The organism is Stenotrophomonas rhizophila (assembly GCF_001704155.1).
Lineage (GTDB): Bacteria > Pseudomonadota > Gammaproteobacteria > Xanthomonadales > Xanthomonadaceae > Stenotrophomonas > Stenotrophomonas rhizophila_A.
Genome location: NZ_CP016294.1, coordinates 2713723 through 2827510, shown reverse-complemented (window position 1 = coordinate 2827510; position 113788 = coordinate 2713723). Strand labels below are relative to the sequence as shown.

General features: G+C 66.7%; 101 protein-coding genes and 2 tRNA genes (2 of these 103 running past the window's edge). 50 read left to right on the top strand and 53 right to left on the bottom strand.

Translation table 11 applies throughout. The features are described 5' to 3' along the window. From BAY15_RS12640 to BAY15_RS12605, 8 genes are all read left to right on the top strand, one after another. A protein-coding gene (locus BAY15_RS12640; RefSeq protein WP_068853212.1) for an acetylornithine deacetylase crosses the window boundary here: on the top strand, positions 1–594 show its 3' portion. It extends 495 nt beyond the left edge of the window; only the last 594 of its 1089 coding nucleotides appear in the window; its start codon lies beyond the left edge, outside the window; its stop codon occupies positions 592–594. Between the two features lie 73 nt (positions 595–667). After that, positions 668–1996 (top strand): acetylglutamate kinase, encoded by a 1329-nt coding sequence (locus tag BAY15_RS12635; RefSeq protein WP_068853209.1) that lies wholly within the window; start codon positions 668–670, stop codon positions 1994–1996. Between the two features lie 5 nt (positions 1997–2001). Next, the gene (locus BAY15_RS12630) at positions 2002–2601 is read left to right on the top strand and encodes a GNAT family N-acetyltransferase (protein WP_068853207.1); all 600 of its coding nucleotides are present in this window, start codon (positions 2002–2004) and stop codon (positions 2599–2601) included. Next, the gene (argC, locus tag BAY15_RS12625) at positions 2598–3557 is read left to right on the top strand and encodes an N-acetyl-gamma-glutamyl-phosphate reductase (RefSeq protein WP_068853204.1); all 960 of its coding nucleotides are present in this window, start codon (positions 2598–2600) and stop codon (positions 3555–3557) included. Before BAY15_RS12630 ends, argC begins: the two co-directional genes overlap by 4 nt. A 12-nt stretch (positions 3558–3569) precedes the next feature. Then, a complete protein-coding gene (argH, locus tag BAY15_RS12620) occupies positions 3570–4865 on the top strand; it encodes an argininosuccinate lyase (RefSeq protein ID WP_068853201.1) in 1296 nt (431 codons plus the stop codon). A 59-nt stretch (positions 4866–4924) separates the two neighbouring features. Then, positions 4925–5185, top strand: a complete 261-nt coding sequence (locus tag BAY15_RS12615) for a YciI family protein (protein ID WP_068853199.1) — start codon at positions 4925–4927, stop codon at positions 5183–5185. 13 nt (positions 5186–5198) lie between these two features. Beyond that, entirely contained in the window at positions 5199–6350 is a 1152-nt protein-coding gene (gene proB, locus BAY15_RS12610; protein WP_068853196.1) for a glutamate 5-kinase, read from the top strand. A 63-nt stretch (positions 6351–6413) separates the two neighbouring features. Then, positions 6414–7661 carry a glutamate-5-semialdehyde dehydrogenase gene (locus BAY15_RS12605; RefSeq protein WP_068853193.1) on the top strand — a complete coding sequence of 416 codons (1248 nt, stop codon included), beginning with the start codon at positions 6414–6416 and terminating at the stop codon, positions 7659–7661. A 37-nt stretch (positions 7662–7698) separates the two neighbouring features. On the opposite strand, the gene BAY15_RS12600 is transcribed toward BAY15_RS12605, so the two are convergent. The 11 genes from BAY15_RS12600 to BAY15_RS12550 form a co-directional block, all read right to left on the bottom strand. Continuing rightward, positions 7699–8982 (bottom strand): OmpA family protein, encoded by a 1284-nt coding sequence (locus BAY15_RS12600; RefSeq protein WP_083214180.1) that lies wholly within the window; start codon positions 8980–8982, stop codon positions 7699–7701. Between the two features lie 136 nt (positions 8983–9118). Continuing rightward, positions 9119–9595: a poly-beta-1,6-N-acetyl-D-glucosamine biosynthesis protein PgaD gene (gene pgaD, locus BAY15_RS12595; protein ID WP_068853187.1), complete on the bottom strand. Its 477-nt coding sequence runs from the start codon at positions 9593–9595 to the stop codon at positions 9119–9121. Further along, a complete protein-coding gene (gene pgaC, locus BAY15_RS12590) occupies positions 9592–10839 on the bottom strand; it encodes a poly-beta-1,6-N-acetyl-D-glucosamine synthase (protein ID WP_068853184.1) in 1248 nt (415 codons plus the stop codon). The genes pgaD and pgaC overlap by 4 nt, the downstream gene beginning before the upstream one ends. A 7-nt stretch (positions 10840–10846) precedes the next feature. Continuing rightward, positions 10847–12730: a poly-beta-1,6-N-acetyl-D-glucosamine N-deacetylase PgaB gene (gene pgaB / locus BAY15_RS12585; protein WP_428999304.1), complete on the bottom strand. Its 1884-nt coding sequence runs from the start codon at positions 12728–12730 to the stop codon at positions 10847–10849. A 16-nt stretch (positions 12731–12746) separates the two neighbouring features. Next, the gene (gene pgaA, locus BAY15_RS12580) at positions 12747–14783 is read right to left on the bottom strand and encodes a poly-beta-1,6 N-acetyl-D-glucosamine export porin PgaA (RefSeq protein WP_068853179.1); all 2037 of its coding nucleotides are present in this window, start codon (positions 14781–14783) and stop codon (positions 12747–12749) included. 381 nt (positions 14784–15164) lie between these two features. Beyond that, positions 15165–16376: a CynX/NimT family MFS transporter gene (locus BAY15_RS12575; RefSeq protein ID WP_068853177.1), complete on the bottom strand. Its 1212-nt coding sequence runs from the start codon at positions 16374–16376 to the stop codon at positions 15165–15167. Positions 16377–16571: 195 nt separating this feature from the next. Beyond that, a tRNA-Pro gene (locus tag BAY15_RS12570) sits at positions 16572–16648 on the bottom strand. A gap of 138 nt (positions 16649–16786) precedes the next feature. Then, a tRNA-Pro gene (locus BAY15_RS12565) sits at positions 16787–16863 on the bottom strand. Between the two features lie 81 nt (positions 16864–16944). Continuing rightward, positions 16945–17058 carry a cytochrome bd-I oxidase subunit CydX gene (gene cydX, locus BAY15_RS12560; protein ID WP_068853175.1) on the bottom strand — a complete coding sequence of 38 codons (114 nt, stop codon included), beginning with the start codon at positions 17056–17058 and terminating at the stop codon, positions 16945–16947. A 60-nt stretch (positions 17059–17118) separates the two neighbouring features. Further along, positions 17119–18273, bottom strand: a complete 1155-nt coding sequence (gene cydB / locus BAY15_RS12555) for a cytochrome d ubiquinol oxidase subunit II (RefSeq protein ID WP_068853172.1) — start codon at positions 18271–18273, stop codon at positions 17119–17121. A 15-nt stretch (positions 18274–18288) separates the two neighbouring features. Next, positions 18289–19878: a cytochrome ubiquinol oxidase subunit I gene (locus BAY15_RS12550; protein ID WP_068853169.1), complete on the bottom strand. Its 1590-nt coding sequence runs from the start codon at positions 19876–19878 to the stop codon at positions 18289–18291. Positions 19879–20103: 225 nt separating this feature from the next. Between BAY15_RS12550 and cydD the strand changes: the two genes are divergently transcribed. The 3 genes from cydD (at position 20104) to BAY15_RS12535 (ending at position 24450) form a co-directional block, all read left to right on the top strand. Beyond that, entirely contained in the window at positions 20104–21831 is a 1728-nt protein-coding gene (cydD, locus tag BAY15_RS12545) for a thiol reductant ABC exporter subunit CydD (RefSeq protein WP_068853167.1), read from the top strand. Continuing rightward, on the top strand, positions 21828–23498 hold the full coding sequence (gene cydC, locus BAY15_RS12540) for a thiol reductant ABC exporter subunit CydC (RefSeq protein WP_068853165.1): 1671 nt from the start codon (positions 21828–21830) through the stop codon (positions 23496–23498). The genes cydD and cydC overlap by 4 nt, the downstream gene beginning before the upstream one ends. A 619-nt stretch (positions 23499–24117) precedes the next feature. After that, positions 24118–24450 carry a hypothetical protein gene (locus tag BAY15_RS12535; RefSeq protein WP_141236188.1) on the top strand — a complete coding sequence of 111 codons (333 nt, stop codon included), beginning with the start codon at positions 24118–24120 and terminating at the stop codon, positions 24448–24450. A 411-nt stretch (positions 24451–24861) separates the two neighbouring features. Here BAY15_RS12535 and BAY15_RS12530 read toward each other — a convergent pair whose 3' ends face one another. Then, positions 24862–25140, bottom strand: coding sequence for a hypothetical protein (locus tag BAY15_RS12530; RefSeq protein ID WP_068853161.1), 279 nt, complete (start codon positions 25138–25140; stop codon positions 24862–24864). Between the two features lie 262 nt (positions 25141–25402). Next, a complete protein-coding gene (locus BAY15_RS12525) occupies positions 25403–26041 on the bottom strand; it encodes a DUF6766 family protein (protein WP_068853158.1) in 639 nt (212 codons plus the stop codon). Between the two features lie 182 nt (positions 26042–26223). On the opposite strand from BAY15_RS12525, the gene BAY15_RS12520 reads away from it, so the two are divergent. The 3 genes from BAY15_RS12520 to BAY15_RS12510 all read left to right on the top strand — a co-directional run bounded on the left by BAY15_RS12520 (position 26224) and on the right by BAY15_RS12510 (position 30179). Next, on the top strand, positions 26224–27012 hold the full coding sequence (locus BAY15_RS12520) for an OBAP family protein (protein ID WP_068853155.1): 789 nt from the start codon (positions 26224–26226) through the stop codon (positions 27010–27012). A 200-nt stretch (positions 27013–27212) separates the two neighbouring features. After that, positions 27213–28385, top strand: coding sequence for a BamA/TamA family outer membrane protein (locus tag BAY15_RS12515; protein WP_237334258.1), 1173 nt, complete (start codon positions 27213–27215; stop codon positions 28383–28385). Between the two features lie 243 nt (positions 28386–28628). After that, a complete protein-coding gene (locus BAY15_RS12510) occupies positions 28629–30179 on the top strand; it encodes an arylsulfatase (protein WP_068853150.1) in 1551 nt (516 codons plus the stop codon). 58 nt (positions 30180–30237) lie between these two features. Here BAY15_RS12510 and BAY15_RS12505 read toward each other — a convergent pair whose 3' ends face one another. The 11 genes from BAY15_RS12505 to ccmA form a co-directional block, all read right to left on the bottom strand. After that, on the bottom strand, positions 30238–30852 hold the full coding sequence (locus tag BAY15_RS12505) for a DUF1294 domain-containing protein (protein WP_068853147.1): 615 nt from the start codon (positions 30850–30852) through the stop codon (positions 30238–30240). 3 nt (positions 30853–30855) lie between these two features. Continuing rightward, the gene (gene metX / locus BAY15_RS12500) at positions 30856–31968 is read right to left on the bottom strand and encodes a homoserine O-acetyltransferase MetX (protein ID WP_068853144.1); all 1113 of its coding nucleotides are present in this window, start codon (positions 31966–31968) and stop codon (positions 30856–30858) included. 68 nt (positions 31969–32036) lie between these two features. After that, a complete protein-coding gene (locus tag BAY15_RS12495; RefSeq protein ID WP_068854706.1) occupies positions 32037–33029 on the bottom strand; it encodes a tetratricopeptide repeat protein in 993 nt (330 codons plus the stop codon). Then, the gene (locus BAY15_RS12490) at positions 33023–33457 is read right to left on the bottom strand and encodes a cytochrome c-type biogenesis protein (RefSeq protein WP_208856149.1); all 435 of its coding nucleotides are present in this window, start codon (positions 33455–33457) and stop codon (positions 33023–33025) included. Before BAY15_RS12490 ends, BAY15_RS12495 begins: the two co-directional genes overlap by 7 nt. A 145-nt stretch (positions 33458–33602) precedes the next feature. Next, positions 33603–34127 (bottom strand): DsbE family thiol:disulfide interchange protein, encoded by a 525-nt coding sequence (locus BAY15_RS12485; RefSeq protein ID WP_428999303.1) that lies wholly within the window; start codon positions 34125–34127, stop codon positions 33603–33605. 91 nt (positions 34128–34218) lie between these two features. After that, positions 34219–36138 (bottom strand): heme lyase CcmF/NrfE family subunit, encoded by a 1920-nt coding sequence (locus tag BAY15_RS12480; protein ID WP_068853136.1) that lies wholly within the window; start codon positions 36136–36138, stop codon positions 34219–34221. Next, the gene (gene ccmE, locus BAY15_RS12475) at positions 36139–36600 is read right to left on the bottom strand and encodes a cytochrome c maturation protein CcmE (protein ID WP_068853133.1); all 462 of its coding nucleotides are present in this window, start codon (positions 36598–36600) and stop codon (positions 36139–36141) included. Further along, positions 36597–36782: a heme exporter protein CcmD gene (locus tag BAY15_RS12470; protein WP_068853130.1), complete on the bottom strand. Its 186-nt coding sequence runs from the start codon at positions 36780–36782 to the stop codon at positions 36597–36599. Before BAY15_RS12470 ends, ccmE begins: the two co-directional genes overlap by 4 nt. Further along, positions 36779–37546 carry a heme ABC transporter permease CcmC gene (gene ccmC / locus BAY15_RS12465; RefSeq protein WP_068853126.1) on the bottom strand — a complete coding sequence of 256 codons (768 nt, stop codon included), beginning with the start codon at positions 37544–37546 and terminating at the stop codon, positions 36779–36781. Before ccmC ends, BAY15_RS12470 begins: the two co-directional genes overlap by 4 nt. 91 nt (positions 37547–37637) lie before the next feature. Next, positions 37638–38333 (bottom strand): heme exporter protein CcmB, encoded by a 696-nt coding sequence (ccmB, locus tag BAY15_RS12460; protein ID WP_068853123.1) that lies wholly within the window; start codon positions 38331–38333, stop codon positions 37638–37640. Continuing rightward, entirely contained in the window at positions 38330–39016 is a 687-nt protein-coding gene (ccmA, locus tag BAY15_RS12455; protein WP_068853120.1) for a heme ABC exporter ATP-binding protein CcmA, read from the bottom strand. The genes ccmB and ccmA overlap by 4 nt, the downstream gene beginning before the upstream one ends. Positions 39017–39119: 103 nt before the next feature. Between ccmA and BAY15_RS12450 the strand changes: the two genes are divergently transcribed. The 4 genes from BAY15_RS12450 (at position 39120) to BAY15_RS12435 (ending at position 42654) form a co-directional block, all read left to right on the top strand. Further along, entirely contained in the window at positions 39120–40268 is a 1149-nt protein-coding gene (locus BAY15_RS12450) for a pyridoxal phosphate-dependent aminotransferase (RefSeq protein ID WP_068853117.1), read from the top strand. Continuing rightward, positions 40268–41080 (top strand): amidohydrolase, encoded by an 813-nt coding sequence (locus BAY15_RS12445; RefSeq protein ID WP_068853115.1) that lies wholly within the window; start codon positions 40268–40270, stop codon positions 41078–41080. Before BAY15_RS12450 ends, BAY15_RS12445 begins: the two co-directional genes overlap by 1 nt. A 141-nt stretch (positions 41081–41221) precedes the next feature. After that, positions 41222–41656: a hypothetical protein gene (locus BAY15_RS12440; RefSeq protein ID WP_068853112.1), complete on the top strand. Its 435-nt coding sequence runs from the start codon at positions 41222–41224 to the stop codon at positions 41654–41656. Between the two features lie 74 nt (positions 41657–41730). After that, positions 41731–42654: an RHS repeat-associated core domain-containing protein gene (locus BAY15_RS12435; protein ID WP_068853109.1), complete on the top strand. Its 924-nt coding sequence runs from the start codon at positions 41731–41733 to the stop codon at positions 42652–42654. Positions 42655–42697: 43 nt separating this feature from the next. Here BAY15_RS12435 and BAY15_RS12430 read toward each other — a convergent pair whose 3' ends face one another. From BAY15_RS12430 to BAY15_RS12420, 3 genes are read right to left on the bottom strand one after another with little or no spacing between them, the layout of a single operon-like run. Then, the gene (locus tag BAY15_RS12430) at positions 42698–44470 is read right to left on the bottom strand and encodes a pseudouridine synthase (RefSeq protein ID WP_068853105.1); all 1773 of its coding nucleotides are present in this window, start codon (positions 44468–44470) and stop codon (positions 42698–42700) included. Next, positions 44463–45431: an SMC-Scp complex subunit ScpB gene (gene scpB / locus BAY15_RS12425; protein WP_068853102.1), complete on the bottom strand. Its 969-nt coding sequence runs from the start codon at positions 45429–45431 to the stop codon at positions 44463–44465. Before scpB ends, BAY15_RS12430 begins: the two co-directional genes overlap by 8 nt. A gap of 15 nt (positions 45432–45446) precedes the next feature. Continuing rightward, positions 45447–46352, bottom strand: coding sequence for a segregation and condensation protein A (locus tag BAY15_RS12420; RefSeq protein ID WP_068853099.1), 906 nt, complete (start codon positions 46350–46352; stop codon positions 45447–45449). Between the two features lie 302 nt (positions 46353–46654). On the opposite strand from BAY15_RS12420, the gene BAY15_RS12415 reads away from it, so the two are divergent. The 10 genes from BAY15_RS12415 to BAY15_RS12370 all read left to right on the top strand — a co-directional run bounded on the left by BAY15_RS12415 (position 46655) and on the right by BAY15_RS12370 (position 60368). Then, entirely contained in the window at positions 46655–46954 is a 300-nt protein-coding gene (locus BAY15_RS12415; RefSeq protein ID WP_068854705.1) for a YciI family protein, read from the top strand. Continuing rightward, positions 46951–47220 (top strand): BolA family protein, encoded by a 270-nt coding sequence (locus BAY15_RS12410; RefSeq protein ID WP_068853096.1) that lies wholly within the window; start codon positions 46951–46953, stop codon positions 47218–47220. Before BAY15_RS12415 ends, BAY15_RS12410 begins: the two co-directional genes overlap by 4 nt. Before the next feature lie 148 nt (positions 47221–47368). Continuing rightward, the gene (locus tag BAY15_RS12405) at positions 47369–48406 is read left to right on the top strand and encodes a LacI family DNA-binding transcriptional regulator (protein WP_068853093.1); all 1038 of its coding nucleotides are present in this window, start codon (positions 47369–47371) and stop codon (positions 48404–48406) included. Between the two features lie 80 nt (positions 48407–48486). Further along, positions 48487–51546 carry a TonB-dependent receptor gene (locus BAY15_RS12400; RefSeq protein WP_068853090.1) on the top strand — a complete coding sequence of 1020 codons (3060 nt, stop codon included), beginning with the start codon at positions 48487–48489 and terminating at the stop codon, positions 51544–51546. Positions 51547–51699: 153 nt separating this feature from the next. Next, a complete protein-coding gene (locus BAY15_RS12395) occupies positions 51700–53313 on the top strand; it encodes a glucoamylase family protein (protein WP_068853087.1) in 1614 nt (537 codons plus the stop codon). A 42-nt stretch (positions 53314–53355) separates the two neighbouring features. Further along, entirely contained in the window at positions 53356–54636 is a 1281-nt protein-coding gene (locus BAY15_RS12390) for a sugar ABC transporter substrate-binding protein (RefSeq protein ID WP_428999302.1), read from the top strand. After that, the gene (locus BAY15_RS12385; protein WP_068853081.1) at positions 54633–55514 is read left to right on the top strand and encodes a carbohydrate ABC transporter permease; all 882 of its coding nucleotides are present in this window, start codon (positions 54633–54635) and stop codon (positions 55512–55514) included. Before BAY15_RS12390 ends, BAY15_RS12385 begins: the two co-directional genes overlap by 4 nt. Further along, positions 55511–56347, top strand: a complete 837-nt coding sequence (locus tag BAY15_RS12380) for a carbohydrate ABC transporter permease (RefSeq protein WP_068853078.1) — start codon at positions 55511–55513, stop codon at positions 56345–56347. Before BAY15_RS12385 ends, BAY15_RS12380 begins: the two co-directional genes overlap by 4 nt. 47 nt (positions 56348–56394) lie before the next feature. Beyond that, positions 56395–59529: a discoidin domain-containing protein gene (locus BAY15_RS12375; protein ID WP_068854703.1), complete on the top strand. Its 3135-nt coding sequence runs from the start codon at positions 56395–56397 to the stop codon at positions 59527–59529. 23 nt (positions 59530–59552) lie between these two features. Continuing rightward, a complete protein-coding gene (locus BAY15_RS12370; protein ID WP_068854704.1) occupies positions 59553–60368 on the top strand; it encodes an endonuclease/exonuclease/phosphatase family protein in 816 nt (271 codons plus the stop codon). A gap of 102 nt (positions 60369–60470) precedes the next feature. Here the strand turns inward: BAY15_RS12370 and rne are convergent, their stop codons facing one another. Continuing rightward, positions 60471–63938 carry a ribonuclease E gene (gene rne / locus BAY15_RS12365; protein ID WP_068853075.1) on the bottom strand — a complete coding sequence of 1156 codons (3468 nt, stop codon included), beginning with the start codon at positions 63936–63938 and terminating at the stop codon, positions 60471–60473. 404 nt (positions 63939–64342) lie between these two features. Between rne and BAY15_RS12360 the strand changes: the two genes are divergently transcribed. Beyond that, the gene (locus BAY15_RS12360; protein ID WP_068853072.1) at positions 64343–65320 is read left to right on the top strand and encodes an RluA family pseudouridine synthase; all 978 of its coding nucleotides are present in this window, start codon (positions 64343–64345) and stop codon (positions 65318–65320) included. A gap of 519 nt (positions 65321–65839) precedes the next feature. Here the strand turns inward: BAY15_RS12360 and zupT are convergent. The 3 genes from zupT to BAY15_RS12345 are packed head-to-tail and all read right to left on the bottom strand — an operon-like array spanning position 65840 to position 67432. After that, positions 65840–66649, bottom strand: coding sequence for a zinc transporter ZupT (zupT, locus tag BAY15_RS12355; RefSeq protein ID WP_068853069.1), 810 nt, complete (start codon positions 66647–66649; stop codon positions 65840–65842). A 19-nt stretch (positions 66650–66668) separates the two neighbouring features. Beyond that, positions 66669–67085, bottom strand: coding sequence for an energy transducer TonB (locus BAY15_RS12350; protein ID WP_068853066.1), 417 nt, complete (start codon positions 67083–67085; stop codon positions 66669–66671). Between the two features lie 5 nt (positions 67086–67090). Beyond that, the gene (locus tag BAY15_RS12345) at positions 67091–67432 is read right to left on the bottom strand and encodes a 4a-hydroxytetrahydrobiopterin dehydratase (protein WP_068854702.1); all 342 of its coding nucleotides are present in this window, start codon (positions 67430–67432) and stop codon (positions 67091–67093) included. A 91-nt stretch (positions 67433–67523) separates the two neighbouring features. Here BAY15_RS12345 and BAY15_RS12340 point away from each other — a divergent pair, with 91 nt between their 5' ends. Beyond that, a complete protein-coding gene (locus BAY15_RS12340) occupies positions 67524–68123 on the top strand; it encodes an NfuA family Fe-S biogenesis protein (RefSeq protein WP_068853063.1) in 600 nt (199 codons plus the stop codon). 9 nt (positions 68124–68132) lie between these two features. After that, positions 68133–69902 (top strand): hypothetical protein, encoded by a 1770-nt coding sequence (locus BAY15_RS12335; protein ID WP_068853060.1) that lies wholly within the window; start codon positions 68133–68135, stop codon positions 69900–69902. A gap of 5 nt (positions 69903–69907) precedes the next feature. Here the strand turns inward: BAY15_RS12335 and BAY15_RS12330 are convergent, their stop codons facing one another. Continuing rightward, positions 69908–70321, bottom strand: coding sequence for a barstar family protein (locus BAY15_RS12330; protein ID WP_068853058.1), 414 nt, complete (start codon positions 70319–70321; stop codon positions 69908–69910). Then, the gene (locus tag BAY15_RS12325; protein WP_068853055.1) at positions 70318–70797 is read right to left on the bottom strand and encodes a ribonuclease domain-containing protein; all 480 of its coding nucleotides are present in this window, start codon (positions 70795–70797) and stop codon (positions 70318–70320) included. Before BAY15_RS12325 ends, BAY15_RS12330 begins: the two co-directional genes overlap by 4 nt. A 151-nt stretch (positions 70798–70948) precedes the next feature. Between BAY15_RS12325 and BAY15_RS12320 the strand changes: the two genes are divergently transcribed. Next, the gene (locus tag BAY15_RS12320; protein WP_068854701.1) at positions 70949–71560 is read left to right on the top strand and encodes a superoxide dismutase; all 612 of its coding nucleotides are present in this window, start codon (positions 70949–70951) and stop codon (positions 71558–71560) included. A gap of 56 nt (positions 71561–71616) precedes the next feature. Here BAY15_RS12320 and BAY15_RS12315 read toward each other — a convergent pair whose 3' ends face one another. Next, the gene (locus tag BAY15_RS12315; RefSeq protein ID WP_068853052.1) at positions 71617–72462 is read right to left on the bottom strand and encodes an endonuclease/exonuclease/phosphatase family protein; all 846 of its coding nucleotides are present in this window, start codon (positions 72460–72462) and stop codon (positions 71617–71619) included. A gap of 164 nt (positions 72463–72626) precedes the next feature. On the opposite strand from BAY15_RS12315, the gene BAY15_RS12310 reads away from it, so the two are divergent. Beyond that, the gene (locus tag BAY15_RS12310; protein WP_068853049.1) at positions 72627–74189 is read left to right on the top strand and encodes an oligopeptide:H+ symporter; all 1563 of its coding nucleotides are present in this window, start codon (positions 72627–72629) and stop codon (positions 74187–74189) included. An 8-nt stretch (positions 74190–74197) separates the two neighbouring features. Next, positions 74198–74821: a rhomboid family intramembrane serine protease gene (locus BAY15_RS12305; protein WP_068853046.1), complete on the top strand. Its 624-nt coding sequence runs from the start codon at positions 74198–74200 to the stop codon at positions 74819–74821. Between the two features lie 51 nt (positions 74822–74872). Here the strand turns inward: BAY15_RS12305 and BAY15_RS19375 are convergent, their stop codons facing one another. Further along, on the bottom strand, positions 74873–75049 hold the full coding sequence (locus BAY15_RS19375; RefSeq protein WP_167693302.1) for a hypothetical protein: 177 nt from the start codon (positions 75047–75049) through the stop codon (positions 74873–74875). A 212-nt stretch (positions 75050–75261) separates the two neighbouring features. On the opposite strand from BAY15_RS19375, the gene BAY15_RS12300 reads away from it, so the two are divergent. Genes BAY15_RS12300 through cfa form a run of 3 tightly spaced genes read left to right on the top strand, consistent with a single transcriptional unit; the run spans position 75262 to position 77616 of the window. Continuing rightward, on the top strand, positions 75262–75564 hold the full coding sequence (locus tag BAY15_RS12300) for a GNAT family N-acetyltransferase (RefSeq protein ID WP_068853043.1): 303 nt from the start codon (positions 75262–75264) through the stop codon (positions 75562–75564). A gap of 59 nt (positions 75565–75623) precedes the next feature. Further along, a complete protein-coding gene (locus tag BAY15_RS12295; RefSeq protein WP_068854700.1) occupies positions 75624–76484 on the top strand; it encodes a DUF3298 and DUF4163 domain-containing protein in 861 nt (286 codons plus the stop codon). 13 nt (positions 76485–76497) lie between these two features. Continuing rightward, positions 76498–77616 (top strand): cyclopropane fatty acyl phospholipid synthase, encoded by a 1119-nt coding sequence (gene cfa, locus BAY15_RS12290; protein ID WP_068853042.1) that lies wholly within the window; start codon positions 76498–76500, stop codon positions 77614–77616. Between the two features lie 142 nt (positions 77617–77758). On the opposite strand, the gene BAY15_RS12285 is transcribed toward cfa, so the two are convergent. Beyond that, positions 77759–79924, bottom strand: coding sequence for a M3 family metallopeptidase (locus BAY15_RS12285; protein WP_068853040.1), 2166 nt, complete (start codon positions 79922–79924; stop codon positions 77759–77761). 124 nt (positions 79925–80048) lie between these two features. On the opposite strand from BAY15_RS12285, the gene BAY15_RS12280 reads away from it, so the two are divergent. Next, the gene (locus BAY15_RS12280) at positions 80049–80531 is read left to right on the top strand and encodes a glutathione peroxidase (protein WP_068853029.1); all 483 of its coding nucleotides are present in this window, start codon (positions 80049–80051) and stop codon (positions 80529–80531) included. A 4-nt stretch (positions 80532–80535) separates the two neighbouring features. Here BAY15_RS12280 and BAY15_RS12275 read toward each other — a convergent pair whose 3' ends face one another. Together BAY15_RS12275 and BAY15_RS12270 are read right to left on the bottom strand one after the other, a co-directional pair. Next, on the bottom strand, positions 80536–81315 hold the full coding sequence (locus BAY15_RS12275; RefSeq protein WP_068853026.1) for a ferredoxin--NADP reductase: 780 nt from the start codon (positions 81313–81315) through the stop codon (positions 80536–80538). A 71-nt stretch (positions 81316–81386) separates the two neighbouring features. Further along, entirely contained in the window at positions 81387–83258 is a 1872-nt protein-coding gene (locus BAY15_RS12270; RefSeq protein ID WP_068853025.1) for an ABC transporter ATP-binding protein, read from the bottom strand. Between the two features lie 190 nt (positions 83259–83448). Here BAY15_RS12270 and BAY15_RS12265 point away from each other — a divergent pair, with 190 nt between their 5' ends. Together BAY15_RS12265 and BAY15_RS12260 are read left to right on the top strand one after the other, a co-directional pair. Continuing rightward, complete coding sequence (locus BAY15_RS12265; protein WP_068853024.1) at positions 83449–84966, top strand: fumarate hydratase; 1518 nt, start codon at positions 83449–83451, stop codon at positions 84964–84966. A gap of 89 nt (positions 84967–85055) precedes the next feature. Beyond that, entirely contained in the window at positions 85056–85691 is a 636-nt protein-coding gene (locus BAY15_RS12260; protein WP_068853023.1) for a glutathione S-transferase family protein, read from the top strand. Positions 85692–85736: 45 nt separating this feature from the next. On the opposite strand, the gene BAY15_RS12255 is transcribed toward BAY15_RS12260, so the two are convergent. Continuing rightward, complete coding sequence (locus tag BAY15_RS12255) at positions 85737–86894, bottom strand: phospholipase A (protein ID WP_068853022.1); 1158 nt, start codon at positions 86892–86894, stop codon at positions 85737–85739. 140 nt (positions 86895–87034) lie between these two features. After that, positions 87035–87520: a DUF456 domain-containing protein gene (locus BAY15_RS12250; protein WP_068853021.1), complete on the bottom strand. Its 486-nt coding sequence runs from the start codon at positions 87518–87520 to the stop codon at positions 87035–87037. A gap of 230 nt (positions 87521–87750) precedes the next feature. Between BAY15_RS12250 and BAY15_RS12245 the strand changes: the two genes are divergently transcribed. Further along, positions 87751–87954: a cold-shock protein gene (locus tag BAY15_RS12245; protein ID WP_068853019.1), complete on the top strand. Its 204-nt coding sequence runs from the start codon at positions 87751–87753 to the stop codon at positions 87952–87954. An 85-nt stretch (positions 87955–88039) separates the two neighbouring features. Here BAY15_RS12245 and BAY15_RS12240 read toward each other — a convergent pair whose 3' ends face one another. After that, complete coding sequence (locus BAY15_RS12240) at positions 88040–88534, bottom strand: glycine zipper 2TM domain-containing protein (protein WP_068853017.1); 495 nt, start codon at positions 88532–88534, stop codon at positions 88040–88042. 121 nt (positions 88535–88655) lie between these two features. Beyond that, positions 88656–89093: a cytochrome c gene (locus BAY15_RS12235; RefSeq protein ID WP_068853014.1), complete on the bottom strand. Its 438-nt coding sequence runs from the start codon at positions 89091–89093 to the stop codon at positions 88656–88658. A 94-nt stretch (positions 89094–89187) separates the two neighbouring features. Between BAY15_RS12235 and BAY15_RS12230 the strand changes: the two genes are divergently transcribed. After that, a complete protein-coding gene (locus BAY15_RS12230) occupies positions 89188–89979 on the top strand; it encodes a tRNA threonylcarbamoyladenosine dehydratase (protein WP_068853012.1) in 792 nt (263 codons plus the stop codon). A 59-nt stretch (positions 89980–90038) separates the two neighbouring features. On the opposite strand, the gene BAY15_RS12225 is transcribed toward BAY15_RS12230, so the two are convergent. After that, positions 90039–90803 (bottom strand): TatD family hydrolase, encoded by a 765-nt coding sequence (locus BAY15_RS12225; RefSeq protein ID WP_068853009.1) that lies wholly within the window; start codon positions 90801–90803, stop codon positions 90039–90041. Beyond that, a complete protein-coding gene (locus tag BAY15_RS12220) occupies positions 90800–91021 on the bottom strand; it encodes a DUF6116 family protein (protein ID WP_068853007.1) in 222 nt (73 codons plus the stop codon). The genes BAY15_RS12225 and BAY15_RS12220 overlap by 4 nt, the downstream gene beginning before the upstream one ends. Before the next feature lie 161 nt (positions 91022–91182). Here BAY15_RS12220 and BAY15_RS12215 point away from each other — a divergent pair, with 161 nt between their 5' ends. The 7 genes from BAY15_RS12215 to BAY15_RS12185 all read left to right on the top strand — a co-directional run bounded on the left by BAY15_RS12215 (position 91183) and on the right by BAY15_RS12185 (position 99652). Next, positions 91183–92007 (top strand): glycine zipper 2TM domain-containing protein, encoded by an 825-nt coding sequence (locus tag BAY15_RS12215; protein ID WP_068853004.1) that lies wholly within the window; start codon positions 91183–91185, stop codon positions 92005–92007. Positions 92008–92101: 94 nt separating this feature from the next. Continuing rightward, positions 92102–92662: a GNAT family N-acetyltransferase gene (locus tag BAY15_RS12210; RefSeq protein ID WP_068853002.1), complete on the top strand. Its 561-nt coding sequence runs from the start codon at positions 92102–92104 to the stop codon at positions 92660–92662. A gap of 67 nt (positions 92663–92729) precedes the next feature. Beyond that, entirely contained in the window at positions 92730–95009 is a 2280-nt protein-coding gene (locus BAY15_RS12205) for a thiamine pyrophosphate-dependent enzyme (RefSeq protein WP_068854699.1), read from the top strand. Between the two features lie 3 nt (positions 95010–95012). Then, on the top strand, positions 95013–96956 hold the full coding sequence (gene asnB / locus BAY15_RS12200) for an asparagine synthase (glutamine-hydrolyzing) (RefSeq protein WP_068853000.1): 1944 nt from the start codon (positions 95013–95015) through the stop codon (positions 96954–96956). Between the two features lie 147 nt (positions 96957–97103). Continuing rightward, positions 97104–97664 carry an NADPH-dependent FMN reductase gene (locus BAY15_RS12195; RefSeq protein WP_068852997.1) on the top strand — a complete coding sequence of 187 codons (561 nt, stop codon included), beginning with the start codon at positions 97104–97106 and terminating at the stop codon, positions 97662–97664. 240 nt (positions 97665–97904) lie between these two features. After that, positions 97905–99329: a replicative DNA helicase gene (locus BAY15_RS12190; RefSeq protein WP_068852994.1), complete on the top strand. Its 1425-nt coding sequence runs from the start codon at positions 97905–97907 to the stop codon at positions 99327–99329. Between the two features lie 104 nt (positions 99330–99433). Further along, positions 99434–99652 carry a hypothetical protein gene (locus BAY15_RS12185; protein WP_068854698.1) on the top strand — a complete coding sequence of 73 codons (219 nt, stop codon included), beginning with the start codon at positions 99434–99436 and terminating at the stop codon, positions 99650–99652. Positions 99653–99818: 166 nt separating this feature from the next. Here the strand turns inward: BAY15_RS12185 and lpdA are convergent, their stop codons facing one another. The 7 genes from lpdA to BAY15_RS12150 all read right to left on the bottom strand — a co-directional run bounded on the left by lpdA (position 99819) and on the right by BAY15_RS12150 (position 110499). Next, positions 99819–101255, bottom strand: coding sequence for a dihydrolipoyl dehydrogenase (gene lpdA, locus BAY15_RS12180; RefSeq protein WP_068852991.1), 1437 nt, complete (start codon positions 101253–101255; stop codon positions 99819–99821). Between the two features lie 60 nt (positions 101256–101315). Next, positions 101316–102521 (bottom strand): dihydrolipoyllysine-residue succinyltransferase, encoded by a 1206-nt coding sequence (gene sucB, locus BAY15_RS12175; protein WP_068852987.1) that lies wholly within the window; start codon positions 102519–102521, stop codon positions 101316–101318. A gap of 42 nt (positions 102522–102563) precedes the next feature. Next, positions 102564–105395, bottom strand: a complete 2832-nt coding sequence (locus BAY15_RS12170) for a 2-oxoglutarate dehydrogenase E1 component (protein ID WP_068852984.1) — start codon at positions 105393–105395, stop codon at positions 102564–102566. 184 nt (positions 105396–105579) lie between these two features. After that, entirely contained in the window at positions 105580–106104 is a 525-nt protein-coding gene (locus BAY15_RS12165) for a hypothetical protein (protein WP_237334256.1), read from the bottom strand. Between the two features lies 1 nt (position 106105). Further along, entirely contained in the window at positions 106106–107539 is a 1434-nt protein-coding gene (locus BAY15_RS12160) for a cupin domain-containing protein (RefSeq protein WP_068852981.1), read from the bottom strand. 222 nt (positions 107540–107761) lie between these two features. Continuing rightward, positions 107762–109129, bottom strand: coding sequence for an adenylosuccinate lyase (purB, locus tag BAY15_RS12155; protein WP_068852978.1), 1368 nt, complete (start codon positions 109127–109129; stop codon positions 107762–107764). Positions 109130–109164: 35 nt separating this feature from the next. Continuing rightward, positions 109165–110499: a hemolysin family protein gene (locus BAY15_RS12150; protein WP_237334255.1), complete on the bottom strand. Its 1335-nt coding sequence runs from the start codon at positions 110497–110499 to the stop codon at positions 109165–109167. Between the two features lie 272 nt (positions 110500–110771). Between BAY15_RS12150 and BAY15_RS12145 the strand changes: the two genes are divergently transcribed. After that, positions 110772–112187, top strand: coding sequence for a class II fumarate hydratase (locus BAY15_RS12145; RefSeq protein WP_068852975.1), 1416 nt, complete (start codon positions 110772–110774; stop codon positions 112185–112187). 532 nt (positions 112188–112719) lie between these two features. On the opposite strand, the gene BAY15_RS12140 is transcribed toward BAY15_RS12145, so the two are convergent. Together BAY15_RS12140 and BAY15_RS12135 are read right to left on the bottom strand one after the other, a co-directional pair. After that, positions 112720–113145: a hypothetical protein gene (locus BAY15_RS12140; RefSeq protein WP_068852972.1), complete on the bottom strand. Its 426-nt coding sequence runs from the start codon at positions 113143–113145 to the stop codon at positions 112720–112722. Between the two features lie 92 nt (positions 113146–113237). Then, positions 113238–113788: the 3' portion of a DUF2884 family protein gene (locus BAY15_RS12135; protein ID WP_068852969.1), read on the bottom strand. Its footprint extends 37 nt past the window's final position; only the last 551 of its 588 coding nucleotides appear in the window; its start codon lies beyond the right edge, outside the window; its stop codon occupies positions 113238–113240.

Sequence of the window (113788 nt, the reverse complement as noted above, 5' to 3'; positions counted from 1 at the left end):
TCGGTGCTGATGCAGTTCGCCGGCCGCGCCGGGCATGCCTCGGGCAAGCAGGATGCAGCCGCCAGCGCGTTGCACCAGGCCATGCGCTGGGGAAACCGCGCGCTGGACCATGTGGACTCGCTGGCGCACGCCCGTTTCGGCGGGCTGACCGGGCTGCGCTTCAACATCGGGCGCGTGGAAGGCGGCATCAAGGCCAACATGATCGCCCCGGCCGCCGAACTGCGCTTCGGCTTCCGCCCGCTGCCGTCGATGGACATCGACGCGCTGCTGGCCACCTTCTCCGGTTTTGCCGAACCGGAAGCGGCGCTGTTCACCGAAACCTTCCGCGGTCCCAGCCTGCCGGCCGGCGACATCGCCGAAGCGGAGAACCGCCGCCTGGCCGCGCGAGACGTGGCCGATGCGCTGGACCTGCCGATCGGCAACGCCGTGGACTTCTGGACCGAAGCCTCGCTGTTCTCGGCCGGTGGCTACACCACCCTGGTGTACGGCCCGGGCGACATCGCCCAGGCCCACACCGCCGACGAGTTCGTGACGTTGGAGCAGCTGCAGCGTTACACCGACGCCGTGCACCGCATCATCAGCGCCGGCGCCTGACCGAATGACGCCGTCGTGGCCCACCACTGACGGATCTCCCACCGCGGCCACGGCCGCCCGTGACGATACTGAAATGCCTTCTTCCCTCCAGCCCCACCGCCAGACCCGCCAGACCATCGTGCGCCTGCTTTCCAGCATGGCCAGCGCGAAGGAGATCAGCCAGTACCTCAAGCGCTTTTCGCAGGTGGATGCCAAGCGCTTCGCCGTGGTCAAGGTCGGCGGCGCCGTGCTGCGCGATGACCTCGACGCGCTGACCTCTTCGCTGTCGTTCCTGCAGGAAGTCGGGCTCACCCCGATCGTGCTGCACGGTGCCGGCCCGCAGCTGGACGCGGAACTGTCGGCGGCCGGCATCGTCAAGCAGACCGTCAACGGCCTGCGCGTGACCTCGCCCGAAGGCCTGGCCATCGTGCGCCGCGTGTTCCAGGCGTCGAACCTGCAACTGGTGGAAGCACTGCAGCAGAACGGTGCACGTGCCACCTCGATCACCGGTGGCGTGTTCGAAGCCGAATACCTGGACCAGGACACCTACGGCCTGGTCGGCGAAGTGAAGAAGGTCAACCTGGCCCCGATCGAAGCCAGCCTGCGCGCCGGTTCCATTCCGGTGATCACCAGCCTGGGCGAAACCCGCTGCGGCCAGATCCTCAACGTCAACGCCGATTTCGCCGCCAACGAACTGGTGCAGGAACTGCAGCCGTACAAGATCATCTTCCTCACCGGCACCGGCGGCCTGCTCGATGAAGAGGGCAGGGTGATCGACTCGATCAACCTGTCCACCGAGTACGACCAGCTGATGCAGCAGCCGTGGATCCACGGCGGCATGCGGGTCAAGATCGAACAGATCAAGGACCTGCTGGACCGGCTGCCGCTGGAGTCGTCGGTGTCGATCACCCGGCCGGCCGACCTGGCCAAGGAACTGTTCACCCACAAGGGCTCGGGCACGCTGGTGCGCAAGGGCGAGAAGGTGCTGCGCGCCACCGCCTGGAGCGAACTGGACCTGCCGCGCCTGAAGGGCCTGATCGAATCCAGCTTCGGCCGCACCCTGGTGCCCGATTATTTCGACAAGACCCGCCTGCTGCGCGCCTATGTCAGCGAGAACTACCGCGCTGCGGTGATCCTCACCGACGAAGCCGAAGGCGTGTACCTGGACAAGTTCGCCGTGCTCGATGACGCGCAGGGCGAAGGCTTGGGCCGTGCGGTATGGAACGTGATGCTGGACGAAACCCCGCAGCTGTTCTGGCGCTCGCGCCACGGCAACCCGATCAATCATTTCTACTACGCCGAATCCGATGGCTGCTACAAGCAGGACCACTGGAAGGTGTTCTGGTTCGGTGCCGACGGCTTCGACCGCATCCGCACCTACGTGGACCATTGCGCCAAGCGCACCCCGAGCCTGGAGGGCTGACCCCGATGAATCATGCCGACTGGACCAAGGTCCCCACGCTGGACGGCCGGCATGCACGGCTTGAACCGCTGCAGATGGCGCATATCGACGGCCTGCGCGGTGCGCTGGGCGACGGTTCGCTTTCCGCGCTGTGGTACGCGCACGTGCCCAGCGCCAAGACCATGACCGCCTACGTGCAGGCCGCCCTGCACGACCAGGCCGCCGGCAAGGTGCTGCCGTTCGCCGTGCTCGATGCCGACGGCAACGTGGTGGGCAGCACCCGCTACTACGCGCTGGAAGAAGAGGTGCCGCGCCTGAGCATCGGCTACACCTGGTACGGCCCGCATGCGCAGCGTACCGGGGTGAACACCGAAGCCAAGCTGATGCTGCTCACCCATGCCTTCGAGCGTCTGAAGTGCATCAGCGTGGCCTTTGAAACCAGCTCGCACAACGCCGCCTCGCGCGCGGCCATCGCCCGCCTGGGGGCCACCCAGGAAGGCGTGCTGCGCAACCACAAGCGCCACCCCGATGGCAGCCCGCGCGACACGGTTGTCTTCTCCATCATCGATTCGGAATGGCAGGACGTGAAGCGCACCCTGCAGGACCGCCTGGACGCATACGCATGAGCACTTCCAACAGAACGTTCACCATCGGCATCGTCGGTGCCCGCGGCCATACCGGCGCCGAGCTGGTCAAGCTGATCGCCGCGCACCCGCAGCTGGCCCTTGGCTTCGTGTCCTCGCGCGAGCTGGCCGGGCAGCGCGTGGCCGATACCTATCCCGAAGTTGCCGGCGAGCTGGCGTTTGAAAACCTCGATGCCGACGCCGTGGCCGCCAAAGGCGTGGACGCGGTGATCCTGGCGCTGCCCAACAACCTGTCGGCCCCGTTCGTGGCCGCGCTGGATGCCGCGCGCCCGGAGACGGTGATCGTGGATCTGTCTGCCGACCACCGTTTCGAAGGCAGCTGGTACTACGGCCTGCCCGAACTGACCCGGGGCGATTACACCGGCCAGACGCACATCAGCAACCCGGGTTGCTACGCCACCGCCATGCAGCTGGCGATCAGCCCGCTGCTGGACCAGCTGGCCGGGCCGCCGCAGTGCTTCGGCGTATCCGGTTACTCTGGCGCCGGCACCAGCCCGTCGGACAAAAACAACCCCGAACTGCTGCGCGACAACCTGATGCCGTACGCGCTCACCAACCACGTGCACGAGCGCGAAGTCACCGCGCACCTGCGCGTGCCGGTGGAGTTCATGCCGCACGTGGCCCCGCATTTCCGTGGCATCACCATGACCGTGAACCTGTGGCTGCAGCAGCCGGTGACCCGCGATCAGGTGGTGGAAACCTACCGCCGCTTCTTCGCCGATGAACCGCTGATCGAGATCCTCGACGAAGCACCGTGGGTGAGCCGCATCGCCGGCCGCCATGGCGTGCAGATCGGCGGCTTCGACGTGGCCCCGGGCGGCAAGCGCGTGGTGGTCGTAGCGACCCTGGACAACCTGCTCAAGGGCGCGGCCACCCAGGCCATGCAGAACCTCAACCTGGCCCTGGGCCTGGATGAACTGACCTCGATTCCGCATTGATTGGAGCAAGACATGGCAGACCTTCTCTGGCAGAAGCCCGGCGTAGCGGTGGATGCGAAAATCCAGACCTTCCTCGCCGGCGATGACGTCATCCTCGACCGCGAGTTCTTCCTGTACGACGTGCAGGCCAGCAAGGCGCACGCGCAGGGCCTGGAGAACATCGGCATCCTCACCGCCACCGAGCGCAGCGATCTGCAGCGCGAGCTGGACGTGCTGGCCGACGATTTCCGCAGCGGCGCGTTCGTGCTCGATGAGCGCTTCGAGGATTGCCACTCGGCGATCGAAGCGCGCCTGACCGAACGCCTGGGCGATGCCGGCCGCAAGATCCACACCGGCCGCAGCCGCAACGACCAGATCCTGGTCGCCACCCGGCTGTGGCTGAAGGACAAGCTGCTGCAGGTGTCCGCGCTGAGCCGCGAAGTGGCCAAGGTCGCGCTCGACCGCGCCGAAGCCGAGAAAGACCTGCCGGTGCCGGGCTACACCCACATCCAGCGCGCCGTGGTGTCCTCGGCGGGCATGTGGTGGGCCGGCTGGGCCGAAGCCTTCATCGACAACGCGGTGCGCGCGCACGACACCTTCGCGCTGGTCGACGCCAATCCGCTGGGCACGGCGGCCGGTTACGGCGTGAACCTGCCGCTGGACCGCGCCCACACCACCCAGGCACTGGGCTTTGCGCGCATGCAGATCTCGCCGATCTACGCGCAGCTGTCGCGCGGCAAGTTCGAGCTGGCCGCACTGGAAGCGCTCGGCGGTGCCACCCTGGACCTGCGCCGCCTGGCCTGGGACCTGTCGCTGTTCACCAGCGGTGAGTACGGCTTCGTCGCGCTGCCGGCGCAGTACACCACCGGCAGCTCGATCATGCCCAACAAGCGCAACCCGGACGTGATCGAACTGATGCGCGCCACCCACGCCAGCGTGGCTGCGGCGCGTACCGAGATCGAGCAGCTGCTGTCGCTGCCGTCCGGCTACCACCGCGACCTGCAGGGCAGCAAGGGCGCCATCTTCCACGGCTTCGGTCGTGGCCTGGCCGCGCTGGAACTGCTGCCGGCGCTGCTGGCCAACCTGGAATGGCGCGAAGACAAGCTGCGCGTTGCCATCGATTCGGGCATGTACGCCACCGACGTGGCCGTGGAAGCGGCCGTGGCCGGCGTCCCGTTCCGCGAGGCCTACAAGGCAGCAGCGGCGGCATCCGACACTGCCGGGCAGGGGCGTACCCCCGAAGGCAGCCTGGCCGCGCGCGTGTCGCCCGGCGCGGCCGCGGACCTGCGGTTGGACGAGCTGCGCGCCCGCTGGGCGGCACTGGCGTAACGCAGAACGGCGGCCACTGGCCGCCGTTGCTGTATTGGCATGAATCCACGGAGTTCCGCATGAAGATCTGCTACCTCGTACTGGTTACCCGCACGCCCGAGTTCCGCGATGAAGCGGGTGCCGAACACGCACGTTTTCTAGATGAGGTGCGCGCCCGCGACCAGCTGCTCATTACTGGTGGCTTCACCGACAAGACCGGCGGCGCGTACGTGCTGCACAACGTGGCCGACCGCGCCGCCGCGCAGGCCATCGTCGATGCCGATCCCCTGATGACGCTCGGCAGCGCCACCGCCACCGTCCACGAATGGTCCACCCGCTGAGGCAGCCCCCGCGATGACCCCCACGCCCGTGCAGTCCCCGTTCCCCGAACAGCTGCTTCCCGGCTGGAAGCGCGCCGTGCTCAAGGTCGGCAGCAGCCTGTTGGCTGCCGATGGGGGTGGCCTGTCGCCCCGGCATGCACTGGGCCTGGCGCAGTTCGTCTCGGCGCACGTGCTGGCAGGGCGCGAAGTAGTGATCGTGTCCTCCGGCGCGGTGGCTGCGGGCCGGGCGATCGTGCCGCGCGCAATCGAGGCCGGCGCAGCGATGGCCGCGCGCCAGGCACTGGCCGCGCTCGGCCAGGCGCAGCTGATCGGGCTGTGGCAGCGCTTCTTCGAGCGCCCGGTGGCGCAGGTGCTGCTCACCCACGACGACCTGCGCAACCGCCGCCGCTACCTCAACGCCCGCGCCACGCTCAACGAGCTGCTGCGGCTGGGCGCGCTGCCGGTGGTGAACGAGAACGACACCGTGTCGGTGGACGAGCTCAAGCTGGGCGACAACGACAACCTGGCCGCCACCGTGGCCGCGTTGATCGACGCCGACATCCTGTTCATCGCCACCGACATCGACGGCCTGTACAGCGCCGACCCGCGCCGCGATCCGCAGGCGCGGCCGATCCACGACGTGCCGGAGCTGACCCTGGAGGTGCTGGCCATGGCCGGCGGTGCGGGCAGCGGTGCGGGCACCGGTGGCATGCACACCAAGCTGGAAGCGGCGGCCAAGGCCGGCCGCGTCGGCATCGATACCTGCCTGTTCAACGGCCGCGATGGCGACGTGGTGCGCGCGCTGGCGCAGGGCCGGTTGTTCGGCACCCGCATCCATGCCGGGCAGACCCCGGAAGCCGCGCGCAAGTATTGGCTGCGGCACGCGCCGCTGGAGGCCGGTGCGATCATCGTGGATCAAGGTGCCGCTGCAGCATTGCGCGACAAGGGCGCCTCGTTGCTGCCGGGCGGGGTGACCGCTGCCGAGGGCGACTTCCGCCGTGGCGACATGGTGCAGGTGCGGCTGCGTACCGACAGCGGTGAAGTGACCTTGGCGCGGGGGGTCAGCCAGTATTCGGCCAGCGACATCCGCCGCGTGGCCGGGCGGCATTCGCGCGACATTGAAAGCGTGTTGGGCTACAACTACGGTGGCAATGTGATCCACCGGGATGACCTGGTGCTGGTCTAAACGGGCGTCGGCCCCGAAGATTTTTTGAAACGCGCCAAAACACCCTTCGTGATGAGAGATCCCATGGACATCCGTGATCAAGCCCTCCAATGCCGCGACGCCGCGCAGGTACTGGCGCAGCTTTCGTCCGAGGCCAAGGCGGCGCTGCTGGATGCCATGGCCGACGCGCTGGACAGCGACGCGGCCACCATCCTCGCCGCCAACGCGCTGGACCTCGCCGCCGCCGAAGCCAAAGGCACCGGCAGCGCGATGCTCGACCGCCTCGCCCTCAATCCGGCGCGCCTGTCCGGCATCAGCGCTGCACTCCGCGAAGTGGCCGCGCTGCCCGATCCGGTCGGCAGCATCACCCGCGACGACGTCCGTCCCAACGGCATCCGCGTGCAGAAGGTGCGCGTGCCGCTCGGCGTGATCGCGATGATCTACGAAGCGCGACCGAACGTCACCGCCGACGCCGCAGCGCTGTGCATCAAGGCCGGCAACGGCGTGATCCTGCGCGGCGGCTCCGAAGCCATCCATTCCAACACCGCCATCGCCGCCTCGCTCAAGCGCGCCCTGCGCGCGGCCGGCGTGCCCGATGCGGCGCTGACCCTGGTCGAAGACCTGCGTCGCGAGACCATGCTCACCCTGCTGCAGCTCAACGACCTGGTCGACCTGGCCATCCCGCGCGGCGGGGAAGGGCTGATCCGCTTCGTTGCCGAACATGCGCGCGTGCCGGTGATCAAGCACTACAAGGGCGTGTGCCACCTGTACGTGGACCGTGCCGCCGACCCGGCCAAGGCGCTGGCGCTGCTGGTGGATGGCAAATGCAGCCGCCCTTCGGCCTGCAACTCACTCGAAACCCTGCTGGTCCACGCCGAGGTCGCCGCGACGTTCCTGCCGAAGGCTGAAGCCGCCTTGCGCGAACGTGGGGTGGAGGTGCGCGCGGACGCGCGTGCCCGGCAGTGGCTGCCGCAGGCCACGCAGGCCACGGAGGACGATTTCGCGGCCGAATACCTCGACCTGATCATCGCCGTGCGCGTCGTTGATGACCTCGAACAGGCGTTGTCCCACATCCAGCAGTACAGCTCCGACCACACCGAAGTCATCGTCACCGAAGACCCGGCGGCCGCCCAGCGTTTCATCAGCGCGCTGCGCGCTGCCGTGGTGATGGTCAACGCCTCGTCCCGCTTCTCCGATGGCGGCGAACTCGGCCTGGGCGCGGAGATCGGCATCTCCACCACGCGCCTGCACGCCTACGGCCCGATGGGCTTGGAAGCGCTCACCGTGGAACGCTTCGTGGTCCAGGGCAGCGGCCAGACCCGCGCGCCGTGACCGGCGCGCGGGTGCGTCAGGTAACGATGGTGGGTCGTTACAACGCCTTGTAGGCAATCCGCCGGTTCGCCGCGCGCCCTGCCTCGGTGGTGTTGTCGCCCACCGGGCGGTTTGCGCCGAACCCGCGTGCGAGCAACCGGTCCGCGGGTACGCCACGGGCAGCCAAGGCTGCTGCTACGGCCTTCGCACGCTGCTCGCTGAGCGTCTGGTTGGTCTCGGCGTTGCCCACGTTGTCGGTGTGTCCTTCCACTTCAACGCGCGCCCCTGGCGGCGCCGCCTGGATTGCTTTTGCTGCACCGTCCAGGATCGACGCACTGCTGCGGGTAATCACCGCCGACCCGGTTTCGAAGGTGATCGTGGTCTGGTTCAACGCCTGGGTCAGGTCGTCACTGCTGAAGCCTGGCGGTAGCGCACCCAGTGCCGCAGCGCCTTTGTCGAACAGGCCCTCCACCTCCAGGTTGCCCAGCTCCTTCTGGAACAGCTGGCTGACCGCCGTGCGTTCGGCCTCGGGCAGCTTGGACGTATCCAGTTTGAGCGAGTCACCGTTCAACGCGAACTGCAGCCCGTTCTGTTTCAGGCTGGGGATCAGGTCGGCCAACCGGCCCAGCCAGCTGGCCTGCTTGACGCTGGTATCCACCTGGATGTTGGAGCTGACGTTGGTCTGTCCATAGGCGCCCGCAAAGGCCCCCAGCAGCTTCGCCTTGTCGGCCACCGACCCCAATGTGCCGTTCAACGTCACCTTGCCGTCGGTGTTCTGGAACGACAGGGTGGGGTGGGTGGACACGGCCGCGACGTTGGCGGCCGGCGCGGTAACCGCTGGCGCCTTGGCCACGTGGCGCGAGTGCCAGCCGCACCACGCAAGCGCGAGCAATGCCAGCAAGGGCAACAGCCAGCGCCAGAGGCGGAAGGGGGTCCGCTTCTTCCCCTTCGTGCCCAGCAGACCCGTGAATGCAGCGGGAAGCGCGGTCGGCATCACCCCGCCGGCGGTCACCGCCCGGACGATCGGCGGCAGTGCGGTTGCCAGCAGCGCGGGGGCCACGGCGGGCGTTACCCCGGCCTTGCTGGCGATTTCCTCGATGCTCTGTCCGCCCAGCGCGCTGCGGATCTGCCCGGCATCGACAGCGCGCATGTTGGGTTGGCCTGAGAACCAGGACTTGAAGACATCGCCAAGCCCGGCGGCGGAGAATCTGTCGGCCAGGCCGGCGAGTCCGCCGGGCTGTTTGAAGATGTACTCGATGACGACGCCGATGAATTTCTGCGCGTTCGGTCCAAGGCCGGTGGCCCGGGCCACTTCAGTGACCAAAGTCTCGATAGACGACATGATGTATCCCCTCACAATGAAGTGCGGGATGTCTCCGAGGCGGAGCGTACGCCCGGCCGGGGGCGGTTATGTGAAGGAATTTACACATTCACCTCGGCCGGGCCCATAGCCACGCAGGGCGTGGCTCTACGCTTTGTCAGCCTGGCAAGCGCTGTTCTGTCAGGCCTACCGGACGAGCCATGTCGTCCATGTGCAGGGTCACCGACTTGCCTGCGCTCAGCTGCGCGGCCAACGCCGGGCTGGCGCCCAGGTTGTGCGCGATTTCTTCCAGCGATACATCCGCGCGCGCATTGCGCCGGTCCTTGCCGGCGAAACGCATGCGGTTGTATTCCGCCCAGGCGATCAGCAGCACCGAACAGCACACCAGCATCACCGGCAGCGCGATGACGATGAACGGGTCCACGCTCTGCTTGTACTCGTACAGCTGCAGCCACGCCAGCTGCCCACCGAGCAGCCAGGAAAGGGCGGTGATCAGCGGCGCCCACAGGTAGAAATAGAATCCCCAGAACGCGATGGTGACAAACCCCCACGCGGTGCGCTGCAGCCGTGGCTGCTGGCGTGTCTTGCGGATCAGGCGGGAGTCGTAGCGGCGGGTCGGCTTGGAAGCGTTCATCGTATACCCCGGTCAGGACTGACCCAGATCGCGCGCTTGCCACGACGCTTCAACAGCGTCTTGGGTAGTGCCACCAGGGTCGTGAACAGACTGATGAGCCAGTACGCCATCGGGTACCAGATCACCCAGAAGTAATTACGTCCAATATGCGTTTCGTAACGGCGGTCGATGATCAGGCTGCTCGCGAACTGCAGCAGGCACACCAGCGCCAGGATCACGCCGTGCCATTGCGGCAGCAGCGTGGCGATGTACAGGTCCTGCGGCAGCGGGATGAACTTGCCCAGCGCCCACAGCACGATGATCGCCAGCATCGTGTACGCCCACAGCACGCTGAACATGTATTCCAGCAGCACTCCCCACATGCGCCGCTTGCGCCAGTCGAACAGCGAACGGCCATGCCGCAGCATCACTTCCACGCCGCCCTGGGCCCAGCGCAGGCGCTGCAGCCACAGCCCCTTGAGCGTTTCCGGCATCAGGATGAAGCACAGCGCGTTCGGCTCGTAGCGGATGTCCCAGTGGTCGATCTGCAGCCGCCAGCTGATGTCGATGTCCTCGGTGATCATGTCATCGGACCAGTAGCCGATGCGGTGCAGCGCGGTGCGGCGGAACCCGGCGATCACCCCGGAAATGGTGAAGATGCGCCCGTACACGCGCTGCGCGCGCTTGATCATGCCGATGATCGAGGAGAACTCGGCCACCTGCAGCCGCCCCAGCAGGGTGGAGCGGTTGCGGATGCGCGGGTTGCCGGTGACGGCGCCGACGCGCGGGCCCGAGGTCAGGTGCCAGACCATCCAGTGGGTGGCGTGCTCTTCCAGCATCGCATCGCCATCGATGCACACCAGGTATTCCGAACGTGCTGCCAGCGCGCCCATGCGCAGTGCATTGGCCTTGCCCAGGTTGCGGTCCAGGTGCACCACGCGCAGGCGCGGGTGTTCGGCGGCCATCGCATCCAGGCGGGCCCCGGTATCGTCGCGGCTGCCGTCGTTGATGGCGATCACCTCGAAATCCGGGTACTTCTGCGCCAGGGCCGCGCCCAGCGTATCGGCCAGGTTGTCGGCCTCGTTGTGGCACGGGATCAGGATCGACGCGAACGGATAGTTATCCATCGGCGGCGGATCGTCGCGCAGCCGCGCCTTCCGCTCGCGGCGGAAGAAGTAATACAACCCCCCGGACATCCAGAAGAACGCCATCACCATCGGGTAGAAGAAGGCGAACTGGAACAGCAGGTAGAGGAGCGGATGCATGGCGGCCTCACTTTTCCTCGTACGGGAAGGTGCGTGCCGACATGGCCGCGCGCGCATCGTAGGTGGACGGCTTCCCGGCAATGAAGTCGTCCGGGTACCAGGCGAAATGACGCACGCCCTGCGCCTGCAGGCGCCGGATCTGGGCGCGCAGCACCGTGCCGGAAATCGGCTTCTGCGTGCGCCAGTCCACCGTCTGCAGCTCGAACATCGTCTGTGACAGCTGCGGGTCGTGCTCACGCACGGCCTGCACCAGCCGGTCCAGCCATTTCTGCGGGTCGCGACTGCCCTCCATCCACGGCATCGCCATCAGCGCGGTGTGGTCGTAGGCCTTGTTGAACAGGTCCAGGCGCTGCGCGAACCAGCTGGCACTCTGCGGCTGCAGCACCGGCTGCGCGTACAGGTTGCGCACCGTGGCCAGCTTCGGCCGCCAGCGCTGCGCGGCGGTGCGCAGTTCCAGGGTGAAATCGATCAGCGCCTGGGTACGCGCGCCGTCGTCGCCTTCCTGCGGCAGGTTGGCCAGTTCGGTGTCGCGCAGGTAGGCATCGTCGTGGAACAGCAGGCCCTCGAAGTACGAGTTGATGGCCAGGTCCTCGTAGATGTCGTCGATGATGTGACGCACCTTGGGATTGGTGAAGTCCAACCGGAAGATGCCGTCGCTTTCCGGGCTCTCGATCGCCAGCGCCTTGCGGATCGCCGGGTCCTTCAGCTCATAGCCCAGCACCGGCAGCCACGCGTATACCTTCACCCCGGCGCGGGTCTTGAGCTGCCAGGCCACGCGGTTGAACAGGTCCGCGCGCATCGGCAGGTGCCGGTTGGGGAAGTACAGCGCATCGGCCGAACCGTTGCCGTCCGGGTCGGCGAAAGCCTGCAGGAACACGTGGGTGGGGCCGATCTTCTTGACCCGTTCGAGCAGCGCGTCCAGGTTCTTAGCCTGCTGCGCCGGGTTGGTGTCGTACACCGCGTCCAGGTCGATCTGCAGGGCGCGCATGCCGTCGCGTTCGACGTCGCGGCGCAGCTCATAGGCCAGCTGGGTCACCGGCGGGTTGCCGGTCACCAGCAGGCGGGCCAGGCCGTGCAGGTCGCGGGTCACCGGCGTGCTGCGGCCTTCCAGGTCGAACGACACCGGCATGCCCAGGTCTTCGGCGATCTTGTTGCTCAGCGCGTTGTAGGCCGCGTACGGCCACACGATCGCCTTCGGGCTCACGCCTACGTTGTCCTGGATGCGCTTCACGCTCAGGCCCAGGTCGGCGCGGATCCGCGCCTCGTACTGCGCCGCGGTTTCGTACTTCTGCGTGGCCGGGTCGTAGGTGCGGGTAATCACCGCCGGGGTCGAATTGCCCTGCGGGTTGGACTGCACGCCGTGGTGCAGGTTGTCGGTGTGGCTGGCCAGTTCAACCAGGCCGCTGCGCTGCATCTCGCGCAGCTGTTCCCAGGTCAGGAAGTCATCGCGGGTGAACGGGCGGTAGCCGTAATCGATCTGGCGACCGGCCGGCATGTCCACGTAATCGGTGATCACCGCCACCAGCGCCGGATAGTTGTAGGCGCGCAGCAGCGGGAACACCTTGCTGTACACGCTGCGCAGGCCGTCATCGAAGGTCAGCAGCACCGGCTTCGGGGGCAGCGGCGTGCCGCCCTGCGAGGCGGTGATCAGCTGCGACAGCGACACCGGGTGGTAGCCGTGCGCCGAGAGCCAGTCCAGGTGCGCGGCGAAGTTCTGCGTGCTCACCGAGTACGCGTCCGGGTCGCCCTTGGTGGCCACGTCGTCGCGGATGTCGTGGTAGCTGAGCACCAGCAGCCCGTTGTCGGCCGAATCCAGTACCGGCGGGGCGGCGTGCGCACTGACGCACACGGCCAGCACGGTCAGCAGCAGCCAGGAGGTAAAGCGCTTCAAGTCCATGTGTCGCATCTCATTGTCCCCAGCGCAGGCCGGCATCAAGGCCGATGTGTCGTTCACGGTTGCCGTCGTAGACCGGCCGCGACCAGCTGATCCCGTATTCGAAGATCCGGCCATCGGCCAGCTGCCACTCGTGGCGATACTCGGCCGACGGCACCAGCGCACTGCCAAAACCCTGCTGCCAGTAATTGCCCAGCGACACGGTCAGGCGGTGGCGGAAATGCCGCTCGTAGTGGCGCCACAACTGCTGGTCCACGCGCAGGCCGATTTCCGCCGAACGGTCTTCGGACGGGTTGAAGTAGGGCACGTCGTCGCGGCTGCCGCGGCTGGCGTACAGGCTGCCCAGGCCATCCAGCAACAGGGTGGGGCGGGTCAGCAGGCGCTGTTCGATGCTGGTGCTGAGCGTGTCGCGGCGGTTGCCGTCGTCGTAGCGGAACTGGCTGGCGCCTGCGCTCCAGTGGGTGAGCTCGTTGCGGCGGTAATCCACCGCCAGTGCCACGCTGTCGGCGGTGATGCCGGAAATGCGCGCCTGCAGCGAGGCATCGGCGGCGTTGCGTGCCGCCGTCACGCCGGCGTGCCAGGTATCGCTGAACTGCCAGCCGAACCCGGCGCTCAGGCCGGTATCGCCGATGTGGTCATTGGCGCGGTTGACGAACAGTTCGGCGTCGGCGCGGCCGAAGCGGTAGCGCGTGCCCAGCCCGAACCACAGCGGGCGGATGGTCTGGTCCTGGAAATCCACGCTGCGGCGGTCGGCGAAGGTCACCACGCGCCAGCGGTCGTCGATGACCGGCGACTGCAGTTCCACGCCGTAACGCGCATCGTCGTTGCCCAGCGGCGAGGTGCCACCGCCGCCTTCGCTGCGGCCGCCTTCGGCATACGCATGCAGCTGCCAGCCGCGGTGGGCCTTCCAGCTGCGGTCCATGCGCTGCACCGAGGACTGGTTCGGGTAGCGTTCCAGCAGGGAATCGTGGATCGGCCGCGCGAGGTCATCCCGCTGCAGCTGCACGTAGGCGTCGTACTGGCCCAGACGCGCCGAGACGTCGCGCGGGTCCAGCGTATTGGCCATGCTGTAGCGCTCCAGCGCCCGCCGCGGCCAGCCGCGCATCATGTAGACGTTGCCCAGCGACGACTGGGTGCCGCCGTTGGCCGGGGCCAGTTCCACCATCTTTTCCAGATCGTGCTGGGCGGTGGGCAGGTCACCGCTGTAGGCGCGGATCATCGACAGGTTGAGATCGGCCTCATAGCGCGGCCAGTTGGCGTAGGGCGCGCGTGCGCCCTTGGCCCAGCGCCATGCCGGCTCCTGCGCCTGCCACTGGGTGAGCACGTTGATCGCGGTATCGGCGCGCTCGCTTTCCAGGTGCGCATAGGCCAGTTCCGAATGCACTTCGGAGCGGCCCGGGTCGGCCTTGAGCGCCGCTTCCAGGACCGGGATGGCTTCGTCGGGGTGCTGGCTGGCCATCAGCGAATCGCCTACGGCCGCCATCAGGTAGTTCGGCACCTCATGGCCTTCGGCGAGCAGGGCGCGGTATTCGTCGCGCAGCTGCTCGTGGCGGCCCAGCCGGTTGAGCAGGATCAGCCGGTCATAGCGGATCCGCAGCGGTGCGGTCTGCACGGTGAGGCCGTCGCGCTGCAGGTAGCGCTCCATCTGCGCGAGCGCGTCTTCGGCTTCGTCCAGGCGGGTGTCTTCGCTGGCGCCATACGCCAGGCTCCAGCCGACCCGCTTGGCCAGGTAGTTGGCTTCGAAGCGCTGCTTCTGCGCCTCGTCGAACAGGTCGGGGCGCGCCTGGTACAGCTGCCACGCACGGTGCGCATTGCCGATGTCGGACAGGGTGAGCACCTGCAGGCGATACAGCAGGTCATCGTTGGGCGCATCCGCCCGGGCGCGCTCGATCGCGCCCAGCGCGTCAAGCCAGCGCGCCTGGTCACGGTAGGTGCTGATTTCCGCCAGGTGATCTTCCCGCGAAGTGGCCGCCGAAGCAGGCAGAGCGGTCAGACAGAGTGTGGCGCATACCAAACCGACGCAGAGCGCCAGCGGCCGATGCTTGTACATGGAACCCCCGGGAGCATCCCTTCAGAGAATCTACTTGTGCGTGGAAATGTGACGCACATCACATGCCAATCGTGCACGACTTCGTCAATGTAGACAAATTGTTAAGGCGCAACACGGCCTCCGCAGCTGTGAAAACAGGCGTGATGGGGACTGCAAGTTGTTGAAAAGCAAGACCATCCGGCCGCCGCCACGGCGCTGTTCCCGGGGTCTGGACACCCTGAAACCGTTCATCGGCCCCGGAGCCATGACACCCCGGGATTGCTGCCATGCCTGCTGATCCGCAACGCAAGTCAGTTTCCGACACGCTACGTCACTAGGTGCGCACAATCCGTGATGCATTCACCGAAACAGGGCGACACGCCCTGCGGGTCCGCGCGGACGTCACCACACGTCTTCCAGTTTCTGCGGCTTGCACGCCACCCACGACGCGGACAGCAACACCACCGCGCACACCAGCAGGAACCCGAACGGCAGGTACCAGGCGCCGCTGATGGCATGCAGCCAGCCGAACAGGAACGGGCCCAGGCAGCTGAAGGCATAGCCCACGCCCTGCATGAACCCCGACAACGCCGCCGAACCGGCCGGGGTGCGGGTGCGCAGGTTGATCAGGGTCAGCGCCAGCGGGAAGGTCGAGGGGCCGATGCCCAGCAGCACCGCCCACAGCCACGGCGCCTTCATCGGCGCGAACAGCAGCCCGGCGAACGCGATCAGGAACGCGCTGAACCCGACAATCACCAGCGGGAAGGGATTGCGCAGCCGCACCGCCAGCGCCGGCATGGTCAGCGACGGCACCAGGCCCAGGGCGGCAAAGATGGCCACCATGATCCCGCCGAACGCCGGCGTCGCCCCGGCTTCCACCACGATGCGCGGCAGCCAGGTGAACATCGAATAGGTCATCAGCGAGGTCATGCCGAACATCAACGCCATGCCCCAGGCCAGCGGCGTGCGCCAGACCTTCCCGTGTGGCTGCGCGCCCGGGTCGGCGGCCGTATCCAGTGGGTCCGGATGCGGGCGGCGGCGGGCCAGCGCGATCCAGGGCAGGGCAGCGGCCACCGCGAAGATGGACCAGATGCCCAGCGACACCCGCCAGCCGGCCTGTTCGGCCAGTGGTACCGCCATCAGCGCCGGCACCATCGTGCCCAGCTGCAGCACCGTTATATAAAGCGTGCTCACCGTGCCCACGCGGTTGGCGAAGTAGCGCTTCACCAGCGGCGGTACCACTACGTTGCCGATGCCCATGCCGGCCAGCGCCACCACCGAGCCGAACAGCAGGCTGCCCACGCCGCCGGCCATCGAGCGCAGCAGCAGGCCCACTGCCGCCAGCACCATGGCCAGCAGGGCGGTGCGTTCCAGCCCGATGCGGCGGGCCACCATCGGCGTGGTCACCCCGAACAGCGCGAACGAGGCCGTGGGCAGCATGCCCAGCACGCCGGTCATGGTGGTGCCGAACCCGAAGGTCTGGCCCAGCTGGTCCAGCAGCGGGGTGATCGAGGTCACCGCCGTGCGCAGGTTCAGCGCGGCCAGCAGGATGGCGGAAAACGCCAGCACGCGTCCGCGCAGCAGGGACGTGGAATGGGGGTCGGCAGGGGTCATGGCAGGAATCTCTTGCAGGTGGCGCGGCACGTGGGGGTGCAGCGGAGTGCGGGCGCTCGGCGCAGGCCGTGAAGGACAAACGCTGCCGCATTGTACGCGCGGTAGCGCCACGCCCTGCGTGGCTGCCTGCGGACGACAGATACAAAAAAGCCCGGAGGACATAATGTCTTCCAGGCTTCAATGTGACCACTTGTATGGTCGGGGAGACAGGATTCGAACCTGCGACCTCTACGTCCCGAACGTAGCGCTCTACCAGACTGAGCTACACCCCGTAAGGAGCCGCCTATTGTATCGATCCCGCCCTTCGGCGGCAAGGGGGACCGTTTGTTCACCTTCGGATGCCGTGTTGCCACGACCTTGACAAAAAAGCCTGGAAATCACGTTTCCAGGCTTCAATGCGACCACCGGAGTGGTCGGGGAGACAGGATTCGAACCTGCGACCTCTACGTCCCGAACGTAGCGCTCTACCAGACTGAGCTACACCCCGAAGGAGCCGACAAGGATACGGTGTGAAGGGATTATCGGCAACCTTTTTTTACCGCGAAGAGCAGCCGACTGACAGTCGGCTCTACCGCGTGTCGCGGTCGGTGGTGCCGACCTCTCGTGCTTCGAACCACATGCCGTTGAGGATGGCGGCGGCCGAGGCCAGGCCGGTGCCGAGGATCCAGGCGAAATACCACATGGCAAAACCTCCAATGTCACTTCGGTAGGTGCCGACCGTGGGTCGGCACGATGGGCAATATCAATACGCGTTCGGGTTGTCGGCCATGTCTTCGGCCGTGGTCTTGCCCTTCATCACCCGGTAGACCCAGCTGGTGTAGGCAATGATGATCGGCAGGAAGATCACCGTGGCCACCAGCATGATGAACAGCGTGAGCTGGCTGGACGAGGCATCCCACACCGTCAGGCTGCCGCTGGGCTGGCTGGAAGAAGGCAGCAGGAACGGGAAGATCGCAAAGCCCACGGTGAGGATGATGCCGGCAATCGACGCGCCCGAAGCCAGGAACGCGGCCATGCCGCGGCGGGCCCGCAGCAGCACCGCGCTGGCCAGTGCACCGGCCAGGCCCAGCAGCGGGAACACCAGGGTCAGCGGCATGCTGCTGTAGTTGCGCAGCCAGCCACCGGCCGCCGTGCCCACCGCAGCGGTCTTCAACAGCGGGTTGGTCGGGCCGTCGGTGACCACCTGCGAGGTGATCTCGTAGCCCGGCAGGCCGAAGGCCACCCAGGCACCGCCCGCAGCGAACAGCACGAAGCTGAGCAGCGCGGCAATGCTGCCGTAACGCGCCGAACGCTCGGCCACCGGGCCGTCGGTCTTCAGCACCAGCATGGCCGCACCGTGCGACACCATCATCGCCACGCCGACCAGCCCGGCCAGCAGTGCGAACGGGGTGAGCAGGCCGAAGAACGAACCGGTGTAGAAGATGCGCATGCTGTCATCGAAGTGGTACGGCACGCCCAGCAGCACGTTGCCCACCGCCACGCTGGCAATCAGCGCCGGCAGCAGCCCACCCACGAACAGCACCCAGTCCCACGTGTCGCGCCAGCGCTTGCTCGGCATCTTGCTGCGGTACTTGAAGCCCACCGGGCGCAGGATCAGCCCGAACAGCATCGCGAAGATTGCAAGATAGAAGCCGGAGAAGCTCACCGCATACAGCGGCGGCCACGCGGCGAAGATCGCACCGCCACCGAGCACCAGCCATACCTGGTTGCCTTCCCATACCGGGCCCACGGTATTGATCACCGTGCGCCGTTCTTCATCGGTCTTGGCCACGAACGGGAGCAGGGTGCCCACGCCCAGGTCGAAGCCGTCCATCACCGCCCAGCCCACCAGCAGGATGCCCAGCAGCAGCCACCAGATCACGCGCAGCGTGGTGTAATCAAGTCCAAGAATGTCCATCTGGAATCTCCTGCCTTATGCCTGGCCGGGGGCCGGCGTGGCGGCATGGTGGGGAAGCGGCGTGCGTGAAGGCTGCAGCGACGGAAGAATGTCGGCCGGCCCGGTGCGGATCGTCTTGAGCATCAGCTTCACCTCGATGATCAGCAGCACCGTATAGGTCAGCGTGAACACCGCCAGCGTGGTCAGGATTTCATGCAGGGCCAGACCGGACGCGGCGTAGAAGGTCGGCAGCACGCCGTCCACCGCCCACGGCTGGCGGCCGTATTCGGCCACGAACCAGCCACACTCGATCGCAATCCACGGCGCCGGAATCGACCACACCGCCAACCGCAGGAACCAGCGCTTCTCGTGGAAGGTGTTGCGGCAGGAGAAGTAGAAGGCCACCGCGAAGAACGCGATCAGGTAGAAGCCGAGCCCGGCCATGATGCGGAAGGTCCAGAACAGCGGTGCCACGCGCGGAACGGTGTCCATCGCCGCCTTGGAGATTTCCTCCGGCGTGGCGTTGAGGATGTCATCGCGGTAACGCTTGAGCAGCAGGCCATGGCCCAGATCCTGCCAGTGGCGGTCGAACATCTCGCGCGCCTCGACATCGTTCTTGTCCTTGCGCACGCGTTCCAGCGCACCGTACGCCAGCTGGCCGCCCTTGATGCGGTGCTCGGCGCGTTCCACCAGTTCCAGGATGCCCGGGATGGGCTGGTTAAACGAACGCGTGGCGATCAGGCCCATCAGGTACGGAATCTTGATGGCGAAATCGTTCTGCTGGGTCGTCTGGTTGGGAATGCCGAAGGCGGTGAAATCGGCCGGAGCGCGCTCGGTTTCCCACATCGCCTCGATCGCGGCCAGCTTCATCTTCTGGTGCTCGCTGGCGGCATAACCGCTTTCGTCACCCAGCACCACCACCGACAGCGACGACAGAAGGCCGAACGCCGCGGCCACCGCGAACGAACGGCGCGCCATGTCCTTGTGCTTGTCGCGCAGCAGGTAGAACGCGCTGATGCCCATCACGAAGATCGCGCCGGTCACGTAGCCTGCGCTGACCGTGTGCACGAACTTGGCCTGCGCCACCGGGTTGAACAGCACCGCGGCAAAATCCACCACTTCCATGCGCATCGTGTCCGGGTTGAACACCGCGCCGGTGGGGTTCTGCATCCAGCCGTTGGCGATCAGGATCCACACCGCCGACAGGTTGGTGCCCAGCGCCATGAACCAGGTCACCGCCAGGTGCTTGACCGGGGTCAGCCGCTTCCAGCCGAAGAAGAACAGGCCCACCAGCGTGGCTTCCAGGAAGAATGCCATCAGCCCTTCAATGGCCAGCGGCGCACCGAAGATATCGCCCACGTAGTGGCTGTAATACGACCAGTTCATGCCGAACTGGAACTCCATCACCAGGCCGGTGGCCACGCCGATGGCGAAGTTGATGCCGAACAGCGTGCCCCAGAACAGGGTCATCTGGCGCCAGACCGGTTTACGGGTCATGACATACACGCTTTCCATGATGGCCACCAGGAACGAGAGGCCAAGCGTGAGGGGGACAAAGAGGAAGTGGTACATCGCGGTCAAAGCGAACTGCAGCCGCGACAGTTCTACGACTGTCGAATCGATCATGGCCTGGCTACCTCGTGGGGTTTTGCCGTTTCAGGTGGCGGGAAGGGGGTCTACGGAGTGAATTCTGTGACCAGCAACTTCTATTAGCCTTGATTCAGATCAATGTACGAACGGGCAGGGAGGGGGATCGTAGGCATCCGACCTGCGACCGCGCGCCGCACCGGGAGGGTAGGCCGGCGCCCCTTACAATGGTCGGTACCTCCCTGTGGCCGCCAGTGATCCGCTTTGAGCATACCCCCCGACGCGTCCGCCATCGAGACCACCGCCCTGCGCCGGCAGCGCCTGCACTGGCTGAATGGGCTGGCTGCCAGCGCCCGCAGCCGCCAGCGCCTGGCCGCGCTATGCATATGTATGTCCGGCGGACTGCTGATCGGGCAGGCCGCGGCCATTGCCTGGTTGATCCAGGCGGTGCTGGTCGAGCACCGTCCCGTGGCCGCCGCCACCCCGGTGCTGCTGGGCCTGCTGGCGGTATTGGCGGTGCGGGCCCTGCTGGGAAGCGCCACCCAGGCCGCCGCCGGCGATGTGGCCGATGCGGCCCGGCTGACCCTGCGCGAGCGGGTGTACCGCCGGCTGTTGGGGTTGGGGCCGCTGTGGCTGCGCCAGCAACGTACCGGCGAGCTCGGCGAACTGATGCTGGCCCATGCCGACGCGGTGGAGAGCTATTACGCCGGTTACCAGCCGGTGCGGATCGAAGTGGTGGTCGTGCCGCTGCTGATCCTGCTGGCCGTGGCGTACGTGGACTGGGTGGTGGCGCTGATCCTGCTGTTCACCGCACCGCTGGTGCCGTTCTTCATGATGCTGGTGGGCTGGGGCGCGGAAGCCGCCGGCCGTGCCCAGCTCGGTGAGCTGGCGCGCATGAGCGGCCACTTCGCCGACCGCATCAAGGGTCTGGGCCTGCTGCGCCTGTACGGCCGTGGCGAGGCCGAGCTGGAAGGCGTGGCCGCCGCCGCCGAAGGCGTGCGCGAGCGCACCCTCAAAGTGCTGCGCATCGCGTTCCTGTCCTCCACCGTGCTGGAGTTCTTCGCCTCGGTCAGCGTGGCCATGGTCGCGCTGTACCTGGGCCTGAGCTATCTCGGCCTGATGTCGCTGCATGCCGCCGTGCCCACCCTGGGCGCGGGCATGTTCTGCCTGCTGCTGGCGCCGGAGTTCTACGCACCGCTGCGGCGGCTGGCCGCGCATTACCACGACCGCGCCAACGCACTGGCCGCCGCTGCGGAAGTGGAGCGCCTGCTGGGCGAGCTACCGGCCGCTGCCTCCGCCGAAGACGCGGCGCCAGCCGCGCGCGCGCCGGAACTGCTGGAGCAGCATGCGCCGCCGGTGGTGGTGCGCAACCTGGTGCTGCGCCCGGTGGGCGCCTCGCACGACGTGGTGCAGCAGCTCTCCTTCCACATCGAGGCGGGCCAGCGCCTGGCCTTGGTAGGTCCCAGCGGCAGCGGCAAGAGCACGCTGCTGGAAGCGCTGGCCGGCTGGTTGCCGCCCCGCGAGGGCAGCATCGTGCTGCGCCCGGGGCTGGAGGTCGGTTACGCCGGGCAACGCCCGTACCTGTTCCATGGCAGCATCGCCGACAACCTGCGCTTGGCCGACCCGGGCGTGAGCGACGCGCGCCTGCACGCAGTAGCCGAAGCGGCGCAGGTGATGCGCTTTGCGGCGCACCTGCCCGATGGCCTGGACACCGTGATCGGCGAACGTGGCTTCGGCCTGTCTGGCGGCGAAGCACGGCGTATCGGCCTGGCGCGGCTGCTGCTGCGCGACCCGCAGTTGTTGCTGCTGGATGAACCCACCGCCTTCCTCGATCCTGACACCGAAGCTGCGCTGCTGCAGACCTTGGCCGCGTTCGCCCGCGACCGCGCCGTGGTCATCGCCACCCACAGCGACACCGCCATGCGCTGGGCCGACACGCGGCTGGTGCTCACCGCCAGTGGCCGCGCGCAGACCACGGAGGAGCCGGCATGAGCCCGCACCGCGACGATTCGCTGAAGCAGGTGTTCACCCGCCATCGCGGCCGCCTGCTGCTCACCGTGCTGCTGCTGTGGACCACGATGCTGGCCGGCACCGCGCTGCTCGGGCTGTCCGGTGGCTTCCTTACCGCCGCAGCCCTGGCCGGTGCGGCCGGGCTGGGCAGCGGGTTCAATTTCTTCTCGCCCTCGGCCGGCATTCGTGGCCTGACCATGGCGCGCATCGTCTCGCGCTATTTCGAAAAACTGGTCGGGCACGACGTCACCCTGCGTATCGCCCGCGACCTGCGCGTGTGGTTCTTCCGCCGCGCGCTGCCGCTGGCTCCGGCGCGGCTGGCCGGTATACGTACGGGCGAGTTGCTTGCACGGCTGATGTCGGACATCGGCGAAGTGGACGGCCTGCTGGTGCGTGCCATCGGCCCACTGCTGGCCCTGGACGGCGTCTCGCTGGTGGCCGTGTTCTCCGCCGGCCTGATCTACCCGCCGGCCGCGTTGTTGCTGGCTGTGCTGGCGCTGGCCATCGGCGTGGGCGTGCCCTGGCTTACCGTGCGCGGCGCCGGCGGGCAGGAGCGCGACCGCGCGCTGCACCGTGCACAGCTGCGCACGCAGGCGTTCGAAGGGCTGGAAGGCGCCGCCGACCTCACCGCACTTCATGCGCGCGAAGACTGGAACCTGCGCGTGCTGGTCGCGGCCAAGCAGCTGCGCTCGCGCGACCGCCGGCGCCGCTGGCGGCTGGTGGGCGGCAACGCGCTGCACGGGCTGTGCGCCTCGGTTGGCCTGGTCGGCATGCTGTGGGTGGCGCTGAGCGGGTTCGAGCGCGGCGCGATTGATGCGGCGTTGGCGGCGGCGTTGGTGTTTCTCACCGTGGCGCTGATTGAGCTGTGGGCCGGTATCGGCTTGGCCTGGCAGTCGTGGCTGTCCGGGCGCGTGGCAGCGGCACGGCTTGAAAGCATCGTGGACCAGCCGCCGGGGGTGCAGGATGCAACGGCACCGGTAGCACTGCCTGCCCAGGCAGCCACGCTGCAGCTGGAACAGGTGGCATTCCGTTGGCCGGGGCAGGCGAGGGCGCTGCTGGAGGGCGTACAGCTCACCGTGGCGCCCGGTGACCGCATTGCCATTCGCGGTGACAGCGGTAGCGGCAAGACCACTTTGTCCGCGCTGCTGCTGCGCCTGTGGGACCCCGACGAAGGACGCGTGCTGTACGGCGGGCAGGACATCCGCAACGTCGCCCAGGACGCGTGGCACAAACAGATCGCGTGGTTGCCGCAGAGCGCGCCTGTGTTCGCCGGCAGCATTGCCGACAACCTGCGGCTGGGCGATGCGCAGGCCACTGATGAGCGGCTGTGGCAGGTGCTGGCTGATGTGCGGCTGCAGACCTGGGCTTCGCAGATCGGCGGGCTCAATGCCTGGGTGGGCGAGAACGGCGCTACGATGTCGGCCGGGCAGGCACGTCGGCTGGCGCTGGCGCGCGCCTTGCTGCGTGGCTCGCCCATCCTGCTGCTGGATGAGCCCACTGAAGGCCTGGATGTGGATACCGCGCATGCCTTGCTGCATGACATGGTGGCGGCGCTGCACGGCAGAAGCCTGGTGATGATTACCCACGACGAACTGCCGGAAGGCATCGTGCACCGCAGCTACCATCTGCGCGAAGGCAGGTTGTCGTAACGCCAGCTCCAGGATGGTCGGCAATTGATGCATGGACGCCAAAACGCAACCACCTTTGCTCCAAGCGTCATGCCCCATCGCGCGGTGACCCGCCATCGGCGGTCGATAGGGATGCGACCCTACCGCCACATCCGGCCGGCCGACGCATCGGTAGGGTCGGTCGCAAGACGACCGCCGATAACAACGACCGGCCCATTAACGCATGGACGCCAGATCAACCGCGCACTCCATGCCAGATGTGACATCCCATTCCGGCGCCAACATCCCCACGACGCCACCCATTGCTCAACGCGCATCGTGATGCGGTTCCATCCGGAACGCGACCTGCCGCAAGCAATTGGCGGCGATCAGGCGCATCACGGCATCACGGTAGACAGGCTCAATTGAAGCAAGCCGAACTGAAGAGAGAAACAATTGGAGCTAAGCTTCGCTCCAACGCATGGTGTGCGCTCGGAGCCTGAGAAACTCCTAACAAGTGCAACACGCTCGACGTCCTGCGTCGGGAGGGTGACGGAATAAAATACCCTCGTGGGAATACGTCATGCCCGGATCTTGTTACGGTTCTCAGCCTCCCGACTCCCTCGCCATCCGGCGAGGGAGATCCTATTGGAGGTCCACCATGCACAGTTCCCGGCCTGACACCCCTTATTCCGAACTTCCCAAACGCAAGCTTCACGTGAGCCAGCCCGCCCGCGTCCGCGTCGAGGCCCTGTACCACCCCGGCGGCAATGGCGAATACGATGACATCCCCATCCCCTGCGTAAAACTGCGTGGCCTCTGGATGCGCAGGGCAGGGTTGGACGTAGGCGCCCGCCTGAAGCTGGAACTTATTCCCGGCGGAATACAGCTCACTGTAGAGCCCGAACCTGACCCGGCCATTCCCAAAGTCCGCCAGATGGGCCGCCTGCAGAAAGCCCGCCTCGAGAGACAAGGCCAGCAACCCAACCCGTAGTACCGGGCCCTGCTTTGCAAAGATCTGTCCACCAATCCGACGTACGCACCACACCGTCGCCCACCCCAGCTAAGCTGGGGTGGTCACCAGGACCGGGCCACCCCGTGCGCAACTTCGTATGACCGCGTACGTGATGCCGAATTCGACTCGGCCAAGCTGAACTACTATGAACAACGCTCGCAGCAGCTGCTGGGGCTGCCCCCCTCCCTCGAGAACGCGCTTGAGGACCCGGCAATTCAGCACGCTGATGGCTACAAAGGCGGCTCCGGGATGAGCTGGATCCAGCGCTCGGCGATGGGAGAGACGATGGCGAAATAGTTCTAAGCTGGGAACCCGTCGTGCCGGCGTGGGTGTTGGCCGCGGCCGGGCGTGGTCGACTCGCCTGCCAGCTGTGCAATTGCTGGCTTGCGGTCAGATGTCCGCCGAGAGCTTCCCCTGCCAAGCGTCGAACTGCTCACGAAGCAGTCCAAACACATTAGCGACACTCTTTGCGGGTGCCTGCTGCTCGAACCCCAGGTCGCCGAATTGCGTTAAACGATATGCAGAAATGGCCTGGTATACATCTCGAACCGCCCGTTGATCAGGGTGTGTTGCTATCAACGCGTCTAGAACAGCATCCTGCGCGATTTCCGCTGCTAGCCGTTCCATCAGGTTTTGTTCGAGAACTGCCAGCCTCGATTCGATGTCCATTTGTTCCCCCGGTAGATGGTAGGTTGCCTCGGCGTGTCAATCCTATGGCAGGAACCTCTTTGGACCCAAGTTGTATATGCGATTCGCATGCGCAAGGTCTGGCAGAGTCTCAGCTCGTGCGAACTGCCGGGACTCGTCGTTTGGAGCGTCTTTCGGGCTGGGCAACTGGTCCACGTTCACCCCTCCCCAGGAGTTCTCCACCGTAAGGCCCATTGTAACGATCCGGCAAACGCCGGTTCGCGTGAGTGGGCTGGCCGGGGGTTCAGTCCCCCGTCTGGCTGTGCGGCGCAGCCAAGGGTTTGGACTGGGGCGAATCTTTCTGGCGCAGGAAGATCGTCAGCACTACCAGCGCGAGGACCGCGAGAAACTCGCTCTGCCAGTTCTGAAAGGATTCAAACCAGAAGCCGCTGCTCCACAGGTGCCCCCAGCAGGTAGGGGCGGGCAGGCCCCGGGCGACCTGCTCATCCACCGCTGCGCGCCAGCTCCCGGCCAGATGCAGGAAGAAGCTCCCGACGAAAAGGATGGAAAAGACGATGGCCAGCGAGTGACCGTAGAGGAGCTTCCAGATACCGCCTTTCCGGACTGCCCAGGGGGGCGGGCCGGGCAGGATGCGTTCCTCCTCCTCCTCCCCCTTCAGCGGGCGCGATTCCGCAGAGCCCTTTTGCCGCAGTCTGACCGTAATCAGCACGTACATGCCCATCTGCAGGAACTCGCTTTCCCAGTTCTCGAACGTGGCACTTACGAAATGGCCGCTGTGCAGGTAGGCCCACAGGTCCAAGCCGGCGCGGTGGGCCTCGTGCAGTTCCTGGTTATGGCTGAGGAAGCCTGTCCACACCTGGCCCACAAGGAAGGAGGCAAGCAACAGGAACAGCACAATCGAGAGACCGTTTCTCCTCCACATGACTACACAGCCTCAAATCATCCGTATCGACGTTAGTCCTGCGTGTGGGGTGGGGAGGTGAAGGAACAGCGGGTTGCGCCCCTGGTGAACTCCTCCGCGCTTTTATCCAGGTATCACGCTGCCATGCTCCCGACGTTACATCCGACGGGACACGATGCAGGGGCTTCCCCGGAGGGCCTCCCATGCGTCGATCCATCATTTGCGGTGCCATCTCGCTTGCCTTGGCCGGATGTGGAGGCGGCAACACCGAATCCAACGTCCAGGCGCCTGGCGCGGAAGAAACCGCCAAAACCAAGGTGCTCGAAACGGGTGCCGCGGTGTTGCAGGATCGGCCGCCGATCGAGGCCATCAACGCCTATCTGGATGGCTTTCATTTTTACAATGGCCAGATGAAGGTGCAGATGGAGGCGCACCACTACTGCTCCATCCTCAATGAGGATGTCATCCAGTGCACGATCTACGACGGCAACGTTAAAGACGCCAAGCTGATGGGGGTGGAGTACATCATCAGCGCCAAGCTGTTTGCCGCCTTGCCCGATCAGGAAAAGGCGCTATGGCACAGCCACGTGCACGAAGTGAAATCGGGGCAGTTGGTTGCGCCCGGCATTCCGGAGGTGGCCGAGCATGCGTTGATGGAGAAGCTCATACATACCTACGGAAAAACCTGGCACACCTGGCATACCGATCTGGACAAGGATCTGCCGCGTGGCATGCCGCAGCTGATGATGGGATTCACGGCGGATGGGCAGGCTGACCCTCAGATGGTCGCTGCACGGGACGACCGGCTGGGCGTGAGCAGCCAGGACAAGCGCGAGCGTCGGGCTGATATCGTTGCACCGCCGGTAGATGGCGGCGCGGATGCCTGGCAGAAGGGGCGGGTCATCCAGATCGAGGATTCGGCCGGTGGGCATGGGCACGCGCCCCCTGAGGCGGACAAGAACGCGACGTCCGGGACTGGCCCGGGAGGCTGAAAGGCGCCTAGGGAGCGCGGTGCGTCAGCCATCTTCCGTGTTGCACCGACGCTGCGATGTTTCCGCCTGTTCTCGGTAGTTGTACTTAGGGCTGCTACGTAGAACGGCCGTGGCTGGAAGGTGGCCGGGTCTGTCAGTGTTGTCCGGGAACGGGATGAAGCGTCCGGGAGCACGATATGCGTGGATGGAAGGCAGGTTCGGTGGCCGCAGTGCTCCTGCACTGCGTGGTGGCTGCGCCCGCACTGGCGCAGCAGGCAGTGCCGGACACCACGGCGCCGGCCCCGGCCGCATCCCGCCACGGCATGTTCAAGGACCCGCACGACGGCCATTTCGACATGTCGCGCTGGCTGCTCGACCGCAAGGGCTTCCTGCCGGTGCCGGTGATCATCAGCGACCCGGCCGTGGGCTACGGCGGCGGCGTGGCCCTCGCGTTCTTCCACAGGCCGGAGGGCGCAGCGCTGGAACGCACCGCGGCCGATGGCCGCAAGCAGATGATCCCGCCAAATATCTACGGCGTAGCCGGGATGAAGACCGAGAACGGCAGCACGGCCTACGGGGCCGGCGCCATGCTGCACTTCAAGGACGACCGCTGGCGCTACACCGGTGGGGTTGCCAAATCCTCGTTCAACCTGGACTTCTACACGCCGGGCAACCTGCTGCCGGAAGTGGGCATCGGCTACAGCTCCGACGGCTACATGGCGTTCCAGAAGATTGCCCGGCGCCTGGGCGACCAGTCGCTGTTCCTGGGCCTGCAATGGGTCTACATGGACCTGGACATCGGCTTCGACGTCGATTCGGACCGACAATACTTCAAGCCGCACGAGCTGAACCGGAAAACCTCCGGGCTTGGGCTGTCGCTGCAGTACGACCAGCGCGACAATTCGTTCACCCCCAACAGCGGTTGGCTGGGCATGCTGGAAGGCAACTTCTACGACAACGCCATCGGCAGCGACAACGACTTCCAGAGCTACCGCGCGCATGCGTTCGGCTACCTTCCGCTGGCCGACAAGCGCTTGGTCCTGGGGGGGCGGGTGGACGTGCGCTGGGTGGGCGGTGACGTGCCGTTCTACCGTCTGCCGTACATCGACCTGCGTGGCATCGGCTCGGCACGTTACCAGGACACGCGCGCTGCCACGGTGGAAACCGAACTGCGCTGGAACCTAACCCCGCGCTGGGCGGCCATTGGCTTCGTGGGGGCGGGACGCACCTGGGGCGAGCACGGCAGCTTCTCCGGTGCCACCAGCCAGGTCGCCAAGGGCGTCGGCGGCCGTTACCTGATCGCGCGCCAGCTGGGGCTCTACGTCGGCCTGGACTACGCCTTCGGCCCGGAAGACGACACCGTCTACGTGCAGGTAGGCAGCGCGTGGCGTTGACGCCGTACGGACCAACGGTCCGTACCTACCGGCGGCGCCACGCCATGCGTATCCACGCCCCGTACCGACGGTTGGTCGGCACACGGCCCCGGTAGGTACCGACCGTTGGTCGGTACACGGCATCCGCAGCCGACACACCGACGGGACAGAATTACTTAGCCAACATAAGTAGAAACACGGTGGTCGCCCCCCAGCCCCGCAGGGATCATCCAAGGACCCGCCAAAGCGCTCCCGGAGAACCCGATGGCCACCGCCACCAAGAAGAAAAAGCCCAACATCCTGGTCATCTGGGGCGATGACATCGGCATCTCCAACCTGAGCTGCTACTCGCACGGGTTGATGGGCTACCAGACCCCCAACATCGACCGCATCGCGCGCGAAGGCATCATGTTTACCGATTCCTACGGTGAACAATCGTGCACGGCCGGGCGCTCCTCGTTCATTACCGGCCAGAGCGTGCTGCGCACCGGCCTGTCGAAGGTAGGCATTCCCGGCGCGCCGATCGGCATGAACGAGAAGATCGTCACCATCGCCGCGTTGCTGAAGAACGAGGGCTATACCACCGGCCAGTTCGGCAAGAACCACCTGGGCGACCTGAACCACATGCTGCCGACCAACCACGGCTTCGATGAGTTCTACGGGAACCTGTACCACCTCAATGCCGAAGAAGAGCCGGAGATGTACGACTACTTCCCGGAAGACGAGTTCGGTGACTTCATCGCCACGGTCAAGCCGCGCGGGGTGATCCACAGCTTCGCCACCGACAAGGACGATGCGACCGAGCAGCCGCGCTGGGGCAAGGTGGGCAAGCAGAAGATCGAAGACACCGGCCCGCTCAACCGCGAACGCATGGTCACCTGCGACGACGACTTTGCCGAACGCGCAAAGGGCTTCATCAAGCAGGCCACTGATGATGACACCCCGTTCTTCGCCTGGGTGAACTTCACCCACATGCACCTGATCACCCACACCAAGCCCGAAAGCCTGGGCCAGGCCGGTCGCTGGCAGTCGCCGTACCACGACACCATGATCGACCACGACAAGAACGTGGGCTCGCTGCTGGACTACCTGGACGAGCTGGGCATCGCCGACGACACCCTGGTGGTGTATTCCACCGACAACGGCCCGCACCGCAATTCGTGGCCGGACGGCGGCATGACCCCGTTCCGCAGCGAGAAGGACACCAACTGGGAAGGCGCGTTCCGCATCCCGCTGGTGGCGCGCTTCCCGGGGAAGATCAAGCCGGGCACCATCTCCACCGAAATCGTGCAGCACCATGACTGGCTGCCTACTTTCCTGGAAGTGGCGGGGAACAAGACCGTGGTGGACGACCTCAAGAAGGGCGTCAAGGCCATCGGGCGCACCTACAAGAACCACATCGACGGCGTGAGCCTGTGGCCCTACCTGACAGGCAAGGCCGACCATTCGCCACGCAAACTGTTCGTCTACATCTCAGACGACGGCGACACGCTGGGCATCCGCTACGACAACTGGAAGGTGAGCTTCATCGAGCAGCGCTGCAAAGGGACCATGGCGGTCTGGGGCGAACCGTTCACCCCCATGCGAATTCCCAAGATCTACAACCTGCGCACCGACCCGTACGAGTTCGCCGATGTCACCTCGAACACCTACTGGGATTGGTACATCAACCACGTCTACATCGTGTACGGCGCCATCGCGCTGTTGACCAAGTTCAACGAGACCTTCAAGGATTTCCCCAAGATTCAGAAGCCCAACACCTTCACCGCCGACCAGGCAATCGAGAAACTGAACGACGCCGTCGCCGGAAAGTAACCAGCCCGCCGTCGCAAGCCCTCCCGGTAGCGCCGACCGTTGGTCGGCCCCGACCATGTCACCCGGCGATGGACAACCCACCGCCGGCAATCCACGCCATCGCCACGATATTGACCACCACGGCCACCCAGAAGGTGGTCTGGAAAGAAGCCTTGCGGTTCTTGTGGCGCAGGGTAGCCTGCGCCAGCAATGCTCCAGGCCACCCTCCGACTAGTGCCATCGCCTGCAGGGTGCTCTCGGGCGTGCGCCGCCGATCATGCTGGGCGGCGCTCTTGTCGTGCCAGTAAAACAGGAAGGTGAGGGCGCTCAGGCCCAGATACGCCACCACAATCCACGGTGGGCAGTAGCCCGCCAAGCTGGCAGCGGCCACGCCCGCCAGGAACAGCAGAGCGATGGTGCGTCGGGGCAGACTGTCGGGCCCGCCGTTGCCCTTGGCCGCAGTGCCGGCCCTGAGCCCATCACGCTGCAGCGCGAAACGTACATTGACCGCATTGAGCCGGCCCTGCCCATCGCGCTGTACATCGTAGGTAATCACATCATTCAGGGCAGGGCGCCGGTCGCGCGCGGCAAAGGCGCGGATATGCACGAAACAGCGATCACCCCCACCATTGGGCTGCACGAAGCCGAAGCCGCGCGCGTCGTTCCATTCGCTGAGCCTGCCCTGTTGCCGCATGGCTCAGAGCGCATCCAGGAACGTACGCACCGCCGGCCCGAACCGCTCGAAATCCACCAAAAACGCATCGTGCCCCTGCGGCGAGTCCAGCCCGATGAACTGCGCATCGGCACCGCCCGCGCGCAGGCCGTCGGCGATCTGCTGCTGTTGCTGCACCGGGAACAGGATGTCGGTGTTGGCGCCGATGGCCAGGGCCTTGTCCACCTTGATGCTGGCCAGGCCGGCCATGACATCGCCGTCGGCGTATTCGGCCAGGTCGAACCAGTCCATCGAGCGGCTCAGGTAGAGATAGCAGTTAGGGTCGAAGAAGCGCACGAAGCGGCGCGCGTGGCCTTCGAGGTAGCTCTCGACCTGGAACTCCAGGCCAAACGGATCGTCATCGGCCTGGTCCGAATCCAGACGCACGCGGCCGAAGCGACCATCCCACTCGAGCGCGGAGCGGTAGGTGATCACGCCCAGCTTGCGCGCCATGCGCATGCCCGATTCCGGATAGTGCTGGTCGGTGTACTGGCCGCCGTTCCACTGCGGGTCGAGGCGGATCGCTTCGCGCTGCAGCGAGCGGATGGCGATGGAGAACGGCAACGCCTGTGCGCTGCCGGAAATGTTGATGTGGCTGCGCGCGATGCCCGGGTGCAGCAGCAGCACCGCCAGCGCGGTCATGCCGCCCATGGAGTTGCCGATAACGCAGGCCAGCCGGGCAATACCCAGCGCCTTCACCACGTCCACGGCGGCGCGGGCGCCATCTTCGATGGACAGTTCCGGGAAGTTGAGCCGGTACAGTTCGCCGGTAGCGGGGTTGATGGTGGCCGGGCCGGTAGATCCCTTGCAGCTGCCGAGCGAGTTCACACACACCACGAACCAGCGGTTGGTATCGATGGCCTTGCCCGGGCCAAGCATGCCTTCCCACCAGCCGGCCGCCGGGTTGCCGTCGTTGGCGGCGGCATGCGCGTCGGGCGACAGGCCGGTGACGATCAGCACGGCATTGCTGGCATCGGCGTTGAGCGTGCCCCAGGTCTCGTAGGCCACATGCGCGCCTGGCAGCTGCCCACCGCGTTTGAACGCGAAGGGCGAGGGCAGGGCGTGGTAGCGGGTGCCGGGCGGGATGAATTCGGTCATGGGGCCATTCTAACCGGGCAGGTCAACGGCGCCGTGTCACGGCTGGGACGCTTCGTACCGGCGAGGATCTACAGGACCAATCGGATCGTGCCCTTGTGCGGCAACGTCACCCGCACTGCCTCCGAATCCACATCGCCTTCCTGCCGGCTGGCGGTGCCCGAGGCCGACAGCCGCGCGAACACCTCCACGTCCTTCAGCGAGGACAGCTTCGCCGTCGGCATCGGGCTGTCGGCGTCGTCCAGGCGGATCTTCAATGGCAGCGCCGTCGCCGGATGCTTCTCCACCGCCACCGGCATCGGCGGCCCACCGGGCACTCGTGCGATCACGAATACCTGCGTGCCGGCAGGCAACGCCTTGCCCGCAGAAGCCGGATCCAGCGTCACCTCGATATCCAGCCCCACCGATGTCGCATCGGCACCCGCCGGCGCCGGCATGCCCGCCTTCTCCCGCGCAATCGCAATCTGCTCGCGCAGCGCTGCGGCCGCCGCCGGTTCCAGGCGGGGCAGCAGTGCTTCCCACGTAGCGGCCGCTTCAGCATCCTGCCCGCGCTGGCGCTGCGCAATGCCGATCAGCCAACCCGCACGCTCGCTGGAAGGGTCCAGTTGTTGCGCATGCTTCAACCACTGCAATGCGGTGTCATCGAACTGCTTGCCCGCATCGCCCTGTGCACGCGCCTGCGCCGCTTCCACCAGCAGTGGCGCTTCATCCGGAGCGAGCGCAACGGCGCGGGAAAACGCCTGGTTCGCTTTTTCGGTGTTGCCCAGCGCCAACTCGGAACGACCCAGCAATGCCCAGCCATCGGCGCGCTGCGGTTCTCGTTCCAGCGCCTGTTCCAGCTCGCGCACGCCCTGCTGCAGCGTGGCCGGGCCCTCGTCGGCGGCGACATCCACGGCCTTCGGCGTGCCCACCAGCAGGTACAACGCCACGCCGGCCACGCCGATGGCGATCACCGCCGCCACGAACGGCGCGCGCTTCCCGCTGCTACGCAGCGGCCACAGCACCACCATCGCCACCACGGCGGCACACAGCCCGGCAATTACCTGCATCCATTCGCTCACCAGCGCTCCTCGCTTTCGCCCATGGGCTGCACCTGGCGGCTGCGCCGGCGTACCACCCACACCAGCACCCCGGCACCGCCGAGCACCAGCACCAGCGGGCCGAACCAGAGCAGGCTGTTGCGCGTGTCCATGGCCGGGCGGTACAGCACGAACTCGCCGTAGCGCTCCACCAGGAACTGCTTGATCTGCGCATCACTGTTGCCCTGCTGCATCAGCGTGAGCACTTCGCGGCGCAGGTCATGGGCGATCTGCGCGTTGGAATCGGCCAGCGATTGGTTCTGGCACTGCACGCAGCGCAGTTCTGCGGCCAGCGCATGGAAGCGCGCCTCCTCGGCAGCGTTGCGATACTGCAGCGGGGTCGGGTCGGATACGGCCTGTGCCAGCGCGAGTGCCGGCATCAGCAGCAGCGCTACCACCAGAGCAACCCGCAGGCCGAAGAGCGTAGGCATGGCGCGCCCGTCTGATGCCGGCGTTGCCGGGCGCACGACCAACGGTCGTGCGCTACCGCTCGGTAGCCATTGCGCGCCGTCGGCCGGTAGCGCACGACCGTTGGTCGTGCGTCTGCCAACCGCGGGCTCAGTTCGCCGGAGGCGGCGTAGTACGCGGTTGTGCATTGGCACGCTCCAGCTTTTCCAGCTCGGGCAGCAGTTTCGTATCGATCACGCGCTGGGTGAGCGCGCCGCTGTACTTCCAGCGCACCACGCCGCTCGCGTCGACCAGGAAGGTCTCCGGCGCGGCGGTCACGCCCCAGTCGATGGCGGTGCGGCCTTCGATGTCGCTCAGCACCAGCACGAACGGGTTGCCCAGCTGTTCCAGCCAGCGCAGCGCATCGGCCGGTTCGTCCTTCCAGTTGTAGCCGATCACGCGCACGCGCTTGGTTTCGGCAAACCGGGTCAGGATCGGGTGTTCATCGCGGCAGGCCGCGCACCAGCTGCCCCACACGTTCAGCACATACGGCGCGCCGCGCAGTTCGCTGCTGTGCACGGTGATGGACGGGTCGTGCAGGACCGGCAACGCGAACGCCGGCGCGGGCTTGCCGATCAATGCCGAAGGCAGGATGTCGCGGTCGGGCGCGCCGGACTTCATCACCCCGTACACCATCAACCCGAGCAACCCGAAGAAGAACAGCACCCCGATGACGATGGCCACGGGAGGCAGCGGGCGGGAGGCGGGGCGGGGATCGGACACGGTACTACTCCTGGAAACGACGGAAGCGGCGGTCGGCAGCGGTGACGAAGCCGCCCAGCGCCATCAGCAATGCGCCCAGCCAGACCCAGCGAACGAAGGGTTTGATATGCACGCGCACGGCCCATGCATTGTTGCCCAGCGGCTCGCCCAGCGCCACGTACACATCGCCGCGCACGCGCGCATGGATGCCGGCTTCGGTCATGATCTGCCCGCCGCTGGCGTAGGCGCGTTTTTCAGGGTGCAGCAGGGCCAGTTCACGCCCGCCCTGCAGCACGCGGACATGGCCGCGGTCGGAAACGTAGTTGGGCCCCTGCTGGTGGTCCACGCCTTCAAAACGCAGGGTGTAGCCGCTTACCTCCAGGTCGTGCCCGGGGCTGAGCGCCACTTCGCGCTGCACGTTCAGCGCTTCCACCAGCAACGCGCCGACCAGGAACACCGCCACGCCGGTATGGGCGAGCAGCATGCCGACCATTTCGGCGTTGAAGCGGCCGTTGCCACGCAGGCGGGTCCAGATGAAACGCGCGGTGCCCAAGGCAACCCACGCCGCTGCGGCCACGCCGGCGGCGGCCTTGAGCTTGCCCTGCGGGGCCATGAACCAGGCGAGCACGCCCAGCAGCAGGGCCAACCCTGCCCACGGCGCCAGCAGCGCCAGCCGCTTCGAGGCCTGGTCGCGCTGCCAGTTCACCAGCGGCCCGAACGGCAGCAGCGCCACCAGCGGCGCCATCAGCACGATGAACAGCGTGCCGAAGTAGGGCGGGCCCACCGAGACCTTGCCCAGCCCCAGCGCATCGGCCAGCAACGGATACAGGGTGCCCAGCAGCACCATGGCGCAGGCGCCGGCCAGCAGCAGGTTGTTGGCCAGCAGCAGGGTTTCGCGCGAGGTGGGCATGAAGCCACGGCGCGGATCATCGCTGCCCAGTGCGCCGGCGCGCAGCGCATAGAGCAGCAGCGCCGCACCGATCACCAAAGCCAGGAAGACCAGAATGAAGGCGCCACGCGAGGGATCGGCGGCGAAGGAGTGCACGCTGGTGAGCACGCCCGAGCGCACCAGGAACGCGCCCAGCAGCGACAGCGCGAACGCGGCGATGGCCAGCAGCAGTGTCCAGCTGGCGAAGCTGCCGCGTTTTTCAGTCACGGCCTGCGAATGGATCAGCGCGGCACCGGCCAGCCACGGCATGAAGCTGGCATTTTCCACCGGGTCCCAGAACCACCAGCCGCCCCAGCCCAGTTCGTAGTACGCCCACCAGCTGCCGAGCGCGATGCCCAGGGTAAGAAAGCCCCAGGCCACGTTGGTCCACGGCCGGGTCCAACGCAGCCAGCGTGCATCCACGTGGCCATCCAGCAGCGCGGCAATGGCAAACGCGAACGGCACCGCAAAGCCCACATAGCCGATGTACAGCATCGGCGGGTGGATGATCAGCCCCGGGTCCTGCAGCAGCGGGTTGAGGTCGCGGCCTTCCAGCGGTGCCGGCAGCAGCCGCGCGAACGGATTGGAGGTGAAGAACAGGAAGGCGATGAAGCCCAGGCTGATGATGCCCATCACGCCCAGCACGCGGGCGCGCACGGTGTCTGGCAGGCGCTTGGACCACAGCGCTACCGCGCCGCCCCACAGCGCCAGCACCAGCACCCACATCAACAGTGAGCCTTCGTGCGCGCCCCATACGGCCGAATAGCGATACGCCAGCGGCAGCAGGGTATTGGAGTTTTCGGCCACGTAGCGCACCGAGAAATCCTGCTGCACGAAGGCGACGGTCAGCAGCGCGAACGCGCCGGCCACCAGCGCCAGCTGTGCGAAGGCGGCCGGCACGGCCACGGCCATCCACGCACCGCGCCCACGCTGCGCGCCCCACAGCGGCAGCACCGCCTGCAGCAGGGCGGCCAGCAGCGCACAGACCAGCAGCACCTGCCCCAGCTCAGGCAGCACTCAGCGTGTCTCCACGGCGGGCACCGGCACGTCGTGCTTGGTGTGGGCCGCGCCCATCTTGTCGGCCACTTCCTTCGGAATGTAGTTCTCGTCGTGCTTGGCCAGCACTTCATCGGCCACGAACACGCCGTTCTTCAGAGTGCCCAGCGCGACCACGGCCGAATCTTCGCGGAACATGTCCGGCAGGATCCGCGAGGTGGTCACCGGCAGCGTGGCATCACCATCGGTCACCACGAAGTGGGCCTCCAGCGAGCCTTCGGCGCGCTGGAACGAGCCTTTGACCACCATGCCGCCGAGGCGGAGATTGGATTGGGTGCCCTGTTCGCCGCGCAGCACTTCCGAAGGCGTGTACAGGTAGGCGATGTTGCGCTGGAGCGCGAACGCCACCAGCGTGGTGGCAAGACCGGATGCAAGCAGGAGCAGCAGCACCCAGACCAGGCGACGGCGCTGTACCGGCGTCATCGGCTCAGCTCCGTGGCCAGCGGCGTGCCCGGCGTGCGCTGGTCGCGCGCGGCCTGGCGCAGCTGGCGCTGAAGGGCCTGGCGACGCGCGCTGCGCAGGCGCAGCCAGGAACCCAGCGCGTCGGCCGCCAGCACCAGCACGAACACCGCGTACGCGGCGGCAATGAACCCGACATGCGTCATCGTTGCAGCTCCCCGGCAGCCTCGGTGCCCAGGCGTTGCGCCACCCAGGCCTTGCCGGCTTCGCGGCTGAGGTTGTCGGCACGCGCCTTGGCCAGCAGCGAGCCCACGAACCACAACTTGGTCGCCACCACCATCCACCACAGCGGCGCGATAAGCTCCGGACGCACGGCGTTCTCGCCGAACACGTTCACCGACTGGCGCTGGTGCAGGCCACCCCACCAGTCGACCGAGTAACGGATGATCGGCAGCAGGCCCACGCCGACGATGGCCAGCAGGCCGGCCGCGCGTGCGGCGCTGCGGCGGTCTTCAATGGCGTGGTACAGGCCGATCACGCCCAGGTACAGGAACAGCAGGATCAGTTCGCTGGTCATGCGCGGGTCCCAATCCCACCACGTGCCCCAGGTGCCTTTGCCCCAGATGCTGCCGGTGAGCAGGGTGATGAGGGTGAAGCCGGCGCCCATCGGCGCGCAGGCCATGGCCAGGATCTCGCAGATCTTGATCCGCCAGACCAGCGCGATGGCCGAATACAGCGCCATCAACGCGAACACGAACAGGCTCATCCACGCGCTGGGCACGTGGATGTAGATGATGCGGAAGGCGTCGCCCTGGGTCTGCTCGGCCGGCACCACGAAGATGCCCTGCCAGATGCCGATCAGCAGCACCGGCAGCGCGGCGATGGTGAACACACGCGACCAGCGCGACGCGAAGCGGTCGAAGGTGGGGGGCGAACCGAGTTGGTGGAACCAGCGGACAAGGCTATTCATGCAGCGATGGCTATCCAGCTAGAAAGCAACAAACACGTAGTGACACGCCATGCGTGTCATGACGAACGAAGCAGCGCAATCCACTTGCACATCAACTCAATGAAATCCTGATGGCCGCAGCAGTCGCCAGCGGCGCCAACACCAGCGCCACCACCAACCCGGCACCCAGCAGCAGCAACGCCCCCAACGGATCCTGCCCGCGCGCGGCAGCGGCCACACTGCCTGCACCAAACACCAGCACCGGCACGAACAGCGGCAACGCCAGCAACGCCACGAGAATACCAGAGCGACGGATGCTCACTGTCAGCGCTGCCACCACCCCGCCGATCAGGCTGAGCAGCGGCGTGCCGAGCAGCAACGATGCCAGCAATATCGGCAGTTGGTCATGTGGCAGATGCAGCATTTCGGCCAGCAGCGGGCTCACCACGATCATCGGCAGGGCGGTGGTGGCCCAGTGCACCAGCACCCGCACCAGCACCAGCCAGGCCAGCGGCACCGGCGCCAGCAGCCACTGTTCCAGCGAGCCATCCTCGGTGTCGCTGCGGAACAGGCTGTCCAGCGACAGCTGTCCGGCCAGCAGCACCGCCAGCCACAGCACGGCGGCGGCCACCTTGGCCATCAACGGCGGGTCGCGGCCCAAGGCCAGGGCGAACAGCACCACCACCAGCAGCGCGAACAGCAGCGGCTGCAGCGCATCGCCACGGCGCCGCCACAGCAGGCGCAGATCGCGCCCGGCCAGGGCGCGTGCGGTCTGCCACAGCCCGGGCTCGGTGCCAGGTGCGATCATGCGCGCACCTCCGGCAGTACCGGGCTGTGTCCGGCAACGGCTTGGCCGGTACCCCCCAGATGCACCAGCCGGGTCCGCACCGGCGGCGCCGCATACGCGCCGTGCGTGGTGACCAGGGCCGCCCCGCCGCTGCGCAGGTGCGCGGAAATCATCCGGTTCACCAGGTTGATGCCGTCCAGGTCCAGGTTCGCGTACGGCTCGTCCAGCAGCCACAGCGGCGCCGGCGACAGCCAGATGCGGGCCAGCGCCAGCCGCCGCTTCTGCCCGGCCGACAGTTGCCGCACCAAGGTGTTCTCAAAGCCAGCCAGGCCCACGATGGCCAGCGCGTTGCCTGGCATCTGCCGCGCGCGCCGGCCGTGCAGGCCGCACAGGAAATTCAGGTTCTCCAGCGTGTCCAGGTCCGGCTTGAGGCCGGGCAGGTGGCTCAGGTACGCCACGAACTGGGCGCGCTCGCGGTGCCCGGCCGGGCGCCCATCGATCTGGATCGTCCCGCTGCCCGGGCGCAGCAGCCCGGCCAGCACCCGCAGCAGGGTGGTCTTGCCGGCGCCGTTGTCGCCCTGCACCAGCAGCGCCTCACCCGCATCGACCTGGAGGTTGAGCGGCCCGAACACCGGTTCATCGTTGCGACTGAAGGCCAGGCCATGCGCGGCCAGCAACGGAGGGGTATTCGAAGAATTCAGCATCGGCGCAGTGTACCGGCGGATCGATCCCGAACCCAATGGCCGAGGCCTCGGCCTCCAGATTTCGTACACTTCGGGGTCTCCGCCTTTGATCCCCCGGTTGCCGATGAACCCCCAGACCAAGCTGCCCAAGGTGGGCACCACCATTTTCACCGTGATGTCCCAGCTGGCGGCCGAACACGGCGCCGTGAACCTGGGCCAGGGGTTTCCGGACTTCTCCGCGCCGCAGCGGCTGATCGATGAAACCGTCAAGGCCATGCATGGCGGCCTGAACCAGTACCCGCCGATGACCGGCGTGGCCCCGCTGCGCCAAGCGATCGCCCAGAAGTCGCTGGACCTGTATGGCGCCCAGATCGACCCCGACGCCGAAATCACCGTCACCAGCGGCGCCACCGAGGCGATCTTCAATGCCATCCACGCCGTGGTCCGCCCCGGCGAGGAAGTGATCGTGCTGGACCCGGCGTACGACTGCTACGAGCCGGCCATCGACCTGGCCGGCGCCCGCGCCGTGCACGTGCCGCTGGACCCGCAGACCTTCGCCGTGGATTGGGACCGTGTGCGCGCCGCCATCACCCCGCGCACCCGCCTGCTGATGGTCAACACCCCGCACAATCCGTCCGGCGCGATGCTCACCGCCGATGACATGCAGGCCCTGGCCGACGTGCTGCGCGGCACCGGCATCTACCTGATTTCCGACGAAGTCTACGAACACATCATCTACGACGGCCGCCGCCACGAATCGGCGCTGCGCTACCCGGAACTGCGCGAGCGCGCCTTCGTCATTTCCAGCTTCGGGAAGACCTACCACTGCACCGGCTGGAAGATCGGCTATGCGGTGGCGCCGCCGGCGATGAGCGCCGAATTCCGCAAGGTGCACCAGTACAACACCTTCACCAGCTTCGGCCCGGCCCAGTACGGTTTTGCCGCGATGATCCGCGACGAGCCGGAACACCACCTGGAACTGGGCGCGTTCTACCAGGCCAAGCGCGATGCGTTCCGCGAGCAGCTGCTCACCACGCGCCTGAAGCCGCTGCCGGTGCCGGGGGGGTACTTCCAGCTGGTGGACTATTCGGCCATCAGCGACCTGCCGGACCACGAGTTCGTGAAGTGGCTGACCATCGAAAAGGGCGTGGCCGCCATTCCGCTGTCGCCGTTCTACGAGACGGCGCCGGAAGGCCAGCGCCTGGTGCGCCTGTGCTTTGCCAAGAACGACGCCACGCTCAGCGCGGCGATCGAACGCCTGCAGGTGCTGTGATGGGCGCCGCCAACTGTCCCGATCTGCGCATCAGCCTGGTCCAGGGCGACACGCGCTGGCATGACCCCGAGGGCAACCGCGAATACTACGGCGCGCTGCTGGCGCCGCTGGCCGGGCAGACCGATCTGGTGATCCTGCCGGAAACGTTCACCAGCGGTTTTTCCAATGACGCGATCTTCCGTGCCGAAGGCATGGACGGCCCCACGGTGGCCTGGATCCGCGAGCAGGCGGCGCGGCTGGGCGCAGCGGTGACCGGCAGCGTGCAGCTGCGGGTGGGTGAGGGCGTGTACAACCGGCTGCTGTGGGCCACGCCGGACGGCGGGCTGCAGTATTACGACAAGCGCCACCTGTTCCGCTACGGCAACGAGCACCTGCGCTATGCCGCCGGCAGCGAGCGGCTGAGCGTGGAATGGAAAGGCTGGCGGATCAATCCGCAGGTCTGCTACGACCTGCGGTTTCCGGTGTTCTGCCGCAACCGCTACAACGTGGAGCGTGCCGACGACCTGGACTTCGACCTGCAGATCTTCGTGGCCAACTGGCCGTCGGCGCGTGCGTATCCCTGGCGCACCCTGCTGCGCGCGCGTGCGATTGAAAACCTGTGCTACGTCGCCGCGGTCAACCGCGTGGGCGTGGACGGCAACGACCTGCACTACGCCGGCGACAGCGCGGTGATCGATTTCCTCGGCCAGCCGCAGGTGGAGATCCGCGAGCGCGAGCAGGTGGTCACCACCACCATTTCCGCGGCAGCGCTCGCCGCGCACCGTGCCCGCTTCCCGGCGATGCTGGACGCAGACACCTTTACCCTGGGCTGACCCGCACATCGAGCGGCATTGCGGCGGCCGTTGGCGGGCGGTAGGTGAATGGCGATTGCATGCCGTGGAAGGGCCTCATGCCGGCGCGACGCCGGCACTGCTAGATTCGGCTTCGTTCCCACTCCGTACGAGCGCACCGCTATGAAGAAGCTTTCCCTGGCCCTGTTCGCCTTCGCCAGCATGGCTGCGGTTCCGGCCGCGCAGGCCGCCGGCAACATCGACTGCGAACTGCATTACTCCCTGGCCGGTTGGTCGGTGATCTACAAGACCGCCTCGGGCACGGGCACGATCACCTGCGACAACGGTGCGCGCATTCCGGTCAAGATCAGCGTCAAGGGCGGCGGCCTGACCGTTGGCAAGTCCAAGATCACCGATGGCAAGGGCAGGTTCTCCGGCGCCTATTCGGTCGACGACCTGATCGGCTCCTACGCCGCCGTCGAAGCCCACGCCGGCGCGGACAAATCCAGCAGCGCGCAGGTCGTCACCAAGGGCGACGTATCGCTCGCCCTGGCAGGCACCGGCAAGGGCTGGGACCTCGGCGTAGCCGGCAGCCGCTTCACCATCGAACGCCGCTGACCCATCACGCCCCAAAAACACCCACCGCACCGACACTATCTCCGCCTGGGGGGGGTTACGCGAGGGGTGAATCCATGTCGCTTCAAACCAGCACGCGCGCGAACCGGTTCACGCGCCTTGGCTTCAACGGCCAGCTGCACGAACCTGCCGTCTACTGGCAGATCCTGGGTAACGGCCGCCGTGTGTACAACCCGGTATTGCACCGCTTCCATAGTCCTGACCGGCTCAGCCCGTTCGGCCGTGGCGGGATCAACGCCTACGCCTACTGCGGCGGCGATCCTCTCAACTACGGTGACCCCAGCGGGCGGTTCGCGCTGCCGGTGATGCTGCTGGGCCTGGTGGCAGGCGTAGGCGGGGCGGGCATCGCGGCGTCGGCCGGCGCAGGCGACCGCGATGACGGCGGCAGCAGCGCGCTTCCGTGGATCATCGGTGGGGCGATCGCAGCGGTAGGGTTGATGGCTGGCGTGGGGATGGCCGGGCGCTATCAGCGGATGCATCTCAACACACCCGGTCCAGGCACGTCAGCTGCATCCTGGCGGAATCCGGTCGCGCGCACCGCACCGGCGGCGCCGCGCACTCCAGCGCGGGCGACGCCTGCAAATGCGCAAGGTGCGGCGCCGACACTTTCGCCGGCGGACGCCACGGGCGTCATCCATCGCGACAAGACCGGCATGGTGATGAAGCGCATGGGCGACCTCCCATCGCCGGTCCGGGACAGAATCGTCGAAATCCGTCAGTTCGGGCCGCGCGGAACCACTCCGGACCCTTCAAAGGTGGGAATCTCCAAACGATTCGACAACCCCAAAGGGCTGCTTCCGCCCGACCGTACCGGCAACTTCTATCACCGTTATCCGGTGATGTGGGGCAAAGGGCACCCCTACGAAAACTGGCGCATCGTGACCGGCGGCAGCCGCAACGGCGGTATCCATGCCGTCTTCGTCACGCCCGACCACGACGCTACGTACTTCAAGATTGCCGATTGGGGCTGGAACCGATAGCGACGAAGAAAAAACCCGGTCAATGACCGGGTTTTTTCATGCATCAGCCGCCGCGCGGGCCGCCGCCACGGTGGCCACCGCCACCGGGACCGCGGCTGCCACCCGGGCGTGCGCCGCCGGGACGACCGCCGGGACCACCCGGGCCGCGTGCACCGGGGCCACCCGGGCCACGGTTGCCACCCGGGCCGCCGGGACCACGTGCGCCGGGACCGCCCGGGCCACGGTTGCCACCCGGGCCACCGGGGCCGCGGTTGCCGCCGGGACGGCCGGCCGGGCGGGGCGTGCCGTACGGGCTGGCGCCCGGATTGGCATGATCGGACGGGAAGCTCGGGGCATTGCCCGGGTGACCGTACGGGTGGCGCTGTGCGCCCTGGCCGCTGCGGTTGCCCGCGCCGGCACCGGCACCGGCCGGACGGCCCTGGCCGCCGTAGCCGCCACGGTTTTCACCGCGACCTTCGCCACCAAAGCCGCCGCTGCTGCGCTCACCGTAGGCGCCACGGCCCTGGCCGCCTGCGCCGCCCGGACCCTTCGGCTTGCCGTACGGACGGCCCTGGCCACCGGCGCCTGCGCCGGCACCCGGACCACGTGCGCCCGGGCCACGGGCTGCGCCCGGACCGGCGTTACGGTGGTTGCTCGGGCCGGTGCTCACGCCATCGGGCACGTACCAGCTGCGGAACGCGGCCGGGTTGCCTTCGGGCAGGGCGCGGTTGCCCTTGTCCGGGCGCTGCTTGAACGGGCGCTGCGACTGCTTGGCCGCCGCTTCGCCGGTGACCGTCAGGCCACCCTTGAAGCCGCCGCCCTTGCCGCCGCGACCACGGCCGCGGTCTTCGCGCACGTTGTCGAAACGACGCAGTTCGCGGCCTTCGTCGGCCTGGTTGTGGCCGTTGACGTAGGCATTGCCACGGCCACCTTCGCGCGACACGCGCACGGTGGTCTTGGCGGCGCGGCGCTGGCCGATCACCGGCTGCAGGGTCAGCGCCGAGGGCGCGCCTTCTTCCAGCTTCAGTTCGGCGCGCAGCGCTTCAACCTGCTTGGCCGGCAGTTCGACCGACTGGCCACGCAGCAGTTCGCGCGGCAGCGAGACCTTGCCGTAGCGGGTGCGCTTGAGGCGGCTCACCTGGCAGCCCTGCGATTCCCACAGGCGGCGCACTTCGCGGTTGCGGCCTTCCTTGACGACCACGCGGAACCAGTCGTGCGAATCGGTGCCGCCGATGCGTTCGATCTCGTCGAACTTGGCCGGGCCGTCTTCCAGCGCCACGCCACGGGAGAGGCGGTCGACGATGCTGTCGGGCACCTTCTCTTCGCCTTCCGGGGCACGCACGCGCACGACGTATTCGCGCTCGACCTCGTAGGAGGGGTGCATCATCGCGTTGGCGAGTTCGCCATCGGTGGTGGCCAGCAGCAGGCCGGTGGTGTTGATGTCCAGGCGGCCGATCGCGATCCAGCGCGCGCCCTTGAGGGCCGGCAGCGCTTCGAACACCGTCGGGCGGCCTTCGGGATCTTCGCGGGTGGTCACTTCGCCTTCGGGCTTGTTGTAGGCCAGCACGCGCGAGGTTTCGGTCAGCGCGGTGGCGACAAAGCCACGGCCGTCCAGTTCAACCTTGTCGCCGCTCTTGATCGACTGGCCGGTCTGGGCGACTTCGCCGTTGACCTTGACCAGACCATCGGCGATGCGCTGTTCCAGCGCGCGGCGCGAGCCGAGGCCGGCCTGGGCCAGCACCTTGTGCAGGCGCTCTTCGAGCTTGGGCTGTTCGGTTTCGTTTTCGCGCTTGAGCGAAAGCTTGTTCAACGACAGCTTGCGGGGGGTGTCACTCATTTACTTGGCTCCGGCCGGCGACGGTTTCGTCGGCCTCTGGTTCGGGATCGGCTTCGTCAACAGCCACGGTCGTCTTCGCGACGGCGTTGTTTTCGGTTTCGTTCTGGTGCGCCGCGCGGGGTCCCGGCACGGTATCGGGCTCGCCATCGCTGGCGGTTGTATCCGCGTCGTCGTCGGGGAGCGACGGCGATGCATGGGATGGGGTATCGCTATTGTCTGACTCGGCGTCCTGTTCCGCCAGTCGGGCGGCCATCAGGGCGGCGCGGGCGGCGGAACGGGCAGTGGCCGGGTCCTGTTCGGGTTCCGGTTCGGATTCCGGTTCCGGTTCCCGGATGGTTTCCGGTTGCGGTTCGGCGTCCGGGTCCGCCACGCCTGCGGCGATCCGGCCGGCCAGTTGGCCGTCGTTGTCCAGCGGCAGCTGCGGTTCCAGTTCGCCCAGGTCGCGCAGCTCGGACAGCGGCGGCAGCTCGTCCAGGCGCTTGAGCCCGAAGTAATCCAGGAAACCCTTGGTGGTGCCGAACAGCGCGGGCTTGCCGGGCACGTCGCGGTGGCCGATCACGCGGATCCATTCGCGTTCTTCCAGGGCCTGGATGATGTTGCTGCTGACCGCCACGCCACGGACCTGTTCGATCTCGCCGCGGGTGATCGGCTGGCGGTAGGCAATCAGCGCCAGCGTTTCCAGGGTGGCACGGGTGTAGCGGGTCTTGCGCTCGGTCCACAGCCGGGTAATGAACCCGTGGACTTCGTTGGTGACCTGGAAGCGGAAGCCGGAGGCGACCTCGACCAGCTCCACGCCGCGGTCGGCGCAGCCTTCGCGCAGCAGTTCCAGCGCGCGTTCGATGCTGCCCGGCGGCGCCGGCTCTTCTTCCGGGAACAGGCCCTGCAGCTGGGCCAGGGTCAGCGGCTGGCTGGAAGCCAGCAGCGCCCCTTCGACAATACGGTTGATCAGCGGTTGATCCATGCGTGGGTCGGGTGCTCAGTCAGGGTCGTTGGCGGCGTCGTTGTCGTCGAACTCGCTGTTGAACTGCAGCGGTTCGTTGGTGTTGCCGGCGGCCAGGGATTTGACGTAGATCGGCGCCAGCGGAGCTTCCTGGACGATGTCCAGCAGCTGTTCCTTGGCCAGTTCCAGCAGGGCCAGGAAGGTGACCAGCACCCCCAGCTTGCCTTCTTCGGCGGTGAACAGCGTTTCAAACCGGTAGAACCTGCCGTCTTCCAGACGGCCCAGCACATCGCCCATGCGCTGGCGGACACTCAGGGCCTCGCGCTTGATCGCGTGGCCGGTGAACAGCTCGGCGCGCTTGAGCACGTCGTGCAGCGCCATCAGCATTTCCTTCAGGTCCACCGGCGGCGGCAGCTTGATCGCCGCGCGGTCGGGCACGAAGGCATGGGCCAGGCTGGTGTCGCGGTCCTGGCGGGGCAGGGCGTCGATGTCCTCGGCAGCCTGCTTGAAACGTTCGTACTCCTGCAGCCGGCGCACCAGTTCCGCACGCGGGTCGGCTTCCTCGCCTTCCACGCTGGGCGGCCGCGGCAGCAGCATCCGCGACTTCACTTCGGCCAGGATCGCCGCCATCACCAGGTATTCGGCCGCCAGTTCGAAGCGCAGCTCCTGCATGACGTTGATGTATTCGACGTACTGGCGGGTGATCTCGGCCACCGGAATATCCAGGATATCCAGGTTCTGCCGGCGGATCAGGTACAGCAGCAGGTCCAACGGACCTTCGAAGGCATCCAGGATGACTTCCAGCGCATCCGGCGGGATGTACAGGTCCTGCGGAATCTGCAGGACCGGTTGCCCATGCACCACGGCCAGCGGCATTTCCTGCTGCTGAGGGGCGGTCGGCCGGATTTGCGGGTTCGCGTCGAGCGCGAGTTCAGAGGTCATCAAGATTGACGTCGGTATTGCAACGGACCAGTTTGCTGCGCCTGGCGCAACCGGAACACCCGGGCGGCAGGATCGCTAGCCATGACATTTCAAACAGCAGCAGGACGCGCTGCTCAAATGCAGCGACAGAACTACGGGAGGTCGTCTACGTGTGCTGGTGTGGGGCAGTGGGGCCCTGTAGCCACAGGGTTGCTGCGTCCAGCCACGTGCAATGTGGTCAAGAGTACGGCTTCACAACGGCAGTGTCCAGCGAGGCGGGCTAGAATCGCGGCGTTTGTTTAGCTGAACCCCAGGAGTTGCCCGTGTGGTATGTGATTGAAGGCTATGACGGCACCGATGTGCTGGCCGCCCGCCTGTCGGCCCGGCCGGCCCATCTTGCCCGTCTGCAGGCCCTGTGCGACGAGGGGCGGCTGCTGCTGGCCGGCCCGTGCCCGGCCATCGACAGTGAAGACCCGGGCCCGGCCGGCTTCAGCGGCAGCGTGGTGATCGCCGCGTTCGATTCGCTCACCGAAGCCCAGGACTGGGCGGCGGCCGATCCCTATGTGGAGGCCGGGGTGTATGTGCGCACCGAGGTCCGCCCGTTCCGCAAGGTGCTGCCATGAGCCGGGTGGAGATGATCCGGGCGGCGCTGCAGGCCGCCTTCGATCCGGAGCTGCTTGAGGTGGAGGACGACAGCCACCGCCACGCCGGGCATGAGGGCGCGCGCGATGGGCGCGGGCACTTCAATGTCCACGTGGTCAGCGCGGCCTTCGAAGGCAAGCTGCCGCTTGCGCGCCATCGCGCGGTCTACAACGCCTTGGGCACCCTGATGGAGACCGATATCCACGCGTTGTCCATTCGTGCCGAAGCGCCGTCAAAAAAGGGCTGAAACCCTTGTCCTGCCTTGTCCCGGTGAGTCCCGGGGCGACCTCTCCAAGACACCCCGAGGTTACCGCCGTGCGACATTTGCCTAACGTAGTGTTTACATCCGGGATTGAAAACGCTTACATTCCGCGCCAAGCCCAGATCTCTAAGCCGTGGAGGGCGGCGAAGTGAACAAGGCAGCTATCACAATCAAAGATGTAGCCCGCGAAGCCCGCGTCTCTGTGGCGACGGTATCGCGTGCGCTCAATGGCCATGAAAACGTCGCCGAACCGGTGCGCAAGCTGGTGCTGGAGGTGGCGGCGCGCCTGCGCTATACCCCGCACGCGGCGGCCCGCAGCCTGAGCAGCCGGCGCACCAACACCATTGGCGTGGTGCTGCCGGACCTGTATGGCGAATTCTTCTCCGAGCTGATGCGCGGCATCGACAACGTGGCCCGCGCGCGCCGCCAGCACCTGCTGGTGTCCAGCTACCACGGCGACCAGGAGCAGCAGGGCGCGGCCCTGCGGGCCATGCGCGGCCGGGTTGACGGGCTGCTGGTGCTCTCCCCGTATGCGGAGAGCCCCGGCTTCCTGACCGACAACCTGCCCCAGGCGCTGCCCACGGTGCTGATCAACACTTACCTGCCCGAGCAGGATCACCCGGTGCTGAGCATCGATGACCATGCCGGTGCGATGGCGATGACCGCGCACCTGCTCGAGGCCGGCCACCGCCGTATCGCGTTCATCGGCGGCCCCGCGCTGAACTTCGATGCGCGCGAACGCCTGCGCGGCTTCCGCGATGCGCTTGCCGCGTTCGGCGGTGCCGCCGAGGGCATCGAGCTGCCCGGCGACTTCGATGAAGCCTCCGGCCACCGCGCCGGGCAGGAGCTGCTGGCCGCCGGTGCATTGCCCGATGCGGTATTCGCGGCCAACGACATGATGGCGCTCGGTTGCCTGTACGCGTTCGCGCAGGCCGGCGTGCGCGTGCCGGCCGACGTGGCGTTGGCAGGCTTCGATGACATCCCGCTGGCGCGTTTCGTTCACCCTTCGTTGACGACGATGCAGGTGAGTATCGCCGAGCTTGGCGATAAGGCGGCGACGCGTCTGTTGCAGTTGATGGATGGCAACAACACGGAAACGGCCGGTGACAAGCAGACACTTGTACCGCGCCTGATCGTGCGTGATTCAAGCAGTAACGGTTCCACGTCGTAGGTCACGACCTTCGGTCGTGTCGCAATCCAAAAAAAAAGACAGGCGGCCGCAACGACGGCTTCCACCACCCGGAGATTTACATGACGTATTCCAATCACCGCACCCGCATGCCGGCCCGCCGCCTGCTGTCGAGCGCACTGGTCAGCTGCCTGTTGCTGGGCGCCGCACCTTCCCTGATGGCCCAGTCGGCCACCTCTTCGCTGCGTGGCCAGGTCGCCCAGGCCGAGGCCGGTACCGAAGTCACCGCCACCAACGTGGCCAGCGGCAGCGTGCGCCGCGCCACCACCCGTGCCGATGGCACCTATTCGCTGATGGGCCTGGACCCGGGCACCTATGACGTGGTGGCCAACGGCCAGACCCAGAAGGTCACCGTGACCGTGGCCTCGACCGCGACGCTGAACTTCAGCGGCGCTCCGGCCAATGGCAGCACCGCCAACGCGACCAACCTCGACACCGTCAACGTGGTCGCCCCGACCCTGCTGCAGGAAGTGCGTACGTCCGAAGTGGGCAAGACGGTCAGCCTGCAGCAGATCCAGACCACCCCGCAGGTGTCGCGCAACTTCCTGGAATTCGCCGACGCGGTGCCGGGCATGATCTTCACCCGTGATGCGAAGGGCAACACCTCGCTGCGCGGCGGTGCTACCAATGCCGACGGCACCAACGTCTACATCGACGGCGTGGGCCAGAAGAGCTACGTCAAGGGCGGCGGCGTGGCCGGCCAGTCCGGCAGCGCCGGCAACCCGTTCCCGCAGCTGGCGATCGGCGAATACAAGGTCATCAGCGGCAACTACAAGGCCGAGTACGGCCAGGTCTCCAGCGCGGCAGTGACCGCCGCGACCAAGTCCGGTACCAATGAATTCAAGGGTGAGGCGTTCTACCGCTACACCGACGAAGACATGCGCGCCAAGACCCCGGCCGAGCGCCAGGAAGGCAAGACCAAGGAAGTCTCGGCCGAGAAGGAATACGGCTTCGCCCTCGGCGGCCCGATCGTGCAGGACAAGGCCCACTTCTTCGTGACCTACGAAGCCAAGCGCTTCGACCTGCCGGTGACCATCGCCCCGGAAGGCTCGGTGACCAACCGCGTCGGCCTGCTGCCGGCCGATGCCGCCGCCCAGCTGGGCCCGGCCAGCCAGCCGTTCCAGCAGGACCTGATCTTCGCCAAGATCGACGTGGAGCCGACCGACAACGATCGCATCGAGCTGACCTTCCAGGACCGCGACGAAACCCAGCAGCAGTTCAGTGGGCAGACCGCGCCGTCGCACGGCAAGGAAACCGAGAACACCGACCGTCGCTACGCGCTGCGCTGGAACCACAGCGGTGAGCGGTTCTACAACGAACTGATGCTCACCCACGAAGATTCGTTCAACAACCCGGTGCCGCTGACCATCGGCAACGGTTACGTGTACACCGCACCGGATGGCACCGACGACCGCACCCTGGTGCAGATCGGCGGCGCCTCGGCGCTGGATTCGCAGGTGAAGGGCCAGAAGGGCTGGTCGATCGAAGACAACCTGACCCTGGACGGCATCGAATGGGCGGGCGACCACACCATCAAGATGGGCGCCAAGTACAAGGAAATCGACCTGTACGCATCGGATGCGCAGGAGATCAACCCGCAGTTCACCTATACCTTGGGTGATGCAGACTTCCCGTCGGACATCCCGTACAAGGCGCAGTTCGTGAAGCCGGTTACCGGAGTCACCGGCGTGACCGGTGAAGTGCGTTCCAAGGTGAAGCAGATCGGTCTGTTCATCCAGGACGACTGGCAGGTCAACGATCACCTGCAGCTGAACCTGGGCCTGCGCTGGGATTATGAGAAGAACCCGAGCTACCTGGACTTCGTGACCCCGCCGGAAGTGGTGGCAGCCATCTACAGCCAGGATCCGCGCGGTCCGGCCGGCCAGACCTATGCCGACTCGCTCGCCGCGAGCGGGCTGAACATCAACGACTACATCAGCAACGGCCGCAACCGCAAGGCGTTCAAGAATGCCTGGCAGCCGCGCCTGGGCTTCTCGTATGACCTCAATGCCGACGAGCAGCACGTGATCCACGGTGGTGCCGGCCGTTCCTACGATCGCGACCTGTTCGACTACCTGCAGCTGGAAACCACCAAGCTGGCGCTGCCGCAGCCGACCATCTACTTCCGCAACCCGGCCACCGGCGCCTGCCTCAACGGCCAGGCCGCGTGCTACGACTGGGATCCGAACCTGCTCAACGGCATCCAGAACCTGCAGGCCCTGGTCGGTTCGACCAGCAATGCCGGCCTGGAAGTGGACCTGCTCAACAACAACCTGAAGGCACCGTACGCCGACCAGTTCAGCCTGGGCATGTCCAACCAGATCGGCGATTGGCTGACCGACGCCACCGTCGCGCGCACGCTGACCTATGACGGCTTCGCCTTCACCCTGGGCAACCGTTACCCGACCGGCCAGTTCTTCGATGACCCGCGCCTGTGCGGTGGCACCTCGCCTGGCCTGAGCCAGGCGTGGAGCTGCAACATCCCGGGCTTCGGCAGCCTGATCATCGGCCAGCAGGGCATCAAGACCCGTGCCACCCAGGTGCTGCTGTCGGCACAGAAGCCGTTCACCAAGGAAAGCGGCTGGGGCACCTCGATCGCCTACACCTGGACCACCGCGCGCCACAACCGCGACATCAACGAGCATTACGCCTTTGACCGCGGCCTGATCACCGATTACCCGACCATCCGTTCCAACGGTGCACCGCGCCATCGCATCGTGCTGACCGGTTCGTATGCCGGCTTCTGGGACATCACCTTCGGTGGCAAGATCACCCTGGCGACCCCGACCGCGGTGAACGACTGGTACCCGGTGGCACAGTCCAGCGGCTTCGATCTGCCGACGCCGGGCGCTGCGGTGCCGGACGGCAACGGTCGCTTCCTGGTCGGTGGCAAGATCTGGGGCTACCGTTCGGTCGACCTGCAGGCCACCAAGACGTTCAAGATGCCGGGCGACACCGAGCTGTACGCGCGTATCGACATCATCAACGTGTTCAACTTCGACAACTTCTCCAACTACAACTACACCAAGTCCAACGGCAAGCTGCTGGCCAGCTACAACGAGACCGGCGATATCGTCGGTACGCCGCGCCAGGTGAAGGCAGAAGTGGGCTTCCGCTTCTGAGGTAAATAAGGCCGGTCCCCCGGCCGCAGGGACACGCGATGCGTGTCCTCGCGGTTCGGGGGAACCGGTTTTTAAAGGTTGTAAGCTGTAAACGATTTCACTCCAAGGCCCGCTATGCTGGCCTGGATTTCCAGATTCCGGAGGGTTGGCACGATGAAGGTACCCCGCGTATTGGCACTGGCAGTACTGGCGGCAGCCGTGGTCGGCTGCAAGCCGCAGGCGCAGGAAACGCCAGCCAAACCCAAGCCGCCGGTCATCCTCGTAGAGGCCGACGTTCCCCCGCGCCCGATGAAACCAGAACTGCCCCCGCTGTTCGACGATATCGAACGCCGCACGTTCCAGTTCTTCTGGGACACCACCAATGAAATCAACGGGCTCAGCCCGGACCGCTATCCTTCGCGCCCGTTCGCCAGCATCGCTTCGGTGGGCTACGCGCTGACCGCGTACCCGATCGGCGTGGAAAACGGCTGGGTCAGCCGTACCCAGGCGGTGGACCGCACGCTGACCACGCTGAAGTTCTTCCGCGACATGCCGATGGGCCCGCAGCGCACCGGCAAGGGCGGCTACAAGGGTTTCTACTACCACTTCCTGGACATGCAGCAGGGCCACCGCTATGACAGCTGGGTGGAACTGTCGAGCGTGGACACCGCATTGCTGATGATGGGCGTGCTGTTCGCCCAGTCGTACTACACCGGCGACGATTCGCGCGAAAAGGAAATCCGCGCCATCGCCGATACGCTGTACAAGCGCGTGGACTGGCCGTGGCTGCAGCAGCGCGCCCCGCTGATCTCGATGGGCTGGTTCCCCGAAAGCGGCTTCATCGACCACGACTGGATGGGCTACAACGAGGCGATGATGGTCTACATCCTCGCGCTGGGTTCGCCCACCCACCCGGTGAGCCCGGATGCGTGGACGGTGTGGACGCGCACCTACGACAACGACTGGGGCGTGTTCCAGGGCCAGGAATACCTGTCCTTCGGCCCGCTGTTCGGCCACCAGTACACCCACGTCTGGATCGACTTCCGCGACATCCAGGACGCGTACATGCGCGAGCGCGGCAGCACCTACTTCCTCAACAGCCGCTCGGCCGCGCTGGCCCAGCGCGAGTACGCCATCGCCAACCCGGCGCAGTGGAAGGAATACGGCGAAAACGTGTGGGGTTTGACCGCCAGCGACGGCCCGCAGAACACCACGCAGGAATTCCGCGGCGAGCAGCGCCAGTTCCGCCACTATTCCTCGCGCGGCGCCGGCCTGCGCGAGAACTTCGACGACGGCACCATCGCCCCGACGGCGGCGATCGCCTCGGTGGTGTTCGCGCCGGAGGAAGTGATCCCGGCCACGCTGGAAATGCACAAGCGCTACGGCGATTACCTGTATTCCAGCTACGGCTTCCTGGATTCGTTCAACCCCAGCTTCAATTTCGACATTCCGCTCAAGACCGGGCGCATCGTGCCGGACCGTGGCTGGGTGGCCAGTGATTACATCGGCATCGACCAGGGCCCGATCCTGACCATGATCGCCAACTACCGCAACGATTTCGTGTGGGACACGATGAAGAACAACCCGCACATCCGTCGCGGCCTGGAGCGCGCCGGTTTCACCGGCGGCTGGCTCACCCCGGAGGGCGAAGACCAGCCGATGGCGCTGGAGAAAGACGAGAAGGCCGCGTCGGCCCGCTCGATGGGCATCGCCGAATCCCGCGCGGCCGCCGCGCAGGAACAGAAGAACAATTCCAATTCGAACCGCAACCAGCCCCAGGGGAAGTAAGCAGTGCCATTGTCGTCGCGCCCCAAGCTGTGGGTGAGTGTTCTGCTGCTGGTTGCCGGCAGCCTGTTGTTGAGTGCCTGCCGGAAGGAACCGGAAGGGGTGACCGTGCGTTTCTGGGCCATGGGCCGCGAAGCGGAAGTGGTCAGCGAACTGATCCGCGAATTCGAAGCCGACAATCCCGGCATCCACGTCGATGTGCAGAACATCCCGTGGACGGCCGCGCATGAAAAGCTGCTCACCGCCTTCGCCGCCGACGGCCTGCCGGATGTGTGCCAGCTGGGCAACACCTGGATTCCCGAGTTCGCCGAACTCAACACGCTGACCCCGTTGGCGCCGTTCGTGGCGCAATCCAAGGTGGTCGACCCGGCCGATTACTTCCAGGGCATCTGGGATACCAACGTCATCAGCGGCGAGCTGGTCGGGGTGCCGTGGTACGTCGATACGCGCCTGCTGTACTACCGCAAGGACCTGCTGGCCAAGGCCGGCTTCGACCACCCGCCGCGCACCTGGGACGAGTGGAACACCATGATGGCGGCGATCAAGAAGATGCAGGGTCCGGACCGCTACGCGGTGCTGATGCCGATCAACGAGTTCGAGCAGCAGCTGTCCTTCGCCCTGCAGCAGCCCGACCCGCTGCTGCGCGACCACGACACCCGCGGCAACTTCCGCAGCCCCGGCTTCCGCCGCACGCTGGCGTTCTACGAGAACATGTTCGCCCGGGGCTGGGCCCCGCGCATGTCCGAAACCCAGATCTCCAACGTGTGGGATGAGTTCTTCAAGGGCTTCAACGTGTTCTACCTGTCCGGCCCCTGGAACATCCGCGAGTTCAAGAAGCTGCAGCCCAAGGAACTGGAAGGCAAGTGGGGCACCGCCGCACTGCCGGGCCCGGACGGCCCCGGCGCCGGCATCGCCGGCGGCACCAGCCTGGTGATCTTCCGCGGCTCGCAGCAGAAGGAAGCGTCGTGGAAGCTGATCGAGTTCCTGTCGCGCCCGGACATCCAGCAGCGCTTCCATTCCATCATCGGTGACCTGCCGCCACGGCGCAGCACCTGGGAACACCCCTCGCTGGCCAACGACCCGCTGGCGCAGCCGTTCCGCGACCAGCTCGAACGGGTGCGGCCGACCCCGAAGGTGCTGGAGTGGGAACGTATCGTGCAGGAAATGCGCATCGTCACCGAACAGGTGGTACGCGGTGGGCTGGATCAGGATGTAGCCGTGAATCGATTGGATGACCGCGTGGACAAGGTACTGGCCAAGCGCCGCTGGATGCATGAGCAGCGTACCCAGGCCGAACAGGACGCCGCGCCGGAGGTGCTGCCATGAAGCAGCGCTCGCTTGCCGGCTGGATCTTCGCCGGCCCCTCGCTGCTGGTGATCGGGGTGTTCTTCGGCCTGCCGGTGTTCTCGGCGCTGGCGCTGAGCATCACCGACTTCGACCTGTACGCGCTCGCCGATGGCGGCAACCTGCGCTTCGTGGGCCTGGGCAACTACATCGACCTGCTGCAGACCCCGATGTTCTGGAAGTCGCTATGGAACACCACGTATTTCGTGGTGGTCGGCGTGCCGATGTCCATCGGCGTGTCGCTCGGCGCGGCGATGCTGCTCAACGCCCCGGCCGCGCGCTTCAAGGCGCTGTTCCGCACCGCGCTGTTCGCCCCGGTGGTAACCACGCTGGTGGCGGTGGCGGTGATCTGGCGCTACCTGTTCCATACCAGCTACGGGCTGGTGAACTACGGCCTTGGCCATCTGGGGATCAGCCCGATCGACTGGCTGGGCGACCCGAACTGGGCCATGCCCACCATCATGCTGTTCGCGGTGTGGAAGAACTTCGGCTACAACATGGTGATCTTCCTGGCCGGCCTGCAGGCGATCCCGCATGACCTGTACGAGGCCGCGCGGATCGATGGCGCCTCGCGCTGGAAGCAGTTCCTGCACATCACCCTGCCGATGCTCGGCCCGGTGCTGCTGGTGGTGGGCGTGATCACCGTGTCCGGCTACTTCCAGCTGTTCGCCGAACCCTACGTGATGACCCGCGGCGACCCGCTGCAGAGCACCGTGAGCGTGCTGTACTTCATGTTCGAGGAAGGCTTCAAGTGGTGGAACCTGGGCCGTGCGTCGGCCGTGGCGTTCCTGCTGTTCCTGATCATCCTGGCGGTAACCAGCCTGATGCTGCGTTTCGGCCGCAAGAGGCAGTTGGTATGAGTCGTGAGATTGGCCAGTCGCGCTGGCATGCGTGGTGGGTGAACGGCGGGTTGCTGGTGCTGGCCGCGGTCAGCCTGGCGCCGCTGCTGTGGATGCTGTCGGTGTCGTTCATGCCGACCGGCGAAGCGGCGCATTTCCCGCCGCCGCTGCTGCCCTCGTCGGTGACCACCAACAACTACCACGAGCTGTTCGCCCGCACCGGCATGGCCAACAACTTCGTCAACAGCCTGTTCGTCTCGCTGGCGATCACGCTGGGCTCGCTGCTGCTCAACACCATGGCCGGGTATGCGTTCGCCAAGCTGCGCTTCGTCGGCCGCGAGCGGATCTTCCAGGTGCTGCTGGCCGCGCTGGTGATCCCGGCGCAGGTGGCCATGCTGCCGCTGTTCCTGCTGATGAAACAGCTGGGCCTGGTCAACAGCTTCGGCGGGGTGATCGTGCCGGCGCTGGCCAGCGTGTTCGGCATCTTCCTGGTGCGCCAGTACGCGCGGTCGATTCCCGATGAGCTGCTGGAAGCGGCGCGGATCGACGGGGCAGGGGAGCTGCGCATCTTCTTCCAGATCGTGCTGCCGATGCTCAAGCCGGTGCTGGTGACCCTGTCGATCTTCACCTTCATGGGCGCCTGGAACGATTTCATGTGGCCGCTGATCGTGTTGACCGACCAGGAGCACTACACTTTGCCGGTTGCCCTGGCCACGTTGTCGCGCGAACACATCATGGACGTTGAAATGATGATGGCCGGCGCGGTGGTCACGGTGGTTCCGGTGCTGGCACTGTTCCTGGTGCTGCAGCGCTACTACATCCAAGGTCTGCTGCTGGGGAGTGTGAAAGGGTGAAGCGTGCCGTCGTCGCGGGGGTTCTGGGTCTGGGTCTGGTGTGGTCGATGGCGGCACCTGCCGCGCCCCCGGCAGTGCCGGCGGCGCCCAAGGTCCTGGACAGCTTCGACGACATGTCGCCCTGGAAGCTGGTGGTGTCCGACCAGGTCAGCGGCTCGCTGCGCAGCGTGGCCGGCGCCAACGGCGGCCGCGCGCTGTGCGTGGACTACGACTTCCACGAAGTCTCCGGCTACGTGGCGATCCGCCGCGAGCTGCCCATCACCTGGCCGGACAACTACCAGGTCGGCTTCCAGCTCCGCGGCGATTCGCCCGGCAATGACCTGCAGTTCAAGCTGATCGATGCCAGCGGCGACAACGTGTGGTGGGTCAACCGCCCCGGCTACGCCTTCCCCAAGACCTGGACGCCGGTGCAGTACCGCCAGCGCCAGATCGAGAAGGCCTGGGGCCCGGACCCGGACAAGACCCTGCGTAAAAGCGCGGCAGTAGAGTTCACCATTTACAGCAAGGTCGGCGGGCGCGGCACGGTCTGCTTCGACCGGCTCACCCTGCAGGCGCTGCCGCCGGCCGATACCTCGGCGCTGGCGCCGTCGGTGATCGCCGATACCGCCACCGCGCTGCAGAGCCGTATTGCCGATGGCAAGCCGGACACGGTGTGGATCAGCGGTGGCGTGCCCGACCAGACCATCAGCCTGGACCTGCACAACGTGCGCGAGTTTGGCGGTGCGGTGATCCAGTGGGTGCCCGGCCTGGAAGCTACCCGCTACGTGGTGCGTGCCTCCGCCGATGGCCGGGACTGGCGCACCCTGCGCGAGATCACCGCCGGCGGTGGCGGCGAGCGCGACTGGCTGGCACTGCCCGATACCGAGGCGCGCTACCTGCGCTTCGACCTGCAGCACGGCAGCAGTTGGCGGTACGGCATCCGCGATATCGCGATCAAGCCACTGGATTTCGCTGCTACTCCGAACGAATTCGTTGAATCGGTCGGCGCCGACCTGACCCGTGGCTTCGTGCCGCGCGGCTTCAGCGGTGAACAACCGTATTGGACCCTGCTCGGGCTGGACGGCGGCCGCGAACAGGCGCTGATCGGCGAAGACGGTGCACTGGAAGTGGCCAAGGCCAGCTTCAGCGTGGAGCCGTTCGTGGTGGTCGACAAGAAGGTGCTGAGCTGGGCCGATGTCGAGGCAAAGCAGTCGCTGCAGGACGATTACCTGCCCATTGCCAGCGTCGACTGGGCCCACCCCAAGGCCGCCTTGAAGGTGACCGGCTTCGTGCAGGGCAGTACGGACAAGGCGCAGCTGGTAGGCCGCTACACGCTGCACAACCCGGACAAGGTGGCGCACGACTACACCCTGGCCCTGGCCGTGCGGCCGTGGCAGGTGAATCCGCCGCGGCAGTTCCTCAATACCGTGGGCGGCGTGAGCCGGATCGACACGCTGGAGTTCGAGCCGGGCCAGGTCGAGGTCAACGGCAAGCCGCGCGTGTACCCGGTGCAGGCGCCGGACGCGGCCTTCGCCAGCCCGTTCGACGGCAAGCTGGAGGTTACCCACCTGGCCACTGGCAATCTGCCCACCGCCACCGAAGTGCGCGATGCCACCGGGCTGGCCTCGGGCGCGCTGCTGTACCGCTGGCGGCTGGAGCCGGGGCAGAGCAGGGAGGTGGCCATCGTGCTGCCGCAGACCGGCGCGTGGACCACCCCGAAGGACTTCGACGCCAACAAGGCCCAGCAGCAGGTGGCCTCGATGTGGCGCACCAAGCTGGACCAGGTGGCGCTGCAGGTGCCAGCGGCGGGCAAGCCGCTGGCCGATACGCTGCGCACCGCACTGGCGCACATGCTCATCTCCCGGATCGGGCCAAGCCTGCAGCCGGGCACGCGCTCGTACTCGCGCAGCTGGATCCGCGATGGCGCGATGATTTCCGAAGGCCTGCTGCGCATGGGCCGCAGCGATGCGGTGCGGGAGTACGTGAACTGGTACGCGCCGTACCAGTTCGACAACGGCAAGGTGCCGTGCTGCGTCGACCCGCGCGGCGCCGACCCGGTGCCGGAAAACGACAGCCACGGCGAACTGATCTTCAACATCGCCGAGTACTGGCGCTACACCGGCGACAGCACCTTCCTGGAACTGATGTGGCCGCACGTGCAGGGCGCCTACCAGTACATGGAACAGCTGCGCCTGAGCGAACGCACCGAGGAAAACCGCGCGCGCAACCCGGCCTTCTTCGGGATGATGCCGGTGTCGATCAGCCACGAAGGCTATTCGGCCAAGCCCATGCATTCGTACTGGGACAACTTCTGGGCGCTGCGCGGTTACAAGGATGCGGCGATCATCGCCTCCACCCTGGGCAAGATGGAGGCGATGCAGATCGCCGAGTCGCGCGACCAGTTCCGTGACGACCTGCAGGCCTCGCTGCTGGCGGCCACGGCCCTGCACAAGATCGATTTCCTGCCCGGTTCGGCCGAGCTCGGCGATTTCGACGCGACCTCCACCACCATCGCGCTGGCCCCGGGCGGCGAACAGGGCCGCCTGCCGCAGCCGTACCTGGACAACACCTTCGAGCGCTACTGGAAGCAGTTCGAGGAACGCCGCGACGGCAAGCGCGAATGGAAGGACTACACCCCGTACGAGTGGCGCAACGTGGCCGCGTTCGTGCGCCTGGGCTGGCGCGACCGCGCCTGGCAGGCCACCGAGTTCTTCTTCAAGGACCGTGCGCCGCAGGCCTGGAACCAGTGGGCCGAAGTGGTCTCGCACACGCCGCGCAAGCCGTTCTTCGTCGGCGACCTGCCGCATGCGTGGGTGGCGTCGGACTTCGTGCGCTCGGCGCTGGACATGTTCGCCTACAACCGCGACGTGGACGACAGCCTGGTGCTGGCCGCCGGCGTGCCCAGCCGCTGGCTGGACGGCGCCGGGGTCGGGGTGAAGGGGCTGCGCACGCCGAATGGACAGCTGAGCTACACACTGGCCCGCAGCGACCGGCAGCTCACGCTGCAGATCGCGTCCGGGCTGCTGGTGCCGCAGGGCGGGGTGATCCTGCCGTGGCCGTTCAGTGGCGAACCGGGGGATACCACCATCAACGGCGAGCCGGCGCAGTGGCTCAACGGCGAGCTGCGCATCACCCAGGTACCGGCCAAGGTGGAAGTGCAGATACCGGCCTCGGTGCGGCGCGCCGAACGCAAGGCACCGTGACCGCGGTGGTCGCGCGCCCCGGCATGCTTGGCGTGCTGCTGGCCGTTGCGCTGGCGGCATTGCCGGCGCGGGCGGCCGAGCCGGTGGAGCAGGGCATGAGCCTGGTGACCTTCAACCTGCACCACGACCGGGAAGACTGGCCGCAGCGGCGCAAGGTGATCCTGCGCGAGCTGCAGGCGCTGCAGCCCGATGCGATCGCGCTGCAGGAGGTGATCCAGAAGCCGCATGTGCGCAACCAGGCCGCCTGGCTGGCGCGCAGGCTCGGCTATGACTATCAGTTCGTGTCCACCGATCCGCCGGGGCGATTGAAGCGCTACGGCAATGCGCTGCTGACCCGGCGCCCGGTGCTGGCGCGCGGTGAACGGTTGTTGGCCCCGCTGACCGACTACCGCACCGTGGCGCACCTGCGTATCGATGTGGAGGGGCAGCCAGTGAATATCTATGCCACCCATCTCAACGAACGTTCGGATGAGCGCGGCAGTCGCATCCGTGCCGAGCAGGTGGCCGACCTGTTGACGTTCATCGCGACGACATCGGGCGATGCGCCGGTGGTGATCGCGGGGGATTTCAATGCGCTGGTGGATGCGAGTGATCTGAGTGCGCTGCGCCAGCGCTATGGCGACAGCTATGGCAGCGTGCACGTGAACAACGAACTGGCGCAGATCAGTACGTTGAACCGGCATTACTACGATGCGCCCTCGCGCATCGACCACATCTTTTTCCAGCAGGACAAGCTGCTGGCCCGCGAAGCGCGGCTGCTGTTCGACCAGCCCTACGCCGAAGGGCGCTGGGCGTCGGACCATTACGGGGTGTGGACCCGCCTGCAGTTCGCACCCTGATGCAGGCAGCCACGCAGGGCGTGGCGCTACGTGATCCGGATCCAAAAAGAGACAGCGGCCCGAAGGCCGCTGTCTTTTTTTTACATCGCCGCTGGAACCGGATCAGGCCTTGTCGGTCTTTTCCGGGTCCTGCTTGTCGGCATCGTCGGCCTTGGCGACATCGGTCGGGATGTCTTCGCGGGCTTCGGCGTGCGCGGCCTGGGCGGCGGCGTCGGTCGGTGCGGCGTCGCTGGCGGCGCTGCCGAACAGCTGGCCGTTCTGCACCGCCGGTGCAACGGCGGCCGATTCCGCGCGTGCCACCGGTGCCGGGGCAGCCGGCGCGGCCGGAACGGCGTCCACTGCGTCCAGCATGCTGGTCTGCACCGGACGACCGACTTCGGTCGGGCCCTTGTGCTCTACAACCGGCGCGCTGGTGCTGGCTTCGGCGGCCTTCGGGGTCTCGACGGCGACGGGTGCGGTCGGGGCCGGGGTCACCGGGTCCGGCGTCACGACGGGCGTTTCAATCGCCTTAGGCGCTTCGGTCACGACCGGGGCTTCAACTGCCTTCGGCGCTTCGGTCACGACCGGAGCTTCGACAGCCTTCGGCGCTTCAGCTGCGACCGGCGCTTCTACCGCTTTCGGCGCTTCGGTCACAGCCGGGGCTTCAACAGCCTTCGGCGCTTCGGTCACGACCGGGGCGACCGGGGCGACCGGGGCTTCAACCGCCTTCGGTGCTTCCGCCACCACCGGCTTCTCAGCCTCCGGCGCCTTGGCGACCGGTGCGGAGGCCGGCATCGGCGATTCCACGAACGGCACGCGGTCGGTGTAGGACGGGGTGCGCTCTGCCACCGGCTCGGCCTTCGGGGCCGGGGCGGCCTCGCTGTGACCGGCGGTCACCACCGGGCTGCTGACCACGGCCAGCGGCGCGGCGGCGGCCACGGCAGCCACCGGGGCCGGGCGCGGGGCCTGGACCGGTGCGGCCGGAGCAGCGGGGGCGGCGCCGTCGTCATCGAAGTCGAACTCCGGGTTCGATCCGGTGCTGCGGGCGGCGGGGCGGGCAGTCGGGGCGGTGGTGTCACCGTCCTGGTCGCCGTCCTGCTCGTCACCGTCGGCGTCGTCATCCAGACCGCCGTCATCGTTCAGGCCATCGCTGCCTGCAGCCTGCTCGCCATTGCCACGACGACGGCGGCGGCCACCGCGACGGCCACGACGACGGCGCGAGGCGCCCTCGCCACTGGCATCATCGCCGGTGCCCGGCGCTTCGCCGTGCTCGTTGGCTTCGCCATCCACCGCAACGGCGGTCACCTGGTTCTCATCGGCCAATGCGTTGTTCGACACCGGGGCCGCGGTCGGCGCCGTGGTCGCCGGGGTGGCGGCATCGGCCACGGTTACCGCGGCTGCAACCAGCGCGGCATCGGCAGCGGTCACGCCGGTCTGCACCGGCTTGGCGGCATCGGCCTGCGGCTGACGCGCGGGCTTGTCGCCCTCGTTCTGCTGGCGCGGCGGCTTCTGCTTCTGGTTCTGGTTCAGCTTCGGCTGCTGCTGCTCATTGCGCGGAGCCTTGGGCTGCTGCTGCTCGTTGCGCGGCTTGCCCTGCTGGGCCTGGCCGGCGGCCGGTGCGGACGCCTGTGCGGCCACGTCCTGGCGGCGGTCATCGCGGCGCTCGCCCTTGCCGGCGCGTTCGCCACGGTCGTCGCGACGGTCCTTGCCACGGGCCTGGCCCTGCTGGCCCTGACCCTGGCCACGTTCGCCACGCTCATCGCGGCGGCCGTTGCGGTCCTTGCCGTTGCGGTCCTTGTTACGGCCGTTGCGGTTGCCGTCCTGGGCCGGGCGCGCGTTGGTCTGCGGGGCGGCGGCCGGCGCCGGTTCGCCACCAAAGATGCGCTTGAGCCAGCCGACCACGCCGGTGGCGGCCGGTGCAGCGACCGGGGCCGGGGCGACCGGGGCCGGGGCAGCAGCCACCGGCTCGGCAACCTCGCGGACCGGCGCCGGGGAGCTGTGCTTGACGTTGGTGACCGCCGGGGCAACCGGGATGTTCAGCTGCGCCTTGGTCAGGGCATGCACCGGCAGCTTGCGCGGGGTGCCACGCTGGTAGCTCGGCTTGCCGCTTTCTTCGCCCAGCTCGTTTTCACGCAGGCGGGTCACTTCGTAATGCGGCGTGTGCAGCTGCTCGTCGGCCACGATCACGATCGGCGCGTCATGGCGCTGTTCGATCTCGCGCAGGGCGCTGCGCTTTTCGTTGAGCAGGTAGTTGGCGATCTCCACCGGGGCCTGGACCAGCACCTGCCCGGTGTTTTCCTTCATCGCATGCTCTTCGGCGACGCGGATGATCGACAGCGACAGCGATTCCACCGAGCGCATGCGGCCATGGCCGTCGCAACGCGGGCAGACGATCTGGCTGGATTCGCCCAGGCTCGGGCGCAGGCGCTGGCGGCTCATTTCCATCAGGCCGAAGCGCGAAATGCGGCCCAGCTGCACGCGCGCACGGTCGTACTTGAGCGCGTTCTGCAGGCGGTTCTCGACCTCACGCTGGTGCTTGTTGGAGGACATGTCGATGAAGTCGATCACCACCAGGCCGCCCAGATCGCGCAGGCGCAGCTGGCGGGCCACTTCCTCGGCCGCTTCCAGGTTGGTCTGGAACGCGGTGTCCTCGATGTCACTGCCCTTGGTGGCGCGCGAGGAGTTCACGTCGATGGCGGTCAGCGCTTCGGTCTGGTCGACCACGATCGAGCCGCCCGAGGGCAGGCGCACGTTGCGTTCATAGGCGCCTTCGATCTGCGATTCGATCTGGAAGCGGTTGAACAGCGGAATGTCGTCGGTGTAGTGCTTGAGCTTGCGCAGGGTCTGCGGCATCACCTGCTGCATGAATTCGCGGGCGGTGTCGTACAGCTCCTGGGTGTCGACCAGGATCTCGCCCACGTCGGCGCGCAGGTAGTCGCGCAGGGCGCGCACGATCAGGCGCGATTCCTGGTAGATCAGGAACGGGGCCGGCTTGGTCAGCGCCGCTTCGGCGATCGACTTCCAGACCTGCAGCAGGTAGTCCAGGTCCCACTGCAGCTCTTCGGCATCGCGGCCGACGCCGGCGGTGCGGATGATCACGCCCATGTCGTCGGGGATGTTCAGCTTGTCCAGCGCTTCCTTCAGCGCGGCGCGGTCTTCGCCCTCGATGCGACGCGACACGCCACCGGCGGTGGGCGAGTTCGGCATCAGCACCATGTAGCGGCCGGCCAGGGAGATGAACGTGGTCAGGGCGGCGCCCTTGTTGCCACGCTCTTCCTTGTCGACCTGGACCACCACTTCCTGGCCTTCACGCAGCAGTTCGCGGATGCCGGCCTTGTTGTGGTCGACCCCGGCCTGGAAGTAATCGCGGGAGATTTCCTTCAGCGGCAGGAAGCCGTGGCGTTCGCCACCGTATTCCACGAAGGCCGCTTCCAGCGACGGCTCAAGGCGCGTGATGCGGCCCTTGTAGATGTTCGACTTCTTCTGTTCCTTGGACGGCTGTTCGATGTCGATGTCGTACAGCGTCTGGCCATCCACGATGGCTACCCGCAGCTCTTCAGCCTGCGTGGCGTTGATCAGCATTCGCTTCATATTGCGTTCCTCGCGCGCTGCTACCGCGCGGAACGCCATGGGGTTTCGCTTCTGGTCACGCTTGCACGCCCATCGCGCATGCGCGGGGAGGGCGGCTTGGGTTTCCAGCGCTACAACACCACGGCAGGCCGCGGGAGCGCTTCATTTTGTTTTGGTTTGGGTGTTGCGGGCCGGAGGCAGCTTTCAGCCAGGCTGGAGCGCCACAGGGACATTTTTTCAGCGCAGACGCGTGTCAGGCATCCGGCGATGGCCGGGACTGCCGGTGAGCCGCTAACATGGCCGCCCCGGGGGCGGTGGCTGCGCACTGTGCCGGAATCGAGGGAAGTCGGGCTTCTGGCCCAGAGCAACTTCCAACGAAATCAATCCCTTATCTCGCCCGCCGAGTGTAACAGAATAAAAGGCCAATGACTGATACCGTGCCGTCCCCCAAAGCCGCTGAAGGCAAGACCAGCGTCCGTCTCCTGACTGTCCCGGCCGACCGTGCCGGGCAACGCCTGGACAACTTCCTGCTCGGCCAGCTGAAGGGTGCGCCTCGCAGTCTGGTCTACAAACTCGTGCGCAGCGGCCAGGTCCGTGTGAACGGCGGCCGCGCCAAGGCCGAACGCAAGCTGGTGGAGGGCGACGAAGTGCGCGTGCCACCGGTTCGTCTCACCGAGGAGGGAGACAAGGCCGGCCCGCCGGCGGCGTTCATGAAGCGGCTGGAAGACGCCATCGTCTACGAAGACGAGCGCCTGCTGGCCCTGAACAAGCCCTCCGGCGTGGCCAGCCACGGCGGCAGTGGGATCAGTTTCGGCGCCATCGAGACCCTGCGCGCACTTCGCCCCGGCAAGACCTTGGAGCTGGTGCACCGGCTGGACCGGGACACCTCGGGCCTGCTGATCGTGGCCAAGAAGCGCTCGGCGCTGAGCGAGCTGCAGGCACTGCTGCGGGAAGACCACGGCGCCGGCATCCGCAAGCGCTACCTGACCCTGCTGGTGGGGCGCATGCCCGACGGCACCATGACCGTGGACGCCCCGCTGCACGTGGGCCTGCGCCAGGGGGGCGAGCGCCACGTCCAGGTCAATGCGATCGGCAAGGAATCGATCAGCCACTTCAGCGTGCTGGAGCGCAAGGGCGGCCATTCGTTCTGCGAAGTCCGCATCGAAACCGGCCGTACCCACCAGATCCGCGTGCATGCCCAGCACCTCGGGCACCCGGTGGCCGGTGACGACAAATACGGCGATCCGGACGTCAACAAGCGGCTTCGTGACCAGATCGGCCTGAAACGCCTGTTCCTGCACGCAGCCTCGTTGGAGTTCTCGCTGGACGCCGGCAAGACCCCCTACCTGCTCAACGCGCCATTGGCCGAAGAGCTGACCGAGGCGTTGACCCGGTTGGGGTGAAGCTGTCGGTTGATTGATCCGGGCCCGGATGGGCCCGGAAAAAAGTCGTCGACCGTTGGTTGATTGATCCCAATCCCAATGGGCCCATATGAATTCGTAGCCCCGGCCGTTGGCCGGACACCGCGCGCAGCGCGGCCCAAGCGTCCGGAGGCGGTGACCCGACGATTGCCGCCACCACCCGGCGTTTAGAAGTTCCGAAGCCGCCCGTCAGGCGTTCATGATCCCGGAACGAAGAGCAGCCGGCCAACGGCCGGCGCTACCGCTTCGGATCGTCTAAACGCCGGACGGAGTATCGGGAGGCCGCATTCGGCCACCTCCTGAGACTTGGGCCGCGCTGCGCGCGGTGTCCGGCCAACGGCCGGGGCTACGAGCCGCTACGTAACGTCCACAGATCGGGATCAACCAACCAGAGGCCCCGTAACCGTCGCAGACCCATCGGGATTGGAATCAAATCAACCCGTATCCGGTAGCGCCGGCCGTTGGCCGGCCCACGTAATCTGCGTCACGCCCGCACGCACATCACCACTTGAACAACACCAGGCTGATGGCCAGGCTGGCCATCCCGGCCACCAGCCCGTACACCGTTTCATGGCCCTTGGCGTATCGCTTGGCCGCTGGCAGCAGCTCATCCAGCGCCAGGAACACCATCACCCCGGAAATCAGCCCGAACACCCAGCCGAACGTGGCGTGGTTGAGCACCCCGGACAACAACACGTACCCGATCGCCGCCCCGATCGGCTCGGCCAGGCCCGACAGCAGGCTGGCGCCGAACGCATAGAACTTGTTCTGGGTGGCGAAATACACCGGCACCGCGATCGCGATGCCCTCGGGGATGTTGTGGATCGCAATGGCGAACGCCAGCGGCATGCCCACCGAGGGGCTTTCCAGCGTCGCGAAGAACGTGGCCAGGCCTTCCGGGAAGTTGTGCGCGGTGATCGCCACCGCCGTCAGCAGGCCCACCCGCTTGATGTAGGCCTTGTTGTTCTCCCGGAACATCGGGTCCTGCTTGTCCAGGCTTTCGTGCGGGTTCGGAATCAGGTGATCGATCAGCACGATCAGCAGCACCCCGCACAGGAACGCCGCCGTGGCGTAGGCATAGCCCACGCGCGCGTCATACGCCAGGGTGAACGAATCGATCGCCTTGGTCAGGATCTCGGTCAGCGACACGAACACCATCGCACCGCCGGCGAAGGCTAGGCCGAAGGCCAGCAGGCGGGGATTGGGTCGGCGCGAGAACAACACCATCAGGCTGCCCAGGCCCGTGGCCAGCCCGGCAGCCAGGGTCACCAGCAGGGCGACCCATACGTTTTCACTCGAGATTTCCGGCATGCGCCACAGCGTCCTTTGATCAGCCGCCGCGACGCAGGCGTTCTTCCACCGCGAAGCACTCATCGGGTTTGGGCTGCGGCGGGTTGAAGCTCACCGGCACCTGGATGGTGGTGGGCACCGCCTGGCCGGCGCGGGTGGCCGCCTTGAACTGCCAGCCTTCCACCGCCTTCTGCGCCTGCTCATCAAGCTGCGCGTTGCCGCTGCCGCTCACCAGCTGCACCTGGCCGGGCTTGCCGTCGGTCCCCACCACCACCTTCAGCGTGGTGGTGCCGCCAATGGCCTGGCAGGCCAGCTCGATCGGGTACACCGGCGGCGGGGTCTTCACCGCAGCCACCTCGGTAGGCGCCGCCACCGGCGCCGACGGCTCCGTTGACCCGCCACACCCGGCAAGGGTCAGCACCGCTGCGGTCACCGCCACGCGTATCTGGATGTTCATCAAAATCACTCCGTCAGGCCCGAAGCCTTGGCTGCACAGATGAAGTCGTTCTCGCTCAACCCGCCCACGTCGTGGGTGGAAAAGCGCACCACGGCGCGGTCGTAATGCACCCCCAGGTCCGGGTGGTGGTCCTCGGCATGGGCCACCCAGGCCAGGGCGTTCACGAACGCCATGGTCTTGTAGTAGTCGGCGAAGCGGAAGGTCCGGGTCAGGGCCTGGCCCTGTTCGGCCAGCTCCCAGCCGGGAACCTGCGGCAGCAGCTCGGCTATGCGGGCTTCGCCCAGCTTGTGGTCGCTGCCCTTGCGCGGTACGCAACGGGCCTGCGCCAGCGGAATCAGGTCGGCCATGAAATCCTCCACCTCGTGTATGCCTGAACAATGCGCCGGACAGTGTATAAACCGAATGAGCGCATAACATGTAAGCCGCTAGAATAGCCGCATGATCCAGATCTCCGACACTGCCCAGACCTATTTCCGCAAGCTCATCGAGCGCGAAGCCGTGCCCGGCATGGGCGTGCGCCTCAGCGCCGTGGATGCCGGCACCCCGCGTGCCGATGCCCGGCTGGAGTTCGCCGAACCGGCCGACCTGCTGGGCGACGAGTGGGCGGTGGACTGCGACGGCTTCACCCTGTACGTGGCCTCCGACAGCGTGGGCTGGATGGACGGCGCCGACATCGACATCGTCACCAATGCCACCGGCGGCCAGCAGCTCACCATCAAGGCCCCGAAGATCAAGGGCGAAGCCCCGGCCGATTCGGCCTCGCTGGTCGAACGCGTGCGCTGGGTGGTGGAAAACGAAGTCAACCCGCAGCTGGCCTCGCACGGCGGCAAGGTCGCGGTGCAGGAAGTGTCTGCCGATGGCGTGGTGCTGCTGCGCTTCGGCGGTGGCTGCCAGGGCTGCGGCATGGCCGACGTCACCCTCAAGCAGGGCATCGAGAAAACCCTGATGGGCCGCGTGCCCGGCATCACCGCCGTACGTGACGCGACCGACCACGACAGCGGTCACGCGCCGTATATTCCGCGCGGCACGGCTGCCTGACCGGCCTGCGTGACACTGCGCCGGGCTGACGACATCCTCGACTGGCTGCTTTCCCGCCAGCCGGACAAACGCATCGTTGAAAAAACCACGGGCCTGCCCTACGGGTGGGGCCTGTGGCTGCGCGCGCTGACGCCGCTGCCGCGCCCGTTCCGCTCGACCGAAGTGATTGCCGAACTGATCCAGCGGCCGTTGCCGGGCTCCCCCGGCCGGCTGCCGGCGCTGGGCTTCGTGCAGTCGCTGCGGCGGCTGCTCTGGCAGACCTGGGACCCGGCTCCGCGCGACCAGCGCTGGATGCGCTGGACCTCGGCGGTCATCAGCGTGCTGCTGCACGTCATGTTCGCGCTGCTGCTGTTGTGGGTGGCGCTGATCCGCCCGCCGGTGCAGCCGGAGCAGGGCGGTGATGGCGGCCGCATCCAGGTGGAATTCCTGGGCAGGGGAACACCCCAGGAAAGTGGTGGCGGCGAGCCGGCGGCTGCAGGCAGCGCGGCAGCCGCCGCTGCTGCGAGCGCCCAGGCTGCGGCCGCCGCCTCGCAGCCCCGACCGGCGAGCTCGACCGCAGCCGCCGCGCCGCAGCCGCCGGCATCGGCGCCGGCGCCGACCGCCAGTACCGAACCCGCGCCGACACCGCCAGCCCCTGCGCCCACCGCTGTCGAACAGCCGGTCCAGGCCACCGACGTGGCCGAAGCCACCACCGATTTCGTGGTGCCGCCCACCAGCGTGCCGCGCACTGAAGTGCGGGTGATTCCGCGCGACGCGCCCGAGCCGCAGGTGCGCGAACGCACCGTGGAGGTGGCGGAGGCACCGACGCCGCCTTCGATCACCCCGTCCGTGCGCCCGGTGGAAACGCAGGTGCGCCCGCGCGACGTGGCGGTGCGCGAACGGGAGGTCACCGTGGTCACCGCGCCCACCGCACCGGTGCCCGTGCCGGGTCCGCAGGTTGAGGTCACTGTGCCGCAGCGTGATCTGCAGGTGCGCGAACGTGAAGTGACCCCGGCGCCGTCAGTGTCGGTCACGGTCGCGCCGGTGCCGCAGCGCGAGATCACCGTGCCCGGGCGCAGTCCGGAAGTGGCGGTGCGTGAGCGTGCGGTGCCGAATGCCGCGCCGCGCCCGGCCCCAGCCGCAGCGACCCCATCGCCCGCCGCGTCCGCACCTTCGCCCACGCCAGGGGCGAGTACCGCCAGCCAAACCAGCCCGAGCCGCAGCACCGCCTCCAGTACCGCGCCGGCCCGTGCGCCGGCCGCGCGTCCGTCGCCCACGCCGGGCAACTGGGCCACGCCGGCACGGGGCGATGACTGGGGCGCGGCCGACCGCAACCGGGCCGGCGAGCGCAGTGGCGCGCAGGCCAACCAGGGCGCCGGGCGTACCGGCGAGGGTCTGTTCAACGCCGACGGCAGCGTGCGCGTGCCGGGGCAGGCGGGCAGCGGCGATAGCGAGCGCGGCGCCCCCGGTGGCGAGAACGATGGCTGGAGCCGCGAACGGATTGCCCAGTCCGGGACGTGGCTCAAGCGCCCGCCGTACGACTACACGCCGACCTCGTTCGACAAGTACTGGGCACCGAACGAATCGCTGCTGGCCGAATGGGTGCGCAAGGGCATCAAGGCCGTGGAGATTCCGATTCCGGGCACCAGCTCGAAGATTTCCTGCGTGGTCTCGATCCTGCAGTTCGGCGGCGGCTGCGGCCTGTCCGACCCGAACATGCAGGACCAGCCGGCGGTGGCCCGTCCGCCGCCGGACATCCCGTTCAAGAAGGAACTACAGGACGACAACGGCAGCCGTTGACGGCTCTACCCGTTCAACGCGACGAATGCCCAGAACGGCACGTCCTGTTCGAGCCACGTCTTGCTGGCGTCCTCCAGTACATCCAGGAACGTGTCGAAGTCCTTCTCCGCGTTTTCCCGCAACTCGTCCGCATCACTGAAGAACAACGCGTAGCCGTTGGCCTTCATCCACCCGAGGTCGCGCAGGCAATCCAGCAGCGCGTCCCAGTTGCCACCAAATGTCTGTGGGAAATCCAGCTGCGCGGCAACGCGTGCGATCAGGGTGCGCTTGTCGCGGCAGCCGCCCAGGTCGATCGTGGCCACGCGCAGGCGGGCATCGCGCATCGCGGCCGACAGCGCGCCGATGTCGGCGTTGGTGACCGAATACACGCCCGCATTGTTGATGTCGTCCAGACCCAGTTCGAATCCATCGTGGTTCATTGCCAGCTCCCGGCAGGTGGGACCTCGAAACTGCGGAAGGTTTCGTAATGGTCGTCGGTGTAGAACCAACCGGTCGGCGGAGTGCCGCCGGTCACGATGCGGCGTGCGCCGCGGTTGCCGGCACCCGGCGTGTCCACCGTGTACTCGCGGTAATAGCCGCGCGGGCGATCCGGCAGGCGCTGTTCGCGGTTGCTGAAAACGCCGCCGTCCTGGCGGTGCGGGTAGGGACCGCCGCGCTGGATCAGGAGGATGGTCTGGCGTGCTTCTGCAGGCAGGAAGGCAGGCAGTGGGTCGTGAGTGCGCTGCGCGGCGGCGCCGGGATTGGCCGGGGCGTTGTCGAGTGGCGCAGCATCGGCGCCTGGCTGGGTCAGCGACGGCGCGAACTGCGGCGCGGGCGCGCGCTGGGCTTCCTTGATGGCGAAAAGACCGCCCACCAGCAGGACAATGGCAACGAGCAGCAGTAGAGGTTTGCGCATGTGAACATCGAGTGTGCGGGGGACGGGGTTAATGTAGCGTAGCCAAACGAAGTTTCCTTTACGTGGGGGTTGGTAAGCTTGGCGGCCATCCCCATCATCGACTTCGCAACGCCCGGTCTTCGCCGGGCGAGTGAGCTACCAGGAGAACCACATGGCCTACACCCTCCCCAAGCTGTCCTACGCCTACGACGCGCTTGAGCCGCACATTGATGCGGCCACGATGGAAATCCACCACACCAAGCACCACCAGACCTACATCAACAACGTCAACGCGGCACTGGAAGGCACCGAATACGCCGACCTGCCGGTTGAGGAGCTGGTCAAGAAGCTCAAGTCGCTGCCGGAAAACCTGCAGGGCCCGGTGCGCAACAACGGTGGCGGGCACGCCAACCACACCCTGTTCTGGACCGTGATGGCGCCCGACGCCGGCGGTACCCCGACTGGCGACGTCGGCAAGGCCATCGACGCCCAGCTGGGCGGTTTCGAGAAGTTCAAGGAAGCCTTCACCAAGGCGGCGCTGACCCGTTTCGGCAGCGGCTGGGCGTGGCTGAGCGTGACCCCGGACAAGAAGCTGGTAGTGGAAAGCACCGGCAACCAGGACAGCCCGTTGATGGAAGGCAACACGCCGATCCTGGGCCTGGACGTGTGGGAACACGCGTACTACCTGAAGTACCAGAACCGTCGCCCGGAATACATCGGCGCGTTCTTCAACGTGGTCGACTGGAAGGAAGTCGAGCGTCGTTACCAGGAAGCCATCGCCTGATTCCAGCGTTGAACTGGATACCGGAAAGGCCAGGCAGAAATGCCTGGCCTTTTCGTTTACCGGGGCTGGGCTTCGCCCTGCAGCCTCAGGGTGGCAATGATGCCCAGGCGCAGGGCGCCGATATCGGTGCCTTCCAGTGCGGGCAGTTTCAGCGGTTGCAGGCCTTGCCCGGCGAAGTGGCTCACCTGGAACAGCACATCCAGCCCATGGCCGCCCGCGATCCCGGCTGCCGACGGCGGGTCGACGCGCTCGCCGGGATTCTTGCGCGCCGGCTGGAAGCCGGGCGAGCTGCGCACCAGTTCATCGGTGTCAGCCGAGAAGTCGCCTGCAATCAACGATGGCAGGCCGTCCGAGGTGGCACCGATCCAGGTCATCAGGTCGCTGGTCTGGTGCTTTCGCACCAGCGCTTCGTCCGGGTCCGGGCGCAGCCGTGCAACATAGATGTTGATCTGCTCGTCCTGCAGGTTCACCCGCAGCATGCCCGCCGCACTGAACCGGCCCGGCGGATGGAGCAGGGTGACCCCGTCTTCGGCCACCGGCAGCCGGCTGAGCATGGCACTGCCGTGGCGCAGCGGCTGGCTGGGCGGGTCGGCGGTGACGAAGTCGCAGCTGTAGCGCAGGCGGGTGGCCAGCCAGCAGGCGGGGTTGCCGCCCTTGGTCTGCAGCACCCGCTGCACGGCGATCACGTCCGGCTGCAGGCCTTCCAGCACCTGCAGCAGCTGGTCGCGGCGCTGCTCCCATTGGGTCTCGTCGGCCGCCGGCAGTTCCAGCGTGGCGATCCTGAGCAGGCGTGGCGGCGCCTCGCTCTGCCGGGCGGCGGCCGGGAGCGCGGGAGTGGTCAACAACAGGAGCAGGAACCAGCCGTGCCAGCGTCCTGCGACAACCGTGGGGAGGAGGCGCATAACGATAAGTTTACGCTTGGTCCGTCGACGTGCCGTGACTTCCGTCAATGGATTTCAGATGCCTGCCATTGCGCGGCGGCGTTGTCACGTTCGGCCGCAACGTGCGCCGCCGTGGCCCTTCCGGTAACCTTGCGCCCTTTGAACCCGCAGGACAGCCCCATAGAATGAGCACGACCGCAGCCGCCAGCGCTGGCAAGGGAAGCATGCCGCGCCAGATTCCGTACATCATCGGCAATGAGGCCTGCGAGCGGTTCAGCTTCTATGGGATGCGCAACATCCTGGTGCAGTTCCTGATCACCTCGCTGCTGCTGCAGGAGATCACGGCCGATGGCCGGGCCGGCGAGGCCAAGGACATCATGCACAGCTTCATGATCGGCGTGTACTTCTTCCCGCTGCTGGGCGGCTGGCTGGCCGACAAGTTCTTCGGCAAGTACCACACCATCCTGTGGTTCAGCCTGATCTACTGCGCCGGCCACGCCTGCCTGGCGCTGTTCGAGAACAGCCGCGAAGGCTTCTTCCTCGGGCTGGGCCTGATCGCGCTGGGTGCCGGCGGCATCAAGCCGCTGGTGGCCTCGTTCATGGGCGACCAGTTCGACCAGAGCAACAAGCACCTGGCCAAGATCGTCTTCGACGCGTTCTACTGGATCATCAATTTCGGCTCGCTGTTCGCCTCGCTGCTGATCCCGCTGGCGCTGAAGAACCTCGGCCCGCAGTGGGCGTTCGGCATCCCCGGCATCCTGATGTTCGTGGCCACCTTCGTGTTCTGGCTGGGCCGCAAGCGCTACGTGCTGGTGCCGCTGCCGCCCAAGGACCCGCATTCGTTCGGCAACGTGGTGCGTACCGCGCTGACCGCGCAGGTGCCGGGCAAGGGCCGTCCGGGTCTTACCCTGGCCATCCTGGGCGCGGTGCTGGCAGTGGCCTCGATGGGTCTGGTCGGCAGTCTGGGCATCGTGATCTGCCTGTGCATCGCGCTGGTGCTGGTGCTGGCCGGCGTGGGCGGCGGCACCTGGATCCAGCTCGACCGCGCCCGCGCGGTGCACCCGGCCGAGGCCGTGGAGGGCGTGCGTTCGGTGCTGCGCGTGCTGGTGATCTTCGCGCTGACCACGCCGTTCTTCTCGCTGTTCGACCAGAAGGCGTCCACCTGGGTGCTGCAGGGCCAGCAGATGGCCATGCCGTCCTGGTTCACCGCCTCGCAGATGCAGGCGCTGAACCCGCTGCTGGTGATGATCCTGATTCCGTTCAACAACCTGGTGCTGTACCCGGCCCTGCGCCGCTTCGGCTTCGAGCCGACCGCGCTGCGCCGCATGACCGCCGGCATCGCCTTCAGCGGCCTGGCCTGGATCGTGGTCGGCGGCATCCAGGTGATGATGGATGGCGGCAACGTCATGTCCATCTTCTGGCAGATGCTGCCGTATGCGCTGCTCACCTTCGGTGAGGTGCTGGTCTCGGCAACCGGCCTGGAGTTCGCCTACAGCCAGGCGCCGCAGGCGATGAAGGGCGTGGTGATGAGCTTCTGGAACCTCACCACCACCATCGGCAACCTGTGGGTGCTGCTGTCCAACGCGGCGGTGCGCAACGACACGGTGACCCACCAGATCGCCAGTACCGGGCTCAGCGAGGCCGCGTTCCTGATGTTCTTCTTCGCCGGCTTCGCGTTTGTCGCCGCGTTGGCCTTCGGTTGGTATGCCAAGCGCTATCGTATGGTCGACAACTACCGCGCTGCCTGAGTACCGCCATGACCCCCGTGAACCTGCTGCTGATCGCCATCACCGTTCTGGTCTCCTGGATGGCGTTCAGGAACCGCGCGCTGGCCGACCGCCTGATCCTGTGGCCGCCGGCGGTGGACCGCAAGCGCCAGTACGACCGCCTGGTGACCTACGGGTTCATCCACGCGGACCTGGCGCACCTGGCGTTCAACATGATCACGCTGTTCTTCTTCGGCGGCCAGATCGAGTCGGTGATGGTCAACCTCACCGGCAGCTACCTCACGTACCCGGCGTTCTACCTGGGTGCGCTGGTGGTGTCGATCCTGCCCAGCTACCTGAAGAACCAGAAAAACCCGAACTACATGAGCCTGGGCGCGTCGGGCGCGGTGTCGGCGGTGCTGTTCGCCTTCATCCTGATCAGCCCGTGGAGCATCATCTTCGTGTTCTTCATCCCGGCGCCGGCGATCATCTATGCCGCGTTCTACGTCGGCTACAGCATCTGGATGGACCGCAAGGGCGGTGACCGCATCAACCACAGCGCGCACCTGGCCGGTGCCGCGTTCGGCGTGATCTTCATGCTGGCGATGCGCCCGGCGATCTTCGACCACTTCCTGCGCGAGTTGAGCAACCCGCGCTTCAGCCTGGGCGGCTAGACGCCGCCCGGCACGGGCGCACCCGCCGACGGCGGGTACGCCCCTTCGATCTCACGCAGCGAAACGCTGGTCGGTACCGTAGGTGCTGAGCAGGCGGGTATAGACCTCGTGGTCGATCAGGTCGAACTCCGACCCCTGGGTCTGGCCATTCAGGGCCAGCTGGAACAGGCCTTCCAGCAGCGAGCTGTCGGCGTCGCCGGGCTGGGTGAAGTCGGGTGCATGGTCCATGTGACACTCCTTGGGACACGGATGGGGCAGACAGGTGTCGCAAAACGCGTGCCAGCTTTTGCGGCCTGTCCGAAACCGATATCGGCTTGAATCGGGCGGACTTTAGGACCTTATGTGACCAAATGCGTCGCCTGTTGCCCCTGTTCAGGCTTCACGCGATCATGGCGCTACGCTGCGCACTATCGCGACAGTCGCCGCAGGAGACACCGCCCATGGCTTCGGTCACCCCGCCCGGATTGGCGTACGAGGTGGAGCACGATCTGGCCCGCCACCGGTTCCAGGCCCGGATCCAGGGGTATCTGGCGCTGCTGGATTACCAGATCAAGCGGAAGCGGATGGTCATTACCCATACCGAGGTGCCCGAGGCCATTGCCGGCCGGGGCATCGCCGGGGAGCTGACCAAGGTCGCGCTGCGCTACGCGCGCGACAACAAGTACAAGGTGGTGCCGGCGTGTGCCTACGCCGAGCTGTTCTTCCAACGGCACACCGAGTACGACGACCTGCTGGCGGAATAGACACAGGCCTTTTTCACGGACGAAGGATCATCATGCTGGGTTTCAACAAGGGGATTGCAATGAACATCGCAGGAAACCGCCGCGCGCTGCGTACCGGCGCGCTGGCGTTGGCCGTGGGTCTGGTGCTGCTGGCAGGCTGCAAGCGCGAGGCGGATACCGCCGTCGCACCGGCAACCGACGCCACCACCGCACAGCCGGACACCACCGCGCCGCAGGCCGCCGTCGAGGCGCCGCTGGAGCTGCGTGACGTCATAGAAAACACCCCGCAGGCGGTGGTGGGCATCAGCTACCCGCAGGACGTGAACCGCTTCCCCGGACTGGCCAAGGCGCTGTCGGACTACGCCACGGCGGCGCGCGCTGAACTGCAGCAGGCCGTGGACGGCCTGGGCAACGACAAGCCGACCATGCCCTACGAGCTGTCGCTGAGTTTCGAAAAGGTGCTGGAGACCCCGCAGCTGGTGGTGATCAGCGCCGACGGCAGCCGTTATACCGGCGGTGCCCATGGCGAACCGCTGGTGGCGCGTTTTGTGTGGCTGCCGGAAACGCAGTCGATGCTCACCGCCGACAAGCTGATTGCCGACACCAAGGGCTGGGGCGTGGTCAGCGACTACATCGCCGACCAGCTCAAGGAGCGCGTGGCGACCCGGCTGAGCAGCGAGGACATGGACCCGGGCCAGCTGCAGGAATCGCTGCGCAGCGCCAGCCGCATGATCGCCGACGGCACCGGGGCCAGCGCCGAGAATTTCAGCCAGTTCCAGCCGATGACCGACCCGAACGGGCTGATCACCGCGGTGCGGTTCGTGTTCCCGCCGTACCAGGTGGGCCCGTACTCGGATGGCACCCAGACCGTGGACGTGCCGGCCGCCGTGCTGGCACCGCACGTGGCCCCGGCCTACGCCGGGCTGTTCGCCAAGGGCTAGAAGGGGGCCGACCGTGGACGTGGGGCTGCAACGACGGGTCATCGAGTTGCTGCATGAGGCGGACGTCACCGTTGACGGTGACCGTCCGCACGACATCCATGTACACGACCCGCACTTCTACGCGCGCGTGATCGCGCACGGGTCGCTCGGCCTGGGCGAAAGCTACATGGACGGGCAGTGGGACGCGGAATCGCTGGACGGGTTCCTGCTGCACCTGATGCAGGCGCACCTGGACGAACGCGTGCACGGCTGGCGCGAACTGGGTGACGCGCTCAGGGCCCGGCTGTTCAACCTGCAGGCCGGCGGCGGCAACCTCGAGGTGGGCCGTCGCCATTACGATCTGGGCAACGATCTTTACGGCGCGATGCTGGGCAAGCGGCTGGTCTACAGTTGTGGGTACTGGGTGGACGCGGACGATCTGGACACCGCGCAGGAAGCCAAGCTTGACCTGATCTGCCGTAAGCTCGGGCTACGCCCGGGCCAGCGCGTTCTCGACATCGGCTGCGGCTGGGGCGAGGCGCTGAAGTTCGCTGCCGAGCGCTACGGCGTCTCTGGCGTGGGCATCACCATCTCGCAGGAGCAGGCCGACTACGCGCGTGAGCTGTGCGCCGGGCTGCCGATCGAGATCCGCCTGCAGGACTACCACGAGGTGGACGAGCGCTTCGACGCGATCTTCTCGGTGGGCATGTTCGAGCACGTCGGCGACAAGAACTACCGCAGCTATTTCGAGATGGCGCGGCGTTGCCTGGCAGCGGACGGGTTGTTCCTGCTGCACAGCATCGGCAGCAATCTCTCGCGCCACCGCACCGACCCGTGGATCGCGCGCTACATCTTCCCCAACTCGATGCTGCCGTCGGCGGCGCAGATCACTGCCGCCTATGAAGGCCTGTTCGTGCTGGAGGACTGGCACAGTTTCGGCGCCGACTACGACCGCACGCTGCAGGCCTGGCGCAGCAACGTGGAGGCGGCTTGGCCACGGTTGGACCCGCAACGCTACGACGAACGCTTCAAGCGCATGTGGCGGTTCTACCTGGCCGGCTCGATGGCCAGCTTCCGCTGCCGGCACGCCCAGTTGTGGCAGCTGGTGCTGTCGCCGAACGGCGTGCCGGGCGGGTATGTCGCACCGAGGTGAAAACACGCGAGCGGTGTGGCATGGCCAAGGACATGCATGGCATGTCGCTACGTAGGGGCACGCCATGCGTGTCCGCGATGAACCTGACGCAGCAAAAAAAAACCGCCCGGCATGTGCCGGGCGGTTTTGACTTACAGGCGCGTTACTTCTTTTCCGGAACCAGCCCACGCTTTTCCAGCAGCGGCTCGATCTGCGGTTCGTGGCCGGCGAAATCGCGGAACAGCTGCATGGCATCCACGCTGCCGCCCTTGGAGAGCAGGGTAGCGCGGAAGTGGTCGCCGTTCTTGCGGCTCAGGCCGCCGTTGTCGCGGAACCACTTCTGGGTGTTGGCGTCCAGCACTTCCGACCAGATGTAGGCGTAGTAGCCGGCCGAGTAGCCGCCCATGATGTGGCTGAAGTACGGGGTCTTGTAGCGCGGCGGCACCGGCGCGTAGTAGATGCCGTCCTTCTCCAGCGCCGCGCGCTCGAAGGCCATCACGTCCTTGGCGGCCGGCACCTGGTCCGGGCCGATCTGGTGCCAGCGCTGGTCCAGCATGGCCGCACCCAGGTACTCGGTGGTGGCAAAGCCCTGGTTGAACTTGGCCGCGGCGATCACCTTGTCCAGCAGCGCCTGCGGCATCGCGGTGCCGTTCTGGTAGTGCTTGGCGTAGTTCTTCAGGATGAGCGGGTTGTCCGACCACATCTCGTTGACCTGCGAGGGGAACTCGACGAAGTCACGCGGCACCGAGGTGCCCGAGAAGTAGGGGTACTTCACGTTCGAGAACATGCCGTGCAGGGCGTGGCCGAATTCGTGGAAGGTGGTGGTCACTTCATCCCAGGTCAGCAGGGTCGGCTGGCCGGCCGGCGGCTTGGGAATGTTGAGGTGGTTGGCCACCACCGGCTTGAAGCCGGTCAGCTTGGACTGCGAGACATAGGAGTTCATCCACGCACCGCCACGCTTGGACGCGCGTGCGTACGGGTCGAAGATGAAGATCGCCAGCTGGCTGCCATCGGCGTCGAACACGTCGTAGACGGTCACGTCGTCGTGGTAGACCGGCAGGTCGGTGCGCTGCTTGAAGGTCAGGCCGTATTCCTGGTTGGCGGCGAAGAACACGCCGTTTTCCAGCACGTTCTTCAGCTCGAAGTACGGCTTGAGCTGGGATTCGTCGAAGTTGTACTTGGCCTGACGCACCTTCTCGCTGTAGTAGGCCCAGTCCCATGCCTCGAGCTGGAAGCTCTTCTTGCCGGCGGCCTTCTGTTCCTTGTCGATCATCGCCTGCAGGTCGGCCGCTTCGCGCTTGGCGTTGGCGACCGCAGCCGGGGCGAGCTGGCCGAGCATGGCGTTGACCGCTTCGGGGGTCTTGGCGGTCTGGTTGGTCAGGTTGTAGGCAGCGAAGTTCTCGAAGCCCATCAGCTTGGCCTTGTCGGCGCGCAGCTGCATGATGCGCGCGACCAGCGCGGTGTTGTCGAACTCGCCACCGCGGCTGCCACGGGTGACCGAGGCATCGTAGATCTTCTTGCGCAGGTCGCGGTTGGCCAGGTTGGTCAGCGGCGGCTGGCCGGTGGTGTTGAGCAGGGCGATGACGTACTTGCCGTCCAGCTTGCGGGCCTTGGCCGCTTCGGAGGCGGCAGCGATCTGTTCGGCCGACAGGCCGTCCAGCTGCTTGACGTCGTCGACGATCACGGCCGAGGCGTTCACTTCGTTCTGCACATTCTGGCTGAACTTGGTGCCCAGGTTGGCCAGCTCGGCGTTCATTTCCTTGAGCTTGGTCTTGTCGGCGTCATTGAGCTTGGCGCCGGCGCGCACGTAGCTCTCGTAGTACTTCTCGACCAGACGCACGCCTTCGGCGTCCAGGCCGAGCTGGGTGCGGGTGTCATTCAGGGCCTGGATGCGGGCGAACAGCTTGCCGTTCAGCGCGATCGCATCGCTGTGCGCGGCGAACTTTGCCGAGTAATCGGCCTGCAGCTTCTTGCGCGCATCGTTGGTGTCGGCGCCGACCAGGCTGAAGAACACGGTGGTCGCACGGTCGAGGGTGTCACCGCTCTTTTCCAGGGCGATGAGGGTGTTGTCGAAGGTCGGCTTGGCCTTGTTGTTGGCGATGGCCTCCACTTCCTTCAGCTGCTGGGCCATGCCGGCATCGAAGGCGGGGGCGAAGTCGCTGTCCTTGATCTTGTCGAACTGCGGGTAGTGCAGCGGCAGGGTGCTGTCGGCGAAGAACGGGTTGGCCTGCTGGGCGCTGGCGGCCGCGGGAGCAGCGGCAACGGCGGAATAGGCGGGCAGGGCAAGGCCGAGGGTCACGGCGACGGCAAGGGCAAGGCGGGTGGTCAAGGGGTAATCTCCGGTCAGACAAGTGCCCGAGGTTAACCCGGGGTGAGGGGTGGGGGCTTGTGTCGAAAGGCATGTGCGGTGGTCGTATCGATACAATGGCCACACCCCTCCCTGGAGCACGACCATGACCACCGCCTTCGATTTCTCGTTCGTGGACCTGGACGGCCGGAAGCAGGACCTTGACCAGTACCGTGGCAAGGCGCTGCTGCTGGTAAACGTGGCCAGCAAATGCGGCTTCACGCCCCAGTACGAGGGCCTGGAGGAGGTGTGGCGGGAGTATCGCGACCAGGGCCTGGTGGTGATCGGCTTCCCGTGCGATCAGTTCGGCCACCAGGAACCCGGCGACGCGGACGAGATTCGCAGTTTCTGCTCGCTGACCTACGGGGTGGACTTCCCGCTGTCGGAGAAGATCGAGGTCAACGGGGATGGCGCGCACCCGCTGTGGAAATGGCTCAAGGCCGAGAAGTCCGGCCTGCTGGGCATCGGCGCGATCAAATGGAACTTCAGCAAGTTCCTGGTCGGCCGTGATGGCAAGGTGCTCGAACGCTACGCCCCCACGGACAAACCGGAAAACCTGCGGGGCGATATCGAAGCCGCGCTGGAGTAGTCATTTACTTTTCGACGAACGCGCGCTCGAACACGTAGTGGCCGGGCGTACCGATCCGCGGGGAGGTCTGGAAGCCACGGGCGTCCAGCACGCTGCGCAGGTCGGCCAGCATCTGCGGGCTGCCGCAGATCATGGCGCGGTCGTTTTCCGGGCTCAGTTCGGGCAGGCCCAGGGTGCGCTGCATCTCGCCGCTTTCCATCAGCGAGGTCAGCCGGCCCTGGTTCGGGAACGGTTCGCGGGTCACCGCCGGGTAGTAGAGCAGCTTGTCGCCGATCATCTCGCCCAGGAACTCATGCTCGCGCAGTTCCTTCTCGAACAGCTCGCGGTAGGCCAGGTCCTTTTCGTAGCGCACGCCGTGGGTCAGGATCACCTTGTCGAAGCGCTCGTAGGTTTCCGGGTCCTTGATCACCGACAGCCACGGCGCCAGGCCGGTGCCGGTGCCCAGCAGGTACAGGTGCTTGCCCGGGTGCAGGTCGCTGATCAGCAGGGTGCCGGTGGGCTTCTTGCCAACCAGCACCTTGTCGCCCGGCTTGATGTGCTGCAGGCGCGAGGTCAGCGGGCCGTCCTGGACCTTGATGCTGAAGAATTCCAGGTTCTCTTCCCAGTTCGCGCTGGCGATGGAATACGCGCGCAGCAGCGGCCGCGCTTCGGTTTCCAGGCCGATCATCACGAACTGGCCGTTCTCGAAGCGGAAACCGCTGTCGCGGGTCGTGGTGAAGCTGAAGTAGGCGTCGGTCCAGTGACGGACCTCAAGCACCGTTTCGGCGCCGAAAGCGGAAGACATGGGGAGGGGGTCTGATCTGTGTTGTCCCGCCCAGTTTATCTCAAATGAGATAAATTCTCATTGAACCCCGTTCAGCGATATCCCGCAGCCTGCAGTTCGAACAGCTCGGCGTAGCGGCCTCCCTGCGCCATCAGCTGGGCGTGGGTGCCACTGGCCTCGATCCGCCCACCGGCCAGCACCAGGATCCGGTCGGCCATGCGCACCGAGGAGAACCGGTGCGAGATCAGGACGGCGGTGCGGTTGTCGGACAGCTCCTTGAAGCGCTGGAACACCTCGAATTCGGCGCGCGCATCCAGCGCGGCAGTGGGTTCGTCCAGGATCATCACCTGCGCATCGCGCATGTAGGCGCGCGCGATGGCGATCTTCTGCCACTGGCCGCCGGACAGGTCCACGCCCTGCTTGAAGCGGCGCCCGATCAGCTGCTCGTAGCCCTGCGGCAGCCCGGCAATCACGTCTTCGGCCATGCCTCGGCGCGCGGCGTCGCGGATGCGCGCATCGTCGGTCATCGCTTCGACCAGGCCCACCCCGATGTTCTCGCCGGCACTGAGGTTGTAGCGCACGAAATCCTGGAAGATCACCCCCATGTTGGCGCGCAGGTCGTCCAGGTCGTAGTCGCGCAGGTCGCGGCCGTCGAGCAGGATGCGGCCTTCGTCCGGGTCGTACAGCCGTGCCAGCAGCTTCACCAGCGTGGTCTTGCCGGCGCCGTTCTCGCCGACCAGGGCCAGCACTTCGCCCGCGCGCAGCTCGAAATCCAGATGGCGCACCGCCCAGCTTTCCGCGTCGGGATACTGGAAGCCCACGTTCTCGAACACGAAGCCCTGGGTGATCGGCTGCGGCACCGGCACCGCGTCTGGGCGCGAATGGATTTCCGGCTGGATCTGGAAGAACGAAAACAGATCGTCCAGGTACAGCGCCTGGCTGGCCACCTGCGAAAAGCCGATCAGCAGGCCTTCCAGCAGCTGGCGCAGGCGCAGGAAGCTGCCGGCCAGGAAGGTCAGGTCGCCGATGGAGAAGTCGCCGCGCACCGTGCGCCAGGCGATGTAGGCATAGGCGGTGTAGTAGCCGAGCGTGCCCAGGGCGGCCAGCAGGGTGCCCCAGAACGCGCGTTTGCGCGCCAGCGCGCGGTTGGCGCGGAAGAACTTGTCGGCCAGGAACCGGTAGCGGTCGATCAGGAAGCGGTGGAGGTTGAAGATCTTCACCTCCTTGGCGGTTTCCACGCTGGCACCGATCTGGCGCAGGTAGTCCAGCTGGCGGCGCTCGGGAGTCCACTGGAAGTTGAGGCTGTAGCCGGCCGCGTTGAAGTGCGATTCGCCGATGAACGCCGGCACCAGTGCCACGCCCAGCAGCAGGATCAACCACGGCGCGTAGACCAGCAGGCCCACCGCCAGGCTGGCCACGGTGATGGCGTCCTGGACCTGGCCGAACAGCTGGCTCATCAGGTTCATCCGGCCCATGGTCTGGCGCCGGGCGCGGTCCAGCTTGTCCTGCAGGTCCGGGTCCTCGAAGTCCTCCAGGTCCAGCTCTGCCGCGTGTTCCATCAGGCGCACGCTGGTGACGTTGGTGAACAGCTCCGAGAGCAGGGTGTCGGCGTAGCTGACGATGCGGCCGAGCAGGTCCGAGGCGATGGCCAGGCCGAATTCCAGCGCCAGCAGGCCCAGCAGGGGATTGAGCAGGCCGCTGTAGAGCGCTTCATCGAACGGCGGGAAGCCGGCCTCGTGCCGGCTCAGCAGCAGCGCCGCATCGATGATGAGCTTGCCCACGTACAGCATCGCCACCGGCAGCAGCGCACGGATGACGCGCAATCCCAGGCTGGCGCTGGCCAGTGCCGGGCTGGTCTGCCAGACCTGGCGCAGGAACGGGGGCAGGTTGCGCATCGCCTGGAAGCGTTCGCGCAGGCTGGGATTCTTCGGGCCGGAAGCGCCGGCGGCGGGGGAGGCGGGCATGGCCCCATTGTGCCTGCGATCGCCGTGAAGCCCGGTTGTTTACCAAAGGGGGGCGTCATCCTATGACGGGCCCGGATTGCCTGCTGTGACAGGGCCCGGCGCAGTTGTCGGGAGTGATTCCCACCACCGCCGGGCCGGGGCGCTAAAATGGTGGGCTTACCCCCGCCAGCCCCGAGCAAGCGAGCATTACGTGACATCGATCAAGCAGGAAGACCTCATCCAGTCCATCGCCGACGCGCTGCAGTACATCTCGTACTACCACCCGGTCGACTACATCAAGAGCCTCACCGCCGCCTACGAGCGCGAGGAGTCGCCGGCCGCGAAGGAAGCGATGGCCCAGATCCTGATCAATTCCCGCATGTGCGCCGAAGGCCATCGGCCGATCTGCCAGGACACCGGCATCGTCACCGTGTTCCTGGAAGTGGGTATGAACGTGCGCTGGGACGACGCCACCATGAGCCTGGAAGACATGGCCAATGAAGGCGTGCGCCGGGCGTACAACCACCCGGACAACAAGCTGCGCGCCTCGGTGCTGGCCGATCCGGCCGGCAAGCGCGTCAATACCAAGGACAACACCCCGGGCGTGGTCAACATGAAGATCGTGCCGGGCGACACCGTGGACGTGATCGTGGCGGCCAAGGGCGGCGGTTCCGAAGCCAAGAGCAAGTTCGCCATGCTCAACCCTTCCGACTCCATCGTGGACTGGGTGCTCAAGACCGTGCCGACCATGGGTGCAGGCTGGTGCCCGCCAGGCATGCTCGGCATTGGCATCGGTGGCACTGCTGAAAAAGCGATGCTGCTGGCCAAGGAATCGCTGATGGAGCCGATCGACATCAACGAACTCAAGGCCCGTGGCGCCTCCAACCGCGCCGAAGAACTGCGCCTGGAGCTGTACGACAAGGTCAACGCGCTGGGCATCGGCGCACAGGGCCTGGGCGGCCTGACCACGGTGCTGGACATCAAGGTCAAGGACTTCCCGACCCACGCGGCCAACCTGCCGGTGGCGATGATCCCCAACTGCGCCGCCACCCGCCACGCCCACTTCACCCTGGACGGCAGCGGCCCGGTGATGCTGGACCCGCCGTCGCTGGAAGACTGGCCGCAGATCACCTACGACGCCTCCAAGGGCACCCGCGTCGACCTGGATACCATCACCCCGGAAGACGTGGCCAGCTGGAAGCCGGGCCAGACCCTGCTGCTCAACGGCAAGCTGCTCACCGGCCGCGATGCCGCGCACAAGCGCATGGTGGACATGCTCAACAAGGGCGAGCCGCTGCCGGTCGACCTCAAGGGCCGCTTCATCTATTACGTGGGTCCGGTCGATCCGGTACGCGAGGAAGTGGTGGGCCCGGCCGGCCCGACCACCGCCACCCGCATGGACAAGTTCACCCGCCAGGTGCTGGAACAGACCGGCCTGCTGGGCATGGTCGGCAAGGCCGAGCGCGGCCCGGCCGCGATCGAGGCGATCCGTGACAACAAGTCGGCGTACCTGATGGCGGTGGGCGGTTCTGCCTACCTGGTGTCCAAGGCGATCAAGGCGGCCAAGGTGGTCGGCTTTGCGGACCTGGGCATGGAAGCGATCTACGAATTCACCGTGCAGGACATGCCGGTGACCGTGGCGGTGGATTCCACGGGTGAATCGGTGCACATCACCGGTCCGCGCGAATGGCAGGCGAAGATCGGCAGGATCCCGGTGGTCGTGGCCTGATGCTTCTTGAACAACGGCGCTTCTGGGCGCCGTTGTTCGTTCTACCGGCGCGCGCATAATCAGGGCCTTCCCAACCGCAGGTCCCGCGCATGGCCACCACGTTGTACGGATCCTCCAGCACCGCCTCGCTGGTAGTGCATTGGCTGCTGATCGAACTGGGCATCGAGCACAAACTGGTGCTGCTCGATTTCGATACCCGCGAGCAGAAATCGGCCGATTACCTGGCCCTCAACCCGGCCGGGCGCGTGCCCACGTTGGTGATCGGCAGCCAGGTCCTGACCGAAGCGGCGGCGATCGCCCTGCACCTGGCCGACCTGCACCCGCAGGCGGGGCTGCTGCCGGCGCCGGGCACGCCCGAGCGTGCGCAGGCCTACCGGTGGATGTTCTGGTGCGCCAACACCCTGCAGCCGGCGTACCGCGCGTGGTTCTATGCCGATGAAGTGGCCGGTGCGGACAACGTGGACGCGGTACGCGAGGGCGCGCGCCAGCAGCTGGAAGCGGGGTGGGCACGGTTCGCCGAGCACCTGCAGCAGGCGGGGCCGTACGTGCTGGGCGAACGCATCAGCGTGGTCGATTTCATGCTGGTGATGCTGATGCGCTGGTCACGCAACATGCCGCGGCCCAGCGATACCTGGCCGGAACTGAAGGCCTACGCAGAGCGCATCAAAGCGCGCCCGGCGTTCGCCGAAGCCTACCGCCGCGAAGGCATCACCGACTGGCGGTGATACCGCGTAGCGCCGCGCCGCGCCCGGCGTGGCTGCGGCGCAGCGTCAGTACCACTCCAGCAACGACACACCCAGGCCGATGTAGGTCGCCTTGTGGTTGTAATCGATCATGCTTTCGCCGTACCCATCGAAGATCTGCACATGCCCGCGCAGCAGGTTGCTGATCGGGAAGCCGTAATCCAGCTGCAGCGCCCCGTGCGAACGGTCGCCACCGCGCAGTGAATGCCGCGCCATCAGCGAAACTTCGTGGCCGTTGCGGTTCCAGGTCAGGGTCGCGTCGCCGCGGCCCATGTAATCCTCGATGTCCGGGTTGTTGTCGTCTTCACGGTCTTCGGGCAGGCGGTACCACGGGCGCAGCACCAGCGCCCAGTTTTCGCGGTCCAGGCCGATGTTGGCGATCACCCGGTTCCAGCTGCGCGACAGCGGGTCGGCGCGGCCGTTGGACATGTGGGTGAGGCTGAGCCCGCTCATGCGCCCGCGCCAGCCGCCGATGGAATAGCCGTTGCGGAAGACCATCATGATCTCCGGCTCGTAATTGGTTTCGCGGAACGGGCGCGAGTTGTCGGCGTTGTAGGCCTGCCAGCGCGAGCTCTGGGTATACCCGGCCCAGATGTCGCCGTTGTCGCCGAACACGTTCTCCCAGACCTTGGTCTTGAAGCTCAGCTGGAACTTCAGCTCGTTGCTGTCCAGCTGCTGTGGCGTGGTCACCGTGTTTTCCGGGTTGGGCGAGTGCGGCATCTGGTTCTTGTCGCTGGTCCAGAACGCGGGCAGCAGGTACACCGGCTTGTAGGCGCGCAGCTGGAACGCCCCCAGCTTGGAGTCCTGCGCCAGTTCCCAGCGGCTGTCCAGCAACGAACCCTTGCCGGCATTGGCCAGCGCGGAATCATGGCCATCGTTCTTGAACACCTCGCCCAGCCGCTGCTTGACCCGTTCGGTGGGCGGGACATCCGGCGTACGCGCCGCCTGGCGCTCTTCGCGACGCTCCTGCTTGGCGGCGGTGGCAGCGGCATCGGCCGCTTGGGTGGTTTCCACCGTGGGCCGGAACAGCTTGTCGTAGCAGGCCAGGCGGGCCACGTCGGTGCCTACCAGCGCGCAGGCTTCAGGCGATGCCGGCGTCGGCGCGGCTTCCTGGGCGGCCAGCGGCAGGCTGGCGCTGGCCAGCGCCAAGGCAGAGAACAGGGCCGAACGAGGGCGGTGGGTCATGGAGGCGGGCCGATGAATGGAGGGGAGCGCGGACAGTGTGGAGGCTGCCCGACGTTCCCGCCAGCGCAACGCGACGCACTGACGGGATCAGCGCGTTTATGCCGGTGTCCCCCGTGCGCGCAACGTGAAGCTGGCCGGGCTCAGAAGAACCAGGCGAACGCGAAGATGCCCAGCATCGCGATCACCAGCGCCAGCTTGAGTGCGAACCCCAGCAGGATGCCCAGCCAGGTAGCCAACCCCACCTTGGTGGACCGGCCCAGTTCGCGCGTATGCCAGTACTCGCCGAGCAATGCGCCGGCCAGTGGTCCGGCGAACAGGCCGATCGGCATGAAGAACACGCCGACGATGCTGCCGATGAACGTACCCCACAGCGCCTTGCGGCTGGCCCCGACCCGCTTGGCGCCCACTACCGTGGCCAACACGTCCACGGCAAACGAGGCCAGGGTCAGCAGGCCGAGCACCGTCAACGGTACCCAGCCCACATGCACGAAGCCGTCGCCCCAGGCCGCCACCAGCAGGCCGGCGAAGACCAGCGGGATCCCGGGCAGGGCGGGCAGGATGATGCCGGCGATACCGACCAGGACCAGCACCACGGCGATCAGGTAAAAGATGAATGAAGGGTCCATGCTGTCCAGTATGGTCGTCTATTTGGGGTTGACATATGTGAAATAAGCCAGTTGCTTTTTCATTTGGCCCGGGTTAAGTTGCAGACGCTGAGCTTGGCAAGGTCACCGTGGATCGTGGCCTGATGATGGTAGATCTTCCGATCCGCTCCATCGATGCACCTCGCTTCCCCCTTGCTTGTCAGCCGCCCACAAGGCGTAACCAACTACAAGTCAGTCAGGGAGTAAGGAAGATGGCAGAGAAGGGCACCGTCAAGTGGTTCAATGACGCGAAGGGCTTCGGTTTCATCAGCCGTGAAAGCGGTGAGGACGTGTTCGTACACTTCCGTGCAATCGATTCCCAGGGCTTCAAGAGTCTGAAGGAAGGCCAAGCGGTCGAGTTTGAAGTGACCCAGGGCCAGAAGGGCCTGCAGGCCGACAAGGTGCGCCCGCTCTAAGCGCGCACCGCTCCGGTCTGATCGGAACATGGAAAGGGCCCGCGCAAGCGGGCCCTTTGCTTTCACGCTGCAGCGGTGCAGTGGATCAGCGCAGGACTACGCGACCGTTGACCACGCGTACGTAGGTGTTTTCGCGGATCCCGCCGAGGTCACGCTGGTTCACCACCACGGTGCGGCCGTCGTCCATGCGCACGGTGATGTCGAAGGTATCGCTGGTCACGTTCTTCTGGATCTGGTTGCCGGCAAGCGCACCACCCACCGCGCCCGCAGCGGCCGCGATGTTCTGGTTGCCCTTGCTGCCGCCGGTGTGGTCGGAGATCTCATGGCCGGCCACGGCGCCGACCAGGCCGCCCAGGATCGCGCCGGTGGCGCTGGGGGCGGTGCGGCCGGAGGCCACCTGGTTGATCCGGGTCACGATGCCGCAATCGGCGCAGCGGTTGGTGTTGTAGTTGCCGCTGTTGTTATAGCCGTTGTTGTAGCCGTTGTTGTTGTAGCCGCCGCCGTAGCCAGGCGAGGTGGTGGCACAGCCGGCCAGCGCGACGGTAGCGACGGCGGCGGCAGCAATGAGTTGGATCTTCATGGTGGTTCTCCTGGCCAGAAGGGGTGGTCGTGAATGCGTCTGGGGCGCATGGCGCAGATCCTGTCCTGTCCCGCGTGAACAGGGTGCCAATCCGGCCACCGCTTCGTGGCTGCCAGATGAATCAGCGGAAATCCTGGTGGCAGGCCTTGCAGTCGGTCTGGATCTTTTCGACCAGCTGGCCCATGGCCACGCAGTCGGTAGGCGGCGCCGCCAGCGCGGTGTTGAGCGTGGCGCGCAGACCGCTGGCGTGCTGCTGGAACTGCGCACTGTCCTTCAGGTCGGGGAACGCAAGGTCCAGGTCGTTGGACAGCGAGCGCAGCGTCTGCAGGCGCGGCACGCTGTCGGCCAGGCTGCAGCGGTTCTGCGCCTGCGCATCGCGCAACAGCGCCACCTGGCGCTCCATCACGTGCATCAGGCTGCCGGGGAACGGGTCCTGGCGGGCCTGGATCGCGCGGGACACCATCACGGTGGCGACCAGGCCGATCACCAGCCCCAGGCCTGCGACAAACAGATAGCGGTAAGCGGCGGACGGGCGGCGGGTGGGGACGGGGGCATGCATGCGGGTGGCTTCCTTGTGGGTGGCTCGCTGCATCCTACCGCTGGCCGCATCACGAACGTACGTGGCGGGCGCCGGGCCGTCTAAAATAGGCGGCATGAACGACGTATTGCGCGAACGCTTTGCCGGCATCGACCGGTTGTATGGGGTGGGCACCGTGGACCAGCTGTCGCAGCGCCGGGTGGCGGTGGTCGGCATGGGCGGGGTGGGCTCGTGGGTGGTGGAAGCGCTGGCGCGCACGGCGGTGGGGCACCTGACCCTGATCGACGCCGACGACATCTGCGTGTCCAACACCAACCGCCAGCTGCCAGCACTGGCCGGGCAGTACGGGCGCAACAAGGCCGAGGCAATGGCCGAGCGCTGCGTTGCGATCAACCCCGACATCAGCGTTGATGCGGTTGCCTCGTTCCTGACCGTGTCGAACATGGTCGAGCTGCTCGACCGCAACTTCGACCTGGTCATCGACGCCTGCGACAGCTTCCGGGTCAAGGTGGAAACCATCGCCTGGTGCCGCCGCCGCAAGCTGCCTATCCTCACCGTAGGCGCGGCCGGTGGCCGTACCGACCCGACCCTGGTGCGCATCCGTGACGTCTCGCGCACCGAGCACGACGCCATGCTGGCCCTGATCCGCAAGAAGCTGCGCAGCGATTTCAACTTCCCGAAGAACGCCTCGCGCTACTTCGGCGTGCCGGCGGTGTATTCGCTGGAAAACGTGAAGTACCCGCAGGCCGATGGCAGCGTGTGCGGGGTACGCCCACAGCTGGGTGCCGATGCCGCGTTGAAGCTCGACTGCGGCGCCGGGCTGGGCGCAGCCACACATATCACCGGCGCGTTCGCGTTCGCGGCAGTGGGCAAGGCGTTGGAGATGCTGCTGAAGAAGAAGTCGTAGAGCCACGCCCCGCGTGGCTGCTTTTCGCCGGACACCGCGCGGCCACGCAGGGCGTGGCTCTACGGGAGGGCGAACAGCCGGCGTGCGTTGGCGGAAGTCTGGTCGGCAATTGCCTCCACCGTTTCGCCGCGCAACTTCGCGACGGTTTCGGCAATCACCGTCAGCCGCGCCGGCTCATTGCGCTCGCCGCGGATGCCGGCGTCGGGCTGGTCGGGCGCATCGGTTTCCAGCAGCAGCTGCTCCAGTGGCAGCTGTGCCACCAGTCGCTGCAGGCGCTGGGCACGTTCATAGGTCAGCGGACCGCCCAGGCCGACCAGGAAACCCAGTTTGTGCAGCTGCGCGGCCTGTTCCGGGCTGCCGGGAAAACTGTGGATCACCCCGCGAAGGCCGCCCACCTGTTTGATGGCGGCGATCACCGCATCCACGGCGCGGCGCGCGTGCACGATCACCGGCAGGTCGAACTCGCGCGCGATCCGCAACTGCGCGTAGAAGTAAAACTGCTGCTGTTCGGCATCCAGGCCTTCCACGAAGAAATCCAGTCCGCACTCGCCCACCGCACACGGCTGCTCGCGGGCGATCCACTCGCGCAGCTGGTCCAGGTGCTCCGGGCGATGCTGGTCCAGGAACATGGGGTGCAGCCCATATGCCGGATACAGTCCGTCGGCCAGCTGGCAGGTCTCACGCAGCTTGGGCCAGCTGGCGGCGGTCACCGCGGGCACCACCTGTGTTCGAACACCTGCCTCCTGCGCACGGGCGATTACCTGGGCGCGGTCGTGATCGAATTCGTCCGCGTCCAAGTGGCAGTGGCTGTCGATCAGGCTCACGCGTCGCGCCGGTCCAGGCGCGGCGGCAGGGTGTCGCTGCGGCGCTTCCAGTTGGCCAGCAGCAGCGTGCCCAGCCCGAACAGGATTTCATCCACGAACGGAATCGGGTCTGGAATGAACAGCGTTACCGCGAACAGCGCGGCGGTGATCTTGAACAGCGTGGGGTAACGCAGTCCGCGTGCCCATTTCATGACAGGTAGCAGCAGGGGACCGGGCATCGCACTCTCCTCGACAAGTGGTGTAAACGCTATCACGAGCCCTGCGACGACAGAACCTGAATGGGGAGGCGGGTCGTAAGCGTCATGTGGAGATACCGTTCAGGGTTCGCATGCTGGAATCCGCATCAAGAACGTTGCGGATCGCCCGCAGGGAGTCGGATATGAAAAGCACAACTACTACTGTCCTGGTCGCTGCAGGCGCCCTGCTGGTCGGGGGCATCGCCACCGCCGCCTTCATGAAAAGCGGTAGCTCCACCGACCCGGTTACCGCCGCGCAGACCCGCCCGAGCCTGGACACCACGCCGCTGGCCGACGATGGTGCGCGCACCGACGAACTCGCCGTGGACAAGGCCGGCCGGCTGGAATACGCCGACGTGGTCAAGGTCGATCCGCTGACCCAGAAGGAAAAGGCCTACGCCACCGTGATCGGCACCGAGCCGGTGCGTGAGACCTCCACCACCCAGACCCCGCACGAGGTCTGCAACGACGTGGTGGTGCAGGAACGCCTGCCCGAGCGCGACGGCAATGTCGGCGGCACCGTGGCCGGCGCCGTCATCGGTGGCCTGCTGGGCAACCAGGTGGGCGGCGGCAATGGCCGCAAGGCCGCCACCGCCGCCGGCGCCGTTGCTGGCGGCGTGATCGGCAACCAGGTGGACAAGCGCCACGTCGGTGGCCGCGTGGTCAACCGCACCGAGCGCCAGTGCCACACCGAAACGGCCACCTCTGAATCGACCAAGGTCACCGGCTACAACGTGACCTACCGCAATGAAGACGGCACCACCGGCACCATGCGCATGGCTAGCAAGCCGGGCAACCGCATCGCCATGGGCACCACCAGCAACGTCACCGGCTACAACGTGACCTACCGCTACGACGGCGTTGAAAAGACCGTCAAGATGGCCAACAAGCCCAGCAGCGACCGCCTGCCGGTCGTGGACGGCCAGCTGGTCACCCAGACCGCCGCGCTGGATACCGCCCGCCAGTAATCGGGGCGCTGTGCAGCAGGTACGAAGAGGCCGGCATCTTGCCGGCCTCTTTCGTTCTGCGAAGATGGCACCCGGCTTACCAACGGGGTACCGCATGAGCATTTTCGATCTGCGCCTGGAAACCGACCGGCTGATCCTGCGCCCGCCACGCGCGGAGGACTTTGACGCCTTCCTGCAGTTCTGCACCGATCCGCAGGTGATGCAGCACCTGGGCGGGGTGCAGGCGCCGTCCCAGGCCTGGCGCAGTTTCAGCTGCCTGGCGGGCAGTTGGCACCTGTATGGCTTCTCGATGTTCTCGGTGATCGAGAAGAGCAGCGGCGACTGGGTGGGGCGCATGGGGCCGTGGCAACCGCTGGACTGGCCTGGGACCGAAGTCGGCTGGAGCATCCGCCACGCCAGCTGGGGCAAGGGCTACGCACCGGAGGCGGCGGTTGCCGCCATCGACTGGGCGTTCGACACGCTGGGCTGGGACGAGGTGATCCACACCATCGATGCGGCCAATGAGAACTCCAAGGCCGTTGCGCGCAAGCTGGGCAGCACGCTGCTGCGCATGGGCGAGCTGCCGCCGCCGCACGACGTCAAGCCGATCGAGATCTGGGGGCAGTCGCGCCACCAGTGGCGTCGAAGGGGGACGGAGGAGGTTAAGTCCGCTTAACCACCTCCGTCCCCTTTTTGGGCGATGCTCGGCGCGGTCGTCCGTTCGGCCCAGCTGGAGGGTGTGCATGGTTGCCGTGGTTCCCGATCCGATTCCCGCGCGCATGAAAGGCCTGAACCGGGCCGAGGTCTGCGACGCCAACTTCATCGAGTACGTACAGCGCTGGGACGGACAGGCAGCACCACGCCCCGCCGGTAATGCGCCGATCCTGCCGGGCAGCACGCTGGACGCGCAGGGCTTCGACGCGCTGTTCGAGTCGCAGCTGGTCAGCCGCCACCTGGACCTGATGGCGCGCGTGCTGCGCGTGCAGAACAAGGTCTTCTACACCATCGGTTCGTCTGGCCACGAAGGCAATGCGCTGGTGGCGCGGCTGGCCCGGCACACCGATCCGGCGTTCCTGCACTACCGCTCCGGCGCGTTCATGGCCGAGCGCTTCCGCCAGCGGCCAGGCATGGACCCGGTGATGGACGCGGCGCTGTCCTTCGCCGCCAGCCGCGACGATCCGGCCAGCGGCGGGCGCCACAAGGTCTGGGGCAGCAAGCCGCTCTGGGTGCTGCCGCAGACCTCCACCATCGCCTCGCACCTGCCCAAGGCGCTGGGCACTGCGCTGGCCATTGAAACCGCGCGCCGCATCGGCCATGGCCTGCCTATTCCGGACGACAGCGTGGTGATCTGTTCCTTCGGCGACGCTTCGGCCAACCATGCCACGGCGCAGACCGCATTCAACACCGCCGCCTGGGCCGCTTACCAGCGCCTGCCGGCACCGGTGCTGTTCGTGTGCGAGGACAATGGCATCGGCATTTCGGTGAAAACGCCGGACGGGTGGATTGCCGACAGCTTCAGCCACCGGCCCGGCCTGGACTACTTCTTCGCCGATGGCCTGGACCTGGCCAGCGGCCACGCGCAGGTGCAACGCGCGCTGGAGCATTGTCGCCGCACCCGTCGCCCGACGTTCCTGCACCTGCGCACCACGCGGTTGATGGGCCACGCGGGGACGGATTTCGAGATCGAATGGCGGCCGCTGCCGGAGCTGTGCGCGGCAGAGGCGGCTGATCCCCTGCTGCGCTCGGCGCAGATCGCGTTGGAGTCCGGTTGGATGACGCCCGCCCAGGTGATGGCGCGTTACGAGGCGATGCGCGCGCGCTGCTTCGCTGCCGCCGACGCGGCCGACCAGCGGCCCAAACTGGGCGAGCTGGCCGAGATCATGGCGCCGCTGGCGCCTTACACCCCCGCTGCCGTGCACGCCGAAGCCCGCCGGGTGCCGGCGGCGGAGGAGCGCGAGGCGGTGTTCGGCGGCGCGGCGCAGTTGCCGGAACGGCAGCCACCGCGGCACCTGGCGATCCAGATCAACCAGGCCCTGCACGACCTGCTGTGCAAGTACCCCTCGTCACTGCTGTTCGGCGAGGACGTCGCACAGAAGGGCGGGGTGTACACGGTCAGCAAGGGGCTGCTGAAAGCCTTTGGCCCGCGCCGGGTGTTCAACACGCTGCTGGATGAAACCATGATCCTGGGCATGGCCCAGGGCCTGGCCAATCTTGGCATGCTGCCGATCCCGGAAATCCAGTACCTGGCCTACCTGCACAACGCCGCCGACCAGCTGCGCGGCGAGGCCTGTTCGCTGCAGTTCTTTTCCAACGACCAGTACCGCAACCCGATGCTGGTGCGCATTGCCGGGCTGGGCTACCAGAAGGGCTTCGGCGGCCACTTCCACAACGACAACTCGATCGCCGCGCTGCGCGACATCCCCGGGCTGGTGGTGGGCTGCGCCTCGCGCGGCGATGACGCGGCGATGATGCTGCGCACGCTGGCGGCGCTGGCCCATGTGGATGGGCGGGTGGCGGTGTTCCTGGAGCCCATCGCGCTGTACATGACCAAGGAACTGCACGCACCCGGTGATGGCCAGTGGCTGTTCCCATACCCCGCGCCGGACCAGGCGCTGGTGCTGGGCGAGGGGCGGGTATACGCAGCCGAGGCCAACGACCTGGTGATCTTCACCTACGGCAACGGGGTGCCGATGAGCCTGCGTGCGGCGCGCACCATTGAAGCCGAACTCGGCTGGCAGGTGCGGGTGGTCGACCTGCGCTGGCTGGTGCCGCTCAACGCCGGCTTCATTGCCGGGCAGGCTGCCGATGCCCGGCGGGTGATGGTGGTGGACGAGGGCCGGCACAGCGCGGGGGTGGGGGAGGGGGTGATCACCGCGCTGGTCGAGGCCGGCTTCGGCCACCTGCCGCTGCAGCGGGTGTGCGGGGCCGATACCTACACACCGCTCGCGGGGGCAGCAATGTGCGTGCTTCCAAGCGACAATGCGGTAACAAGCGCCGCGCGGGTGTTGGCGCAGGACCATTGACGCATGTGTGGACTGGCAGGAATGTTGCTGGCCGCCCCGGTACGGGAGCAGGCCGCGTTGGAACAGCAGGCGCGCCGCATGGGCGATGCGCTGGTGCACCGTGGTCCCGATGACAGCGGGGTGTGGGCCGACGCGGCCAGTGGCATCGCGCTGGCGCACCGCCGGCTGAGCATCCTGGACCTGTCGCCGCTGGGCCACCAGCCGATGGCGTCCGACGACGGCCGCTATGTGCTGGCCTACAACGGCGAGGTCTACAACTTCGCCGCGCTGCGGCTGGAGCTGGAGGCGCGCGGCCATGCTTTCCGTGGGCATTCCGACACCGAAGTGCTGCTGGCCGCGTTCGTGGCCTGGGGCCTGGACGAGACCCTGCAGCGTGCCAATGGCATGTTCGCCATCGCCCTGTGGGACCGCGCCGAGCAGTGCCTGTGGCTGGCCCGCGACCGGGTCGGCAAGAAGCCGCTGTACTACGGCTGGGCCGGCGACACGCTGGTGTTCGGCTCGGAGCTGAAGGCGCTGTGGCAGCACCCCGCGTTCGACAACGATATCGACCGCGACGCGCTGACCCTGCTGATGCGGTTGGACTATATTCCGGCCCCGCACTGCATACACGAACGCTGCTTCAAGCTGATGCCGGGCCGGGTGCTGCGCCTGGATGCCGCCGCAGTGGCCGCCGGTGCGGCCGCGCACCGCCCCGACCAGCAGCAGCTGCCGTTCTGGAATGCGCGTGAGCGCATGCAGCAGGCGCTGGCCTCGCCGTTCGTGGGCAGCGACGAGGAGGCCGAGAACCAGCTCGATGCCCTGCTGCGCGATGCGGTCGGGCTGCGCATGGTGGCCGACGTGCCGGTGGGCGTGTTCCTCTCTGGCGGTACCGATTCGTCGGTGGTGGCGGCACTGATGCAGTCGCAGTCGTCCACGCCGATCCACAGTTTCAGCATCGGGTTCCAGGGCTCGGACCACGATGAGGCGCCGCTGGCCAAGGCCCTGGCCACCCACCTGGGCACCGACCACACCGAGCTGTATGTCAGCGGCGCCGATGCGCTGGCGGTGGTGCCGGCGCTGCCGGCGATGTTCGACGAGCCGTTCGCCGATGCCTCGCAGGTGCCGACCGCACTGGTGGCACGGCTGGCGCGCAGCGCGGTGACCGTGGCGCTGTCCGGGGACGGCGGCGATGAGCTGTTCTTCGGCTACAGCCGCTACCAGCGCGCGCTGCGCAACTGGACGCTGCTGGGCCGGGTACCGGCGCCGCTGCGGCGCTGGATGGCCGCCCATTCGCAGACCCAGGGCGAGGCCTCGCGCACCGGCGGCCTGGCTGCGCTGCTGGCCGAAACCGGGGCGCGCGGCATCGGCGATGTGTACCGCAACCGCATTTCGCGCTGGCGCGACCCGGTGTCCGCGGTGATCGGCGCGCGCGGCGCGGGCAGCTTCTATGACCTAGCCGACCCGCTGCACGGCGCCGGCTCGCCGGCCGACGCGATGATGCTGGCCGATTTCAGTACGTACCTGCCCGATGACCTGCTGTGCAAGGTGGACCGCACCAGCATGGCGGTCAGCCTGGAGGCGCGGGCGCCGCTGCTGGACTGGCGCGTGGCCGGGTTCGCCTGGTCGCTGCCGCTGTCGATGAAGCAGCGCGATGGGGTGAGCAAGTACATGCTGAAGCGGGTGCTGGGCCGTTACGTGCCGCAGGACATGGTGCACCGGCCCAAGCGCGGCTTTGGTGCGCCGGTCAGCGCATGGTTGAAGGGCGACCTGCGCGGCTGGGCTGATGAACTGCTGGATCCGGTGCGGTTGCAGACCGAAGGCGTGTTCCATGTGGATGCCATTGTTCCTCTGTGGAAGCAGTTCCAGCAGGGCGAGCGCAAATGGCATACCCATCTGTGGAACGTGCTGATGTTCCAGGCCTGGCAGGCGCATTGGAAAGAGGCGAGAGCGGCGGTTCCGCGCGCGTGACCGGCACCGCGCCGGACACGCATGGCGTGTCCCTACGCCCGGGGATGGCAGCGTAGCGACACGCCATGCGTGTCCCATGGACGCCTTCACCGTGCGCAACACCTGTCATGCCTACGCTGGTCGTTCCCCCCCGAACGGAGCTCCTTCATGGCAACCCCCACCATCGCCGTGCTGGTCGGCAGCCTGCGCACCGGCTCGCACAACCAGGCCCTGGCCCATGCGCTGGAGAAGCTGGCCGCCGGAAAGGCCAGTTTCGAGTACGTGCAGATCGGCGACCTGCCGCTGTACAACCAGGACTTCGACAAGGATTACCCGGCCGAAGGTCTTCGCCTGAAGGAGCAGATCAAGAAGGCCGATGCGGTGCTGTTCGTCACCCCTGAATACAACCGCTCGGTGCCCGGCGTGCTCAAGAACGCCATCGACATTGGCTCGCGGCCGTACGGCCACAGCGCCTTCGCCGGCAAACCCGCCGCGGTGATCGGTGCTTCGATCGGCGCCATCGGCACCGCGCTGGCCCAGCAGCACCTGCGCAACATCCTGGCCTACCTGGACATGCCGGTGCTGGGCCAGCCCGAGGCGTTCGTCCACTTCAAGGAAGGGCTGATCGACCCGCAGGGCGGGATCAGCAACGAGGGCACCCGCGACTTCCTGCAGGGCTTCGTGGACAAGTTCCTGGCCTGGATCGCCACCCACGGCGGTCAGCATTGAACCCGGTGGTTCTGCGATAATGAGCGGCAAGGCGCACGACCAACGGTCGTGCGCTACCCGACAGGGTCGGCATCCGGCCACACGCCGACCTGCAACCGGTAGGGCACGACCGTTGGTCGTGCCGTCTGCGCCCGGTGCGCACAGCTATCCACTGCTTATCCACAGGGTTGTGCATGGCTGTGGCGGCCGCTCCGTGCCTACCATGTCCCACGCTCCACTCTGCAGGAAGAACACCCCCTCATGTCCGCCCGCTCCGGCTTCCGTTCCGACCGCAAAGACCGCGGTGACCGCTTTGATCGCGACGAGATGCGCATCGACGCGCTGCGCGTGCCTCCGCATTCGATCGAGGCCGAGCAGGCGGTGCTGGGCGGCTTGATGCTGGCCCCGGAAAGCTACGACCGGATCAACGACCAGCTGACCGAAACCGACTTCTACCGGCGCGACCACCAGACCATCTACCGGGCGATCCGCGAGCTGTCCGAGCGCGACCGCCCGTTCGATGCGGTGACCCTGGGCGAGTGGTTCGAATCGCAGGGCAAGATGGAACTGGTCGGCGATGGCGCCTACCTGATCGAACTGGCCAGCACCACGCCGTCGGCGGCCAACATCTCGGCCTATGCCGAGATCGTGCGCGACAAGGCGGTGCTGCGGCAGCTGATCCAGGTCGGCACCGACATCGTCAACGATGGTTTCCAGCCGGAAGGCCGCGAGAGCAGCGAACTGCTGTCGGCGGCGGAAAAATCCGTGTTCGCCATCGCAGAGCAGGGCGCGCGTGGCCGCACCGATTTCGTGGCGATGCCCGGCGCGCTGAAGGACGCTTTCGAAGAGCTGCGCAACCGCTTCGAGAACGGCGGCAACATCACCGGCCTGCCCACCGGCTACGCCGACTTCGACGCGATGACCGCCGGCCTGCAGCCGACCGACCTGATCATCCTGGCCGCGCGACCGGCCATGGGCAAGACCACCTTCGCGCTGAACATCGCCGAGTACGCCGCCATCAAGTCCAAGAAGGGCGTGGCGGTGTTCTCGATGGAAATGTCGGCGTCGCAGCTGGCCATGCGCCTGATTTCCTCCAACGGCCGCATCAACGCCCAGCGCCTGCGTACCGGCCAGCTGGAAGACGAGGACTGGAGCCGGGTCACCGGCGCCATCCGCATGCTGAAGGAAACCAAGATCTTCATCGACGACACGCCGGGCGTGTCGCCGGAGATCCTGCGCTCCAAGTGCCGCCGCCTCAAGCGCGAGCATGACCTGGGGTTGATCGTGATCGACTACCTGCAGCTGATGAGCGTGCCGGGCAACAGCGAAAACCGCGCCACGGAAATCTCGGAAATCTCGCGTTCGCTCAAGGGCCTGGCCAAGGAACTGAACGTGCCGGTGATCGCGCTGTCGCAGCTCAACCGCTCGCTGGAAACCCGAACCGACAAACGCCCGGTGATGGCCGACCTTCGCGAATCCGGCGCAATCGAGCAGGACGCGGACATGATCGTGTTCATCTACCGCGACGATTACTACAACAAGGAAAATTCCCCGGACAAGGGGCTGGCCGAGATCATCATCGGCAAGCACCGAGGCGGCCCGACCGGCTCGTGCAAGCTCAAGTTCTTCGGCGAGTACACCCGGTTCGATAACCTGTCGCACGATTCGGTGGGGTCGTTCGAATAAGGTTTCGTCGGCGGATCCGGGGTTTCGTCGCAAACCGGTTGAACCCGGGCGGGCAGGGCGGCAACGTGGTCCTGCCGCGGCAAGGTGCCGCCCTGGAGACCGTCATGAAGACCCTGTTCGCGCTCGGCGTGTGGTGCCTGCTGTTCGTGCTGTGCTGGCCGCTGGCGATCCTGGCCCTGCTGGCCTGGCCGTTCGTATGGTTGCTGAGCCTGCCGTTCCGGCTGGTCGGCGTCACCTTCTCGGCGCTGTTCGCGTTCCTGGGTGCACTGCTCATGCTGCCCGCACGCCTGCTGGGTGGCGGCCGCATGGCGACAGCACGGTAGAGCCGACTGTCAGTCGGCTATCGCGCACAGCGCGATGTTCCGGGATCGCGCCTACGGCAGCCGACTGACAGTCGGCTCTACGCGGGGCAATGCGTCGATTGGACGGCGTACGGCCAGAAAAAACCCCGCCTAAGCGGGGTTTTTCGCTGCATCACCACGGGGCCGGTCAGTTGGCCTTGTGGATCGCGCGCTTGCTCACGGCCATGGCGGCGTCGTGGACGACTTCCGACAGGGACGGGTGGGCGTGGCAGATGCGGGCCAGGTCGTCGGCCGAACCACTGAACTCCATGGTCAGCACGCCTTCGTGGACCAGCTCGGACACGTTCGCGCCGACCAGGTGCATGCCCAGGATGCGGTCGGTCTCGGCGTGGGCCAGGACCTTGACGAAGCCAGCCGGCTCGATCATGGCCACGGCGCGGCCGTTGGCGGCGAACGGGAAGCTGCCGGCCTTGTACGGAATGCCTTCGGCCTTCAGCTGCTCCTCGGTCTTGCCTACCCAGGCCAGTTCCGGCTCGGTGTAGATGACCCACGGAATGGTGTCCATGTTGACGTGGCCCGGCAGGCCCGCGATCAGCTCGGCCACCGCGATGCCTTCCTCGAAGCCCTTGTGCGCCAGCATCGGGCCGCGCACGCAGTCGCCGACCGCCCACACGCCATCAACGCCGGTGTGGCAATGGTCGTCCACTTCGATCTGGCCACGCTCGTTGACCTTCACGCCGGTACCTTCGGCCAGCAGGCCCTTGGTCGCGGCGCGGCGGCCGACGGCCACCAGCAGCTTGTCCACCACCAGGCTCTTTTCGCCTTCGGCGTCGGTGTAGGTCAGGGCGACTTCCTTCTTCTTGCCCTTGCCGGTCACTTCCGCCTTGGAAACCTTGGCACCCAGGCGGATGTCCAGGCCCTGCTTCTTGAATTCCTTGGCGGCAACCTTGCCCACTTCGGCATCGGCCGCGGCCAGGAAGGTCGGCAGCGCTTCCAGGATGGTCACTTCGGCGCCGAGGCGCTTCCACACGCTGCCCAGTTCCAGGCCGATCACACCGGCGCCGATCACGGCCAGGCGCGCCGGCACTTCGGTGAAGTCCAGGCCGCCGACGTTGTCGACGATGGTCTCGCCGTCGAACTTGGCGAACGGCAGTTCGATCGAATCCGAACCGGCGGCGATGATCACGTTGGTGCCCTTGAGCTCGACGACTTCGCCGTCGTGCTGGGTGACCTTGACCACGTTGCCCGGCTGCAGTTCACCGAAACCGTAGTAGGCGGTGACCTTGTTGGCCTTGAACAGCATGGCGATGCCGCCAGTGAACTGCTTGACGATCTTGTCCTTGCGGCCAACCATCGCCTCGACGTCCATCTTGGCGTCCTTGAAGCTGATGCCGTGGTCGCCAAAGATGTGGCCCATGTTCCAGAACTGGCGCGAGGAGTCCAGCAGCGCCTTGGACGGGATGCAGCCCACGCGCAGGCAGGTACCGCCCAGCGCCGGCTTGCCATCCTTGCCCAGTGCAGCGTCGATGCAGGCGGTCTTCAGACCCAGCTGCGCGGCGCGGATGGCGGCGTGGTAGCCGGCCGGACCGGCACCGATGACGACAACGTCGAATTGTTCAGCCATTGAAAATTCCTTGATGCTTTACCAGAACCCCTCCGCGCAGGCGCGGAGGGGCGGGAGGTCTTACAGGCCGAACAGCATGCGGCCCGGGTTTTCCAGCTGGTTCTTGATGTCCACCAGGAACTGCACCGAATCCTTGCCGTCGATGATGCGGTGGTCGTAGGACATCGCCAGGTACATCATCGGCGCGATCACGACCTGGCCGTTCTGGGCGATCGGACGCTCCTTGATGGCGTGCATGCCCAGGATGGCGCTCTGCGGCGGGTTGATGATCGGAGTGGACAGCAGCGAACCGAAGGTGCCGCCGTTGGTCACGGTGAAGGTGCCGCCCTGCAGTTCTTCCAGGCTGAGCTTGCCGTCACGGGCCTTCTTGGCGTAGTCGGCAATGGTCTTTTCGATGTCGGCGAACGACATGCGCTCGACGTTGCGCAGCACCGGCGTGACCAGACCCTTCTCGGTCGAGACCGCGATGGAGATGTCCGAGTAGCCGTGGTAGATGATGTCGTCGCCGTCGATCGAGGCATTGACCAGCGGGAAGCGCTGCAGCGCGTTGGCGGCGGCCTTCACGAAGAAGCTCATGAAGCCCAGCTTGATGCCGTGCGCCTTGACGAACTCGTCCTGCAGGTCCTTGCGCGCGGCCGACACCTTGGACAGGTCGACTTCGTTGAAGGTGGTCAGCATGGCGGTGGAGTTCTTGGACTCCATCAGGCGTTCGGCGATGCGCTTGCGGATGCGGGTCATCGGCACGCGTTCTTCCGGACGTGCGCCACCGGCCTTGCCGGCGCCGCCGTTGCGGGCGAAGTTGACGATGTCTTCCTTGGTCACCGCGCCGCGACGGCCGGTGCCGTCCACATCGGCCGGGTTCACACCTTCGGTGATGGCGCTGAAGCGCGCGCCCGGGGGCAGGGCATCGGCAGCGGACTTCGACGCCGGGGCCGGCGCGGCAGCAGCGGCCGGCGCAGCGGCAGCGGCCGGCGCAGCAGCGGCCGGCTTGGCTTCAGCAGCAGCCGGAGCCGGGGCAGCCGCCACGGCACCTTCCTCGATGACCGCCACGACCTGGCTGGAGGTCACGGTGGCACCCACTTCGAACTTGATTTCCTTCAGCACGCCATCAACCGGCGACGGCACTTCCAGCACGACCTTGTCGGTTTCCAGGTCGAGCAGGTTTTCGTCACGCTTGACGGCGTCGCCGACCTTCTTGTGCCAGGTGGCGATGGTGCCGTCGGCGACGGATTCGGGCAGTACCGGGGCTTTGACTTCGGTGGCCATGCGGGGGCTTCCTGGTTTGTCTTTTCTGGAATGAGGGGAAAGTTATTCAGCGACCGCGTCGTTGAACGGGTTGACCAAGGCATCGGCGACCAGCTTCTGCTGTTCGATGATGTGGTCGGCCATGTGACCGGCAGCCGGGGAGGCCGAACGGGCGCGACCGGCGTAGTGCAGGCTCTGGCCATCGGCCAGGCAGAACTGCAGGTGGTGGCGGATCTGGTACCACGCGCCCTGGTTCTGCGGTTCTTCCTGCGTCCACACCACGTCGGTGGCCTTGCCGTACTTCTTCAGTTCGGCCGCCAGCAGCGCGCGCGGGAACGGGTACAGCTGTTCCACGCGGATGATGGCAACGTCGTCCTGGCCGCGCTTGGTCTGGTCTTCCAGCAGGTCGTAGTAGACCTTGCCCGAACACAGCACCACGCGCTTGACCTTCTTGGCTTCTGCGTTGGCATCGCCGATCAGGTGCTGGAACTCGCCGTTGGCCAGCTCGTCCAGGGTCGACACGGCCAGCTTGTGGCGCAGCAGCGACTTGGGCGACATCACCACCAGCGGCTTGCGGGTGGTCAGGTGCATCTGGCGGCGCAGCATGTGGAACGCCTGCGCCGGGGTCGACGGCACCACCACCAGCATGTTTTCCAGCGCGCACAGCTGCAGGAAGCGCTCCAGGCGCGCCGAGCTGTGTTCCGGGCCTTGCCCTTCATAACCGTGCGGCAGCAGCAGGGTCAGGCCGGTGATACGGCCCCACTTGGCTTCGCCGGCAGCGATGAACTGGTCGATCACCACCTGGGCGCCGTTGGCGAAATCGCCGAACTGGCCTTCCCAGATGCACAGGGTGTTGGGATCGGTGGTCGAGAACCCGTACTCGTAGGCCATCACCGCTTCTTCGCTGAGCAGCGAATCGATGATGCTGGCCTTCTCCGGCGAATCCACCAGCTGCCGCAGCGGCAGGTAGTAGTTGTCGGTCTTCTGGTCGTGCAGGATCGCGTGGCGGTGGGTGAACGTACCGCGGCCCACGTCCTGGCCGACCAGGCGCAGTGCATGGCCTTCGTCGAGCAGGGTGGCGTAGGCCAGGTTCTCGGCAAAGCCCCAGTCGCCCGGGATCTCGCCGGCGGCCATCTTGCGGCGGTCGTCGTACACCTTGGCCACGCGCGAGTGCAGTTCCACTTCGGCCGGCACGGTGTTGATCAGGTCGGCCAGCTGCTTCAGCTTCGCCGGGTCCACCTTGGTGGAGACCGGGTCGGACAGCTTGCCTTCCAGCAGCTTGGGCCAATCCACGAACAGCGCGCTGCTCGGCGGGGTCTTTTCGACCTTGGCCAGCTCGGTGGTGACTTCACCGGCGTCCAGCTTCTCGCGGTAGGCATCGACCATCGCCTTGCCGGCACCGGCGGCGATCACGCCGGCCTGTTCCAGCTGCGCGGCGTACAGCTCGCGGGTGGTCTGGTGCTTGCGGATCACCTGGTACATCAGCGGCTGGGTGATCGCCGGTTCGTCGGCCTCGTTGTGGCCCCAACGGCGGTAGCACATCAGGTCGATGACCACGTCCTTGGCGAACTTCTGGCGGAACTCGAAGGCCAGCCTGGCGGCGAACACCACCGCTTCCGGATCGTCACCGTTCACGTGCAGCACCGGGGCGGCGATCATCTTGGCCACGTCGGTGGCGTAACGGGTCGAGCGGGTGTCTTCCGGGTTCGACGTGGTGAAGCCAACCTGGTTGTTCACCACGATGTGCACGGTGCCACCGACGGCAAAGCCGCGGGCCTGCGACATCTGGAACAGTTCCATCACCACGCCCTGGCCGGAGAAGGCCGCGTCGCCGTGGATCAGGATCGGCATGACCTGCTTGCGGGCGGTGTCCTTGCGGCGCTCCTGGCGCGAACGCACGGAACCGGCCACGACCGGGTCGGCGATTTCCAGGTGCGACGGGTTGAACGCCAGCGCCAGGTGGACCGGGCCACCGTCGGTGGCCACGTCGGCCGAGAAGCCCATGTGGTACTTCACGTCGCCGGCGGAGGCGTGCTCGTCGTGCTCGAACTTGCCTTCGAACTCGTCGAACAGCTTGCGCGGGTTCTTGCCCAGGGTGTTGACCAGCACGTTGAGGCGGCCACGGTGGGCCATGCCGATCACCACGTCCTTGACGCCATCCTTGCCGGCGTCACGGATGATGGTGTCCATCATCGGAATCAGCGAATCGCCGCCTTCCAGCGAGAAGCGCTTCTGGCCGACGTATTTGGTGTGCAGGTAGCGTTCCAGGCCTTCGGCAGCGGTCAGGCGCTCCAGCGTGCGGCGCTGGGTGTCAGCGTCCAGGCTGTAGTTGCCACCGGCCAGTTCCAGGCGCTGGTAGATCCACTGGCGCTGCTCGACCTCGGAGATGTGCATGAATTCCGCACCGATCGAGCCGGTGTAGGTCTTCTTCAGGCGCTCCAGCAGGTCGCGCAGCTTCATGCGCGGCTGGCCACCGACACCGCCGGTGCTGAACTCGGCGTTGAGGTCACCCTCGGACAGGCTGTGGAACGGCAGGCCAAGGTCCGGCGAGTTGACGGCCTGGGCCAGGCCCAGCGGGTCCAGGCGGGCGTCCAGGTGGCCGCGCGACCGGTACGCCGTGATCAGGCGACCGACATTGCGCTCGCGTTCGTCGCTGGCACCGGAGTTGCCGCCGCCCTTGACGGCGTTTTTGGCGGCGTCGGCGATATGGGCGATGACGGCCGAATGCGGAATGTCACCGGCTTCGCGGCCCTTGAAGCCGTCGAAGTAGGTCTTCCATTTGGGATCGACACTGTCCGGAGAAACGAGGTACTGCTCGTACAGATCCTCGATATAGGAGGCGTTGCCGCCGGCGAGCTGCGAAGACTGCGCAAACTGCTTCAGTAGATTGTCCACGATGGAGGGTCGGATTCGCTTGTGGGGTAAGGCTTCGATGATCCGGCAGGGAAAATGAATAGCCCTGCACGGGCGGTATCTAACGGTCCAAATTGTACCCCCATCGAGACAGGAAGGGGCACCGGAACGGCCTGTGGCGGGGCCGTGGTGTCATTCCCAGACAGGTTCAGGACCCGGAACGGGACTAGAAGCCGAGCGCGCGCAGCTCGCTGCAATCGCGCGAACGTTCCCATACGCGCTGCAAACCGTCCTGCAACGGCCGCGAACGTGCGGGCATGGCGAGCCCGGCTTCACCGTCGTAACGGAGCCCACTCAGACGAAAGTAGTAGTCGCCGACATCGTTGAGCAGGCAGGCGGAGGCGAGGGCGCGGTCGATCGGGTCGGTCACCTGGCGCACCCGGAACACGGTGGGCAGGCGCTGGACCAGGCCCAGCAGGGGTGAGCCGGCCTGGGCGATGGCGGCCGCGTCGTGGACGATCAGCCGGACCTGCTTGTCGTGGCGGGCGGTGGCGAAGCGGCGCAGGGCCTCCAGCACCGGCGGTGCATCCAGCAGGCCGGGGTCGAGTACGCGGCTGTGCAGCCACAGCTGGCGGCGGGCGCGCTCGACCACGGCGGTGGTGATGGCCACCGCCTCGTCGGCGTTGTCGATGGCGACCGCGCCGCCCGGCAGGCGGCGCAGGTGCGGGTCGGCGCTGCCGGGCCCGCTCATGTCAGGAGCCGGCGCCGCCGTCGGGGGTGCCGACGGCCTGGTCGTCGTCGCTGTCGTCGGTGTCGTCGAAATCGACGATCACTTCGACGCCATCGTCGTGGATGGTCACTTCGTGCACGTTGGCTTCGACGTCTTCATCCTCGAGGACCTCGACGGTTTCGGCGGCGTCGATGATTTCGTATTCGCCCACCGCGTCCTCTTCGTACTCGTCTTCATCGTCGAACGCGTCGCCGTCGAGCAGCTGATAGTAGCCACCGGCCACCAGCGCGTGCAGGGCGTCGCGGCCCTTGGCCGAGAGCTTCTGGTACAGGGCACCGCCGATCTGTTCGGCGGCGGCCAGGGCCTGGGCATCCTTCACCGGCAGGGCGAATTCGAGGCCGCTGCAGTACAGGCTGGCACCCCGCTTGGCCCGGCGCCAGGCCAGGCGGGCCCACGGGTGGCGGCCGAGCTCGATGCCTTCGGCCAGGGCGGCTTCGATGTGTTCGCGCGGGAGCGGTTCGCCGGAGGCGACCACGTCACCGGCGGCGCGGTAGGTGGTGATGAAGCGGCCGAACCAGTCGCCGAGGCGATCGGGGTCGTTCATGCGGATGGCGTTGAGGGCCTGGACCACGCGGCCCATGGCCACGGCGTCGATTTCGTTGGGGTCTTCGGGCACCTTCAGGTCCGGGTCCTGGTAACGGATGGCCTCGTCGGCATCCATGATCAGGGTGTCCAGATAGTCGCTGATGAGCTCGGCGGAGGCCGGGGCGCGCATGCCGAAGGAGAAGGTCAGGCAGGGGTCTTCGGCCACGCCGTTGTGGGGGACGTTGGGCGGCAGGTACAGCATGTCGCCGGGCTCGAGCACCCAGTCGTGGGTGGGCTTGAAGCGGCGCAGCAGCTTGAGTTCGACGTCGTTGCGGAACTCCAGCGGGGGGCGCTTGCCCTTGGTGGATTCGCTGGCGTCGATCTGCCAGCGGCGGTGGCCATGGGCCTGCAGCAGGAACACGTCGTACTGGTCGACGTGGGCGCCAACCGAGCCGCCGGTGGCGGCGAAGCTGATCATCACATCGTCCATGCGCCAGCGCGGCAGGAAGTCGAAGTGGCTGATCAGGGCGCGGACATCCGGGTCCCATTTGTCTACGTCCTGGACCAGCAGGGTCCAGTCGTGGTCGGGCATGCCGGGGAACTCTTCTTCCTGGAACGGGCCGGTGCGTACGGACCAGCCGTCGGTGGCGCGGTCGTGGCTGATCAGGCGGGCGAGGGCGGTCTCCTCGCAGGCCAGGCCCGCCAGGTCTTCGGGCTGGAGCGGGGTTTCAAAATCGGGGAAGGCGCCGCGGATCAGCAGCGGGCGCTTCTGCCAGTAGTCGCGCAGGAACGTGGCGGCGGGCATGCCCAGCGGCAGGCCGGGGCGGGCCTGGACTTCGATGACGGGGGTTTTGGTCTTGCGGACGGCCATGGGGGAATCCTTGAAGCGTGTAGACGGAATGCGATTGGCGCAGCAGACGAAGCGCGCGCTCGTCCCGCCATTGTCCGCTGGTTGAACAGGATCTGCACCTGCGCCGCACTGTCGCGCGTGCCACGGTAGCGCCGACCGTTGGTCGGCCCACGCGGCGCCAAACGAAAACGGGGCACCGGATATTCCGGCGCCCCGTCCGGGGTCACTTCCTGATCAACGCGATCAGATCGCCTTGGCCAGATCGGCGGCCAGGCCGATATACCCACCCGGGGTCAGCTCGCGCAGGCCCTGCTTGGCGTCTTCCGGCAGGTCCAGCGATTCCACGAACGCCTTCATCGATTCGGCGGTGATGCCCTGGCCACGGGTCAGGGCCTTGAGCTGTTCGTAGGGGTTGGGCAGGCCGTGGCGACGCATCACCGTCTGCACGGCTTCGGCCAGCACTTCCCACGCGGCGTCCAGGTCGGCGTTGAGACGTTCGGGATTCACGGTCAGCTTGCCCAGGCCCTTGGCCAGCGAGTCCAGGGCGACCTGGCTGTGGCCGAAGGCGGTGCCCACCGCGCGCAGCACGGTGGAATCGGTGAGGTCGCGCTGCCAGCGGCTGATCGGCAGTTTGGCGCTGAAATGCTCGAACAGGGCGTTGGCGATGCCGAAGTTGCCTTCGGCGTTTTCGAAGTCGATCGGGTTGACCTTGTGCGGCATGGTCGAGGAGCCGACTTCGCCTTCCTTGAGCTTCTGCTTGAAGTAGCCCAGCGAGATGTAGCCCCAGATGTCGCGGGCCAGGTCGATCAGGATGATGTTGGCGCGGCGGGCGGCGTCGCCGATTTCGGCGATGTTGTCGTGCGGCTCGATCTGGGTGGTGTAGGGGTTGAACACCAGGCCCAGGCTTTCGACGAAGCGCTTGGCGAAGGCCGGCCAGTCCACGTCCGGGTAGGCGATGGCGTGGGCGTTGTAGTTGCCCACCGCGCCATTGATCTTGCCGGTCAGCTCGACCGCGGCGATCTGGCGGCGCTGGCGCTCCAGGCGGGCGACCACGTTGGCCACTTCCTTGCCCAGGGTGGTGGGCGAGGCGGTCTGGCCGTGGGTGCGCGACAGCATCGGCTGTTCGGCCTGGGCATGGGCCAGGGCGCGCAGGCGGGCGGCGATGTCGTCCAGCGACGGCAGCAGCACGGTGCGGCGGGCTTCTTCCAGCATCAGGCCGTAGCTGAGGTTGTTGATGTCTTCGCTGGTGCAGGCGAAATGCACGAACTCCAGGGCCGGGGCCAGCTCGGCGTCATCCTTGAGCTGTTCCTTGATGAAGTACTCCACGGCCTTGACGTCGTGGTTGGTGGTGCGCTCGATTTCCTTCACGCGTGCGGCGTGGGCCGGGGCGAACCCGTCGGCCAGGGCGCGCAGGCGCGCGGCGGCAGCGGCGGGGAACGGTGCCAGCTCGGCGATGCCCGGTTCGTTGGCCAGGGCCAGCAGCCACTCCACTTCGACCTTCACGCGGGCCTTGATCAGGCCGTATTCGGAGAAGATCGGGCGCAGGGCGTCGACCTTGCCGGCATAGCGGCCATCAAGCGGGGACAGGGCGAGCAGGGCGAATTCGGACATGGCGGGCGCAGGCAATGACGGCGGGGGCCGTCATTCTACGCTGCCCCGGGGTCCTCGTCGGCCTCTTCGGGCGCCAGCCGTACGGTGACGGCCTGGATCCGGTGGCCGGCCATGCGCTTGACGGTGAACAGCTGGCCGTCGATGCGCACTTCCTCGCCTTCTTGGGGCAGGCGCTGCAGCTGGTGCACGATCAGCCCGCCGACCGAATTGAGGTGCTCGGGCGCGGCCAGGTCGCGGCCCAGCAGGCGTTCCAGGCGGAAGATGGAGGTGGAGCCGGCTACCAGCAGGGTGCCGTCGGCGCCGCGGGTGGGGGCATCCTTGACCACGTGCGGGTGCTCGTCCTCGATATCGCCGACCACCACTTCCAGCAGGTCTTCCAGGGTGAAGTAGCCCAGGATGCGTCCGTGTTCCTCCACGCACAGGGCCATGTGCGTGGTGCCGGTGCGGAAGCGCTCAAGCACGGCGGTGACCGGGGTTTCCAACGCGATCAGGTTGGCCGGGCGCAGCAGGGCGCGCAGGTCGTCGGTGGGCTGTCCGCGGGCGATCTCCACCAGCAGGTCCTTCATGTGCAGGATGCCCAGCACTTCCTCGCCATCGCTGTCGAACCACGGGTAGCGGCTGTAGCGGCTTTCGGCGAATTCGGCCATCACCCCGGCCAGGTCCATGCCCTGGCGGAACACGCGCATGTGTTCGCGCGGGCGCATCAGGTCGCCGGCCACCAGTTCGGGCAGCTCCAGCGCGTGGCTCATCAGGGTCAGGTCCTGGTCCGGTGCGCCGGCGCCGGGCTGCTGGCGGGCGACGATCAGCTTGAGCTCTTCGCGGGAGTAGCGGTGCGAGGTGTGCTCGACATCGCCCCAGCCGGCCAGCCGCAGCAGCGCGTTGGCGCTGTGGTTGAGCAGCCAGATGGCCGGGAACATGGCCCAGTAGAACAGGTACAGCGGCGCGGCGGTCCACAGCGACATGGCTTCGGGGCGGCGGATGGCCATGGACTTCGGCGCCAGTTCGCCCAGCACGATGTGCAGGAACGAGATCAGGCTGAAGGCGATGATGAAGGCGGTCAGGCGTGCGCCTTCCGGGCCCATGCCGAGCGCATCGAACAGGGGCTGCAGCAGGTGCGCGAACGCGGGCTCACCGACCCAGCCCAGGCCCAGCGAGGACAGGGTGATGCCGAGCTGGCAGGCCGAGAGGTAGGCATCCAGGTGCGAATGCACGTTGAGCAGCTGGCGGCCGCGCCAGCCGTGCCTGGCGGCCAGGCCGACGGCCTGGGTGTGGCGCAGTTTGACCAGGGCGAACTCGGCGGCCACGAAGAAGCCGTTGAGCACTACGAGGAACAGGGCCAGCAGCAGGAGCAGCAGGTTGCCGACGATCATGGCCGGCCCCGGCGCAGCGCGCAGCAGGTGACGGCGGGGAAGATACCGGTAGGCCACAACCGTTGGTCGTGGCGCGAACTACAGTGGGGGTCGTCGCCCATGGAGAGTGGTGATGCCTGAATGAACACGAATTCCGAGTCTAGCCGATGCCAGCTGCCGTTGGGATTCATTCCCGCTTGGGAGTATCGTGATCGCAGCCGCCAGCCAGGGAATGAAGGCCCGTTGCCAGCCGCCGTTCCCTTTCCCAACTGAAAGAATCGCGGAGTGATGCAATGAGCAAGGGTTTCAGGACCGAGCACGACAGCATGGGCGAACTGCAGGTACCTGCAGATGCGCTGTGGGGCGCGCAGACGCAGCGCGCGGTGGACAACTTCCCGGTCTCGGGCCAACGCATGCCGCGCGGTTTCATCCGCGCGCTGGGCCTGGTGAAGGGCGCCGCAGCGGCGGTCAACGCCGAGCTGGGCCACCTGCCGAAGAACATCGGCAAGGCCATTGAAAGCGCGGCCGACGAAGTGGCCGAGGGCCGCCACGATGCGCACTTCCCGATCGACATCTACCAGACCGGTTCGGGCACCTCGTCGAACATGAATGCCAACGAGGTCATCGCCACGCTGGCCAACCGCGCGGGCAAGGCGGGCAAGACCACGGTGCATCCGAACGACCACGTCAACCAGGGCCAGAGCTCGAACGATGTGATCCCGACGGCGTTGCGGGTATCGGCGCTGCTGGGCGTACAGGAGCAGCTGCTGCCCGCGCTGGTGCACCTGCGCAAGACCATCGACAAGCGTGGCCGCGCGCTGCGCAAGGTGGTCAAGACCGGTCGCACGCACCTGATGGATGCGATGCCGCTGACGTTCGAGCAGGAATTCGGTGCCTGGTCGGCGCAGCTGTCGTCGGCGCAGGAGCGCCTGGAAGACAGCCTCAAGCGGCTGCGCCGGCTGCCGCTGGGTGGCACGGCGATCGGCACGGGCATCAATGCGGACCCGCGCTTCGGCGAGCGGGTGGCCAAGCGCCTGAAGCAGCAGACCGGGGTGCGCTTTGACAGCGCGGAAAATAAATTCGAGGGCCTGGCGGCGCAGGACGATGCGGTGGAGCTGTCGGGCCAGCTCAATGCGCTGGCGGTGGCATTGATCAAAATTGCCAACGACCTGCGCTGGATGAATGCCGGTCCGCTGGCGGGCCTGGGCGAGATCGAGCTGCCGGCGCTGCAGCCGGGCAGTTCGATCATGCCGGGCAAGGTCAATCCGGTGATTCCGGAGGCGACGGTGATGGTGTGCGCGCAGGTGATCGGGCACCACACGGCGATCACGGTGGCGGGGCAGACGGGCAACTTCCAGTTGAACGTGACGCTGCCGCTGATCGCGGCGAACCTGCTGGATGGCATCGGCCTGCTCTCCAACATTTCGCGGCTGCTGGCCGACACGGCCATCGCCGGGCTGAAAGTGCGCGAAGACCGCGTACGCGAGGCGCTGGGCCGCAACCCGATCCTGGTCACGGCGCTGAACCCGATCATCGGGTACGAAAAAGCAGCCGCCATCGCCAAGCGTGCCTACAAGGAGCAGCGCCCGGTCTTGGACGTGGCCAAGGAAGACAGTGGTCTGTCCGAAGCCGAACTGCGGCGGTTGCTGGATCCGGCGGCGCTTACGGCTGGCGGCATTCATGCCGGTGGTGGTGGCGGTGGTGGTTAAGCGCTAACGGCCAACAGCCAACAGCCAACAGCCAACAGCAGCGTTTCCATCTCTGCGAGCGGGGCGGCCGTCGGGCAGCCCCCTACGGGACACGCCGTAAACCCATCCATGGGGGCTTGGCAAAAACATCCAAGTTTTTGACAGTCCCTACGGGGGCTGCCCGACGGCCGCCCCAGACAGTTGGTCGCCGGCGGATGGGAGAAGCAGCCACGCATGGCGTGGCTCTACGCGGTCGCGATGGCTGCTGGCGGGGTAGGGTCGGTTCCCAAACGACCGCACGGAACGCCACCACGTTCGATGACGCATGAAAACAATCGGCGTTGCCGTTGCCGTTGCCGTTGCCCTTGATCTCCGTTGCGCACCAGCCACCTGTCTGAGGGTCGGCGGGTGCGGGGGTACGGGGGCTTTGCGAAACATGGATGTTTCGCAAGAGCCCCCATGGATGGGTTCACGGCGCCCCCCGTACCCCCGCACCCGCCGGCCCTGCGCGCAGAATCCCGCACACCAAGGCTCTGGCGTTTGACTTGCGCAGTTACCGCCGATCCGCCATCAAATTGTCGAACGTCTCGGTGTAATCCTTGAACTGCGGAACACGCGTGACCAGGTCCGGCGGAATCGGCTGCATGCCCGGCGGTACCTGGATCTTCACCGCGCGTTTGTCCGGGTCGTACGGGGCATCGGTAAGCGTGTTCTGGCGGAGCACCTGCAGCTGGCCGAACATCTGCTGCAGCAGCGCGTGCTGGCTGTCGTCGAGCGGAATTTCGATCTCATCGATCTTCATGTGGCCGTTGGGCAGCACGATGATGTTCGGCGCCGGCGCGCGGCGCACGGTGACCATGCCGTCGCTGACGGTGATCTTCGGCTTGCCGCGCTCGGCGCGGTGGTTGCGGTATTCCTGGTCGCAGCCGGTGGCGGCAAGGCAGAACAGGGCCAACAGCAGGAGGTACAGCTTCTTCATGGCCGGCAGTGCATAAAAAAGGGGAGGGCTAGTGTAGCCCTCCCCCCGTGCAGCGGGCCTGCCTGCGACCGGATGTCGCAGGTGGCGACGGCTCAGTTATGGCAGTCGTCGACGTCGCTCTGGTCCATGGTGGCGTAAGGCTTGAAGGCCGGCAGCGCCGCCGCCAGCGCCTGCTGCTTGGCCATCATCGTCGGCAGCAGCTCGCACAGCTGCTTGGCGCTGGCTTCGATCTTGGCCGCTTCGGCGTTCACCTTCTCCTCGATGCCCTGCGTGTCGCCGGAGAACACCCCGCGCAGGGCTTCGCCAGCGGCCTTCACGCCCAGGCTGGCACCGGCCACGCCGATGTCCATGCCTGCGCCCGCCAGCTTTTCCACCTGCCTGCGGTAGTCCAGCAGCAGCGCCCGCTGCTGGGCATCGATGGTGACCGCCTTGCCGTTGATCAGCAGGTCGCCCTGCGGGGTGATCTCGGCCTTGTCGTTCTGGTCGTTGGAAATCTTGATGTTGCCCTGGGCGATTTCCACCCGCGCCTTGTCCGTGGCGTCCTTGACCTTCTTGCCGATCGAATCGGCATCCACCGCCGGCTTGCCGGTGGCCGGGTCGGTCTTGTTTGAATCCGTGTTGCTGCAGGCCGCCAATGGCAGGC

Coding starts and splice junctions, on each gene's coding strand:
- BAY15_RS12140 (WP_068852972.1), bottom strand. CDS start 113,145: ATGAAGAAGCTGTACCTCCTGCTGTTGGCCCTGTTCTGCCTTGCCGCC.
- BAY15_RS12420 (WP_068853099.1), bottom strand. CDS start 46,352: ATGACCTCTGAACTCGCGCTCGACGCGAACCCGCAAATCCGGCCGACC.
- BAY15_RS12210 (WP_068853002.1), top strand. CDS start 92,102: ATGAGCATTTTCGATCTGCGCCTGGAAACCGACCGGCTGATCCTGCGC.
- BAY15_RS12245 (WP_068853019.1), top strand. CDS start 87,751: ATGGCAGAGAAGGGCACCGTCAAGTGGTTCAATGACGCGAAGGGCTTC.
- BAY15_RS12305 (WP_068853046.1), top strand. CDS start 74,198: ATGACCCCCGTGAACCTGCTGCTGATCGCCATCACCGTTCTGGTCTCC.
- BAY15_RS12340 (WP_068853063.1), top strand. CDS start 67,524: ATGATCCAGATCTCCGACACTGCCCAGACCTATTTCCGCAAGCTCATC.
- BAY15_RS12330 (WP_068853058.1), bottom strand. CDS start 70,321: ATGAACCACGATGGATTCGAACTGGGTCTGGACGACATCAACAATGCG.
- BAY15_RS12360 (WP_068853072.1), top strand. CDS start 64,343: ATGACTGATACCGTGCCGTCCCCCAAAGCCGCTGAAGGCAAGACCAGC.
- BAY15_RS12280 (WP_068853029.1), top strand. CDS start 80,049: ATGACCACCGCCTTCGATTTCTCGTTCGTGGACCTGGACGGCCGGAAG.
- BAY15_RS12320 (WP_068854701.1), top strand. CDS start 70,949: ATGGCCTACACCCTCCCCAAGCTGTCCTACGCCTACGACGCGCTTGAG.
- BAY15_RS12270 (WP_068853025.1), bottom strand. CDS start 83,258: ATGCCCGCCTCCCCCGCCGCCGGCGCTTCCGGCCCGAAGAATCCCAGC.
- BAY15_RS12325 (WP_068853055.1), bottom strand. CDS start 70,797: ATGCGCAAACCTCTACTGCTGCTCGTTGCCATTGTCCTGCTGGTGGGC.
- BAY15_RS12435 (WP_068853109.1), top strand. CDS start 41,731: ATGTCGCTTCAAACCAGCACGCGCGCGAACCGGTTCACGCGCCTTGGC.
- BAY15_RS12375 (WP_068854703.1), top strand. CDS start 56,395: ATGGCGGCACCTGCCGCGCCCCCGGCAGTGCCGGCGGCGCCCAAGGTC.
- ccmB (WP_068853123.1), bottom strand. CDS start 38,333: ATGATCGCACCTGGCACCGAGCCCGGGCTGTGGCAGACCGCACGCGCC.
- BAY15_RS12315 (WP_068853052.1), bottom strand. CDS start 72,462: ATGCGCCTCCTCCCCACGGTTGTCGCAGGACGCTGGCACGGCTGGTTC.
- BAY15_RS12445 (WP_068853115.1), top strand. CDS start 40,268: ATGGGCGCCGCCAACTGTCCCGATCTGCGCATCAGCCTGGTCCAGGGC.
- BAY15_RS12240 (WP_068853017.1), bottom strand. CDS start 88,534: ATGAAGATCCAACTCATTGCTGCCGCCGCCGTCGCTACCGTCGCGCTG.
- BAY15_RS12510 (WP_068853150.1), top strand. CDS start 28,629: ATGGCCACCGCCACCAAGAAGAAAAAGCCCAACATCCTGGTCATCTGG.
- BAY15_RS12195 (WP_068852997.1), top strand. CDS start 97,104: ATGGCAACCCCCACCATCGCCGTGCTGGTCGGCAGCCTGCGCACCGGC.
- proB (WP_068853196.1), top strand. CDS start 5,199: ATGACCCCCACGCCCGTGCAGTCCCCGTTCCCCGAACAGCTGCTTCCC.
- BAY15_RS12165 (WP_237334256.1), bottom strand. CDS start 106,104: ATGAGCGGGCCCGGCAGCGCCGACCCGCACCTGCGCCGCCTGCCGGGC.
- BAY15_RS12530 (WP_068853161.1), bottom strand. CDS start 25,140: ATGGACATCGAATCGAGGCTGGCAGTTCTCGAACAAAACCTGATGGAA.
- BAY15_RS12300 (WP_068853043.1), top strand. CDS start 75,262: ATGGCTTCGGTCACCCCGCCCGGATTGGCGTACGAGGTGGAGCACGAT.
- pgaA (WP_068853179.1), bottom strand. CDS start 14,783: ATGTACAAGCATCGGCCGCTGGCGCTCTGCGTCGGTTTGGTATGCGCC.
- BAY15_RS12605 (WP_068853193.1), top strand. CDS start 6,414: ATGGACATCCGTGATCAAGCCCTCCAATGCCGCGACGCCGCGCAGGTA.
- argH (WP_068853201.1), top strand. CDS start 3,570: ATGGCAGACCTTCTCTGGCAGAAGCCCGGCGTAGCGGTGGATGCGAAA.
- BAY15_RS12635 (WP_068853209.1), top strand. CDS start 668: ATGCCTTCTTCCCTCCAGCCCCACCGCCAGACCCGCCAGACCATCGTG.
- BAY15_RS12400 (WP_068853090.1), top strand. CDS start 48,487: ATGACGTATTCCAATCACCGCACCCGCATGCCGGCCCGCCGCCTGCTG.
- BAY15_RS12345 (WP_068854702.1), bottom strand. CDS start 67,432: ATGGCCGACCTGATTCCGCTGGCGCAGGCCCGTTGCGTACCGCGCAAG.
- scpB (WP_068853102.1), bottom strand. CDS start 45,431: ATGGATCAACCGCTGATCAACCGTATTGTCGAAGGGGCGCTGCTGGCT.
- BAY15_RS19375 (WP_167693302.1), bottom strand. CDS start 75,049: ATGGACCATGCACCCGACTTCACCCAGCCCGGCGACGCCGACAGCTCG.
- BAY15_RS12150 (WP_237334255.1), bottom strand. CDS start 110,499: ATGATCGTCGGCAACCTGCTGCTCCTGCTGCTGGCCCTGTTCCTCGTA.
- BAY15_RS12535 (WP_141236188.1), top strand. CDS start 24,118: ATGCACAGTTCCCGGCCTGACACCCCTTATTCCGAACTTCCCAAACGC.
- BAY15_RS12440 (WP_068853112.1), top strand. CDS start 41,222: ATGAAGAAGCTTTCCCTGGCCCTGTTCGCCTTCGCCAGCATGGCTGCG.
- BAY15_RS12220 (WP_068853007.1), bottom strand. CDS start 91,021: ATGCCCGGTCCCCTGCTGCTACCTGTCATGAAATGGGCACGCGGACTG.
- BAY15_RS12260 (WP_068853023.1), top strand. CDS start 85,056: ATGGCCACCACGTTGTACGGATCCTCCAGCACCGCCTCGCTGGTAGTG.
- BAY15_RS12295 (WP_068854700.1), top strand. CDS start 75,624: ATGAACATCGCAGGAAACCGCCGCGCGCTGCGTACCGGCGCGCTGGCG.
- BAY15_RS12395 (WP_068853087.1), top strand. CDS start 51,700: ATGAAGGTACCCCGCGTATTGGCACTGGCAGTACTGGCGGCAGCCGTG.
- lpdA (WP_068852991.1), bottom strand. CDS start 101,255: ATGGCTGAACAATTCGACGTTGTCGTCATCGGTGCCGGTCCGGCCGGC.
- rne (WP_068853075.1), bottom strand. CDS start 63,938: ATGAAGCGAATGCTGATCAACGCCACGCAGGCTGAAGAGCTGCGGGTA.
- BAY15_RS12550 (WP_068853169.1), bottom strand. CDS start 19,878: ATGATCGATTCGACAGTCGTAGAACTGTCGCGGCTGCAGTTCGCTTTG.
- BAY15_RS12185 (WP_068854698.1), top strand. CDS start 99,434: ATGAAGACCCTGTTCGCGCTCGGCGTGTGGTGCCTGCTGTTCGTGCTG.
- BAY15_RS12385 (WP_068853081.1), top strand. CDS start 54,633: ATGAAGCAGCGCTCGCTTGCCGGCTGGATCTTCGCCGGCCCCTCGCTG.
- purB (WP_068852978.1), bottom strand. CDS start 109,129: ATGTCCGAATTCGCCCTGCTCGCCCTGTCCCCGCTTGATGGCCGCTAT.
- BAY15_RS12255 (WP_068853022.1), bottom strand. CDS start 86,894: ATGACCCACCGCCCTCGTTCGGCCCTGTTCTCTGCCTTGGCGCTGGCC.
- BAY15_RS12450 (WP_068853117.1), top strand. CDS start 39,120: ATGAACCCCCAGACCAAGCTGCCCAAGGTGGGCACCACCATTTTCACC.
- BAY15_RS12215 (WP_068853004.1), top strand. CDS start 91,183: ATGAAAAGCACAACTACTACTGTCCTGGTCGCTGCAGGCGCCCTGCTG.
- BAY15_RS12575 (WP_068853177.1), bottom strand. CDS start 16,376: ATGACCCCTGCCGACCCCCATTCCACGTCCCTGCTGCGCGGACGCGTG.
- BAY15_RS12430 (WP_068853105.1), bottom strand. CDS start 44,470: ATGAGTGACACCCCCCGCAAGCTGTCGTTGAACAAGCTTTCGCTCAAG.
- BAY15_RS12600 (WP_083214180.1), bottom strand. CDS start 8,982: ATGTCGTCTATCGAGACTTTGGTCACTGAAGTGGCCCGGGCCACCGGC.
- BAY15_RS12370 (WP_068854704.1), top strand. CDS start 59,553: ATGCTTGGCGTGCTGCTGGCCGTTGCGCTGGCGGCATTGCCGGCGCGG.
- BAY15_RS12505 (WP_068853147.1), bottom strand. CDS start 30,852: ATGCGGCAACAGGGCAGGCTCAGCGAATGGAACGACGCGCGCGGCTTC.
- ccmE (WP_068853133.1), bottom strand. CDS start 36,600: ATGACGCCGGTACAGCGCCGTCGCCTGGTCTGGGTGCTGCTGCTCCTG.
- BAY15_RS12250 (WP_068853021.1), bottom strand. CDS start 87,520: ATGGACCCTTCATTCATCTTTTACCTGATCGCCGTGGTGCTGGTCCTG.
- BAY15_RS12310 (WP_068853049.1), top strand. CDS start 72,627: ATGAGCACGACCGCAGCCGCCAGCGCTGGCAAGGGAAGCATGCCGCGC.
- BAY15_RS12145 (WP_068852975.1), top strand. CDS start 110,772: ATGAGCAAGGGTTTCAGGACCGAGCACGACAGCATGGGCGAACTGCAG.
- cydC (WP_068853165.1), top strand. CDS start 21,828: ATGAGCCCGCACCGCGACGATTCGCTGAAGCAGGTGTTCACCCGCCAT.
- pgaC (WP_068853184.1), bottom strand. CDS start 10,839: ATGCATCCGCTCCTCTACCTGCTGTTCCAGTTCGCCTTCTTCTACCCG.
- BAY15_RS12160 (WP_068852981.1), bottom strand. CDS start 107,539: ATGGCCGTCCGCAAGACCAAAACCCCCGTCATCGAAGTCCAGGCCCGC.
- BAY15_RS12380 (WP_068853078.1), top strand. CDS start 55,511: ATGAGTCGTGAGATTGGCCAGTCGCGCTGGCATGCGTGGTGGGTGAAC.
- zupT (WP_068853069.1), bottom strand. CDS start 66,649: ATGCCGGAAATCTCGAGTGAAAACGTATGGGTCGCCCTGCTGGTGACC.
- metX (WP_068853144.1), bottom strand. CDS start 31,968: ATGACCGAATTCATCCCGCCCGGCACCCGCTACCACGCCCTGCCCTCG.
- sucB (WP_068852987.1), bottom strand. CDS start 102,521: ATGGCCACCGAAGTCAAAGCCCCGGTACTGCCCGAATCCGTCGCCGAC.
- BAY15_RS12485 (WP_428999303.1), bottom strand. CDS start 34,127: ATGGTGTACGGGGTGATGAAGTCCGGCGCGCCCGACCGCGACATCCTG.
- BAY15_RS12235 (WP_068853014.1), bottom strand. CDS start 89,093: ATGCATGCCCCCGTCCCCACCCGCCGCCCGTCCGCCGCTTACCGCTAT.
- BAY15_RS12525 (WP_068853158.1), bottom strand. CDS start 26,041: ATGTGGAGGAGAAACGGTCTCTCGATTGTGCTGTTCCTGTTGCTTGCC.
- ccmA (WP_068853120.1), bottom strand. CDS start 39,016: ATGCTGAATTCTTCGAATACCCCTCCGTTGCTGGCCGCGCATGGCCTG.
- cydB (WP_068853172.1), bottom strand. CDS start 18,273: ATGGACATTCTTGGACTTGATTACACCACGCTGCGCGTGATCTGGTGG.
- BAY15_RS12190 (WP_068852994.1), top strand. CDS start 97,905: ATGTCCGCCCGCTCCGGCTTCCGTTCCGACCGCAAAGACCGCGGTGAC.
- ccmC (WP_068853126.1), bottom strand. CDS start 37,546: ATGAATAGCCTTGTCCGCTGGTTCCACCAACTCGGTTCGCCCCCCACC.
- BAY15_RS12470 (WP_068853130.1), bottom strand. CDS start 36,782: ATGACGCATGTCGGGTTCATTGCCGCCGCGTACGCGGTGTTCGTGCTG.
- BAY15_RS12275 (WP_068853026.1), bottom strand. CDS start 81,315: ATGTCTTCCGCTTTCGGCGCCGAAACGGTGCTTGAGGTCCGTCACTGG.
- BAY15_RS12230 (WP_068853012.1), top strand. CDS start 89,188: ATGAACGACGTATTGCGCGAACGCTTTGCCGGCATCGACCGGTTGTAT.
- BAY15_RS12205 (WP_068854699.1), top strand. CDS start 92,730: ATGGTTGCCGTGGTTCCCGATCCGATTCCCGCGCGCATGAAAGGCCTG.
- cydX (WP_068853175.1), bottom strand. CDS start 17,058: ATGTGGTATTTCGCCTGGATCCTCGGCACCGGCCTGGCCTCGGCCGCC.
- BAY15_RS12350 (WP_068853066.1), bottom strand. CDS start 67,085: ATGAACATCCAGATACGCGTGGCGGTGACCGCAGCGGTGCTGACCCTT.
- argC (WP_068853204.1), top strand. CDS start 2,598: ATGAGCACTTCCAACAGAACGTTCACCATCGGCATCGTCGGTGCCCGC.
- BAY15_RS12520 (WP_068853155.1), top strand. CDS start 26,224: ATGCGTCGATCCATCATTTGCGGTGCCATCTCGCTTGCCTTGGCCGGA.
- BAY15_RS12615 (WP_068853199.1), top strand. CDS start 4,925: ATGAAGATCTGCTACCTCGTACTGGTTACCCGCACGCCCGAGTTCCGC.
- BAY15_RS12630 (WP_068853207.1), top strand. CDS start 2,002: ATGAATCATGCCGACTGGACCAAGGTCCCCACGCTGGACGGCCGGCAT.
- asnB (WP_068853000.1), top strand. CDS start 95,013: ATGTGTGGACTGGCAGGAATGTTGCTGGCCGCCCCGGTACGGGAGCAG.
- pgaD (WP_068853187.1), bottom strand. CDS start 9,595: ATGAACGCTTCCAAGCCGACCCGCCGCTACGACTCCCGCCTGATCCGC.
- BAY15_RS12410 (WP_068853096.1), top strand. CDS start 46,951: ATGAGCCGGGTGGAGATGATCCGGGCGGCGCTGCAGGCCGCCTTCGAT.